This is a genomic window from Pedobacter sp. BAL39 (assembly GCF_000170795.1).
In the GTDB taxonomy this organism is placed as follows: Bacteria; Bacteroidota; Bacteroidia; order Sphingobacteriales; family Sphingobacteriaceae; genus Pedobacter.
This window is the reverse complement of sequence record NZ_ABCM01000003.1, coordinates 1-115343: the sequence shown is the minus strand read 5'-3', so window position 1 is coordinate 115343 and position 115343 is coordinate 1. Positions and strand designations below refer to the sequence as shown.

General features: G+C 44.6%; 95 protein-coding genes, 1 tRNA gene and 1 other RNA gene (1 of these 97 running past the window's edge). 42 read left to right on the top strand and 55 right to left on the bottom strand.

Annotated elements, in window-relative coordinates; all coding sequences use genetic code 11:
• Together PBAL39_RS04855 and PBAL39_RS04850 are read right to left on the bottom strand one after the other, a co-directional pair.
• On the bottom strand, positions 1-2348 hold the 5' portion of the coding sequence (locus tag PBAL39_RS04855) for a glycoside hydrolase family 78 protein (RefSeq protein WP_008238918.1). 343 nt of this gene lie to the left of the window's left edge; only the first 2348 of its 2691 coding nucleotides appear in the window; the start codon lies at positions 2346-2348; the stop codon falls past the left edge of the window.
• 169 nt (positions 2349-2517) lie between these two features.
• Entirely contained in the window at positions 2518-3297 is a 780-nt protein-coding gene (locus PBAL39_RS04850) for a DUF1080 domain-containing protein (protein WP_008238917.1), read from the bottom strand.
• A 277-nt stretch (positions 3298-3574) separates the two neighbouring features.
• Here PBAL39_RS04850 and PBAL39_RS04845 point away from each other — a divergent pair, with 277 nt between their 5' ends.
• Complete coding sequence (locus PBAL39_RS04845; RefSeq protein ID WP_008238916.1) at positions 3575-4888, top strand: MFS transporter; 1314 nt, start codon at positions 3575-3577, stop codon at positions 4886-4888.
• Positions 4889-4945: 57 nt separating this feature from the next.
• Here the strand turns inward: PBAL39_RS04845 and PBAL39_RS25225 are convergent, their stop codons facing one another.
• From PBAL39_RS25225 to PBAL39_RS04820, 5 genes are all read right to left on the bottom strand, one after another.
• Entirely contained in the window at positions 4946-5437 is a 492-nt protein-coding gene (locus tag PBAL39_RS25225; RefSeq protein WP_157273902.1) for a hypothetical protein, read from the bottom strand.
• Positions 5438-5650: 213 nt separating this feature from the next.
• Entirely contained in the window at positions 5651-7798 is a 2148-nt protein-coding gene (locus PBAL39_RS24510; protein WP_008238909.1) for an FUSC family membrane protein, read from the bottom strand.
• A gap of 89 nt (positions 7799-7887) precedes the next feature.
• Complete coding sequence (locus tag PBAL39_RS04830) at positions 7888-8547, bottom strand: NAD(P)H-binding protein (protein WP_008238908.1); 660 nt, start codon at positions 8545-8547, stop codon at positions 7888-7890.
• Between the two features lie 48 nt (positions 8548-8595).
• Entirely contained in the window at positions 8596-9189 is a 594-nt protein-coding gene (locus PBAL39_RS04825; RefSeq protein ID WP_008238907.1) for a cupin domain-containing protein, read from the bottom strand.
• On the bottom strand, positions 9186-9623 hold the full coding sequence (locus PBAL39_RS04820) for an RNA polymerase sigma factor (protein WP_008238906.1): 438 nt from the start codon (positions 9621-9623) through the stop codon (positions 9186-9188). Before PBAL39_RS04820 ends, PBAL39_RS04825 begins: the two co-directional genes overlap by 4 nt.
• Before the next feature lie 236 nt (positions 9624-9859).
• Between PBAL39_RS04820 and PBAL39_RS04815 the strand changes: the two genes are divergently transcribed.
• Entirely contained in the window at positions 9860-12250 is a 2391-nt protein-coding gene (locus tag PBAL39_RS04815; RefSeq protein WP_157273901.1) for a TonB-dependent receptor, read from the top strand.
• 16 nt (positions 12251-12266) lie between these two features.
• Here the strand turns inward: PBAL39_RS04815 and PBAL39_RS04810 are convergent, their stop codons facing one another.
• The 3 genes from PBAL39_RS04810 to PBAL39_RS04800 form a co-directional block, all read right to left on the bottom strand.
• Complete coding sequence (locus PBAL39_RS04810) at positions 12267-14498, bottom strand: peptidase domain-containing ABC transporter (protein WP_008238902.1); 2232 nt, start codon at positions 14496-14498, stop codon at positions 12267-12269.
• Complete coding sequence (locus tag PBAL39_RS04805; RefSeq protein ID WP_008238900.1) at positions 14495-15697, bottom strand: HlyD family secretion protein; 1203 nt, start codon at positions 15695-15697, stop codon at positions 14495-14497. The genes PBAL39_RS04810 and PBAL39_RS04805 overlap by 4 nt, the downstream gene beginning before the upstream one ends.
• 108 nt (positions 15698-15805) lie before the next feature.
• Positions 15806-16039 carry a hypothetical protein gene (locus tag PBAL39_RS04800; RefSeq protein ID WP_008238898.1) on the bottom strand — a complete coding sequence of 78 codons (234 nt, stop codon included), beginning with the start codon at positions 16037-16039 and terminating at the stop codon, positions 15806-15808.
• Between the two features lie 357 nt (positions 16040-16396).
• Between PBAL39_RS04800 and PBAL39_RS04795 the strand changes: the two genes are divergently transcribed.
• Positions 16397-16684, top strand: coding sequence for a helix-turn-helix domain-containing protein (locus tag PBAL39_RS04795; protein WP_050784311.1), 288 nt, complete (start codon positions 16397-16399; stop codon positions 16682-16684).
• A gap of 23 nt (positions 16685-16707) precedes the next feature.
• Here PBAL39_RS04795 and PBAL39_RS04790 read toward each other — a convergent pair whose 3' ends face one another.
• The 10 genes from PBAL39_RS04790 to PBAL39_RS04745 all read right to left on the bottom strand — a co-directional run bounded on the left by PBAL39_RS04790 (position 16708) and on the right by PBAL39_RS04745 (position 33115).
• Positions 16708-18057 (bottom strand): Gfo/Idh/MocA family protein, encoded by a 1350-nt coding sequence (locus PBAL39_RS04790; protein ID WP_039866098.1) that lies wholly within the window; start codon positions 18055-18057, stop codon positions 16708-16710.
• 104 nt (positions 18058-18161) lie between these two features.
• The gene (locus tag PBAL39_RS04785; protein WP_008238890.1) at positions 18162-19286 is read right to left on the bottom strand and encodes a phosphotransferase enzyme family protein; all 1125 of its coding nucleotides are present in this window, start codon (positions 19284-19286) and stop codon (positions 18162-18164) included.
• A 24-nt stretch (positions 19287-19310) separates the two neighbouring features.
• Positions 19311-20858, bottom strand: a complete 1548-nt coding sequence (locus PBAL39_RS04780; protein WP_008238889.1) for a DUF4832 domain-containing protein — start codon at positions 20856-20858, stop codon at positions 19311-19313.
• Between the two features lie 29 nt (positions 20859-20887).
• Positions 20888-22009 carry an acyltransferase family protein gene (locus tag PBAL39_RS04775; RefSeq protein ID WP_157273900.1) on the bottom strand — a complete coding sequence of 374 codons (1122 nt, stop codon included), beginning with the start codon at positions 22007-22009 and terminating at the stop codon, positions 20888-20890.
• A gap of 32 nt (positions 22010-22041) precedes the next feature.
• Complete coding sequence (locus PBAL39_RS04770; RefSeq protein WP_008238883.1) at positions 22042-22902, bottom strand: PKD domain-containing protein; 861 nt, start codon at positions 22900-22902, stop codon at positions 22042-22044.
• A gap of 40 nt (positions 22903-22942) precedes the next feature.
• Entirely contained in the window at positions 22943-24460 is a 1518-nt protein-coding gene (locus PBAL39_RS04765; protein WP_008238881.1) for a RagB/SusD family nutrient uptake outer membrane protein, read from the bottom strand.
• A 4-nt stretch (positions 24461-24464) separates the two neighbouring features.
• Positions 24465-27464: a SusC/RagA family TonB-linked outer membrane protein gene (locus PBAL39_RS04760; RefSeq protein ID WP_083801695.1), complete on the bottom strand. Its 3000-nt coding sequence runs from the start codon at positions 27462-27464 to the stop codon at positions 24465-24467.
• A gap of 286 nt (positions 27465-27750) precedes the next feature.
• On the bottom strand, positions 27751-28776 hold the full coding sequence (locus PBAL39_RS04755) for a LacI family DNA-binding transcriptional regulator (protein WP_008238876.1): 1026 nt from the start codon (positions 28774-28776) through the stop codon (positions 27751-27753).
• Positions 28777-28971: 195 nt separating this feature from the next.
• Entirely contained in the window at positions 28972-29802 is an 831-nt protein-coding gene (locus PBAL39_RS04750) for an alpha/beta hydrolase (RefSeq protein WP_008238874.1), read from the bottom strand.
• 67 nt (positions 29803-29869) lie between these two features.
• The gene (locus PBAL39_RS04745; RefSeq protein WP_008238873.1) at positions 29870-33115 is read right to left on the bottom strand and encodes a glycosyl hydrolase; all 3246 of its coding nucleotides are present in this window, start codon (positions 33113-33115) and stop codon (positions 29870-29872) included.
• A gap of 267 nt (positions 33116-33382) precedes the next feature.
• Here PBAL39_RS04745 and PBAL39_RS04740 point away from each other — a divergent pair, with 267 nt between their 5' ends.
• The 6 genes from PBAL39_RS04740 (at position 33383) to PBAL39_RS04710 (ending at position 43068) form a co-directional block, all read left to right on the top strand.
• Positions 33383-33706, top strand: coding sequence for an RNA-binding protein (locus PBAL39_RS04740; RefSeq protein WP_008238872.1), 324 nt, complete (start codon positions 33383-33385; stop codon positions 33704-33706).
• Between the two features lie 618 nt (positions 33707-34324).
• On the top strand, positions 34325-35491 hold the full coding sequence (locus PBAL39_RS04735) for an NAD(P)/FAD-dependent oxidoreductase (RefSeq protein ID WP_008238871.1): 1167 nt from the start codon (positions 34325-34327) through the stop codon (positions 35489-35491).
• Positions 35492-35889: 398 nt separating this feature from the next.
• Positions 35890-36696 (top strand): alpha/beta fold hydrolase, encoded by an 807-nt coding sequence (locus tag PBAL39_RS04725; protein ID WP_008238867.1) that lies wholly within the window; start codon positions 35890-35892, stop codon positions 36694-36696.
• A gap of 2 nt (positions 36697-36698) precedes the next feature.
• Positions 36699-39185 carry a response regulator gene (locus PBAL39_RS24505; RefSeq protein ID WP_008238865.1) on the top strand — a complete coding sequence of 829 codons (2487 nt, stop codon included), beginning with the start codon at positions 36699-36701 and terminating at the stop codon, positions 39183-39185.
• Between the two features lie 80 nt (positions 39186-39265).
• Positions 39266-40501: a cation:dicarboxylate symporter family transporter gene (locus PBAL39_RS04715; protein WP_008238862.1), complete on the top strand. Its 1236-nt coding sequence runs from the start codon at positions 39266-39268 to the stop codon at positions 40499-40501.
• A 71-nt stretch (positions 40502-40572) separates the two neighbouring features.
• Positions 40573-43068 carry an outer membrane beta-barrel protein gene (locus PBAL39_RS04710; protein WP_050784307.1) on the top strand — a complete coding sequence of 832 codons (2496 nt, stop codon included), beginning with the start codon at positions 40573-40575 and terminating at the stop codon, positions 43066-43068.
• Between the two features lie 127 nt (positions 43069-43195).
• Here the strand turns inward: PBAL39_RS04710 and PBAL39_RS04705 are convergent, their stop codons facing one another.
• The 7 genes from PBAL39_RS04705 to PBAL39_RS04675 form a co-directional block, all read right to left on the bottom strand.
• A complete protein-coding gene (locus PBAL39_RS04705; RefSeq protein WP_157273899.1) occupies positions 43196-44068 on the bottom strand; it encodes an NmrA family NAD(P)-binding protein in 873 nt (290 codons plus the stop codon).
• Between the two features lie 124 nt (positions 44069-44192).
• A complete protein-coding gene (locus PBAL39_RS04700; RefSeq protein ID WP_008238858.1) occupies positions 44193-44789 on the bottom strand; it encodes a hypothetical protein in 597 nt (198 codons plus the stop codon).
• Positions 44790-44959: 170 nt separating this feature from the next.
• Positions 44960-46669, bottom strand: coding sequence for a trypsin-like peptidase domain-containing protein (locus PBAL39_RS04695; RefSeq protein WP_008238856.1), 1710 nt, complete (start codon positions 46667-46669; stop codon positions 44960-44962).
• 134 nt (positions 46670-46803) lie between these two features.
• Positions 46804-47577 (bottom strand): hypothetical protein, encoded by a 774-nt coding sequence (locus tag PBAL39_RS04690; protein WP_008238853.1) that lies wholly within the window; start codon positions 47575-47577, stop codon positions 46804-46806.
• A 143-nt stretch (positions 47578-47720) separates the two neighbouring features.
• Positions 47721-48851 (bottom strand): DEAD/DEAH box helicase, encoded by a 1131-nt coding sequence (locus PBAL39_RS04685; protein ID WP_008238850.1) that lies wholly within the window; start codon positions 48849-48851, stop codon positions 47721-47723.
• A gap of 128 nt (positions 48852-48979) precedes the next feature.
• Positions 48980-50257, bottom strand: a complete 1278-nt coding sequence (locus PBAL39_RS04680) for an MFS transporter (protein WP_008238849.1) — start codon at positions 50255-50257, stop codon at positions 48980-48982.
• A gap of 19 nt (positions 50258-50276) precedes the next feature.
• Positions 50277-50867 carry a TetR/AcrR family transcriptional regulator gene (locus PBAL39_RS04675; protein WP_008238847.1) on the bottom strand — a complete coding sequence of 197 codons (591 nt, stop codon included), beginning with the start codon at positions 50865-50867 and terminating at the stop codon, positions 50277-50279.
• Between the two features lie 186 nt (positions 50868-51053).
• On the opposite strand from PBAL39_RS04675, the gene PBAL39_RS04670 reads away from it, so the two are divergent.
• The 6 genes from PBAL39_RS04670 (at position 51054) to PBAL39_RS04640 (ending at position 58696) form a co-directional block, all read left to right on the top strand.
• Positions 51054-52307, top strand: coding sequence for a 6-bladed beta-propeller (locus PBAL39_RS04670; RefSeq protein WP_083801694.1), 1254 nt, complete (start codon positions 51054-51056; stop codon positions 52305-52307).
• 6 nt (positions 52308-52313) lie between these two features.
• A complete protein-coding gene (locus tag PBAL39_RS04665; RefSeq protein ID WP_157273898.1) occupies positions 52314-55151 on the top strand; it encodes a TonB-dependent receptor in 2838 nt (945 codons plus the stop codon).
• A 136-nt stretch (positions 55152-55287) separates the two neighbouring features.
• Positions 55288-55845 carry a biliverdin-producing heme oxygenase gene (locus PBAL39_RS04660; protein WP_008238842.1) on the top strand — a complete coding sequence of 186 codons (558 nt, stop codon included), beginning with the start codon at positions 55288-55290 and terminating at the stop codon, positions 55843-55845.
• A gap of 442 nt (positions 55846-56287) precedes the next feature.
• Positions 56288-56818 (top strand): NAD(P)H-dependent oxidoreductase, encoded by a 531-nt coding sequence (locus PBAL39_RS04650; protein ID WP_008238839.1) that lies wholly within the window; start codon positions 56288-56290, stop codon positions 56816-56818.
• A gap of 94 nt (positions 56819-56912) precedes the next feature.
• Positions 56913-57872, top strand: a complete 960-nt coding sequence (locus tag PBAL39_RS04645; protein ID WP_008238837.1) for an aldehyde reductase — start codon at positions 56913-56915, stop codon at positions 57870-57872.
• A complete protein-coding gene (locus PBAL39_RS04640) occupies positions 57869-58696 on the top strand; it encodes an AraC family transcriptional regulator (RefSeq protein ID WP_008238835.1) in 828 nt (275 codons plus the stop codon). Before PBAL39_RS04645 ends, PBAL39_RS04640 begins: the two co-directional genes overlap by 4 nt.
• Before the next feature lie 77 nt (positions 58697-58773).
• On the opposite strand, the gene PBAL39_RS04635 is transcribed toward PBAL39_RS04640, so the two are convergent.
• On the bottom strand, positions 58774-59856 hold the full coding sequence (locus tag PBAL39_RS04635; RefSeq protein ID WP_008238834.1) for a sodium:proton antiporter: 1083 nt from the start codon (positions 59854-59856) through the stop codon (positions 58774-58776).
• Between the two features lie 103 nt (positions 59857-59959).
• On the opposite strand from PBAL39_RS04635, the gene PBAL39_RS04630 reads away from it, so the two are divergent.
• Complete coding sequence (locus PBAL39_RS04630) at positions 59960-61024, top strand: endonuclease/exonuclease/phosphatase family protein (protein ID WP_008238832.1); 1065 nt, start codon at positions 59960-59962, stop codon at positions 61022-61024.
• A gap of 25 nt (positions 61025-61049) precedes the next feature.
• On the opposite strand, the gene infC is transcribed toward PBAL39_RS04630, so the two are convergent.
• The 4 genes from infC to rpiA all read right to left on the bottom strand — a co-directional run bounded on the left by infC (position 61050) and on the right by rpiA (position 64910).
• Positions 61050-61619, bottom strand: a complete 570-nt coding sequence (infC, locus tag PBAL39_RS04625; protein ID WP_008238830.1) for a translation initiation factor IF-3 — start codon at positions 61617-61619, stop codon at positions 61050-61052.
• Positions 61620-61835: 216 nt separating this feature from the next.
• Complete coding sequence (locus PBAL39_RS04620) at positions 61836-63206, bottom strand: PAS domain S-box protein (RefSeq protein WP_008238828.1); 1371 nt, start codon at positions 63204-63206, stop codon at positions 61836-61838.
• 158 nt (positions 63207-63364) lie between these two features.
• Entirely contained in the window at positions 63365-64168 is an 804-nt protein-coding gene (locus PBAL39_RS04615; RefSeq protein WP_008238827.1) for an AraC family transcriptional regulator, read from the bottom strand.
• A 58-nt stretch (positions 64169-64226) separates the two neighbouring features.
• Positions 64227-64910, bottom strand: coding sequence for a ribose 5-phosphate isomerase A (gene rpiA, locus PBAL39_RS04610; protein ID WP_008238826.1), 684 nt, complete (start codon positions 64908-64910; stop codon positions 64227-64229).
• 175 nt (positions 64911-65085) lie between these two features.
• Between rpiA and PBAL39_RS04605 the strand changes: the two genes are divergently transcribed.
• A complete protein-coding gene (locus tag PBAL39_RS04605; RefSeq protein WP_008238825.1) occupies positions 65086-66504 on the top strand; it encodes a hypothetical protein in 1419 nt (472 codons plus the stop codon).
• Between the two features lie 46 nt (positions 66505-66550).
• On the opposite strand, the gene PBAL39_RS04600 is transcribed toward PBAL39_RS04605, so the two are convergent.
• Positions 66551-68236: a PNGase F N-terminal domain-containing protein gene (locus PBAL39_RS04600; protein WP_008238824.1), complete on the bottom strand. Its 1686-nt coding sequence runs from the start codon at positions 68234-68236 to the stop codon at positions 66551-66553.
• A gap of 208 nt (positions 68237-68444) precedes the next feature.
• Between PBAL39_RS04600 and PBAL39_RS25000 the strand changes: the two genes are divergently transcribed.
• Positions 68445-68819, top strand: coding sequence for an RNA-binding protein (locus PBAL39_RS25000; RefSeq protein ID WP_008238822.1), 375 nt, complete (start codon positions 68445-68447; stop codon positions 68817-68819).
• 19 nt (positions 68820-68838) lie between these two features.
• On the opposite strand, the gene PBAL39_RS04590 is transcribed toward PBAL39_RS25000, so the two are convergent.
• The 3 genes from PBAL39_RS04590 to PBAL39_RS04580 all read right to left on the bottom strand — a co-directional run bounded on the left by PBAL39_RS04590 (position 68839) and on the right by PBAL39_RS04580 (position 71767).
• Positions 68839-69705, bottom strand: a complete 867-nt coding sequence (locus PBAL39_RS04590) for a DUF808 domain-containing protein (RefSeq protein ID WP_008238819.1) — start codon at positions 69703-69705, stop codon at positions 68839-68841.
• A gap of 111 nt (positions 69706-69816) precedes the next feature.
• Positions 69817-70758, bottom strand: coding sequence for an alpha/beta fold hydrolase (locus PBAL39_RS04585; RefSeq protein WP_008238817.1), 942 nt, complete (start codon positions 70756-70758; stop codon positions 69817-69819).
• A gap of 124 nt (positions 70759-70882) precedes the next feature.
• A complete protein-coding gene (locus tag PBAL39_RS04580) occupies positions 70883-71767 on the bottom strand; it encodes an AraC family transcriptional regulator (protein WP_008238815.1) in 885 nt (294 codons plus the stop codon).
• Positions 71768-72112: 345 nt separating this feature from the next.
• Here PBAL39_RS04580 and PBAL39_RS04575 point away from each other — a divergent pair, with 345 nt between their 5' ends.
• Together PBAL39_RS04575 and PBAL39_RS04570 are read left to right on the top strand one after the other, a co-directional pair.
• Positions 72113-72580 carry a MaoC family dehydratase gene (locus tag PBAL39_RS04575; RefSeq protein WP_008238813.1) on the top strand — a complete coding sequence of 156 codons (468 nt, stop codon included), beginning with the start codon at positions 72113-72115 and terminating at the stop codon, positions 72578-72580.
• Positions 72581-72825: 245 nt separating this feature from the next.
• Positions 72826-73905: an ATP-binding protein gene (locus PBAL39_RS04570; RefSeq protein ID WP_008238812.1), complete on the top strand. Its 1080-nt coding sequence runs from the start codon at positions 72826-72828 to the stop codon at positions 73903-73905.
• 15 nt (positions 73906-73920) lie between these two features.
• Here the strand turns inward: PBAL39_RS04570 and PBAL39_RS04565 are convergent, their stop codons facing one another.
• From PBAL39_RS04565 to PBAL39_RS04550, 4 genes are all read right to left on the bottom strand, one after another.
• On the bottom strand, positions 73921-75015 hold the full coding sequence (locus PBAL39_RS04565; RefSeq protein ID WP_039866094.1) for a DUF6688 family protein: 1095 nt from the start codon (positions 75013-75015) through the stop codon (positions 73921-73923).
• Between the two features lie 35 nt (positions 75016-75050).
• Positions 75051-75818, bottom strand: coding sequence for a hypothetical protein (locus PBAL39_RS04560; RefSeq protein WP_008238810.1), 768 nt, complete (start codon positions 75816-75818; stop codon positions 75051-75053).
• A gap of 162 nt (positions 75819-75980) precedes the next feature.
• Positions 75981-76532 carry a hypothetical protein gene (locus PBAL39_RS04555; protein WP_008238809.1) on the bottom strand — a complete coding sequence of 184 codons (552 nt, stop codon included), beginning with the start codon at positions 76530-76532 and terminating at the stop codon, positions 75981-75983.
• 13 nt (positions 76533-76545) lie between these two features.
• On the bottom strand, positions 76546-76896 hold the full coding sequence (locus tag PBAL39_RS04550; protein WP_008238807.1) for a helix-turn-helix domain-containing protein: 351 nt from the start codon (positions 76894-76896) through the stop codon (positions 76546-76548).
• A 104-nt stretch (positions 76897-77000) separates the two neighbouring features.
• On the opposite strand from PBAL39_RS04550, the gene PBAL39_RS04545 reads away from it, so the two are divergent.
• Positions 77001-77744, top strand: a complete 744-nt coding sequence (locus PBAL39_RS04545) for an SDR family oxidoreductase (protein WP_008238805.1) — start codon at positions 77001-77003, stop codon at positions 77742-77744.
• Between the two features lie 108 nt (positions 77745-77852).
• On the opposite strand, the gene PBAL39_RS04540 is transcribed toward PBAL39_RS04545, so the two are convergent.
• Both PBAL39_RS04540 and PBAL39_RS04535 read right to left on the bottom strand, forming a co-directional pair.
• Positions 77853-78434 carry a TIGR00730 family Rossman fold protein gene (locus PBAL39_RS04540; protein ID WP_008238802.1) on the bottom strand — a complete coding sequence of 194 codons (582 nt, stop codon included), beginning with the start codon at positions 78432-78434 and terminating at the stop codon, positions 77853-77855.
• Between the two features lie 150 nt (positions 78435-78584).
• Positions 78585-79664, bottom strand: a complete 1080-nt coding sequence (locus tag PBAL39_RS04535; protein WP_008238800.1) for a two-component regulator propeller domain-containing protein — start codon at positions 79662-79664, stop codon at positions 78585-78587.
• 199 nt (positions 79665-79863) lie between these two features.
• Between PBAL39_RS04535 and PBAL39_RS04530 the strand changes: the two genes are divergently transcribed.
• Complete coding sequence (locus tag PBAL39_RS04530) at positions 79864-80667, top strand: winged helix-turn-helix domain-containing protein (RefSeq protein WP_232282894.1); 804 nt, start codon at positions 79864-79866, stop codon at positions 80665-80667.
• 159 nt (positions 80668-80826) lie between these two features.
• Positions 80827-81663 (top strand): hypothetical protein, encoded by an 837-nt coding sequence (locus tag PBAL39_RS04525; RefSeq protein ID WP_008238795.1) that lies wholly within the window; start codon positions 80827-80829, stop codon positions 81661-81663.
• A 91-nt stretch (positions 81664-81754) separates the two neighbouring features.
• Here the strand turns inward: PBAL39_RS04525 and PBAL39_RS04520 are convergent, their stop codons facing one another.
• Positions 81755-83152 carry an MFS transporter gene (locus tag PBAL39_RS04520; RefSeq protein ID WP_008238793.1) on the bottom strand — a complete coding sequence of 466 codons (1398 nt, stop codon included), beginning with the start codon at positions 83150-83152 and terminating at the stop codon, positions 81755-81757.
• Positions 83153-83342: 190 nt separating this feature from the next.
• Between PBAL39_RS04520 and PBAL39_RS04515 the strand changes: the two genes are divergently transcribed.
• Positions 83343-84203, top strand: a complete 861-nt coding sequence (locus PBAL39_RS04515; protein WP_008238792.1) for an AraC family transcriptional regulator — start codon at positions 83343-83345, stop codon at positions 84201-84203.
• Positions 84204-84276: 73 nt separating this feature from the next.
• Positions 84277-84993 carry a siderophore-interacting protein gene (locus PBAL39_RS04510; protein ID WP_008238790.1) on the top strand — a complete coding sequence of 239 codons (717 nt, stop codon included), beginning with the start codon at positions 84277-84279 and terminating at the stop codon, positions 84991-84993.
• A 7-nt stretch (positions 84994-85000) separates the two neighbouring features.
• Here PBAL39_RS04510 and PBAL39_RS04505 read toward each other — a convergent pair whose 3' ends face one another.
• A complete protein-coding gene (locus PBAL39_RS04505) occupies positions 85001-85318 on the bottom strand; it encodes a DUF962 domain-containing protein (RefSeq protein WP_008238789.1) in 318 nt (105 codons plus the stop codon).
• A 53-nt stretch (positions 85319-85371) separates the two neighbouring features.
• On the bottom strand, positions 85372-86007 hold the full coding sequence (locus PBAL39_RS04500) for an HAD family phosphatase (protein ID WP_008238787.1): 636 nt from the start codon (positions 86005-86007) through the stop codon (positions 85372-85374).
• 65 nt (positions 86008-86072) lie between these two features.
• Here PBAL39_RS04500 and PBAL39_RS04495 point away from each other — a divergent pair.
• From PBAL39_RS04495 to PBAL39_RS04485, 3 genes are all read left to right on the top strand, one after another.
• Positions 86073-86146: transfer RNA gene (locus tag PBAL39_RS04495), tRNA-Ile, on the top strand.
• Between the two features lie 315 nt (positions 86147-86461).
• Entirely contained in the window at positions 86462-87007 is a 546-nt protein-coding gene (locus tag PBAL39_RS04490; protein WP_157273897.1) for a hypothetical protein, read from the top strand.
• Positions 87008-87158: 151 nt separating this feature from the next.
• Entirely contained in the window at positions 87159-88670 is a 1512-nt protein-coding gene (locus PBAL39_RS04485; RefSeq protein ID WP_008238783.1) for a catalase, read from the top strand.
• Positions 88671-88847: 177 nt separating this feature from the next.
• Here PBAL39_RS04485 and PBAL39_RS04480 read toward each other — a convergent pair whose 3' ends face one another.
• Positions 88848-90032 (bottom strand): proline dehydrogenase family protein, encoded by a 1185-nt coding sequence (locus tag PBAL39_RS04480; RefSeq protein ID WP_008238777.1) that lies wholly within the window; start codon positions 90030-90032, stop codon positions 88848-88850.
• 96 nt (positions 90033-90128) lie between these two features.
• Between PBAL39_RS04480 and PBAL39_RS04475 the strand changes: the two genes are divergently transcribed.
• The 6 genes from PBAL39_RS04475 to aroC all read left to right on the top strand — a co-directional run bounded on the left by PBAL39_RS04475 (position 90129) and on the right by aroC (position 96379).
• Entirely contained in the window at positions 90129-90335 is a 207-nt protein-coding gene (locus PBAL39_RS04475) for an RNA-binding S4 domain-containing protein (RefSeq protein WP_008238774.1), read from the top strand.
• Positions 90336-91412, top strand: coding sequence for a 3-dehydroquinate synthase (aroB, locus tag PBAL39_RS04470; RefSeq protein WP_008238772.1), 1077 nt, complete (start codon positions 90336-90338; stop codon positions 91410-91412).
• A 455-nt stretch (positions 91413-91867) separates the two neighbouring features.
• Positions 91868-92704, top strand: a complete 837-nt coding sequence (locus tag PBAL39_RS04465) for a prephenate dehydratase (RefSeq protein ID WP_008238771.1) — start codon at positions 91868-91870, stop codon at positions 92702-92704.
• Between the two features lie 67 nt (positions 92705-92771).
• Positions 92772-93911: a chorismate mutase gene (locus tag PBAL39_RS04460; RefSeq protein WP_008238770.1), complete on the top strand. Its 1140-nt coding sequence runs from the start codon at positions 92772-92774 to the stop codon at positions 93909-93911.
• A gap of 3 nt (positions 93912-93914) precedes the next feature.
• Complete coding sequence (aroA, locus tag PBAL39_RS04455) at positions 93915-95168, top strand: 3-phosphoshikimate 1-carboxyvinyltransferase (RefSeq protein WP_008238768.1); 1254 nt, start codon at positions 93915-93917, stop codon at positions 95166-95168.
• A 119-nt stretch (positions 95169-95287) separates the two neighbouring features.
• A complete protein-coding gene (gene aroC / locus PBAL39_RS04450; protein ID WP_008238766.1) occupies positions 95288-96379 on the top strand; it encodes a chorismate synthase in 1092 nt (363 codons plus the stop codon).
• A 126-nt stretch (positions 96380-96505) separates the two neighbouring features.
• Here aroC and PBAL39_RS04445 read toward each other — a convergent pair whose 3' ends face one another.
• Positions 96506-98935 (bottom strand): thiamine pyrophosphate-dependent enzyme, encoded by a 2430-nt coding sequence (locus tag PBAL39_RS04445; protein ID WP_008238764.1) that lies wholly within the window; start codon positions 98933-98935, stop codon positions 96506-96508.
• Between the two features lie 128 nt (positions 98936-99063).
• On the opposite strand from PBAL39_RS04445, the gene PBAL39_RS04440 reads away from it, so the two are divergent.
• The 6 genes from PBAL39_RS04440 (at position 99064) to PBAL39_RS24500 (ending at position 102675) form a co-directional block, all read left to right on the top strand.
• Positions 99064-99456, top strand: a complete 393-nt coding sequence (locus PBAL39_RS04440) for a DUF1573 domain-containing protein (protein WP_008238761.1) — start codon at positions 99064-99066, stop codon at positions 99454-99456.
• 63 nt (positions 99457-99519) lie between these two features.
• Positions 99520-100722: a pyridoxal phosphate-dependent aminotransferase gene (locus PBAL39_RS04435; RefSeq protein WP_008238759.1), complete on the top strand. Its 1203-nt coding sequence runs from the start codon at positions 99520-99522 to the stop codon at positions 100720-100722.
• 67 nt (positions 100723-100789) lie between these two features.
• Positions 100790-101156, top strand: a transfer-messenger RNA (tmRNA) gene (gene ssrA, locus PBAL39_RS24995).
• Positions 101157-101336: 180 nt separating this feature from the next.
• On the top strand, positions 101337-101618 hold the full coding sequence (locus PBAL39_RS25900; RefSeq protein ID WP_008238756.1) for a type II toxin-antitoxin system RelE/ParE family toxin: 282 nt from the start codon (positions 101337-101339) through the stop codon (positions 101616-101618).
• A gap of 10 nt (positions 101619-101628) precedes the next feature.
• Entirely contained in the window at positions 101629-101925 is a 297-nt protein-coding gene (locus tag PBAL39_RS04425; RefSeq protein WP_008238754.1) for a HigA family addiction module antitoxin, read from the top strand.
• 27 nt (positions 101926-101952) lie between these two features.
• Positions 101953-102675, top strand: coding sequence for an FRG domain-containing protein (locus PBAL39_RS24500; protein WP_008238753.1), 723 nt, complete (start codon positions 101953-101955; stop codon positions 102673-102675).
• Positions 102676-102770: 95 nt separating this feature from the next.
• Here the strand turns inward: PBAL39_RS24500 and PBAL39_RS04415 are convergent, their stop codons facing one another.
• Complete coding sequence (locus PBAL39_RS04415; RefSeq protein WP_008238751.1) at positions 102771-102950, bottom strand: hypothetical protein; 180 nt, start codon at positions 102948-102950, stop codon at positions 102771-102773.
• Positions 102951-103241: 291 nt separating this feature from the next.
• Here PBAL39_RS04415 and istA point away from each other — a divergent pair, with 291 nt between their 5' ends.
• Positions 103242-104795, top strand: coding sequence for an IS21 family transposase (gene istA / locus PBAL39_RS04410; protein ID WP_008238749.1), 1554 nt, complete (start codon positions 103242-103244; stop codon positions 104793-104795).
• A 21-nt stretch (positions 104796-104816) separates the two neighbouring features.
• Positions 104817-105554, top strand: a complete 738-nt coding sequence (istB, locus tag PBAL39_RS04405) for an IS21-like element helper ATPase IstB (protein WP_008238748.1) — start codon at positions 104817-104819, stop codon at positions 105552-105554.
• A gap of 11 nt (positions 105555-105565) precedes the next feature.
• Here istB and PBAL39_RS25220 read toward each other — a convergent pair whose 3' ends face one another.
• The 7 genes from PBAL39_RS25220 to PBAL39_RS04375 form a co-directional block, all read right to left on the bottom strand.
• The gene (locus PBAL39_RS25220; protein WP_008238746.1) at positions 105566-105736 is read right to left on the bottom strand and encodes a hypothetical protein; all 171 of its coding nucleotides are present in this window, start codon (positions 105734-105736) and stop codon (positions 105566-105568) included.
• Between the two features lie 26 nt (positions 105737-105762).
• Positions 105763-106935 carry a glycoside hydrolase family 130 protein gene (locus PBAL39_RS04400; RefSeq protein ID WP_008238743.1) on the bottom strand — a complete coding sequence of 391 codons (1173 nt, stop codon included), beginning with the start codon at positions 106933-106935 and terminating at the stop codon, positions 105763-105765.
• A gap of 56 nt (positions 106936-106991) precedes the next feature.
• On the bottom strand, positions 106992-108128 hold the full coding sequence (locus PBAL39_RS04395; protein ID WP_008238741.1) for a PQQ-dependent sugar dehydrogenase: 1137 nt from the start codon (positions 108126-108128) through the stop codon (positions 106992-106994).
• 84 nt (positions 108129-108212) lie between these two features.
• A complete protein-coding gene (locus tag PBAL39_RS04390; protein ID WP_008238739.1) occupies positions 108213-109079 on the bottom strand; it encodes a sugar phosphate isomerase/epimerase in 867 nt (288 codons plus the stop codon).
• 32 nt (positions 109080-109111) lie between these two features.
• On the bottom strand, positions 109112-110458 hold the full coding sequence (locus PBAL39_RS04385) for a Gfo/Idh/MocA family protein (protein WP_039866128.1): 1347 nt from the start codon (positions 110456-110458) through the stop codon (positions 109112-109114).
• 136 nt (positions 110459-110594) lie between these two features.
• Positions 110595-112244 carry a RagB/SusD family nutrient uptake outer membrane protein gene (locus PBAL39_RS04380; protein ID WP_008238735.1) on the bottom strand — a complete coding sequence of 550 codons (1650 nt, stop codon included), beginning with the start codon at positions 112242-112244 and terminating at the stop codon, positions 110595-110597.
• A 13-nt stretch (positions 112245-112257) separates the two neighbouring features.
• On the bottom strand, positions 112258-115343 hold a 3086-nt coding region (locus tag PBAL39_RS04375; RefSeq protein ID WP_008238733.1), incomplete at its 5' end, for a TonB-dependent receptor.

Here is a 115343-nt window from a genome sequence, read left to right as displayed (position 1 = left end):
TGGTTATAAGAGTTCATGTCCGGGGTCTGGAAAGTGCCATTGGGTTTAATCCCATCCCATCGTTCCCAAATGGTGGTTGCCCCCATTTTCACGGGGTACAGCCAGGAAGGGTAACTTTCCTGCATCAACAAGTCGTAGGCCACATCATTGTGACCAAAACGGGTCAGCACGTGACACAGGTAAGGTGTGCCCAGGAATCCTGTGGTCAGGTGATTGCCATAGTCGCGGATGTTGCTCACCAGTCTTTCCGCAGCTGATGAACGCAGTTCTTCAGGTAGCATATCGAAGTGGAGTGCCAGCACATAAGCCGTTTGAGTGCTTGAAACCAGTCGCCCGTTTGCGGTCATATATTCCTTCACGAAAGCAGCTTTGATCTCTTTCAGTAGTGACGTATACCGCGCAACATCTTCAGTCTTGCCCAGAATTGTTGCCGTATTGATCATGAGTTGAGTAGAGTGGGCATAAAAAGTCTGTGCAATCAGGTATTTGTCAGTCACCGCAGCCCTTCCATCATTGTCATCATCAGGGCGATAGAAAAGCCAGTCACCAAAATGAAAACCCGTATTCCAAAGGTGGTTTTTAGCCGCATTGGTCATGTAGCCGACCCAGTTTTTCATTGACTCATATTGCACTTCCAGCAGCCGTTGATCGCCATAAGCCACATACATATCCCATGGAACGATAGTCGATACATCCGCCCAGCCTGTAGCTGCACCCTCCCTATCGTTAAGGACATTGGGAACTACATGCGGGATCAAACCACTGGAGGTCTGGTCTGCCTTTACATCTTTTAACCATTTGGTAAAGAAACCCGCAACATCCATATTGTAAGCAGCTGTATTGGCAAATGCCTGTGCATCTCCCGTCCAGCCCAGACGTTCATCCCGTTGCGGACAATCAGTAGGCACGTCTACGAAGTTTCCTTTTTGTCCCCACTGAATGTTGTGTTGCAACTGGTTCAACAGCGGATTGGAGGTAGTAAATTTTCCCGTTTCTTCCATGGCAGAATAAAGCGCCACAGCCGTTAGGTTTTCAGGTTTAAGTTCTCCGGGAAAACCGTCCACTTTGACATACCTGAATCCCTGGAAAGTAAAATGAGGTTCAAATACCTGCTCAGTATCCCCTTTGAGGATGTAGGTATCCTGAGCTTTCGCCGACCGCAGATTGACGGTATAGAAGTTACCTTCTTTATCCAGCACCTCGGCATGGCTCAGCGTGATGCGGGTTCCCGCGGCTCCTTTAGCTTTCAGCATTACCCATCCCACCAGGTTCTGGCCGAAGTCAACAACGGTTTCTCCTTTTGGGGTTTTAAATATTTTCAGCGCTTTGAATTGCTCGTGCTTTCTAACTGTCGGACCGCTCATGCCCACCAGCTGTTCAGTACCCTTTTCCACAGTGCGCACCGCAGTCCAGGAGTTGTCTTCGGTATAACCTTCCGTTGACCAGCCGGACTTTTCCATTCGCGCATCATAGGTCTCTCCATCATAAATATCGGAAGCCATGATGGGGCCATAAGCAGTTTTCCAGCTGTCATCAGAGTTGACAACAGCCTTTGTTCCATCGGTGTAGGTGATTTCCACCTGCATCAGCAGCGCCCGCGTATCTCCGTAGAAATTGCGCTGTCCGCCAAATCCAATCCTTCCCTTATACCAGCCATTGCCAAGCGTGACACCGACAGCATTTGTGCCGCTTTTCAGTGAAGCAGTAACATCATACACCTGATACTGAAGATGTTTTCTATAACTTGTCCAGCCCGGAGCAAGATAGTCATCGCTTATGCGTTGTCCGTTGATATGGGCTTCATATAAACCTTTTGCGGTGACGTACATGATGGCAGAACTCACTTTCTTAGCAACTGTAAATTCCTTTCTGAACAAAGGACTTTGGGCAGCCGTATCCTTACCTGCAACAGCAATCCACTGCGCGGTCCAGTCGGAAGGCTTCAGGCCTGTCTGCCAAAACTGGACACTACTCCATGGGGAGGTTTTACCATGATTATCTGTTACCCTCACCTGCCAGAAATAACGCTTCTTGGACTGCAATGCCGATCCGGCATATGGAACAAGTACCGACTGTGCCGATTTCACCTGTGCTTTCCAGACCAATGTTTTGCCAGACTTGAGGTCATTTTCTGCCGTTGCCACCCTGATTTCGTAGCCGGTCTGCAAGGTATTTTTCGTACCTGAACTAATTTTCCAGCTGAGCCTAGGTGCAGGTGTTTCTACGGATAGGGGATTGCGCTGGTGTTCCACTTTAAGATCGCTGACACTGATTTTCTGAGCGAAAGCGGAGAGTGCTGGCACCAGCAACATTGCTAAAGCCAATGGTTTGTAATAACGGCTGTTCATATGCGGTATATTCGGATGAGGACTAATATCTGCATTAACTTTTAAAACGGCATCATGTACTGTCCTGCTCTTTCCCAAGGACGACAAGTAAAAAAATGCCCGTAAGTATCGTGAAATACTTACGGGCATTTATGAATTTTGAAGCTACCGGCAGTTCCGGTTTTAAGGATTAAATTTCTCTGATCCAGATGTTGCGGAAGCTGATCGGCTCGCTCTTGTCGCCGTGCGACTGCAGTTTAATTGGTGATGGTCCATGTGCCTTCTGGTAAGACGGCTGCCCCACATATTGGGTTGGGCCTTTCAGCTCAAAATTATTCTGCACAATAACACCGTTGTAAAGGACGGTTACCTTTGCAGGCGACTTTACTGTTCCATCAGTATTGAATACTGGCGCAGTCCAGATGATGTCATAAGTCTGCCATTCGCCTGGTTTTTTCGACGCGTTGACCATTGGTGTGGTTTGCTTGTATACACTGCCCACCATTCCATTTGTATAGGTTTTGTTGTTATAGCCGTCCAGCAACTGTAGCTCATAGCCTAGGTCACCTTTACCTATTGAAGCGAGAAAGAGTCCACTGTTACCTCTCGCCTGCCCTTCGCCGGTGATGTTTGCAGGAATTTTCCATTCCAGGTGCAACTGGTAGTTATTAAAAGACTGCTTGGTTTCAATGTTACCAGTACTCTTGTCAACAGTAAATACACCTTTGCCCACCTTCCATTTTGCTGGTGTGTTGCGGTCATCTGTCATTACCCATTGGTCAAGGTTTTTGCCGTCAAATAAAATGATTGCATCCGAAGGTGCAGCTCCTGCAATTTTAGCTGGGGTCACTACATTTGGTACCGGAGTATAAAACTCGGTATCTTCATGTTTTGCATTTTCCTGTGCCTGAGTCAAAGTAAATCCTCCCAGTATTAATGTCGTTGTGATAATTGTCTTAGATAGTTTCATCAGATTGTCTTGTGGTTGAAATTCAAACTTAATCAATACCTGCTTTTTTTGAAAGTATTATTTTCATATCAATTTATTTTGGGCATCAACATGCCTGTCCTCAGGAGATTAACAATGTCTCCATTATCATAACGTAGCATATGCAGATCTGTTTTATTTCCTCCTCAAGATCAACCAGTGTTTGGTAATCTGACAGATAAATGTCAATTTCGGTAAGGAACACAGATCACAAATGTACCCAGATTAAGATAGACATATCCAAATTAATGTAACGGCAATGGAAAATAAACCAGTGAATGCAAATTCACATACAGAAGTAAAAAATGTTGAATATCGTCTAAAGTCTATCTTTGGAGGCTCTATCGGCAACCTGGTAGAATGGTACGACTGGTATAGCTATTCGGCTTTTGCACTTTATTTTTCACCCGTGTTTTTTCCCGACAGCAACCCCACGGCGCAACTGCTGGATACTGCAGGGATCTTCGCCGTAGGCTTCCTGATGCGGCCCATCGGGGGCTGGCTGTTTGGCAGCATTGCCGATAAATACGGGCGTAAACGGTCAATGGCATTATCCGTACTCATCATGGCCATAGGCTCGCTCATTATTGGCTGCACGCCCGGGTACAGGCAAATCGGCATTGCCGCTCCATTACTTCTGCTATTTGCGCGTCTGGTTCAGGGGCTCAGCACTGGAGGGGAATATGGGACTTCCGCCACCTATCTCAGTGAAATGGCTACCAGAAAACACCGTGGTTTTTACTCCAGTTTTCAATATGTAACTTTAATTGGGGGCCAGTTACTCGCATTGGGCATCCAACTGATTCTACAGAACTGGCTGTTGACCTCCGAACAGCTGCACAACTGGGGATGGCGTATCCCCTTTTTTGTCGGTGCCGTCCTCTCCTTCATTGCGCTTTACCTACGCAGACATATTGACGAAACCGCAGCCTTCAAAACCAATCAATCCAAAGAAGAAAAGAAAACAGGTATACGTGCACTCATGGCCTATCCGAAAGAAGTTTTTACAGTAGTGGGGTTGACATTAGGAGGAACAATCGCCTTTTACACTTTCAGTACCTACATGCAGAAGTTCCTGGTCAATACCGTACACCTGAGCAAGGAAACATCAACTATGTTATCCTTTTCTTCTTTGCTGGTATTCGCCATCATGCAGCCACTGTTTGGCTTGTTGTCTGATCACATTGGCAGAAAGCCCCTGCTCATTGGATTCGGTGTCCTGGGTACGTTATGTACCTATCCCATCTTAACGGCATTGCCAATGGCAGGGAGCAAAATATTTATTTTCCTGCTGATGATTGCAGCATTGATCATCGTGAGCGGTTATACCAGCATCAACGCAGTAGTGAAAGCTGAGCTGTTCCCTGCGCACATCCGGGCGCTGGGCGTTGGCCTTCCTTATGCACTTACCGTTGCCATATTCGGCGGCACGGCAGAATACCTGGCCTTATGGTTTAAGGGAATTGGCCATGAAAATTACTTTTACTGGTACGTCAGTCTTTGTATCCTGATCTCATTGATACTTTACACCACAATGAAGGATACCAAACATCATTCTAAAATTGAAGACTAGCACAACAAATTGGCATCGCAACCGATAGTCTCAATGTTGTAAACATCAGTTGGTCGGTTAGGGGAGCGTGGCAATAAAATTGAACGATCGACGTAGGGAAAAGCAAACTGAAACAAAAAGCAGCAGCCCGCAACTGACAACAGGGAGCAAAGACCTAAGTCCCACATGCATCCAGGTTTCCGACACAGAGAAAGTGCTCCAACTAGTGACATAAACACTAAAATTCAAGTAGTTGACCAACAACCAGTAGATGCACACCGTTGTGCTGAGGATGGTGGCCTGTGTGAGATAACCACTTTTGCGCTTCTTGAAAATCAACAACAGCATGTTCGTTACGATTAAAGGATACAGACATAACATTTCCGTATGGAGCCACGGAGAAAGCCCCATATCCGAACCAGAAAGGCCTTCATGTACCGCCCAGTTAATCTGAAGAGCACTCAACAACAGCACGAGAAAATTAATCAGCATCCATCTTTTTAACATCCCGCAAATATAGCTGGCCCCATCGACATCTCCTGTGACATTCTCATAAATGGCTCCTGCCAATTGCCATCTGATCCTGTATATCGATTATTCGCGGGATTGTAAAGAACCGGAAGCCGCCTTCAAACTGTTTTTATGGAAAATGAACTGCCGGAACATCATGATGAAAAGCAACAACTATGGAAGACAACATCAAAGGTGCCCGTTTAAATTTTACCTTGATGAGGGCTACCCATATTCTTTGTTCCTAAACTTTGAAAAAGGTAAAATCAAACCTTATACCAGCTGATCATTTCGAAGGTAGTACGTTTGTTCTTTTACTGCAGCTGTGATGCGTAAAATCTGCTGAACTTTGTGCTGCTCCAAGTGCCCGGGTTGATCCATATCAGGCAGCTCCTGCATTGCCTCATCATCTGTAACCATAGGCATCAAAGCAGCATTCTCCAGGATCTCAATGCTAAATTCGAGCGTTTGCATGGCGGTTGCAATTTTGTCTTTGATGCGCTCCAGATGCCCCTCGGAATTTTGGAAGGGAAAAAACGAGGCAATAGTAGAGGACAACTGGTGACTGAGGATCTGGAATTCATAAAGATGCTGTACTTCGCCACGTGCCTTTTTGGGTTCCAGCAACATGTTCTGCACTCCAGACGACAGTGCAGCAAGTTTGGTATACACCTCTTTACGCGCAAGTTTAAATGAGGTCATGTCTGAGGGAATCCCCAGCGCCTGCTCGTGGAGCTTTTTCAGGTAACTGAGATTCGCATAAATCACATCTTTGATATAAGTAGTATGTTTTTTAATTTCCCAGGAAGGAAACAGATAGGATGCACCGAAAGCAATAGCACAGCCTACAAGGGTATCAAAAGTACGTTGTATGACAATCGAATCATTGTGGTCATAAAGATTGAGGCAGATGATGACCATCGGTGTCAGGTAGAGGATACTCAGCGCATAGTTTAACCGCAAAAAGGCAAAATAGCCAAAAAGAAATAGTGCAGAGAGAATGAGCAGCACCAGAGTATTGCTGATCAATGCCAGAACAATAACGCCCAAAAGCACACCACCCAATGTTCCTTTTAAACGCTGCAAGTTGCGTTTTTTGGTGAGGCCAAAGCTCGGCTTAATGACCACTATAACGGTTAACAGAATCCAGTAACTGTAAAAACCTACCGGAAGCAGGGTCAGACTAAAGGCTACCAGGCAGGCCAGCGACAATCGCAGGGCGAACCTGAATACCGGTGAGCTAAAGTTCAGGTGTTTGGTAAGTATCCTGAAGCTCAGGGTGTCATCATCAGCAAAAAGCTGATAGGCAGGAATCTCCTTAGAGAAATCTATGGCTTCCGCTTTACTCGTTAGCGTCGCTGTAACTTGTTTCAGTCCAAGATAGATGTCATCGATGTTCGACTGTAACTTTAGCAGAATAGAAACGTAGGCCATTTCTCCATGAGCATTAAGTCCGTTAATTTTCTCTTGGATGATTTTGATTTCCTGCTCCGCAGTATCGGTAAATCTGACCCTTGCCTGCGCACGAAGTGACATCCCCAATGACTGCAGGTCGTTGGCGAGACTTTCAATACAGCGCTCCACCGCCTCCAGCAGTCCGGTATCGCAAAGGACTTTCTGCAGGGCTTCATAATCGTATTGTATCGCACTGATCAGCTCGTATAAGTCGATCACCTGACTAGTGGCCAGCAGGTAACGTTGTCCCTGGGAATGGTCTTCCTTCATCAGTTTTCTGTCCCTCAACAGCAGGTCACGCACCTGTTCCTGCTTTTCACTGACCTTGTTGTGCAGTTTAATGATGCGCATATAATTGTCTTCCATGCTACTATCCTGACGGTAGAAGCTGGCTTTCGCACGTAGAAAAGTTGCTGTTGACAAAATACATTCTCCTAAAGCATGTCTTACTGAGCTGATGCGCCAAAGGCGCGCCTGTACGAGGCTTACCATGTAATACCAAATGCCACCCAGCACAATATACCCACTGAACGACAGTGGATGCTCAGGACGCAGCCCCTGCACGAAAGTCATCAGGATCAGTGCCATGGTGCCCAGCAGCCCATATCTTTTTCCAAGTGCCATAAACAGCGAAAACACCATACACAACAGGAGAATCAGCAATGCAGTATAAAAGATGCTTTTGAGCAGCAAAGCTGTAATAAGTGAAATGAGGAAAAAAACGATAAGACTGCTCACGGACATGACCATTTTATCTTTTAGTGTTCCCGGTGAATCTGTAAGGCTGATCAATAGCGCTCCTACACCGACAGCAATGGCGGTATGGGCATCCACAAAGCTGTAAAATATGCCAAATGGAAGAATAATGCTTAAGGTTGTCCTTAACGCATCAGAAAAATACTCACTTCGAAATAAATTGATGGCATTTCTGAAAAATAAACGTACGGTTTGTGATTTAATCTGCATTCAACTGGCGTGTATCTGTGATTTGAGTTCCCTACAACAATCAAATCAATATCTGAGCCGCAAATTTACATAAAAAAACAGCGATGGTGTTAGCCCTTCGATCCGGCAAGTGTAAATACATCATCTAAGGCATATACGTGCACACCCGGATTGGCCGTAAGCGCAGCATTGATCATGGCCTGAGCAACGGTTTTTCCAGAAATGGCCCGGTATTTCCTGAACAAGCCCAGCGCATTAAATACAGCCAGCACTCGCTCTCCGAACTTTTCTCCCAAACGCGAATGGTCACGCTTACCAACCAGCAGACTTGGCTGCAGAAAATAAATACTGGAGAAAGGCAGCTGTTTTACATCACGCTCTAACTCCCCTTTCATCTTTGAATAGAACATTTTTGAATCCGGACTCGCCGCCGCGGCAGACACCAGTACATATACCGAAACTTTACTTTCAGCCGCAGCTTTGGCAAAATGATACTGATAGGTATAATCGATGTGATATTGCGCAGCTTTACTGCCAGCCTGTTTCAACGTTGTCCCTAAAGCAGAGAAGAGCACATCACCTTTTACCTGATGCTGCCAGCTGTCATACTGGTCAAAATCAATCAGGTGTTCCAGGAGTTTCGGGTGCTGCAGCTTTAAGCTGCGCCTGGTAAAAACAGTTACCGTTTCAAAGCGTTCATCCGATAACAAAAGAGCTACCAATTCGCTACCTACTAAACCTGTCGCCCCGATTACCACTGCATTTTTCATTGTGACTTATTTATGTCAAAGGTATTGTTTGTGATGAACTTCTGGTGATCATGCGGCCACATACTGTACAATGGCCATTACCGGAGCGTTGATCACCTCCACTTTATGGTTTTCGTTCAATGGAATCTCGGTGAAGCCACCAGCGGTCAATCCAAAAACGTCATCACCAACGGTGCAGCGACATTCGCCCTTAAGGATCAGAAAGCTTTCATAAGAGTCGTCATGCAACTCATCAGGGATATCAAAAGCGGAAACCACCAATACCTGTGTAACCCCGTTCTCGCTCCGCAATACACGTTGATAATTATCGGAAATGAGTGCCTCTGGAGCCGTCTCATGGACCAGCCGATGCCATTTTTTGTAATCGGAATGTTTGTTGATCAGGGGAAGATCATCGATATGCATTTTCTGCTCTTTCGCCGAATTGAGCATAATTTTCTGCATCTCTTCGAAAGAAGTACGGCAAGCCTTCTCCTGCTCCATCGCTTTTCGCTCCTGCTGCATTTCAACCTTGTGTACTTCTGCTTTCAGGTCCGGAAACTCCACCAATAACAGGTCTACCATATCCCTGTCTTGCTGTGGCAGCAGTTCCAGGACATATAATTCTAAAATGCCACTATCTATAAAATCCTTTAAATTCACAACAACTCCGGGTTTAAGTTCTTAAGTTCCTTCCTGAACAGCAAAGCACAATCGCTTTTCTGCTTTAACAATAAATCTGATACCGCCTGAACAGAAAATCCCCTGTTGAATACCAGGTCAAAAATACTGGTATGCCCCTGGCTTTTTTCCACCCTGGACTGAGCCATATGTGCCTGAGATAATGATCTGGAGATCTGCAACATCCATATAAATAGTGTACAACGCTCCGGACGATAACCCTCAATTCCCTTTGTTGCCAGGACAAAAGTCTCGGAGAGGATTTTTTCCGTTGCGACGCTGTCATTGACCATGCGAAAAATGATCCCATACAACGATCTGGCATACTTATCATACAACAATCTGAAGCCTTCCGGCTTTTTCTGTTTAATTAATTGTACAATTTCGACGTTTGAGATTGCTAAAGATAAATCCATGTATATCAAATATATAGATTATTCCGTTAAAAAAAACGATAAATAACATAAACAGAATAACTCTATAAATCTAGTGAAAATAAACGCGAAAGGAATAGGATTATTTTCAACAATTATTAAAATTGCTTCCATTGGCCAAATTTTACATTTTTATTCTCGTTATGTTTTGATTTATACGCACATGACGTAGGGGTAAAAGTAAAATTGGGTGTCATAAGATGAAAACGAATCATTCTATGAAATTACGCCCCCTACTTTTTATGGCCCTGCTGTTTTGCGGCCAGCTGATGTTTGCGCAGGAAAAGACTCCTCTACACGACCAGCAGCTCACACAAATCGTTAAAGGAACAGTAACCGATAGGATCAGCGGACTGCCGCTGGGCAGCGTGACGGTACGGATCAGTTCTGCAGCTAATGTAAAATCCGTGAGCAGCAATGATAAAGGTGAGTTTCAGCTTTTCAAAGTTCCGCTGGGGCGACAGACCATCCAGGCGAGCCTGACCGGCTATCAGCAACTCATCATCTCGGAGCTTCTGGTCAGCAGCGGAAAGGAAGCTGTCATCAACATGGAAATGGAACCTCAGAACAACCGCCTCAGTGAGGTAGTGGTGAGTGCCAGCAGTAACAAGAAACCACTAAATCAGATGGCGCTGACCAGTGCACGCTCCTTCTCCCCCGAAGAAACCAATAGATATGCGGGCGGCTTTTTTGATCCCGCAAGGATGGCCCAGAGTTTTGCAGGAGTAGTTGCCGGAGGCGATGACAACCAGATTATTGTCCGTGGAAACTCTCCAAAGAGCCTGCAATGGCGTTTGGAGGGCATAGAAATCATCAATCCCAATCACTTTGGGAACGAAGGGGCATCGGGTGGTGCCATCAGCATGCTCAACACCACCGTGCTCAGCACCTCCGATTTTTATACCGGTGCCCTGCCTGCAGAATACAGCAATGCTTCGGCAGGTGCCTTTGACCTGAAGTTCAGAAAGGGAAATACAGACAAAAGGGAGTATGCGCTGACCATCGGCGTGCTTGGCGCAGGACTGGCTATGGAAGGTCCTTTTAAAAAGGGCAGCGATGCATCTTATCTCGTCAGCTACCGCTATTCCTCCCTCAGTCTGCTGGAAAAAGCAGGCCTTAGTGTGGCTGACCAGGGTGTCCCCAAGTACCAGGACTTGTCCTTTAACATCGTTGTGCCCACAAAAAAAGCAGGTACATTCTCCCTGTTTGGAATCGGCGGACTCGGCGCCCTGAATGATGATGCAGAGCGCGATTATACAAAATGGGAGGAAAGGATCGACGGCCAGGATGTCAACTTTAAGTTCGACGCTGGCAGCGCCGGACTGAAACACCTCTACATTGCCAACGACAACACGTACTTCAGCAACATCCTTTCGTACTCCGTCAACCGCAGTGCCAGTATGATCGACACCCTGTCCAACGAATACCTCCCTGCACTTCGTGAGCATACCCAGTACACGAATACTGCCATCCGTTATGCCGGTATCATAAATTACAAGCTAAACAATACCAATACCATACGTGCCGGTGTAAATGCCAGTCTGCTCAGCTACAACCTCTATGCGTTGGGATATGATACCGAGCGAAAATCTACCCGGCAACTCCTGGATCAGGATGGACAGACCAGCAGCTTTGATACTTTCCTTCAACACAAGGCCAGCCTGAACAACAGCATGACCTTAAATACGGGCATTCATGCCAGCTATTTTGTGCTTAGCAAAACCTGGAGTGTAGAACCCCGCATCGGACTGAACTGGCAGCTGGAACACAGCCAGACACTTTCCTTCGCTACCGGGATTTACAATAGAATAGAACCACTATCCTATTATTTTGCAAAGAATGAAAAGGCACCGGCTGTCGGAGTACCGCCTTCTGAAAAGCTGAAACCAACCAAATCGGCACAGGCGGTATTGGGTTATGAAAAACTGCTCGGCGGAAACCTGAAATTCAAAACAGAAGTTTATTATCAGTACCTCTATGATGTACCTGTCTCTGCCGATCCATCCATCAACTTCTCCCTGCTGGATGTCTCGGACAACTATGCGATTTTGTCCAGTTCGTACAGGTCGCTGGTCAATAAAGGCAGCGGAAAAAACTACGGGCTGGAATTGTCCTTGGAGAAATCGCTGACAAATGGTTATTATTACATGTTGACGACCTCGCTGTTCGATTCCAAATTCAAGGCCTTGAGTGAAAAGGAGTTCAATACCACCTTCAACACACAATACGTGGCGAACCTTGTTGTCGGCAAAGAATGGAAAGCCGGAAAGGACGGACGTAACCTCTTCGGACTGAACTCAAAAATCATCTATGCCGGTGGCAGGAAATATAGCCCTCTGCAGATAGAAGAAACCTTCCGCCTCGACGAAGAAGTGATTGACCAGTCTAAAATCAACACCCTTACCGCCGATCCATACTTCCGCATAGATTTCTCCGGCAGCTACCGCATCAACAGCAAACGTGTCAATCACCTGTTGATCCTGGACATTCAAAACCTACTGAACAAGGAGAACACACTTGGCATGCACTACAACCCAAGTAAGAGGATCATTGAACCGGCGAAATGGATCGGCATGGTCCCTACATTAAACTACCGGCTGGAATTCTAACTGTTCTAACCGTTTACTATGCATGGTATTGGCGGCCCCACATTTCGGCGTACAAACCTTCCTGTTCCAGCAGCTGCGCATGACTGCCCTCCTCCATCAGGCGACCCTGCTTCAGTACCGCAATTTTATCCGCATTGACCACCGTACTCAGACGGTGGGCAATGAGGATGATGGTTTTACCCTTTTTTCGCAGCAAGTCTACAGTATGGTGTACGTAAGCCTCAGATGCAGAGTCGAGAGAAGAAGTGGCCTCATCCAGGATCAGGATTTCCGGCTCCCGGTATAAGGCCCTCGCGATCGCCAGACGCTGCCGCTGTCCGCCGGACAGGCTGGCGCCATTTTCACCAAGGTAGGTGTTGAACCCATGTGGCAGCTTCTCAATAAAATCCATAATGGCAATATCTTTACAGATGCGGATGATCCTTTTCATATCAGGTTCCATATCCCCGATAGCGATGTTATCAATCACATTTCCCGCAAAGAGATGAACATCCTGTGGGACTACTCCGACGACTCTCCTCAAGCTGTAGGAGGTCAGGTACTTGATGTCATACTCCCCAATGAGGATGCTCCCTGATTGCAGGGAATATATATTTTGCAGCAAGGACAACAAAGTCGTTTTACCGGAGCCACTCTCCCCGACGATGGCTGTAATCTTTCCCTTTGGAATCGACAGGCTGAAATTTTCAAAAACGTTGACACGGCTCCCGTACCTAAAGTGGATGTTCTGAATGCTGATGTCGCCGATCATGTCCTCAGACAGATCCGTTTTACTGCCTGTGGCCTCCCGCTCCAGGTCCATAATCTCAAACAACCTGTCGGCCGCAATCCGTGCATCCTGAAGGATTTTATTCATCCCGATCAGGCTGATGACAGGCCCCGTAAAATAACCGATAATCGCATAAAAAGAGAGCAGCTCACCTGGTGTAATGAGGTTATTGAGGACAAAGCTCGCCCCCGTCCATAGCAGGATTACTGAAAACAAACTGGATACCGTTGAACTGAGGTTGCCGATCCATAAAGAGTTGACGCCGGAGGTATAAATGGTTTTCAACAGGCCAATAAACCTGGTTTCCGTCTTCAGGTTGGCAAAATCTTCCAGTCCGAACCTCTTGATGGTGCTTACGGCAGTCACAGACTCCACCAGCTGGTTTTCAAGTTCCGCGGTTTTTTCCATCACTTTCCGCTGAGTCTGTTTATTCACCTTGTTGGAAAAATAGTAGATGAGCGCATATAGGGGCACTACAATCAGCATGATCAGTGCGAGTTTCCAGTAATAGGTAAACATCAGGGCGAAGGAAAAAATGAGAATAAAGACATTCACAAGAAAACCTACCAGCACTTCATTGATAAAGGCCCTGATTTTAACCGCATCATTCATACGGGAGATGATCTCTCCCACCCGCATCGTATCAAAAAATTGCTGAGGCAGCTTCAGCAGGTGTTTGTAGTAACCGAGGATTAGCCTGGCGTCAATCTGCTGCCCGGTTTTTATGGTCAGCATGGTCTTCGCATGGTTGATAAAAACCTGCACAAAGATGATGGCAATCATGACGATCCCCATTAGGTTCAGCAGATTGGTATTGCCCTCCGGAAGAACATTATCGACAATTTTTTGCAGGAAGATGGAGCTGGAAAGCCCCAGGATGGTATAGAATACCGCTCCGGCCAGCACCTGCAACAGTACACTCCGGTGTGGCATCAGCAGATAGATAAAACGCTGTTCAATACTGATGCGCTCATTACCGCCCGAAAAGTCGTCGCCGGGCAAGAGCATGACCAGCACTCCTGTCCATTTTTTCTGAAAAACATCATGACTGATTTCCTGCAGTTCCCCATAGGCGGGGTCCATCACCTGAATGGTCGTTTTACTGATCTTATAAATGACGATGTAATGCGCCAAGTTGTTTTCCACCACATGTGCAATGACCGGCAGTGGTACTTCCGGCAAATGTTCAAAGTTGCCTTTCACGCCTTTGGCAGTGAAGCCGATCTTTACAGCTGCCTCTATCAGACCGAGTACATTGGTGCCCTTTTTATCCGTTGAAGCATACTGGCGAATCCGGGCAATAGGCAGGTCAAGGTCATACCAGCCAGCGATAGAAGCAATGCATGCGGCACCACAATCGGTCACATCGTGTTGCTTGACACTGATGAGTTTATTTTTTCTTTTGCTGACCACCCCAGCCCTGAAGCCTGACGCCATTCCTTTAATGAGGTCAGCAAAGTTCCTGGCTACCTTACTCATATTGCCGCCGTTTGCTTTTCCTCTGCCGGTGTAACATTCGGATTCAGCCAGTCGTCAGCCTTGTCGTACAACAGCTGAAATAAGGTTCTTCGGGTCACAAAAAAGCGCGCCTGCAGCGTCATCCCCTTTTTGATTTTGCCAACATAACCATTTTTCAAAGACAGCTGGTGTTTGTCCAGCAGGCACCTGACCTTAAAGTAAGGCTGATTGCCCTTATCCATAAATATGTCGCTGGAGATGGAGATTACTTTTCCCTTTACCATTCCCCACTGGTTATAGTTGTAGGCATCAATCTGAAACTTCGCCTTCGTTCCTGTTTTCAATAATCCAATATCTTTGGGCAGCACGTAGGTTTCTGCAATCAAACCCGAGTCTGGCGAAATCTCTGCCAGCAGTTCATTGGCACTCACCAGACTGCCAGGCTGCAGACCTTTGAGCTGTTGCACCGACCCCGTAACGGGCGCACGCAGGGTATAAAAATCTCTTTCTTCATCGTATTGTTCATTTTGCGCTCCCAGCTGACGCTGCTGGATCTTCAGCGCATTGAGCTCCGTCTGCCACCTGCTCCCCTGTGTTTCGGCAATCAGACCAAGTTCATTTTTGATGTTGTCGAGCTTCAGCTTTACCTCATCATATTCTACGGCCGAAATGGCCTTACGCTGATACAGGTAATAAAAGCGGTCGTGGTTTTTTCTGGCCAGTCCGAGGCGGGAACGTGCCTCCACAATGCGCTGCATAAAGAGGCTGTATTGCTGACCGTACAGCCCTGATTCCAGCTTTAATTTCTTCGACCAGTCATTGATCTTATAGGCATGTAACAGCTGTTCAAGATCTGACAATTGCGCATCTACATCAGACTGCTGTAGTTCCAGCAGGTCATTCCTTCCTTCCAGGGATTCTCTTTTGATGGTCAGCAGCACTTGTCCTGCCTCGACATGGGTATTTTCTTTGATAAAAACGGAATCCACGCGACCGCTGATCAGGGGCTTGATGTCTGTACGCTCCTGCACAGGTCTGAACAGGCCGGTGCTTTTCACGTTCACATCCACCTTTACAAAAAAGATCGTCAGTAACACCAGGGCCAGAAAGATGAGCAGGCATTGGTAGATGATTTTTGTGGGTGACCGGTGGTGCTGGAAATGGTATTCCGCAGTATTTTCAATAATTTCCTGGGGGAAGATGTAGTGCTGATGTTCCATGGGGGATGATTTCGATGATATACGTAATGGAAAGAACGGAAGTTTAGTTCCAAAAAAGGGAGCACTGTAATGGTGCTCCCTTTTTATGTTACAATTAAAATTTGTTTCTTAGCTCGACAAGCTGTTAAACACTCCGCCCAGGTCAAGGCTGATGCCATTTCCTAGCGAGAAGGAAGATGAAGTAGACTCATCCCCGTCTTGCGAAGTCGTAGAAAAAGATAATAGATTACCGATTCCTATGTTTCCTAACAATCCTCCTGAATTTGATGAATCACTGTTACCAAATAATCCACCACCATTGATTTCTGTCATTTCGTTTTGATTTAACTCTTGGAATTTCATAGTACAAATATTTAATGTCGCCTACTCTGTTAAAGGTTTTCAGCTTACCCTTCCCAAGCTGAGCAGCGGGCCGCATCAGGTTTGTTACATCTATTAACGCAGCAAAGTCCGCATCGGTTCTTCGTTTCGAACAACCCAAATGAATACATTATGCGCTGATGTTGTGCGAAAAAACAAACAAAAAAAAGTTAAGGCTGTTGTTGCGCGCGCCGGTGCCTGCATTTACTTCAACAGCTTCATAAATGAGTACAAAGGCCCTTATTGACGAAATTTCGCTAAATCAGATTAGCTGTAAAATCCAGCAATCTGCTTTTTTCGTTTTTATAGATGACGCTTTCAAGAACAAATTTTGATTTTATGAAGCAGAATCCTGAGAGAAGGCCAAAGATCGTAGCAGATAACATTAGAAAAATTAGGGAGTTCAGAAACTATACCCAGGAGTACATCGCAATGAAATTGAATATTTCCCAAAATGCATACAGTAAACTGGAGCTGGGATATAGTAAAATCTCCATCGACCGGCTTTTCCAGATCGCGGAATTGTTGGAAGTAGATGCGGGAGAGCTGGTGTCGTACGAGTCGGCAGAATTGCTGCAGCTGTTCAAATCCCCGTTAAACCGGACGATGGGACAGCAGCGGCCATAAGATAGCTTTAAAATGACAGTGGATTAAAATCCACTGTCATCAATTGCAAAAGTATTCTTGCGGTCTTTCCAGGCACCATTGGTAAAATCAGGAAACTGCTGAGGCATATTTCCTTCTTCAATAGATTTTTCAGAAAGCGGGGTGATCACACTCATGGTCAGCGAGTCATAAACGTCAATAGGTGTTTGCTTGCGCTGTTTGACCGATTGCACAAAGGCATTGAATACAAACCAGTCCATACCGCCATGTCCAGCCCCGTCGGCCTCATTCTGATACTTTTTCCAGAGCGGGTGGTCATATTTCTCAGTCCATATTTTCGCGCTGTCCCATTCATCATAAGATTTCGACTTGCCTTCTACATAAATGGAATCTGCAACATCCATCCACAGCCCCTCTGTTCCCTGAACACGAAAACCTATAGAATAAGGGCGTGGCAGGTGCGTATCGTGTGTTAAAGTTACCGTTTCTCCATTCGCACAGTTGAGCATGGTGGTGACCACGTCGCCGTTTTTGAAATTGATCTTCCCGTTTTTATTTCCAGGTGATACTTTTTCAATATAGCTGTTCAGGCCCCTCGACTTGGAGGCAAAAGATACCAGGTTGGTAAATTGATTGCCACGGTTGATGTCAATATAGTTCATCACAGGGCCAATACCATGCGTCGGGTAGATATCACCATTTCTGTCGGCATTAAACTGAGTTCTCCATTGTGCCTCACCAACGGTATTTGGACCAAACTCCGCACCTTTGCCATCGAAATTCTTACCATCATTAAATAGTACCCCACGAAGGTCATGCTGATATCCTCCTTCCAGGTGGATCAGCTCGCCAAATACATTTTGCCTCACCATATTTAATACCGCCATGACATCCCTTCTGTAGCATACATTTTCCAGCGTCATGTAAGGAACTTTTGTTTCTTCATATACCTTCAGGATATCCCAATGGTCTTCCACAGTGATCCCTGCAATGACTTCACATCCTACATACTTACCGGCACGCATCGCATAGATCGACTGCTCTTTATGAAACTGCCATGGGGTAGAAATGATAACTCCATCGATATCTTTTCTATCCAGCAGCTTTTTATAGGCATCAAGACCGCCGGTATACTCTTTGGGAAGTTTCTTGCCCGCTTTCACAAACTGTTTCCTGCAATAGGCAAGCGAGCTTTCCTGTATGTCGCATATTGCCACAATTTCCACGTCCGACCGTAACAGGCCTTCACCAATATGGTTCCGTCCGCGTAGCCCTACGCCAATGTAACCCAACCTGATTTTATCTGCGTTCTTTCCGAATAATAGTCCTGAAGGCAATATTGTTAACCCAGCTATCCCCACTGCGGCGTTTCTAACAAAATGTCTGCGATCCATAATTTTATATTTTTTATTTAATGGTTTAATGTATTGATTTTTCCCTTTTGCACCGTCATTTATCCGTCGCTGTTTTCCAGTAACGGAGTATTTAACTATTATACTTAAACATTATGCTGCCTTTGATACGCCATTTCTCTGGCAATAACCGTCTGCAGGAGATCTGAGTTGGCATCCAGCAATTTAAGCAGCTGAAGCTGAGCACGGGTACGCTGCAGGTTATGCCCGCCAAACCTGACCTTAAAATACTGGTCCCCATTGATGTGATCTGTAAGAAACCTGACTGCCTGCATGTAGGGCAGCAACAGGACTCCCTTAATCAGCGACTGTACCTCTGCATCCGTGATAAAAGAAGCTGCTGTTTTGAAATATCCCTGAGTGTAGGCGTTAAACAACGGCAGGTTCAGCTGTATCTTCGACAAATCGGCTTCATCCTCTTCAGCGGTATTGATGATGGTCCGGATCGCATCGCCAAAGTCGAAAGCCACATAACCATCCATCACGGTATCCAGATCTATCACACATTGCGCCTCATCATGCTCATTCAGCAAGACATTATTGAATTTGGTATCGTTATGAATGACCCGCCTTGGCAGGATCTGCTGCTGCGCAGGCTCCTGGAAGTACCGCATTGAAGCAGCATATTTCCTCACGGTTTCAAGCTCGGCCTCTACCGTTGTCAGTCTGCCCAAGCGGTCTTCTCTGATGGCCTCATTCAGCTGTTCCAATCGTTTTTCGATGTTATGAAAATCAGGAATGACCTCATGTATAACTCCCGGAGTCATATCTGACAACATCGCCTGAAACCTGCCAAAAGCTTTGCCGCCCTCAAAAGCCTGCTTTTCTGTCTCCACAAGGTCGTAGCTCCTGGTATTTTTGAGGAAGTAACACATCCGCCAATAGTCGCCCTGACTGTCCTTATAGTAATACTTTCCACTTTCTGCAGGGATGAGGGTCATGACTTCTTTTTCAGGATCGCCATCCCCACTATCCATGAGCTTCTGTTTCAGGTGACAGGTTACCATGATCATATTTTCCGTCAGCTGTGCCACATCCTTAAAAATCTGGTGGTTGATGCGTTGCAGCAGGTAATCGGATCCCCTCTCTGAGATGTTCTTAATAAAGTAAGTATCGTTGATGTGCCCTGAGCCGTATGCTTCCAGAGAATCGATGGCTGCGTCACATCTGAACTGTGAAATCACCTCTGCTATATTCTTTACACTTTGCAAAATAGATAGGTTAGTAGTTAATAATTAGTGCATTTTGAGTGTGTGATTCAGTTTGTTGTAGCCGGTAGTGGCTTCCCACACATCGTTATTAGCAAAGCGGATGCTGTACTCCGGCCGTGCAGCGATGCTCGCATATTCATCCGGAAGATGCAGCAGCACCTCATAGTCGCCGCTCGCAAAATCTGACGGGATCTTTATGCTTTCTTCCACTTTGAAGCTTCCAGAATACCATTTTCTGACATCTGTAGCCAGGTTGAAGGCGGTTACTGCTCCACTGGCTGTATTACGCAGGATGAGCTTCGCTGTCCTTTTATTATATGGAGAAGCATATCCTGCATTTTTAACATTTAAGACTATATTCATCGTTGTTCCCTTCACCACTTGATCCGGAATGACGGCCGACTGCAATACAAAACGATAGCCGAGGTTTTTCTTGATATTGTCCATACAACCGCCCGACTGCCAGTCGTTGTTTACCGCCGTATTGTAATGTGCATTCAGGTAGCTGAAGTGCATGGCGGCAAGTTCTTCCTGTGCCTTTCCTGCGGGCTCACAATCGTTCAGGCTGTAGTCATCAGAGCAGGTTTCTCCCCCTACAACCACATACCTGCTGTCAGCCTTCATGTAATCTCTCAGCGTGTTCAGCACCTGCCCATCGGAAGTCCTTGGTGTAGTACTATTGCCATAATCCTCATAGGTACCGAAGTCGTTGGCACTCGCCAGGAAACAATCATTATGAAATCCGATGCGGGCGTCGTCAGACAGACCAAAGGCAGCAGTTTCTGCCAAGGGTGAAGAGGAAAGCGGCGAATTAACGCCATACAAAAACCTCTGCTTGAACTGCGGATAACGCACCTGCACCATCCTGTCGGCAGGCATAGCTGCCAGCAATGCCTTCAACACTTCCACCCTGTCGCGCCAGTTCTGATCCGTCAGCGTGCTGTTTTGTCCGCCGTTTAAGGAGGCATCGCCAAAAAAGTCGCTGTAATAATTTTCCCCCCAGGTGCCAATGAAGCCGAGCTGCACGCAGGCAATCACATCCGCGTTTTCTGTAAGCACCGGTTTGAGTTGCGCGATGTGGCTCAATACAATAGCTTTCGAAGCATCACCATAGGTTGGGCAAATGAACCCCTCCGGACAGTTGCCTGGCGTTGCCGTAGCCGTATACACAAAACGGGGAATGAGTTTTACGCCAGCTGTTCTTGCGGCGAGCATATCCTTTTTGATATTTTCCAAAAAAGTATTGGAAATGGCTGTAGTTTTCACATTGTCCAGGATATAATACCTGAACACCAGCGTGCTGTATACCTTATAGGTTGCAGAAGAAATGTCCTGCAAGGTCCTGTAACTTTGTAAAGTGGGCGCATCCAGCACGGAATAATCGCTTGCAGTGGTTTCGGAGTAGCGATAAAAGCCACGCTCGGGATTAGGAAAGTCTTCTGTGCTTTCAGTGTAAGTAACATTGACCTTCTCCACCTGGACCAGGTCGTCATGATCATCTTTACAAGAGCTGAAAAGTGCCGTAGCGACTACGGAGAGAAAGAAACAACCGGAAATCAAATTGATGTTCATGATGTAATGCTTTTGAGTTTAATATTTGATTAAAGCTTAAAGAAAATCTGTTTTTTGTACAGCCAGTAGCAGAGTCCCCATTCCACCAGCAGGGTGCTCAGGGCGCTGATTACCGCAGCAATATTTAAGGGCAGACCGAACCAGGTATGGAGCAGCCCTCCACTGAAAATACCAACGGCATTGTTCAGCCACTGCATGCCAAGGGTTTCAAAAAGTAGGTAAATGAATATGGCATTCATGCCCATGACCGAAAATATCCAGATGTATTTTACGTACTTCTTTACATCTACAAGCCAATAGATCAGGGCCAGCATCAGCAATACCCATCCTCCTGATGCGAGCGCAAAGCTACTGGTGCTGATGCGTTTGATGATGGGTGTAATTCCCATGATGTCCAAACCGAATCCAACCAGCAAAGCGAGCAGGCCGCATAGCAGCAAGGTTTTGATCTTGTAGGCAACCGTGTTGCCGGAAACTAAAAGCTTGCCGGCCAACACGCCCCATATCGTATGTGCTGCAGTGGGAATGGCGTTGATGGCAACCCAGCCATCGCTGTTGATTTTCCCCATCAGCAACATATCTGCATAGCTACCAAAATTATGTCCCCGCACAAACGGCTGGTCAAAGCCAGGCATCAGGATCAGGCGGTACATCAGCTCCGTCAGCAGCAGCAGTGCAATGGAAAAGCTGAGCTGCCATACCTGTGACTTTTGAATGATGAGGTAAGCCAGAATAGAGGTAAACGCAAGTTGTGTCAGCACATTCCAAAGCTCCCAAACTGGTTTGCCAGCATATACACAGTGGAGGCCCACGCCACAAAGGAACAACTTGAGGCTCCTGATCAGGATGTGGTTCCAGTTCTGCGACCAGCTGCTGCCCTTTTCTAACTTACGGCTATAGGAAATGTACATCGCCGCACCTGCCATAAACATAAATGCGGGTTGGACGAGGTCCCAGAAACGCAGTCCATGCCATGGATGGTGGAAAAATTGTTCTACCAGTCCCGATGCCGGCCATGCCGGATTCAGATGCTGCAGGGATACATACAACAGGCAGCTTTCGGCGCAGAGCAGGATCATGATCAATCCACGCATCACATCCAGGGACATGACCCTTCCGGCGGCAGCTTGACTAACAGTACTTTGAGACATATGGATTTCTTTATCGATCAATAGAAGTTCATTTATTCACTCATGTCCAGCAGAAAGGCAGAAGCCCCGGCATCTGGGATACTACCTAAGGTAACCGACCAGTCGCTCTTAGTGGCCATGATGCCAATGCGCATCCCTGTTCCTGTGAGTCCCTTTAGCTTACCGCGTGCAATACGCATCTCGAACTTAAGGATGCCGCCGGCTTCAGTTACCGTGCCCACCTGGTAAGCCTCTGAGATAGATTGTTGGGCAAAGCTGAAACTATTTTGAGCGCCGTTATGGTAGAAGATGTCTACTCCCGAGGTCAGCAGCTGACCTTCCAGCAGGATGTCAAAACCTCCATCGGCATAAGCACTTAGCAGTCCGGTGCCCGCACTGTTGTCAGAGTCTATATAAAAATCAAAAATATCTGCGTTGGCTCTGGCCGACTGCATCTCTGCGTATACATAGATGTAATTACCATCGTAGTCGAACTTTGCCGAGCGGAAGATACCTCCTGCAGGCCCCGCAGTAAGGACATTCGTCGTTACCCTGTCCCAATCTGCCAAGGTATTGTCGTCTATTTTCACAGGTGATGTTTTTGCAATACGGATGACCGTGGAGGCCTCAGCCTCTCCTCCGTTCATCGTGGCATATAGCGTAGCTACATATTTACCTTTGCCCGCATATTCATGTGTTGGATTTGCTTCTGTAGAGGAGGCGCCGTCGCCAAAGTCCCAGCGGTACGCAGAGATCCCTGTGGTCACCGTTTTAAAAGCCACCTGGTTGCCGTCTACAGTCAGCTCATACAGTAGATCGGTCAGCTTGGGGGTATCGTCCTTTTTACAGGAACCAGCGATGACTGCGGTCATTAGCAGCAGCGTCAGGTAAAATCTGTTTGTTAAAGTCTTCATATCAATTTCATTCTTTAATGATCATTCAGTTGATAATTCTCTATTGATTCTGAGTCGCCTGTGGATTACTCAGTGTTTCGTCAATCGGCAAGAAATAGATGATCCTCGGACTGGTATAACTCACAGAAAGGTTGGCATAACCGGTAGGAGTTTTGCTCAGGTCGATATCCGTTTCCTTCAATCCTGCCAGGTGATAACCCCAATAGGCCTTATTCAGGGAACGCTTGTTGCGGTAAACATCATAAGTACGGTGCCCCTCGAAAGCCATCTCTATGCGTTTTTCTTCCAGCACGACATCCAGTGCCGTGTATCCGGATGGCAGCGTCCTGTTGTAGAGTGAACCGGTCAGACCGCGATTTTTACGGATCATATCCACGTCGTCAAGTGCGGCGCTGTTATTGCTCATCTTGGCTTCTGCCTCAGCTTTGTTCAGGTACATTTCCGATAAACGGAACATAATTGGTGAACTCAGGTTCGGCAATCCACCCTGAAATGAAAATTTACTGATATAGTAGACCTCTATCCCATTTTTCTTCTGCACAGTGCCACTACCATCTTTTAGCGGTACAATGTAAGACCAGCGCACGTCTTCAGGGTGTTTGGACATGACATTACGCAATGAGGATGAAGCATACTCTTCGCCCCACCCGGAGTTACCGTCGGAATAAATCATGGAGGCAATGGAACCAAACTTACCGTAATCGTCTACAGCAGTAAAAGCAATACAGAAGATCGTCTCCGGACTGGTTTGCGCATTGGCAAATAGCGCGGGATAGGTCGCTGAGGTCGTCAGACTGAACCTTCCTGAGTTGATCACCATATTGGCATAATCAATCGCCTTCTGGTTGTCTTCCTTATACAGGTTGACCCGCGACAACAATGCCCAGGCTGCTTCTTTAGAAGCATACTGTACTCCTCTCGGCTGCGTCATCAACCCGGCAGCTTTTTCAGCATCAGCAATCACGGAAGCATAAACTTCTGCAACAGTGGATCTTTTTTTCTGTGAAGGATCGGTCAGGTTGGTACGCAGGATGATGCCCGGCGATGCAGGATCAATGCTATAAGGTTTACCAAATAAACGCACGAGGTTGAAATGGCAGAATGCACGCAGAAAATAACACTCTCCGAGCAGCTGCTGCTTCACAGGATCCTGAGTACCCGATTTCTCCACGGCATCAATCACCGTATTTACGCCGGTAATGATTTTATAGGACAGGTACCAGAAATACCTCGTGTTGCCCTGTGATGGAGAATGGTCCAGGCTAAAACTGTAGAACAGCGGATCGGTAGTCACCTGCCCGCAAACGATGTCATCACTCGCAAAGTCCGACAGGTGATAAAACTGACGCAGGTACATGTTGTTATTGTCCACAACTCCATTAAAGGAAATGTGGTCTTTAAATAAGGCATATGCCCCATTTAGTGCGTTGGTAAGACCATCGCTGGTGGTAATCAGTGTTTCAGTACTGATGGCATCACTAGGCATCACATCCAGGTTTTTACAACTGTTGCCGCCGATGAGCAAACAGACCAAAATGGCGGAAAAATACTTTTTCATATGCTTAGAAGCTAAAATTAACGGTAAACAAATATTGCCTGTTATTGGGATATTTAAAGTCCGACACCCCAGGTGTGGCAAAACTACCACCAGTAATGGTGGTTTGCGGATCCTGCCCAAGGAAGTTAGAGAAGGTAGCGACATTGTCAGCAGTGATCCCCACAGTAATCGCCTTGAAATTCAGTTTCTGTACGATGGATTGTGGAAGACCGTAGCTGAACGCAATGTTCCTGATGGTAAAGTAACTGCCGTCTTTCAGGTAACGTGTAGAAGTCTCTGTCGAGTTTGCTGAATTTTGCGGACTTGGTTCTGTAGCTCCGGTATCACCAGGACCCGACCATACTTTCGCGTCATCAGGCAATTTGATCTGGTTGTAATAAGGCTCATGTCCGTCGTTCATCATGAAACGCAGGTTGTTGCTGAACACCTTATTGCCATAGTTGAAATAGGTGCTTACCCTCAGGTTGAAGCTTTTATAGGTAAAGCTATTGTTGAAACCACCCTGATATTTAGGTAATGCGGAGCCGGACTCCTGTATGGTTGCCTCTGAATAGTTGAAAGTCTTCTCTTTCGCTACCGCTACACCCGCTTCGTTATAAATCAGCTTTTCCCACATCGGAGCACCGGTCTGCGCGTCTACGCCAAGCCATTTCGGCATGTAAAACTCGTATAGATCTCCACCATTGCGGTAAATCTGGGAGATGCTCCAGGATCCTGTTTTCACGATATCTGCAGTCAAACCATATAGTTTGTTGCTGTTAAAGTTGATGGTAAAGTCAGTATTCCACTCAAAGTCTTTCGTCTTGATGTTGGTGGAGTTGATGCCCAGCTCAATCCCTTTGTTGATTACATTACCTGCATTTTCCCATTTCGTTTCGAAACCTACAGATAATGGCTGCGACACCTGAAGCAACAGATCTTTAGTATTGTTACGATAGGCGTCAATTGTCAGGCTTACCCTTTTGAACAAGCCAATATCGATACCCGCATTGATCTGGTGTTTGCTTTCCCAGGTCAGATTAGGACTTGCCAGCTGATAAGGCACCGCCCCTGTCACCGAGTTATATTGAGTGGTTAAAGAATAAAGCCCCAGGTAACGTGAGGAACCAATGTCCTGCGTGCCGGTGATCCCATAACTTAACCTGAGCTTCAGGTTATCCACAATATTGTTGTCTTTCATAAAATCCTCATTGCTGGCGAGCCATGCGCCGGAAACGGAAGGAAACACAGCATTCCTGTTCTCTTTAGGAAAGGCTGATGATCCATCTACACGGAAAGATCCGGAGAGGAAGTAGCGGCTTTTGTAATTATAGTTGACCTGTGATAGCGCAGACTGTAGATAGCGTTTATCGGTCAGTCCATTTACCAGTTGATTGTTGGAAACCACATTCAGCACCCTCAGTCCTTCAGGCAAACCTTTACCTGATGCCCCGGAATATTCGGTCTGACCGCCTTCAAAAGCAACACCCGCCAATCCACTGATGGAATGGTCGCCCAGCTGGAAGTTAAACTTCAGCAGGTTGTTGGAAATACCGCCGTAGTTCAGCGTATTCAGCTCATCAATGTAACCCGTAGCATGATAATTTCCCGCCACCAATGGAGAGAAGTAATTGGTACCTTTATTGAATCCTGCCGACAACCTGTTGGTACTGGTGAAGGTCAGCCAGTTGGTTATGTTGTAATTCAGGGCAAAGTCGTAGTTCAGGTCAAATCCTTTATAAGGGTGATCGGAATTCTGCACGGTGTGGATGGGATTGATCTTATCCCTTGACCACCACTTGAAGGTGGAATTTCCATCTACATATACCGCCGCCCCACTGGCATCGTAGGGATTGTCCCATGGCATGTTAAGGAAGGAATAGTACACATCCATGTAATCGTAGCTCTTCCCAGTAGACGCACTGAGGTTGATGTTGTTGGTCACGCTCAGTTTTTTCGAAAAGGTATAGGTGGAATTGGCCCGGAGGTTCACACGCTGAAATCCGGTATTCATAAATGTTCCTTTCTCATTGTAATAAGAAACACCTGCGTAATAGCTATTCTTTTCTGTTTTTCCACTTGCCGATAGGTAGAAGTTGTTTACTGGTGCAGCTTTGAATGACTCCTTTGACCAGTCGTAGTCCTGATCGAGCAGCGACAAAGGTCGCTCGCCATAAAACTTGATCAGGTCAATCTTGTAGGAATTGTCTGTTGCCCCCACGATATAATCGCGATAAAATTCTTTCTGATAGTCGTATAGTTCGGCACTGTTCATCACATCCAGCTTACCGAAATCTGCTGTCCTGAATCCTGAGGTTGCTTTAAATTCAAAACGGGTATCTCCGGAGCGAGCGCTTTTAGTGGTCACAATCAGCACGCCTGCATTCGCCTGTGAGCCGTATAAGGCGGTAGCACCTGCATCTTTTAATACAGTGATGCTCTCCACATCGTTGGGATCATAATTACCACCGATCACGCCATCAACCACTACGAGAGGACTCTGACTGGCATTAACAGAGGATACGCCACGCAGCCTGATCTCCGGCGCAGAGCCCGGCGCACCGGAGCTATTGACCACCTGCAAACCGGCCACCTTACCCTGAAGCATGGTGCCTATATTATTGGCGGTAACATCTTTAAGTTTTTCTGAGGATACCACAGCAACAGCGCTGGTCAGTTCGCTTTGTTTTTTGCTGCTGTAACCGACAACGATTACGTCATTCAGCTGACTAACGTCGTCTGACAGTACAATATTTAGCTTCTGATTTGCCACAACAGCAATCTCTTTGGTCACAAAACCAATTGAACGAATCACCAAAGTGGCTTTCTGAGCAGGAATGGTTATTGTAAACTGCCCGTTATTGTTGGTAACGGCTGTAACGGTGCTTCCTTTTACAGCGATGATCGCACCAATCAGGGGGCTTTTGTCGGCATCGGAAATGACTGTACCAGTTACAGTTGCCGTTTGTGCGATCCCTGCCAAGCTAAATAAAAGGCAACAACAGAGGAGTACAACTTTTTTCATAAAGGTTGTTTAGGAAAGGTTAGAAATTCGGTTAGTTGATTGTTATTCTAAAGTTGTAGTAAAAAAACTATAAAAAGAACAGTATACAAGGCATATTACCAAATTAAAGCTATGCAAACGTTTGTGTTGCTTACGCAAACGTTTGCTCAAATTGCATAAAAAAAAGAATATGAAACGCAGGTCCCTGCCACCGTCATGGAAAACACCCTAAAATTATCTGTATATAAGACACTTAGTCCCACAAAAGAAGAGGTAAGTAAGTAAGTAACAAACAAAGCGAGAAGGTTTAAGAATAGCTGACCATTTCAGAATCAATGATGCACTGCAGGAATTTAACCTCGGCTGGCTGAGGCTGGTTACCGCCTTCTATCAGCTGAAACAAAAACTCTGTAGCCTTCGAAGCCTGCTGGTATGCAAACTGTTCAATAGATCCGAGTGGCATCGTATCCATGTATTCCCATATGGGCAAATTAGCGAAGCTGATAAAGCTGATGTCCTTATTGACGACAAGGTTAGCCGCCTTTACCGTTGCGATACAATCCAGCAACACGTAATCATTGAATACGATGACCGCTGTAGGAGGTTGCTCCAGAGCCATTAACTTCTGCATGGCAGTAACATTATCGGTCTTGCTCAGCGTTGTCGATACGATCAGGTCATAGTTCACTTCCAGGTCGTTCGACCGGAGGCACTTCAGGTAAAGCTCCAACCGCTGCAGCGTGGCAGCTAGCTTTGCAGGACCATTGATGAGGCCGATTTTCTTATGCCCCATGTTGACCAGCTTGGTGATGGCCTGCAGCATTCCCGAATGGAGATTTCCGGCGACAAAGTGGATGTCCTTTTTGTCAGGCACACGGTCAAAAAATACCACCGGAATGTTATACTTTTTAAGACTCTCAAAATGATCGTAAGTGTTGGTATCCTTGCTAAGGGAAACGAGGATGCCATCCACACGGTGGTCTTTCATATTTTCAAGGATGCGCTTCTCGCGGTCCAGGGTGTCCAGCGACTGCCCGATGATCACGGTGTAGTTGAAAGGCTCCGCAAAATCCTCTACGCCACAAAGTGCCGATGAGAAAAAAGGCTCCGCCAGGTTGGGGATGATGACACCAATAGTATAGGTCTTTTGCTGTTTAAAGAACAATGCTGACTTATTCACCTCATAACCAAGCTCCTTTGCTGCCTGATGCACCCTCATGGTGGTTACTGCCCCAATACTTTTATGGTCATGCAAAGCCCTCGATACTGTTGAGGTCGAGATGTTCAGTTTCTTTGCTATTTCCTTGATCGTGGGTAGTTTGTTCTTGTGCATTCTGGTTAGATGATTTCAGACAATAAAGGTTCGATCAGCAAGATACAAATTTTACGAGTCTAAAAACAGCCTTAAGCTTATTTGCGCCGACGATTAAAGTCGAATGTTAGTCTATAAAATAAAATCCCGGAATACAACCTGTATCTCCGGGATTTTCAATATCATGATATGGCCTTCGATGCCATTCATTAAAGTTTATTTTCCAATGATTTCTTTCGTTAAGGTTTTAACTTCCTTGATGAGTAAAGGGAAAGCGGGTTCTGTCATGTTATGACCATAACCATCCAGCTCATACAGCACCGTTTTTTTATGTCCGTTCAGTTTCATCATCCTGGCGAGGTATGCATTCTCCTCATAACGTCCGAGCATTTCGAGCTCCCTGTCGCCAGTGATCAGCAGCAATGGTGGCGCATCGGCCCTCACAAAATACAAAGGCGCATATTCATCCACCAGAGGGTGTGTATCTTTCAGCTTTAATTCCTGTCTGCGTGTAAAGTGGGTAATGGTCTGTGCACTCAGAGAAATGACGCCTGCAACCTGATTGGGGTCAAGATCGTACTTTGCCAGTCTTTTTTTGTCCAGCGTCACCATCAGGTCCAGGTAAGCCCCTGCAGAATGTCCGGATAAAAACACCAGGTTTTTACTGCCTCCATATTCCTGAACATGCTGAAAGGTCCATGCCACGGCTGCTGCCGCATCTTCAATGATGTCGTTCACCACCGCCTTTGGAGCCAACCGGTAGCCCACACCAATGACAATGAACCCCTGTTCGGTCAGTGCCTTAGGGATTTCCTTATTCCCTCCCGTCAGTCCGCCGCCATGAAACCACACAATTGCGGGACTGTTCGTCTTATTCTTCGGATAGTATACATCCAGTTTACATCTTTCAGCGATATAGCTATTCGCTTTATAAACTGCTTCAGGGTAATACAATACATCTTCTTTCGTGGTATAAACCGGCTGCTGCGCATAACTAAAATTGAGCAGCAGCGAAAACAGGGCAACAAACAAGGTTCTTTGGATCATCTGATAAGTATTATAGGGTACTCGTTAATATTTTGTCTGGTAAAAATGGTCATTTTATCCATGACCATCAATAGACTTCTACATAAACAGGGCCTAACAAACCTGATGACGACAGCCTGCTCTGCGGATTGTAATTGGCATGTGCAGCAGAAATTTTACGCTCCGCTGCCGGCAGACGGCTCTCTCCGATCAGGCGGTTCACCCAGGTATTGACCACTTTAATCTCGATCTTATTTTTACCCTTTTTAACGGCCTTGCTGATGTCAACTTTGTATGGCGCCGTCCATAGGCCTCCCAGTTCAATCCCATTTACGGTCACTTTTGCAATTGCCCGCGCCATGCCCAGGTCAAGGAATACCGCTTGTCCTTTTTTAAGTTTTTTTAATTCAATCACATTGTGGTATACCGCTGTACCCGAATAATAGCGGATGCGCTCGTCTGCATGTGCCGACCAGTCGGTCAGTTGATCGAAGATCACTGGTGCCGCAGGACCGCCCATCTTCGAATCAAAGACAACAGACCAGGGCTGGCCAATGGTCAGTTTTTGCAAAGGTTCCAAATAATTTACCAGCTCCGGTCGACGCGCAGCTGTCTGCCTTACTGTCCCCACCTCAGCATCCTTCCTGAACACAATGAAACAGCTCTCCAGAGGCGCAAGCCTCAAAGGTACAGACGTACTGGAGTCCGTCTGACTGAATGCAGGTAGCTCACGGGTGCTGCCAGTAGCAGGATCCCATAATTCAGGCTGTTTACCCCTGATGCGGAATGTTGCGGATATGCTGACCTCCTGAGCTTTTTGGTTGGAAATAAAATATACTGAGGCTTCCGGCAACTTTCTGTGGATAAACAAAACAGAGTCGCTTTGTGTGATTTTCAGATCAGGAGCCACCTTAATCAGGTCCAGCGCTTCCTGCATGCCCATTCCATCCATCACCAACCCCTTACCGAAACGGTTTACTTTAATATTTTTACCATCAATATTCCCCCATAATTCATTCGCCAGTTTGGCTACCTCCTGATCTGCAGAAGGGAATCCCTCCAGGCTTGGGGACCGTTTTGGTGCAGGGCCAAGAACCACCGCTCCCTGCGCAACAAAGTCTTTGATCTTTCGCAATAATTCCGGCCTCATCGTTTCTATCTTCGGCAATACCAGGATGCTGTAATTCAAACCATTGGGCAATGTCAGCTTTCCATTTTCTACCTTAATCCTGTTTTTGAGCACTTCCGCATTGATGTAATCATAAGAATATCCCTGCGGTAGCGCCGGATCTGTAACACCAGTCATTTTAGGGGCATCTTCGCCAATAAAATAAGCAACATCTGCCTCGTAACGTCCTTGCTGAAGCATCATGTTACACCTTTTGATGTATTTAAGGAAGACATCCATGTCGTAAAACCAGGTGTTGTGCCGGTTGAATTCCACACCGAACCAGGCGTCCAGGCCGGGTACCTGATCTGCAGGCTGACTGATGTATACATGCATCAGCGTATTGTTGATGCCCTCCGTAAAAAAGCGGTCGCCGCGTTTTTTGAACAATGCCGGATAGCGGTAGAAAGGATTGCCTGCAGCGGTAAAAGATTCTGCGGAAACCTTATTTTTCCCATAGATATGTGCAGCCGATGAAGCTGCTTTGTTTTCGATGTCTCCCAGGTCGCCCTCACTCCAGAACTCCCCGCCGACCTCGTCCGATTGTCCGCCATACTGCAGAAACTCACCCGGAAAACCCCAATGGCCATAATTTTCAAGCCAGGTGGTCAGTCCGTTTTTATGACTGATGTCGCGGAAGGCCCCCACGTATTTGTAGGATACATTATCCGCAATGAGGCGTCTCAGGTCCCATAAAAAGCGGTCAGACATCTCCCTGCTTCCCACAACCTTACCCTGCAGCACCGGCATGTATGGCATGGGATCATAGTGGTAGGCCTGCAGGAAATCGCGCTCCATCTCATCCGTCCAGTTCTGTCCCCCGGTTTCGTAACTATCCTGGACATTTACCTTCCAGGTCTTGCGGTCTTCTGGGGGGATGCGTTTTAAGATCTCTCCAAGGAAGGCTTCGAAGTGTGCCTCGACATGTTTGCTGCTCATTTTATCGACTTCCAGCCCTGTTCCTATAGGTTCCGCAGGTGCATTTTTCACCTGTGTTGGCGCCATACCAGTACGCTCAATGATCCAGTTTCCCGCCGGGACTTCCCAGTTCAGGATGCCGTCCGGCGACAGGTATTTGGAGATATCAATTACTTTTGAGGGGTCAATTACCTGTCCTCTGGCATCATCAGGCTGAGTCTGCCATTGGTAAGCCTGCCAGAATGGATGTGGCGTAGGCCACATTTTAGCGAGTGTTTTCTCTGCAAAGGCCTCCACTTTTGGAGTTGCAGAAAGGCTCAGCTCTGCCAGCTCACAATCGGCAGAAACATTTGAAAAGACGATCCGGAAATCTTTCGCGGTAGTTGCCGGCAAGGCCACCACTGCGGGACTGAATGGACTGAAGCCTACGTTCAGCTCCCTGTTGCTGCGGTCAATGGAAAAACGTTTGATGGTCTGGTAACTGCCATTCAGGATGGCCTGCACCTCCCCCTCCAGATGCACCGTTTGGCGAACCGGCATCAGTGTAAGACTACGTACGGTGTATGCCGATGGAGCATTAACTTCAATGCTAAGGTTATTGCTTCTGGGTAACCTCACCACTGTTTCTATATTACCGTCCATCAGGAGCTCCAAACCGGCAACTGCTGGCCGGGCGTTGAGCTTTGGCTTTAAAGCGGCTATGTCTTGATTAAAATCAGCAGCAACGGGGTAAGCCAGGACTTTTACATCCTGAAAATCGGGATGTGGCTGATCCAGGCGCCCCTTGAACAGTGATGGGCCTTTCACCATCCGCTCCACAGAACTGAGGTAACGCATGGATTGCTGTGGTTTTACCCAGGGACCTCCCGACTGGCTCCAACCGGGTCCATTAAAGATCCCGATTTCAATGTTCAGCCGTGTAGCAGCTTTCAACGCGGTGTGAAGAATGTCCCACCAGGCATCGGAGAAGAGTTTTACGGGCCCGTAAGCGACATCATCAAGACCTATATTCCCGATAAAAGCTCGGTTGATGCCCACCTTTTTCATGGATTCTAAATCTTTTACAACCCCTTCTTTGGAGATGTTGCCGGAGATCCAATACCAATAAACAGAAGTCTGTACAGTATCCGGAATGTCCGTAAAGTTATGCTCCAGGGCATTTAGCTGCCCGGTGTTCACAGTCTGGCCCTTGCCACTGAATCCGGCAAAACAGGCTGAGATCATCAATAGATAAAACTGGATTTTCATAGCAGCAATCTAATGTTATTCCCGCATAGATCTGTCCTGAACTATCCTGTTCTTTTTGGAATACTAAAAAACAACCTGCTGACATACCTTCCAGCACACTGTAATTTTGACATCCTCAGACCTCCGTCATTTCATCAACAATTTTATGCCTTTTGGAGTGTAATTTGGCAGTTTCAGCAACTTTTTCTTCGGTAGTCGAATAAAAACCGCGACAATGGCCTGAAAAATGCTTGGATAATTTATATTTTTGGAAACATCTTCGTCTAAATGGTAAAAATTTTTGTAGGGGGCTTATCTTCTGAGACATCAGAAATGGATCTTGTTATGTTCATCAGTCTGCATGGTCAGGTGGTGACAATTAAAATTGTGAGGGATAAAGTTACGCGTAAATCCAAGGGCTATGCCTTTTTGGAAATGGCCAATCAGGAAGAAGCCGATAAAGCGGTTGCTGCATTGAATGGCGCTACATTTAAGGGTAATGAACTTACGGTACGTGTGGCTGCAGAGACCCCACCGAAAGCACCGGTGTATAAAAAAGTTGGGCCACCAAGCGCAGCTCCCGGCTTAAGACCAAGAAGACCAAGAAAGTAAAATTCACTTGTTCAATCCTGTCGATGTACATCCGGCAAATTATTTGTCTGATGTCCAATACGGAATCCCGTAGGGAAAGATACACCTTTAATTAACTCATTGATTAGGAAAACAGGTACACTTGCATCATAATGACTTACGCATCATCGCCTGATGCGTACAGAATTTTTTCAAGGCACCCGATTGTGACAAGACCCAACCCTATTAATACATAGGGTCCTTGTTCGGTGCTCGTTCGCACCTTGTTCGCTGTTGGAAAAGGGTTGCGTAACCATTGCGTAGCCATTGGTTCGCGATTTGATAGGCTAAAGCTAATAAAATCACCTCGAAATGGGTCATCAACGCGTATTTAGTGCCGATTAGACCCCAAACAAAATTAGTACGAGCCCAGTAAGGTCCTGGAGTATCTCACGCTTTTTAGCGGACAAAGCCGTCCCATAGCTACCGAACAAAATTATTAGATAAGTACCCAAACCGAGGTGACATCTGTGGAAATAACTGAAGTGCTAAAGTACCGCAGAAATTGCAGATTTTGTTTTGCGACTATTTTAATACTGATTACAGCTATTTTACCTTTAAAAGTAGCATTAGTTTTGACAGGTAATCAGAATTGAAACTATGTTGATAAAAGATAAGGAAATAGCGATTGTTGGTGGCGGTCCAGGAGGATTGACATTGGCACGTTTGCTTCAACACCAAGGGGCTACAGTAAAAGTATATGAGCGGGATGTCAACAGAGATGTGAGGGTGCAGGGTGCTACACTTGACCTCCACTACGAATCTGGACTTTTGGCTCTCGAACAAGCAGGTCTTATGGATGCCTTTAAGGCTAGCTACAGGCCTGATGCCGACCGCCTTCGTATAGTTGACAAGAATGGAAAAATATTTCTCGACGACCATGCACAACAAGAAAAAAGTAGTTTTGGCGATGAGCATTTTCGCCCGGAGATTGATCGCGGGCCATTGAGGGATCTACTATTGGATTCTTTAACACCAGGCACTGTGATCTGGGACAGCCATATCGTCAGCCTTGAGGCCGATGGAGAGCGCTGGAAGATCGTCTTCCAAAACGGAAATACAGCTTTTGCGGATCTCGTCATCGGAGCTGATGGGGCAAAGTCAAAGATCAGACCGCTCATCACCCCCATCAAACCTTTTTATTCCGGTGTTACTATATTAGAAGCCAACATCAAAGATTCAGAAATACATACGCCGAAAATACATGATTTATTAAAAGGTGGAAAGGTCATGGCACTTGGCGATGCCCAAACACTGTCCGTGAGCGCCAAAGGAGATGGCAGCCTGGATTTTTACGCAGGATGGAGAGATGAAGAAGATTGGGTAGTAAACAGTGGTATCGATTTCAGCGACAATAGCCAGGTTTTAAATTGGTTTAAAAAAGCATATCCTACCTGGGGTAACATCTGGCTTGAACTATTTGAGATTGAGGATACCACATTCAATCCGAGACCACAATATTGTATGCCCCTGGATCAAACATGGGAGGCAAGTGCCAACATTACTTTGATTGGTGATGCGGCACACCTCATGCCCCCTTATGCGGGAGAGGGTGTAAACATGGCGATGCTTGATGCTTTACAACTGAGCGACAGCCTGACCAATGAAAATTTCTCCGATTTGAAATCTGCAATATCACATTATGAGCAACAGATGTTTGACAGATTTGCAGAAATTGGGAAGGAAACCCTCGACAATACCGAATTCATGCATTCAACTGATGGGTTGAAAAAACTGCTTCAAATGTTTGGGCAAGAGCATCATTAATTTATGGATTTATAAATTCAAAAAACGGACAATTAGTTTCATTCAGAGCACTCAAAACTCATAAAAAACAAATTAATATTCTGTGTCGATTTTTCTCATTTTCTTCCTGCAAAATCGTCTTTAAATCAACATTAAATTATGCTAACCCATCAAATTTGTCATCCGATATTGATATCTTTTTACTAGCCCAAACGCAGCTAATTTCGAGCATCCATCACTACCATCAAGAGGACTTACTCTGGTTTCAGTATTACGATTTCCCTGCCCAGAAATTAATCATTATTTTACAAATTCCCGAAAATATCAAATTTATTCCCAAGGGTTTTAAATTATTTTCATTTAAAACGATAACTGCTATATTTACCATCAGTAATGTATGACCACAAACCAAGGTACTGATGACGACAGCAACTCTTAGAAAAAACAATGTAAGTATCGAAGGAAATCTTGAAAGCAATGAAACACTGATATTTGCGCATGGTTTTGGTACAGATCAAACCGCTTGGGACGAAGTAAAACAAGCTTTCCAAGATGATTACCGATTGGTACTTTATGATAATGTTGGTGGCGGTAAGTGTGATCCTAATGCCTACAGCCCTAAAAAATACAATACCATACATAGTTATGCAGATGACCTGCTCGCGATTATAGCAGCACTGGAGCTAGAAGACGTCACTGTAATTGCACACTCGGTTAGTTCTATGATTACCCTGCTGGCTGCCCTTCGGGAACCGCAGCATTTTAAAAAACTCGTTTTCGTCGGGGCCTCCCCGCGTTACCTGAATGACGAACAGGCGGGCTATACCGGCGGGTTTACGCAACCGGCGCTAGACAACATGTATGAAGCCATGACCAACAATTACTATGCATGGGTGAGTGGCTTCTCCTCTGCAGCTATGGGTAACCCGGAACACCCGGAACTTGGTGAATCTTTTGCCCGAACACTCCGCGAAATCCGTCCGGATATTGCATTGGCTGTTGCAAAGGTCATCTTTGAGTCGGACTTACGTGAAGAATTGCATAAGTTACAAAAGCCAACGCTACTTGTCCAGGCGAATGACGACATTGCTGTGCCTCAGGAAGTCGCACTTTACCTCCAGCAGCACATCGAAGGCAGCAAGCTGATCCAGGTAAATGCAACAGGGCACTTTCCACACATCAGTGCACCCCAGGAAGTTATTTCGTCCATTAAATCTTTTATTTAACTGTGGAACAAGCGGCAAACATCAATTGGGCAGAACGGGCGCTGGACTTCATCTCCAGGTTAAGCCTTGGCAATAGCTATCAGGATTGGTTCAGGATCGTACAAAATGCGATGTCTGGCCTGAAGGAACTTAGCGGAGCAACTCGTGTGGTGTTCTTAAAATATGAAGACGAACTTACTGCCAGCATCTTTGCCGTAGATGACCTGGAGGAAAATCAGCAATATATTGACCCTCAGCTCCTCCTGCCTTTCTCAGGAAGTACCATCCCCCAATATTATGCGTCAGCACCTGAAACGCTAACCGATAAAAGGCTGTTGAAGCTGATCCCCGGAACAACATCCCTCCTGGTGCTGCCCATCCAGGAACTGGACATTCAAGGTTACATATTGATCGGATGGCACATGTCATTTACCTTCTCCGAATCCTTTCAGAAATTTGTGCTGCACGGCCTGGATAAGATCAGGGAAACCATTCACCTCGGCCAGCACTATTATGCGCTGGAAGAGCTGAAGGTGCGCTTCAATGCCATACTACAAACGGTCGAACAGGGTATCGTCTTCATTGACGACAGCGGTAAGAATAGTTGGATCAACGAACCCGCAGCGGCAATATTGGGCATCTCCGGTGGCAATGTCCCGCCCGCAGAACTGTCGGCCGCCATGCAGCAACTCCGCTCCCGTGCCGATAATAAAGAGGAGATCTTCAGAAGAGGAATGGAAATTTTCACGTCTGCCGACAAACGCGTCAAAAACTGGCAATGGATCTTTTCTACCCCGGAAACCTACGTGCTCAACGTATGCTGTACCCCCACCATCTCTGAACACATCAGCGGGATGTTGTGGACCTTCGACGACATCACCCAACAGTATCTATATGATGAACACCTTAAGGAGCTGAACGTACAACTCGAAGAAAAAAGCAGGATTGCTGATGAACAAAACAAAGCCAAGTCGGAATTCCTCGCTAATATGAGCCACGAGATCAGAACACCTATGAATGGTGTGATCGGAATGACCAGCCTACTGAGAAATACAAGACTGGATGAAGACCAGTTTGATTTCGTGGAATCCATCCGGATCAGTGCTGATGCACTGCTGGAGATCATCAATGAAATCCTGGATTTCTCGAAAATTGAATCGGGCAAGCTGGAGCTGGAAGAACATCCTTTTGTGCTGAGTAAGATCGTAGAAGAAACCTACGACCTACTGTCTTTTAAAGCCCAGGAAAAAGACCTTGATCTCCTTTACATCATCGATCCTGATGTACCCTATGAAGTAATTGGTGACATGACCCGGCTGCGTCAGATCATCGTCAACCTTGTTGGAAATGCCATTAAATTTACAGATGAAGGTGAGATCCTCACCAGCATCAAACTGCTTGAGAAAAAAGGATCCACCTATGAACTGGAGTTTTCGGTACAGGACAGTGGTATTGGCATCCCGCAAGACAAAATGCATAAATTGTTCAATTCATTCTCACAGGTAGATTCTTCCACTACACGTAAATATGGTGGTACCGGCCTTGGCCTGGTCATCAGTGCCAGGTTAATCCAGAAGATGAATGGACGCATCTGGGTGGAAAGTGAGGTGAATGTAGGGACGACGTTCAAATTTACCATAGAAATTGCTGCTCATCACCAGGTCAAGGCTTATAAATCCGTTGCACTGCAAAAAGACCTTGTAGGGAAAAGTGTCCTCATTATCGATGACAACCATACCAACCTTCGCATCCTGAAAGGCCATTGCGAAATCTGGGGCATGTATGCTGATGCATTCGACAGCGGCAGAAAAGGCATCGAAGCACTCGAAAAACGAGATTATGATATCGCCGTAATTGACATGCTGATGCCGGAGATGAACGGGATAGACGTCGCCCAGGAGATTCGTGACAAATACGGCGACAAACTTCCTATGGTGTTATTCAGCTCTGCCGGTAATTTTCCGGAGGACCGTAAAGAAGATAAAAAGCTGTTCGTATCGATCCTTGATAAACCTATTAAACAGGCTTACTTCCATAATATGCTACTGGAGAAGCTTAACAAGGTGAAGGCCCGGGAGAAAAAACAGGTTGAGGAACGTCCTGCAGCCACCGCCGTTGTCGACAATCTCCCCGTTAGTATTCTGGTCGCTGAGGACAACTTTATCAATCAAAAGATCGTTGCCAATGCCTTCAAAAATATTGGTTACAGCTGCGATATTGTATCTAATGGAATCGAGGTCATCTCTTCCCTCCAACGCCAGCATTATGATATGGTATTCATGGATGTACACATGCCGGAAATGGATGGACTACAGGCAACCAGGGAAATCATCAGCCGATATGGAGCAGAAAGGCCTGTCATCATTGCCATGACAGCTGGTGCTTACGAACAGGACAAAGTGGATTGTCTCAACGCAGGGATGGATGATTACCTCACCAAACCCTTTGACTTTGACAATTTCTACGCTAAGTTCAACTACTGGAAATCAAAAACCAGGCAGGAACAGTAGATACATAGCATTTGGGCTTACCATTGGAAAATGCTATCTATGTATCTGCATATCCATCAATACGACCTTAATCTAACCAAATGTCGACCAACACTGATCTCAATCGGCAGGACCGGGTATTGAAAGCCAGCCTGACCTCAACAGTATTGAAGAACCTCACCTTCTGGGTGTTCATTGCCATCATCTCAGGTGTGCTGCTTGGTGTTTATGCCCCGTCCAACGCCGTAAAGATGGAAATCATCGGCAAAACATTCATCGACATCATCAAACTTTTCATTGCTCCCATCATTTTCCTGACCATCGTTTTGGGCATCAGCGGAATGGGCAACTTGAAAAAGGTGGGCCGCATTGGCATAAAAGCCCTGCTCTACTTTGAAGTTGTGTCTACCTTATCACTCGCTATTGGCATAATTACGGCAGTCGTCTTCACGCCAGGACACATCGATAAATCGAAGCTCCAAATTGAAAATGCGAGCAAATATACTTCCGCGCCTCCCAGTGGATTCAACTGGGGAGAGTTTTTTATGAGTAACCTTACGCTCCAGGTGCTTGTTGCTGCCATCATCATCGGGATCATCCTCAATTATTCCAGACATAGGGTAACCGTAGTAACCGGACTAGGCAGAGTTTCTGTATGGGTATTTACCGGGCTGAAATATGTGATGTACCTCGCCCCGCTTGGGGCCTTTGGCGGAATGGCTTACACGATTGGAAAGTTTGGGCTGCATACGCTGGTGCCGCTGATCAAACTGATGGGCACCGTATACCTGACCATGGGCATTTTTATATTCCTTGTGCTTGGCGCCATCATGAAATATTACCAGATGAGCATCTGGAAATTCATCAAATACATAAAAGAAGAATTGTTATTGGTACTGGGCACCTCCTCCTCAGAATCAGCCCTCCCTTCCATCATGAACAAACTGGAGAAGATGGGCTGCAGCAAACCGGTAGTAGGCCTGGTGGTACCCACAGGATATTCATTTAACCTTGATGGCACCTCTATTTACCTATCCATGGCGGTGATCTTTCTGGCACAGCTGTACAACGTACATTTGAGCATATTCGAAATGCTGACCATCATCGGCATCCTGATGGTCACCTCCAAAGGCGCCGCAGGCGTTACCGGCAGTGGATTTATCGTATTGGCTTCCACGTTGACTGCCATTCACAAAATCCCTGTGGAGGGACTGGCCTTCCTTCTTGGTGTAGATAAGTTTATGAGTGAGGCACGTGCACTTACCAATATCATTGGTAACGGAGTAGCAACCATCGTCATTGCCAAAAGTGAAAAGGAATTCCATCCTCCGGAGTAAAAGCATTTCGTCGAAGATTAAGCCGGTTTGGTCGTCGTCTTTTTACAATTGGTATAGTAATCAACTTCCTCATGAAACGTCAATCCAGTCACCGACGTCATATGGACATGATCGATAACCTAAAAAGAGTCGTATGGTGTATCCTGCTGCCTGGATTAATGTCGTTAAAAGCACAGGGACAAACCGCCGCACCTGGCTCCGGAGAGATTTCAGGCGTTGTGCTTGATGAAACAAACTCACCCTTTCCATATACAACTGTCAGCCTGCTCAATGCAAAAGACTCGACGGTGGTTAAAGGTACATTAACTGCCGACAATGGCAGTTACGTGTTCAACAACATTCCGGAAGGACATTACCTGATTGCCTTCTACGCTATTGGTTATAAAAAAGCAATCAAAGGACCCTACCTCATCGATAAAAACAAAACACACCACCAGCTGGAATCATCGCAATTGCTGCAGGATGCCAAACAACTAAAAGGCGTGGAAATTGTCAACAAAAAGCCGCTGATTGAAAGACAGATTGATAAAACGGTAATCAATGTCGAGAACAGTGCCATCGCCACAGGAAACAGCGCTCTTGAAATCCTGCAAAAATCGCCAGGTGTATCGGTAGACAAAGATGGTAACATCAGCCTTCGCGGTAAACAAGGGGTAAATGTGATGATCGATGGTAAACCTACTTACCTTTCCGCAGACCAGCTGGCTAACCTTCTGCGTTCTACTGAAGGAAATGCACTACAATCGATTGAACTGATCACTAACCCATCGGCAAAATATGACGCTGCCGGAAATTCGGGCATCATCAACATCAGGTTGAAGAAAAACCGCAGCTATGGCACCAATGGGTCCATTTCTGCTGGTGCCGGCTATGGTCGTTTTTATAAAGCGAACAGCGGGTTAACGCTCAATCACAGAGAGAAGAAATTTAACCTCTTTGGTGATCTCAATTATGGCCGTGACAAGCGGTTTGGTACTACCGATATCGTCAGGGTAAACAATACGATCAACAACAAAACCTATTTTGATCAACGGAACTATACCACCAGGGAAAGAAAAAATATCAATTACAAAGGGGGGATGGACTACTTCTTCAATGATCAGCATACACTGGGCCTGATTGTAAATGGCTATACCAATAATGGCCGAAACGAGGGTGACGCACTTACCCTCATTGGCAGTCAGCCTTTGAAAACAGACTCTTCCATTGTTGCCACAAACCCATACCGAAGTAAATACAGTAGCATTGCAATTAACCTAAATTACAAGGGCTTACTGGATACACTAGGTCAGGAAATAAGTTTTGACCTCGACCACTCCCAATATAGGGACAACGAAAATAGCGGCTTTAATAACCATTACATCGATGCCAATGGGCAAACTCTGAAACCGGACTATCTTTTTCGCAGCACCACACCTAAAGAAACCAGGATCTGGGCGGCTAAAACGGACTACAGCTACCCACTGCGGAGAGACATGAAACTGGAGCTCGGTTTAAAATCCAGTTTCGTTAAGACTGACAACAACTTCGTCTTCGAAAATTTCACTGGCGACCAGTGGATCAATGATCCCGGCCGTAGTAATCATTTTCTCTATGATGAGAACATCAATTCTGCATATGTGAACCTGAACAGGAAACTGAAATCCACCACCGTACAGCTGGGCTTGAGGATGGAACAGACCAACTCCAGGGGCAATTCGATCACAGAAAACAGAATTGTCAACAGACATTTTCTCAACCTCTTCCCCAGCATTTTCATCAACCAGGAGATCAGCAATAACCACGACATGGGCCTATCCTACAGTCGCCGGATAGACCGCCCTGACTACGAATCGCTCAACCCCTTCATGTCATTCGTAGACCTCTATAGCTACAGGTACGGGAACCCTTTTCTGAAACCTCAATATACCAATGCATTTGAACTCTCCTATTCCTACAAGAAGTCGCTCAACATTAGCGCAGGCTACAGTCATACCACGGATGTCATGTCCGATATCCTGCTTACTGACACGGCAAAGAAAACCATTTTCATCTCCAAACAGAACCTATCCACGCAGGACTACTATAACCTGAATGTAAGTTACCCGGTCCAGCTGACCAAATGGTGGATCAGTAGCAACAACCTTACTGCCTATTATAACAGATTCAGCAGTGAAGACATACTGGGTGTACCATATCGAAGCGGGCGACTGGCCTTTAACTTAAACACTAATCAGAGCATCACTTTAAATGAAACGGCAAGCGTAGAGCTCTCCGGGTATTACCAGTCGAAACAAATCTATGGTACACTGATCATCGACCATCAGTATGGCATTGACCTGGGTCTCAAAAAGAGCTTCCTTGATAAAAAGCTGGACCTAAAGCTGGCCGCTAATGATGTATTCAAACTCCAGAAAAGCAGGATTACCAGTGCCATTCCTTCTCAGCAATACCTGGTCAATGAAACCTGGGAAACCAGGGTGTTCCGCTTAAACTGCACTTACCGCTTTGGGAGCACCGCGATCAAAGCTGCGCGGGCAAGGTCTGGTGGCGCTGAATCTGAAGGAAGGCGTGTTAAATCGCAGTGATGTAGAACTTAGTCAGGCAACATTCAACCCGTTCCACTTATTGACGAATTGAGAAAATGGGCTGACCGGCGGATTGCCGAAAATCCCATTGTTGCTGAAAAGATGAAATGCTAAACGATAAAAGTGCCTACGGCCTTGCAGCAATTGCCTCGGCGATGTATTCGTTTAACCTTGATTTTCCGGGAAACACGATAACTTCCCCGGTTTCCGATAGCTTCCGTCCGTCTATCACTGCATCTGTCATTTCTATAAAATTGCGGATTGCGTCCGTGGTAAAGCCGGCTTCCTTCAGGGTATTCTCCCATTCGTCACGCGGAATCTCCTGAACAGTAACCTCCCGGTTGAGTGCCTTTGCATAGGCCCTTGCAATATCCTCCGGACTATAGGTCATTCTTCCGTGAATCTCATACCTGTCCGAAGCCAGATTTGGAGAGGTCATAATTTCAACGACCTTCTTGGCCACATCCATCGGCGACACCATTGGAATTTTCATATCCGGAGGCAGGAAGCTGGGTAAGATCCCTTTTTCCCTGACTGTATCCAGATGAAATAGCCAGTTGCTGAAGTAATAGGCAGGACGGATACAGGTCATCTTGACATCAAGGTTAGAGAAAGCTGCTTCCAGCATGTGTGACATCAGCAGGTTGCCCGTCCCCTGATCATACTGCGCTCCTATGGACGACAAAGCCATTATTTTTTTAATCCCTGCTGCCTTCACTGCCTCACGGTAGTTGTCCAGCATCTTCCTGGTATCACCCAGCACATCGTCACTCTGTCCGGTCTCAGGGGTAATGGCAAAGAGGGTATCCCCTTTTGCAAATGCCTTGATTAAGGCTTCTTTATCAAAGGCATCAGCTACCGCAACTTCAGCACCCTGACCTTTCAACTCACTGACCTTTCGCTCATCACGCACAACAGCTTTAACTGGCTTACCTTTTTTCAGCAGCCCTGCGGCCACTGCGCCGCCCACCTGCCCTGATGCTCCGATTATTATATTCATAAACATTGGTTTTTATTGCGCTATTTTCCGAAAACAAGGTTTTCAGCCCTTGTTCTGTAGATAGTTTCTTAAATACCAACAGTCAGTTGTCAGTTTTGGTTTTCAGATGCTGTCATATCTTCTTTTAATACCAATCTGTACTGAAAGGCTTGAAATACTCCAGTCCTGGTAAAGGTCTGATGAGTTTCTTCCCTTTTTTATGACTGATCACTTCACCGGTATCATAACGCTCCTCTCTACTTACATAATCACCTGTTGAAAGGTTGAAGTCTATATCCGACATTGTACCCACCCCATCCGACGCACCATGTGTAAAACCAATCAGTTCAAAGCGCCCATTCTGATACCTGAACTTGTGGACAAACATTCCCCTGGTCAGCTGAACTTTGATGCTGAGGACATTGTTCCGGATTTCCAGCTGATCAAAATTTGCATCAATGTAGCCATTACCTTTCCCATCCGGGTATTGCGGTTCAACGGCCGTCATAGACGTGAGCATCAGATCCCTCTTGCCGTCTGCCCTGCCAAAGAAAATCTGTAAGCGATAAGGCCATTTCAGATCAGTGGTATCTTGTGTCACAATAGCCACATCTTTCAAACCATCCTTATTCAGGTCACCTTCAGCAAGGTTAACAAGATGAGTAAAGGTGGTTTCCTGAGAAAATGCAGGCTGCACAAAAAGCGCAGCACAAATTAGGATGAGTAAAACGGATATTTTCATAGGTTCTAATTAAAAATGATGACCTGAAGATACCTCCTTTATCAAGGGGTCGTCCAGGTCATCATTATGTGTCATCAGTCATTTCTTAAGTGTGCGACTGCCGTTATTATTCGCAGCAGGCATCGCTAAATCTTTACAGCTTTTTGTCACAGATCACCATCAACGCTAAATTAAGCACCTTCTGGCTTCTGAAGGCTATTTTTCACAAAATCGACAATAACCTCTGTCGGCATGACAATCGTTGAGGTTCTGCTGTGCCTGGCGATATTAATACCCATAAAACGGCCAGTGCGGTCGAATACAGGCCCACCACATTCTTCAGATTTTATCGTAGCATCCTGCACAAACACTTTTCTGAAACCATCGGACCGCGTACTTCGGCCGCCAGCAAACTGTGTTGCCGCATGGTGCATCGGCGGACGTTCCGGGAGGAACATATTGACGTGTAGCGGCGACGCATCCCTGATCACATCCAGACTGATCGAATCACCGGCCATGTACTTCATGAGTTCACGTCCATAATCTGCGGGCTGACTTACCGGAATTCCATTGATGGCCATTACCTGGTCTTTCAACTTCAGCGACTGCTGAGCGGCACTCCCCTTCGCGATATCAGTAATGGTGATCCGCTGGTTAATAAAGGTGGCGTTAGCACCAAAGAAACCACTGCTAAAGCGCAGTGGCATATCAGTGTACGCATGACTCAACACGCCATATCGAAGGGTGGTATCCAAAGGCGACACCAGTATATTTCCAAGATTTTTGTAGTCCAGTTCAATCGGTCTGATTTCATCAGTCAACAGCAATGCATGTGCTAACTTCACATCCGTCCCGAGTAAAACGAGATCATTAGCAATGTCTCTTTTCAAGATTTTTAAAGCAATCTTTCGTCCATCTACGATCATCGCCGGAGCCGCTGAAATCTCAGAATTTTTGCTGATGATACCGGTAAAATTCCTTGCATCAGATACATATTTGATGACCGTACCACGGATAAAGGGCGCTTTCTCGATACTTACAGCTGTATCTGCTTCCTCCCTCGTGGATTCCCGTCCGGTAAGAAGTACTGCTGGTCCGCCTATCTTTGCAAGACCTGTGATATCTTTCCAGTCAGGCACAATAATGGCCTTTGCACGAGTTGGTTTAGGTCGCGCCATATCTGCTTCCGGGAGTTCCTGATAGTTGGTGGAGTCGTTCAAAGCAGACCAGTACCTGACATACAACTCAACAGGGACTTCAAAGTTCCTCGCTTCAGCAGGCTCGATCCAACTATGGATACCGATCAGCTTACCCTCAGCGTCAAACAATGGACCGCCAGAGTCCCCGGGCTCCATTTTACACGTGGAAATAAAAAAACCGCCATCAAAATTGATGTCCGACAGTTTACCAAAACGGATATTCGGAGTTTTCTTATTAAAGGTACCTGGATAAGAGATGCTGATACAGGCTTGTCCAGGCTTCATATTTGCATTTGAGCCGATCTCTGCAAAATGCCATTTTCCAGGTTTCTGAATTTTCAACATGGCCATATCCAGATTACCCTCCGCAGACTTGATTGCCATGCGCCCCAGTCCGACAGCCAGATGCTGCGCACCATCAGGAAAGGTAACCTGATAAATCTCATTGGGTTTCGCGGTATGGGCAACGGTGAGAATATGCCCTTCTGCGGAAACGACTACTCCACTGAATACGGAGTTGGTAACGCCTTTCCTGACGGTATCATAGGGTGAGATGTGGACACTCGATAGGTAGGCGCGGTCAATGGCCTTGGAGATCACTTTTTCAAGTTTCCCGGCGTCCCCCAGCTGTTGCGCAAAGGACGTAAATTGATGTGCAACCAGAAAAATGGCGATTGCACAAATGTGTTTGAGTTTAGACATTAGGTGTAAATATTTGTTTTCGACGGTTTATTGATGAAAGAGGAAGCCAATCTCCCTTTTTCATCGACCAAATATAACGACCTGCCTTGTCATTGGCACAAAAAACTACCGGACATCAACTATTTCCCAATTACTTACTGATTTAAATTGACAGACTCCCATCTCGTAAATAGGTAAGATCTGACATATCCTATAAACGAGAAGAACAATATCACACTGAAAAAGCCGCAAACGACAACTGCCCACATGGGCATGTCTGGCTTTTGGCCGCTAAAGTAAAGAAATAGCGCATACCCCATTCCACCTAACAACAACAACATGCCTAGAGGCATAATGAATCCCATGACCAGATTTTTGCCAAACAAAAAATATCCGCTCATATTTTTTCCTACGGCATAGTATATTCCTCCAAACAGAAAATACCCAATGAGCAGCAACATGACACCCGCCCCTCCAATCAGCATGTACTTTGATAAAGAAATTTCTTCGGCTACTTCCATTCCCGGGGTATAGCCAACTTTAATTATTTCTCCTATATCGGGTCTCGCTCCGGATGCCATATCAGTCTTTAACCTGACCTCAGCACCATTAGCATTTCTAAAAGAAACAATTGGCGTATAGATCATGGCCCGTCTACCCTTACTGTCGCGGTCCCATCGTCCGTTCACATCAACGACCCTGGCTTCATACTTGGGCAAAGTCGTCACATTATAGATGAAACCAGCAAGCATGTTACCAAGGGTGGTAGCGCAAATCAATAGGACGAAAACGATAATGGAAACATAACTAATGCCAACCGCAGCGGCCCTTCCACTAGTCCTCTTCAAGATTTTTACAGCCATCAAAACTGCCAACACCACCATCGCCAGAACTGCCCAGCCATGAGTGGTCACATTAAGTAATACCATAATTTAGATTCGAGCATCATTTGATCTGAAAGCTGCTGTAAACCGCCCGCAATTTAAGTACCAACAATAATCAACGTTGAAAACAGCGGTATCACTCTGGTCATGTAAGATATAAATTGCCAGAACCAAAAGTTCGAAATGTACTAAGTCAGTGATTCAGAATCGATCAAGGGTACCTGCTTACCCATTTTTTTCTGGATCACTTCAAAATGATGCAACTCATTATGACTCACCAGTGAAATGGCTTCTCCGGTATTTCCGGCACGGCCTGTACGTCCAATGCGGTGTACATAGTCTTTGGGTGACCGTGGCAATTCGTAATTGATCACATAAGGAAGTCCATCAATATCAATTCCCCTGGCCATCAGATCCGTCGCAACGAGCACTTTAATTCTGCCAAATTTAAAATGTGCCAGGCTATCTGTCCTGTTCCCCTGACTTTTTTTGCTGTGGAAAGCTTTGGCATCAATCTTATTTTTCTGGAGTTTATTGACAATGGCTTCCACCTGATGAATGGATGACGCAAATACCAACACCTGTTTCATGCGGTGTTTCTTAATCAACGAACGTAAAAAAGGACCTTTTTTGTCCTCAGACACGATATAGGCAGTTTGGGTAATGAGCTCCAGCGAATCCTCCCCTTCTTCAATTTTAACCACTACCGGATCATGCAAAAGGAGCTGATGGATGTGCTCAATATCCTTGCTCAGCGTAGCGGAAAATAAAACATTCTGGCGTTTGGCAGGCAACAAGGCAATGATCTTGTTCACCTCCTCTTTAAATCCCAGGTTCAGCATTTTATCTGCTTCATCCAATATCAGCGTCTCCACGCTGGATAAGTTTACGGAATTTGCGGCCACAAGCTCCAGTAACCTACCAGGAGTACCAACCAGTACATTTACACCCTGCAGGGCCATCATTTGTGTATTGATAGAAACGCCGCCATATACTGCGAGGGTCTTCACCGCTTCAGGCAACGATGTGCTAAAAGTCTTAAACACCTCTTTTACCTGTTCTGCAAGTTCACGCGTAGGCACCAGTACCAATACATTCGCATGCCGGTTTTTTGGTCCTAAAGATTGCTGCAGGTTCGTTAAGACCGGCAGGACATAACCAGCAGTTTTTCCAGAACCGGTTTTAGCAATGCCTAGCACATCTTTTTTAGCTAAAATGGCTGGTATTACCGTTTGCTGAATAGCAGTAGGCTCATTGAACTGCTGATCTGCCAATGCGATTAACAAGGCAGGTGTTAGACCCAGGGAACTAAAAGGCATATTTTTTTTCCGTAAAAGTAAGCAAAAATCACCGGCAGGGGAATTTACTTTGCCCGTTTCAGTTTGAAGTAAACGCGCAATGCGCTTAAATGAGGCTTAAACAGGCTCTGGTGCTAACGATTTACTGATCAAATGGCTTCCAGAACTACTGGTTCATCAGGCAGTGTCTTGTTGCTTGCTGCGATCTTCTTTTTAGTCATATTGCTTACCCGTAACATCAACAGGATACTGATGATCGAAATGACAACAATAACATATCCTACCACATTATAATGCTGCAGCGGAGCTCCCTTTGACGGCTGCGTAACAATCAATCCAGACACCGCGGCGGCGATACCCCCTGCAATTTGTTGTAGTGAGGAGTTGATGCTCATAAAAGCACCCCTGTCGGACAGGTCCGGTATCGCGCTTGTCAGAGCCGAAGCGGGTATGGTACGGCTCAATATCCCCATCATCATCAGGATGTTGCAAAAGATCACTACCGGCAAGGCTGTGGGGCCCAAATTTGTGTATACGACACACATGACCATCATCCAAATCGATGCAACTGCAAAGATCTTAAACTTGTCAATTTTATCACTGAGCCTGCCTACGAGTGGCATAATGACCAGGGAACAGATTCCGGAGGCCATAAACAAAATTGGGAGTTGTTCGCTACTGATGCCGAGGTTGGCTACCGCAAAGGCACTGCCGAAGGGCATCATCATAAAACCCCCGATGGAAAGTAAGGCCGTGAGCGCAAAACCAACTCTATAATTGCCCTTAGCAATGATGTGCAGCAGGTGTTTTCCAGCCGATCGATCCGTCTGTGCAGATAAATGTGCGACCACGGGTTTCATTTGAAAGGCAATCAATATCGCAATGGCAATGCTAACTACCGCCACCAGCCAGAAGGGCGCTTCCCATCCCCAGGCATTTGCCAGATAGAGGCTGATCGGTACGCCAAGTACCTGGCTTGCTCCAAAGCCAATCTGTATAAAACCCATTACCCTACCCCGTTGCTGTAATGCGAAAAGATCAGCCATAATGGCCAGAGAAATAGAACCTATGACCCCGCCGAACAAACCGGTGATGATCCGCGCGGCGACGAGCGCGACATAAGATTGCGCCAGTCCGCAAAATATGGTACCGATGATGAAGCCAATGTAAAAGAACAATAGCAGCTTCTTGCGGTCAAATTTATCAGCAAAGCCCGCAGTAAGCAAACCTGATAGCCCTGCACTGAACGCATAGGCTGAAACCGCAATCCCAAAGTTGGCAGGTTTTAAGTCCAAAGACTTCATCAGCATGTCGCCAAGTGGTGACATCACCATAAAATCAAGTATCACCGTGAACTGTGTCAGGGCGAGCATAAAAATGATAAACTTTTGGTAGCTTGTAAAAGCTGCCGGTTGTTGTTGTTCCATCGTCAGATCTGAATAATAATTATCTTTTAAGGGCTTTGATCACCAGGTCGAATGTTTTCCACAATACCTCATCGGTGATTTTAAATGAGGTACCATCCAGTTTCTTGCCTTCACGGTCCATTCTCAGCAGGTTGTAGAGGGGTGCAAAGGCAAGAGACCAGTATATCTCAAAAGACAGGGGTTCAATCTCTCCCCTGGCAACTGCATTCTGCATAAACCGGCTCATGCTGGCTTTAAACTCCGTCATTCTTTCTGAGAGAACCTCCTGTTGGTAGCTGGAGCTACGCAGCTGATCAAAAAAAAGATTCATATGGGGCTTTTCCATGACGTAACGAAAGCGGTTTTTCCATTGTGTACGCAACCCAGCTTCAAAGGACATTTCCGGATCGAAGTCTTTCACAATCACCTCCTCCATCGCCCGCATCTCCTCAATCGTCACGTTTACGATCAGGTCGTCCCGGTCCTTATAATAAATGTACAATGTGCCTACAGAAATCTGACATGCCTTAGCCAGCTTGTTCATACTAAAGCCTTCCAGTCCATCTCTAACGATCAGCTCAATCGCTTTTTCTTTCACCAATTGTACCTTATCTATATCTCGTACCCGCATAAGACTACAAATATAAATAAATATTCATTCATTTATATAATGCTTTTATCTGTAACGGATTGAAATGAAAATTAATGAAACGCAGGAATTGGAAAGCACATATTAAGGTCGCTTGTGAGACAGAAAAATTGTTTTAGCCTGTTATTCAATTAATTGATATATTAGCGAACCAAACCAAACATCTGTATGCTAAAAATCGCTCTTAGCAGTTTCATCATCTGCTTACTTTTCTGTGCTCAAACGATGGCCCAGGCCAGCAAAGTTGATAGCTCTGAAATGAGAACCCTGCGTATTGACCCCTCCTCCGCCAGGGGTGCTGCGGCCTCACAACTATTTGAAGAGATCAAATTTATCCCCCTGGAAACCACAAAAGAAAGTTTGTTTGGTTCCATCAGCCAGCTGCGTATGACCGATGACAGCTATGTGATCTTCGACTATGACACTAAAGCAATCCTGATCTTTACCCGGGAGGGAAAATATAAAGCCAAGATTGGCGCCAGCAAGATTGAGAAAGATCCTGACAATAAAGACAATCAGGATTTTTATGGATTTGAAATCAAAACTGAAGATAACCAATCCATCATCAGGCTTCAGTCCGGCAAGTACTATTTTAATTTTGACCTGGATGGCAAACGGATTAGTAAGGTAATGATAGACAAGAAAAAAGTGTATGACAGTCCCTACAAGTTCAGCGACGGTACCGTAGCAGACCGTGGTTATCTTGACAAAAAAGAAAAGGACAGCACCTATTATGAAATCAGCCTTGTTAAAGAAAAGAAAAAAATAGAAAGCTATTTCCCCTATTCCGTAGACCGGTACAAGAATGACCAGTTTTTTACCGGCGGAGAGAGCCTGATCAACTACGGCGTGCCCGACGAATTTTTCTTCCTCACCGCCTATGAATACAACATTTATAGACTAACCTCCAAAAAGCTGTCTCTTGCCTACCGAATGATCTTTCCGGCAAACAATTCCCTTCCTGCAGATTTCCGGAGCAATCCGGTTTATAGGGGCAAACGACAGGCATATTTTCAAGCCAACCCGAAGGCTATTTTTGCCATCGGAAATCCCTATCAGCTAGGCGACAACCTCTACTTCAAGACCAACAGCTGGACCTGGGGCCAGGATGAAAGAAAAGCGTTCATCTACAACCTTAAAAACAACATGTTGACCTCTATTTCCGACATAGAGCCGGATTCCCTATCGCAATTTCTGCCCATCACGGATGCAGGCGTACACTATGATTTTGCCAACAATGGGTTTCTCCATTTTGACGGCACCTTTTTTTACACCAGCTACTCTTCCCTGCTCATGTTTAAGTTCAAGGAACAGAACGAAGGCAAAAACAGGGTTTACGATCCCCTGCTCAGCGCCTATTTTAAAACCCAGGACAAGAAAAGCAACCCTGTTATCATTCAACTGAAACCAAAGAAAAACTAACGCTCCATGCCCAGATTAACCTCGCTGACGATCACATTTTTGTTAAGTGTGTTCTCTCTTATGCTCTGCGCCCAGCAAAACAACCCTGCAAATTCCGGAACAGCTAAAGGTATTGTAAGAGATACGGCGCAGAATTACGTGCTAAAATCGGCTACCGTATCCGTCTACAAAGCGGCAGACAGCACCTTGATCAGTTACCAGGTCACCAATAATTATGGTGAATTCATCTTCAAAAACCTCCCCATAAATCTTCCACTCCGACTGGATGTCAATCATGTTGGCTATGCTACCGCCCGCAAACAATTCAGCATCAGCAAGGCACAGGATGTTGTCGATCTTAAAACCATCGTGATCAACCGAAAGGATATTCAACTGGATGATGTCGTCATCTCCGTACCCCCGGTAAGTGTGAATGGTGATACGCTGGAATTCAATGCCGCAGCCTTTAAGCTGGACAGCAATGCGACTGTAGAGGATATGCTCCGGGCAATCCCCAACATCACCTTATGGGGCGACGGACAGATCACCGTCAATGGCAGCGAGGTGAAAAGCCTGAAAGTCAATGGTAAATCTTTCTTTGGAGATGATGCTAAAATCGCACTGCAAAATATATCAAAAAATGCGCTGCAGAAGGTGCAGGTGTATAATACCGCCAGGGATAAAAGCAACCCACAGGACTCCACCCTGGAAATGAACCTGAAGCTCAAAAAAGGCAAAGACGTTGGCTACTTTGGTAAGTTGGGTGCCGGGTACGGTACAAGGGAACGATTTGAAACAGACGCCAGCATCAACATGTTTAGTCCGAAGATGCAACTCGCCCTGGTAGCTGCAATGAATAACGTCAATAAAACACCAAATAACCTGAACGACATGATGAGAAACAGCACCTTTCGGGGTGTAAGCAGTAATGTTGAATACCAGCCTGACTTCCGGCAGACGGGAATTAACAGACCAAGTGCCGGAGGGGCCAGCATGACCTACAACTTCTTTGAAAATCCCACTTACGAGGAGAAAAGCGAACTCAAGGCCAATTACGTGTTGCGTGGTAAAAAAAGCGATTACGAATCAGAAACTCAGACGACCACCACCATAGGTGGCACAGAAAAGGTCTTTGAGCGCGCCAAAACAATCAACTCATCTTCCAGTACTACCCATGGATTTGATTCATATTACAAACTTGCCAAAAAGGGTAACTACCTCGACCTTTCCCAATCTGTAAACATCAATGATGGTGAAAGTACAGACCAGACCTTCCGCAATGCAGGAAATCTGCAAAACGAACTGACAAGTACCAACAATACGATGAACACCAGCAACTTCAATAACAGGAGTTTTAAACTGAGGGCAGATTACCGATATTCCCCCAATGTCATCACCAGCAGCATGCGCTTCAGAAGTTTTAATGCGAGTTATGATCTTTCCTCCTACGACAATGAGCGGCAAAATTTAAATATGACGGAGTTTCTATCCTTCACCGACCCTACAGCCAACAGGAAATTTAACCGTAGCTATCATGCAACCGACGAAGGCCTCAGACAACAGATCAATATGAGTCTTCCTGACCTGAGATCCATCATCTTCGGCAACAAGAGGTTGGCAGGATTCAATGCTACGATGACCAACAACCTGGTCATCAAGTCAGATAAAAACGACAATCGTGTAGAGGATCTGGATACCTTATCCAATAACTACCGCCGCAACACTTATCTGAGTAACCAGTTGCAGACCAATACGATCGAAGAGACACCAGGACTCAGTATCGAAAAACCATTTTATAAAAGCCTATCCAACCGTTATCATAAATCGTTCACGCTGTCCTTTCATCCCAAAGCGCTTTTCGTTATTCAGGACAACAAATCTGACCGGGCTTTTCAAAATCTCAAACGAAATTATCAGAACTTTGCACCTGATGGCAGCATCAGGTATAGTAACTATCAATATGGTGAATACTCGAAAAGCTTTGACTTAAGTTATCAGACCACACTAAGAATTCCGACCATACAACAGCTGGCACCACTCACAGATAGCACTAACCTGTACAATCTACAGCGAGGCAATCTGAATCTTAGAGAAGCCCTGCAAAAAGAACTATCCTTCAGTATGAGCCATTATGACCAGGGAGAAAAAAATGCACTCAACTACAGCTTAAGGATCTCCGCAGGGTTGATAAATGACAATATCGTGGACAGCATCAACATTGACGATCAGAACCGACGGACAGTTTATCTTGTGAATGCCAATGGCCACAAATACCTTAACCTCAGCGGGGATATCAATAAGGCCTACAAGTTGAAATCGGGAGAGCTTCAATTGAACCTGAGCACCCAGGTTAATACCAACAGAAATCCGGGTTTTACCAACAACCAATTCACTTACTCCAGTAACCTGAATACCAACACCAACGCAAGTATACATTTTACAAGTAAAGGAAAGCTCGCAGCCCAGGCGATCCAGTCATTTGAGACCTATCAATCCAAGCAGGAGGCTTTCAACACAAAGTACAGCGGCAAAAATCTGGGAACTAGCCTGAATACCAGTTACCTGCTGACGAAAAAACTCAAACTGAACAGCAACATCACCTTCAACAACAGCTCTTCATCGGGCGCTGAAAACATCAACTTCACCATCTGGAACGCCAGCGCCGAGTACCGTTTTCTCAAAGGAAACAACGCAGAGATCAAATTTTCAGCACTGGATTTATTGCGTCAGAACAGTAGCGTGATCAACTATGGCGATTTTAACAGTTTTACCCTCGGCACTCAAAATGTACTGCGACAATATTTCATGACCACCATCTCTTATTATCCGAGACAATTTGGAAAAAAAGCGAAAGGCAACAAATAAGTATGAAGTTGCCCCAGGCTGCCTACAAACTAATTTATTAATCTTTTATGGCGTTCTGGCCTGCCAACTACTTACCTTTGGCAAAAGATAACATAACAACCTGCAAGACGTTATAAATACATCAAGATACCAGAATATGCTAAGTACAAAAATCAAAGAAGCAACCAGGACGCCTCACCAGGAAGTAGAGAAAAAAGTAGTTTTACGTATAAAAAATGTACGCAGTGAAGCTGACTATGCAGACCTGCTGAAACATTTTTATGCCTATTTTAACGCAGTAGAACAAGCGGTTGCGCCTTTCCTCACCACCGACATACTGCCTGATCTTGCTGAGCGCAGAAATGCCTCCTTCATCAAATCGGACATTGAAGACTTGGGTGGTACTGTTGATGATCTGCCTGCTGCCGCTGCTCCGGAAATCCACAACCTCGCACAGGCTTTGGGTGCACTGTACGTATTGGAAGGCTCCATCATGGGTGGCCCCTATATTGTACAAATGCTGCAGAAAGGTGGTCTTACCAAAGGTTTTTCGTTCTTCAGCGGATATGGTGAAGCCTCTGGTCAGAAATGGGCTGCATTTACAGCAGTGCTGAATAGAATAGAAAATGAAAAAGAAGTTGAACAGGCACTGAATAGCGCTCATCAAACCTTCGCCAGATTTGGTGATGTCTTTGAAGGCGTAGAGGCCATCTAGGTCTCTGATGCTTGTTGTTACAGCCCTTCTGACGAACAGAGGGGCTCCGCCAGAATTCCTCATCCTGACTCATTAATATTTTCCAGAAAAAATCTTCCGATCAGGTTTTTATGTCTCTTATCCCATTGCAGTCAGCTCATATTCCACTCCTGGCGGCATTTCTGCATACACAGTCCAAGTGACTACCTTGTTTTCCACCAAATCTAAGTTTTTCATCTAGCAGGCAGTCGCAAATGACCAGCGTGCACTGGCCACCGATGATGTTGGCTGCACGCAGCTCCGAACATTCATCCGTCAGGCATTGTTTGTTAGCGAAGTTGGTTCACGTTTCTTTGACTTTAGACATTACTTACATTTTTGATAGTACATTACAATTGGTTGTCAGCATACAAAAATCAGGCTATGGAGTTATTTTTGCATCAGATCATCTAAAACTGATACAATGAAAACATTAATCATCGTTACCCATCCCGATATCAAAAATTCTGTTGTGAACAAACGATGGATCGAAGAACTGAATAAATTTCCTGACAAGTATGCCGTTCACCAATTACATGAAACTTATCCGGATGAAAAAATTGACGTGCCGGCCGAACAAAAACTGATGGAGCAATATGACAAAATCGTATTTCAATTTCCATATTACTGGTTCAATTGCCCTTTCTTATTGAAGAAATGGCTGGATGATGTTTTGGTGCATGGCTGGGCCTATGGTAGTAAAAGTGGCTATAAGGTTGCGGAAAAAAAGATCGCACTGGCCATGTCAGTAGGTGTTGATGAAGATGAATATCAGCCTTCAGGGATTTACAAATACACACTGGAAGAACTCACCCGCCCCTTCGAGCTGAGCTTCGAATATGTCAAAGCTGACTACAGGCCATTTTTCGCCTTTTACGGACTTGAATACAACTCCTCATCTGATTGGATTGAAAAAAGCGTACCGCAATACCTGAATTTTTTAGATGCACTGTAACACATAATGACCCGCACAACACAATAAAACTGGACTTCACAGCAAAGTATGAAATGATAATAGCAGCTAACTTTGGGGTACCAAATTTAACAAAATGAAAAATACAGTTTTAGTGACAGGCGGTACCGGATTCGTAGGCATCCATACCATACTCAAATTATTAACAGCCGGATATCAGGTCCATACGACACTCCGGTCACTGGACAAGAGGAATGTGATAATCGATGCCCTGAAAGAAGCAGGGATCGACCGGGAGCTTGAAAAACTCGCTTTCTTCGAGGCAGATCTAACCAGTAATGTGAACTGGGACGCAGCCATGAAAGGCGTAACTCATGTACTGCACATCGCTTCCCCATTCCCTGCTCAGGATCCGGCGGATGAAAATGAACTGATCATCCCTGCCCGGGATGGTGCCTTACGTGTTTTGGCAGCAGCAGGAACAGCAGGGGTGAAACGTGTAGTACTCACCTCATCATTCGCCGCCGTTGGTTATGGCATAGATGTTAGAGACCGGAAGTTTACTGAGGCTGACTGGACGGATGTCAACGCTGACCTTCCGGCTTATATCAAATCAAAAACGGTGGCGGAAAAAGCAGCCTGGGATTTTATATCCAACCAGACTGGCCCAATGGAACTGACTGTTATCAATCCGGTAGGAATCTTTGGACCTGTTATCGGGGGCATCAGCTCTGCATCACTCGACATCGCTGTTTCAGGAATTTTGAACGGCACGACAAAAGAAAGCCCGGACTTTACCATGGGGGTAGTCGATGTTAGAGATGTCGCCGCACTTCATATCATTGCAATGGATCATCCCGATGCTGCAGGAGAGCGGTTCATTGCCAGCTCAGACGGCGTAATGAGCTTTTATGATGTGGCCAGCTTGTTCAGGAATGAAAGACCGCATTGGGCAGCACATATCGCAGAGATGCAGCCCACTCCGGCAGCATTTTACAAACAAATGTCCAACGATAAGGCAAAAAACATATTGGGTTGGCTACCCAAAAGCAAAGAAGAAGCACTGCTCGCAAGTGCAGACAGTCTGATGAAATGATTAACTTTATCAAAGTAAAAAACAGCGAGGTGAAATTCAACAATATACAATCCTGTCATTTAGGCCCTGAAATATCTCCGGAACAATTTATTCCGGAGCATTTCTTTCTTTATCTGCTAAATGGGTCGATGAAAGCCTTCGATGGAAACAGGAGTTATGCCATGAATCCCGGCGACTACTGCATTGCACGCAAAAACCACTTGGTTCGTTACACAAAATATAGAGATCAGCATGATGCATTTGAAAAAATAATTATTACACTCGACGAGATCTTCCTGAAGAACTTTCTGTACAAACATCCTACTTCAGTAGAAAAATCTGAAAATGACCATTCCTTTTTATTTATAGAGGAAGATTTGCTGATCAAAAATTTCATCCAGTCATTAGCTCCTTATTATCAGGGTGGTCAGCAGATCGATCAGACATTTGCAGACCTGAAGCGTGAGGAACTATTGCTGATTCTGTTGAAGAACAATCCTCAGCTGGCCGATATTTTCTTCAATTTCGGCATTCCCGAAAAAATAAACCTGGAAGCGTTCATGAACCGTAACTTCAGATTTAACATCAGCCTGGAGCGCTTTGCTTTTCTTAGTGGAAGAAGTTTATCGTCATTTAAAAGAGACTTTCAGAAAACTTTCGGAACCAATCCCGGCAGCTGGCTCAAAAGAAAAAGACTGGCAGAGGCGTATTTTCAAATCAGCAAAAACAATGAAAAACCAAGTCATATTTATCTGGAGGTCGGGTTTGAAGACCTTTCTCATTTTTCCTATGCTTTCAAGAAGGAGTTCGGACTAACCCCTACAGAAGTAGCTGCGAAACATTAACCCAACAAAAAAAACAGTATGCGTTCAGCCCTCTCCTGTTGTATGGAAGAAAATAACAGCTTCAAAGTTCAGCAACTTTAATGTCCGGAGCTGGACTTCCTTACGATCCAGGGCAGTGAAAGGCCCTGACCTAAAAGGGTGAACAACACCACTGCAACGGTGATAAAGATGATGGTTTCCCGCATTGGAAATGGCTGCCCATTTTCAAGTGTTTCCGGCAATCCGATGGCAATTGCCAGAGAAACAATGCCGCGCATCCCTGACCAGCTGATGATAAAGCTATTTCTCACGTCAAGGAGAGCTTCCTGTTTCACTCCACGCACACCAGCCGAATAGCCTTTTTGCAAGCGTCTTCGCTGTAAAAACACCTGTATCATCCGCAACGCCAGTACAACTATCGTAATCAGCAGTGCATATCCGATGTTTGGTAAAATCTGACCTTCCGGCAATTCGCGGAGCACATATGGAAACTGTAATCCAATGAGGGCTACAAATGGCATCAGCAGCAGCAGGCTCATGACCACCAGACGGTCAGTCCTTACCCACTTCAGCATCATCCTCAAGATCATGCTCAGCACCAGTCCTACCAGAAAACCACCGGCGAGCACCACCACGAACATCAGGCTCACCTTCCAGAACACAAAGGATACTCCGGTCACAGCAGCTACCGCCACACGGTAAGCAACCAATGCCGACGCGTCGTTCACCAGACTTTCTCCTTCCAGGATCGTCACCGTACTTTTTGATAAGCCAAGCCCTTTAGTGACACCTAGCGCGGCTACAGCGTCGGTGGCCGACAAAATAGCGCCTAGCACAAAGGCCAACGACCAGCTGATCCCGGGGATAAAGTAATAACCGATCACCGCAATGCCACAGGTCGTAAGAAACACCAGTCCTAATGAAAGTGTACTTATGGTGCTGATGTGTGTTTTAAACTGATCAAAAGAGATGTTGAACGCCGCATCATAAAGCAAGGGCGGCAGGAAGATCAACATCACGACCTCTGGATTTAAACTGACGTGTGGCAAGGCCGGGATAAAGCCAATCGCAATTCCTGCAACAATCAACAACATGGGATAGGATACCTTTAGCTTACCGGCAAAAGCCAGCATTCCAATTGTGATTGCCAATATAATAAGTACCACACTGTAATTTTCCATCCTAAGTAATTGTTGTCCGGGAATAAAAGCACAATTTATTTATTTTTCACCATATTTACGGCACTGTCATTATCCAGCAGCCACATCTTTAACTTTACAAATTTTGTCACTACCCTTACCACTCGTCTACCTCAGCTCTTTCCTGATTGTTTCCACCCTGATCCCGTTGATCAGACATGACTTCTGGATTTTCAGGGTTTTTGAATACCCAAGGCTGCAGAAGCTGACGCTGAACATTGGGCTGCTGATGCTCATTCTTTGTTTCTTTTTTCCTACAGAACTCAACGGACAGGTGCTCACAGCCCTGCTGTTCATCAATAGCTGCTACCTTATTTACCAGATTTATCCCTTTACCATACTGGGAAAAAAACAGATCGTTCAAAGCAGAAAACCTGCAGGCGACAACAACCTTAGGATGCTGATTGCCAATGTATACCAGGAAAACAGGCAGTCGGGCGACTACCATAAGCTGATTCAAAAATGCGATCCTGATGTCATACTTATGGTAGAGACCAATAAGTGGTGGCAGGATCAAATGGATTGCATCAGCAAGGATTATCCCCATCAGCTGAAGGCACCATTGGAAAACACTTACGGCATGTTGCTGTATTCCAGGCTTCCACTTGATGAGGGGGCTATACATTACCTCGTAGAAGAAGACATCCCCTCTATAGAGACGGCAGTAAAACTTAAATCAGGACAACTGGTAAAATTGTATTGCCTGCATCCTCAACCTCCGGTGCCTCAGGAAAACCCGAGATCCACAGAACGGGATAAGGAGATACTGATGGTGGCTGAGAAAGCCAGGTCCTGCAAACTTCCGGTAATTGTAGCCGGCGACCTGAACGATGTAGCCTGGAGTTATACTACGGAGTTGTTTACCAAGATCAGCGGTTTGCTCGATCCAAGGCGTGGAAGAGGTTTCTTCAACAGCTTCAATGCTAAATATTTCTTTCTGAGATTTCCTTTAGATCACATTTTCTGCTCCACGGAGTTTACCCTCAGCAGCATCAAAAGAATGGATGCCTGTGGATCTGACCATTTTCCAATGTGTGTGGATCTTCAGTATGATCCTGCTTCAGAACATAAAAATGATGCACCCGAAGCGGATCAGGATGATAAGGAGCTTGCCAAAGAAAAGATCAATGTAGACACTGACCTATCCTGACAAGCTTTTATGTGACGATAAATAATTATTTCTTCGCGGCTTTCGGCCCGAGGGTCAGAAACATACGTTTGCCTTCCAGTTTTGGGAATAGCTCGACCTTACCAAACTCCTCCAGTGCCTGAGCAAACTTCAGCAGCAGGATTTCACCACGCTCCTTGTAAACTATTGCGCGTCCTTTGAAGTGCACATAAGCCCTCACCTTCTCTCCAGCCTGAAGAAAGGCTGTCGCATGTTTCAGCTTAAACTGAAAATCATGGTCGTCGGTGTTAGGCCCGAAGCGGATGTCTTTGATGATGGTTTGTTTAGCTTTTGCCTTGATCTCTTTTTGTTTCTTCTTCTGTTCATAGAGAAACTTACTGTAGTCGATGATGCGACAAACGGGAGGGACCGCATTGGGTGAGATCTCTACCAGATCGAGTGCTTGTTCTTCCGCCAGCTCCAGGGCCTTTGCCAATGGATAAATCCCGGTTTCGACGTTCTCGCCAGTCAGACGTACTTCTGATGCGGTAATCCTTTCATTGATCTTGTGTTCGGGTTCCTTTTTTTTGAAGGGCATACGTGGCCCTCTGAAAAATCCTGCTTTTTTTAATGCCAAATTGTAAAAATTTAAATGTTATAAAATTTAGTATCCGATAATATAACAAAATAAAACCACAATTGGTTGAACTTATTTTTTGATGACATTCCCATTATTGAAACTAAGTGGTACCTGATGAATCTACAGGCAAAACCTAGTAATATACAATTAGCCAACCTCATGGCCATGAAGGTATCATCACTTAAGATTTTAAAACAATTGTGATTTAAAGGGCTAGCTACTGCGACGTACAATTCCTTTGATGACTTCATCGAGGTCTTGTGCTGACTCGCGAATCAATTTAAACAGCTGCCTGACTTCCTCCATATCGGTTTCCTTTTCATCCAGCAATGAAACAAGACCAAGTATACTGGCCAGCGGAGCCCTTACGTCATGCGACTGCATACGCGAGATTTCCGTCAGCCGTTTGTTCTGTGCTTCTATCTTATGGATGTAGTTCACCCTTTCCGTAATATCCTGCATAGAACCTATGGTACGTATGGCTACACCATCGGCATCGAAGATGATCGAAGAGCGGTCTAGTACATTTTTATAGGTACCATCAGCACAGCGAAAACGGTACTCCACAACCTGCCTTGTACTTTTTTCTTCGCGGAGTTTTCGGAACTGGTTGCGTACCTGGTCAATGTCATCTGGGTGCACATGTTCTTCCCACCAGGAATAATCATGCCCCACTTGTTTGTGTCCAAATATCCCCGAAATCCCTCTATTCCAGATGGTGTACCCTGTTTTAAGATCCTGATCCCATATCGCATCACTTGTGGCCTTTGATACGACATTGTAGCGACTGATGCTAGCCTCGAGCGCCTGCTGAGTGGTAATTCGCTCAGTCTGATCTATTGCAAGAACCAGTCTCGCATTCATTCCTTCAAAAGAAACGGAATTGCCCTCGACAGATACAAGAATCAGCTCACCATTTTTCTTTTGATGTTTTACGACACTCTGATTGTAAAGACCAATCCTCACATTGGCAATGATGTCATCGAGCATCACTACCTCCGCAGCAGGCCGGATATCCTTGATGGTCATCTGTAGGAATTCTTGTCTTGAATAGCCATAATGGTGAACCGCAGCATCATTCACCTGGAGGAAAGCCAGCGTTTCCAGGTCATAAACCCATTGCGGCAAAGGACTCAGATTAAATAGGTCCAGATATTTTTCTCTTTCGTCTTCCAGCAACTGACTTGCTTTTTTTCTCACAGTGATGTCTTTGAAACAGACAGACAGACCAGTACCGGAAGGAAATGCGACAACATCAAACCACAGCTTATTGTAATCAAAATACTCTTCGAAACGCACAGTAATGCCTTCTTCGAGCGCTCTGTGGTATTCGGAAAAAAATTTCAGCGGAACGGCTTCTTTGTATACTTCCCAAAGATTTTTACCCAGAATTTCCTCCCGGGGCATGGAAAGAAGCTGCTCAGCCTCCCTGTTCCAGTAGGTAACCATCCAGGAACCATCCACTTCAAAAAAAGCATCCGTATAACTTTCGAGGATGCTGGCAATACGCTGGCGGCAGGCTGTTAATTGCGCTGCACAGTCTAACCCTTCATCGGAATCATACAGGTCTAGAAATTTGCTCATTGTCGCCAGGCAGATGGTAATAATAATTCAAATCTCAATATAGGGTTTTTTAGTAAAAATCTTAACTAATAAAACTTTTTAGCGTATCAGTGTACCAATATGGTGCATAATGGCAATCTTATTTGAAGATTGAACCGTATTTTGATAAAGCACGAATCCTATTGAATCATTGAGGGTGCTACACCGTAGGCCTTTTTAAAGGCATAAGAAAAATGCGACAAATCTTCGAAGCCCAGCTGGAGGTAAATCTCTTTAACGGCCATTTTTTTCACGGTGATCATATAGTGAGCTTCTTTTAAACGACGTTGCAACAGCCAGCGACTGGGGCTCATCTTAAAGATTCTCGCGAAGTCGCGCTTGAAGGTCGACAGGCTCCTTCCACTCAGATAAGCAAAGCGTTTCATCTCCACATTGAAGTGATAGTTTTTATTCATGAAGTTCATCAGGTCGATCTTTCCGGGTTCCGAAAAATCAAATAGCACATCTCGTAGCAACGGCTGTTCTTTTAACAACATTAAAAGGGCCTCCCTGATTTTAACAGTTAGAATGGCCCGGCTATCTTCTTGTTTCAGCATGTTTTCATAAGCAATCAGTGAGCGCATGTAGTCTTTCAGGACGCTTGCGTCCGGCAACCTGATACAAGAAAAGCCTCCAACAGGGTTACACTGGTCATATCCATATTCCAGGCCGAAGTCGCGGAGCGGTTCCTGCTGAAAAAGGATGCTGACCGAGCGAAACTCACCGTGCTCAGGCGGGTCTTTGGTGAACTTAATCAGCGTATTCCTCCTGCAAAAAAACAGCTCACCGGCTTTGAAATATTGCGTTTGCCCATCAGTTTCCATAGTCATGGTGCCCGACAAAATATAGCCCAACGCATGGTCTTTACTAAACTGCTCCCCCTCCCTGGTTGTAGTATAATTGCAGGAATAATGAATGGGTATCACATAGGGTTGCTTGATCATCGGATAGAAATGATGTTTAGTGATGGAAAAGCCAGAACCGCTGATGGCATTAAGATTTTCATTTTTGGGTAATTGTTCTTATTCCTTCAGGCCCTGCAAGGATGGCTTTATCCGCCAGCTTAAAAAACAAGGAGTGATCCACTACGCCGGGGATCATTTTGATTTGATCCAGCAGTTCCAATCCAGGTAAAGTTACAAAGGAGGCATCGATCAGGTAACAGCCTCCGTCGGTCCTTACTGGCCCCACACGTTGATCTCCGGTCCTTATTATCAGCGAGATGCCTTTAAATTGTTTACGAAGTATCGCCGACACTACATTCAGGGCTTGCGGCAGAACTTCGATGACTAGTGGATAGGTGACATCCAGGTGTTCCACCAATTTCCCGTAATCTCCGAGCAGGACAAACTCATCCGCCATTACCGCAAGAATCTTTTCATAGGTATGTATTCCTCCACCGCTTTTCAACGCATTAAGCTGCCAATCCAGCTGGTCACACCCGTCGAAATACAAGTCTACCCCTTGTAGAAAGTCGGAAGGCTTAACATTAAGTCTGTGATCATTCAACATAATAACCGTATCATAAGAAGGTGAGCTGAATGTCAATGTGCTGGCGAGGGCATGATCTGCAGCTATGGTCTTCACAAGATAAGCAATAGTGCTTCCGGCTCCCAGTCCGATGACCTGTCCTTTAGAAATGAGTTTGAATGCTTCCGTTGCAGCTTGCTGTTTATAATTATTCATTTGACAATGTTTGACTTCGACAATTGTTTCCGATGGCACAATTTAGCAAATATACCACCAGTCTGCGGGATATTTCATTAACAATACCGTGCATCTATTACAAAAGCGATAATTTTCACGCTGAAGCACAGGCATCTTTTTTGTTAGCTATCAAAGGTAACCTTAAATCATTTTTATGAAGCAGTGGAACTATTTCATTTTGCAGACGCTTTTATTCGTCAGTGTCGCGCTATCCAGCGCATGTCAGTCGTCCAACACATTTCCCGGTGTTTATGCCGGTGTAAAGCTTAGCCTGAACCCACTTGGGGGAGGCATGAACCGTACCGATGTGGTCATTTTGTTCCGAAAGGACAAAACCTTTACAGATGAGCTGGAAAAAAAAGACTGGAAAACTGCGGTACGTGGCAAGTACGTGATCAGTGGCAAAAAGATCCAGCTCTTGTATAAAAATGGTGATAAAGATGAATTCGACATGACCTCGCATGGCAACCTTGACGCCGGGACCTTTGTGATGTTTAAGATGGAACTGGATAACCGCGTTCCGAAAGGATCCTATAAGTTCAAATTTGTAAGCGGTGCTGGTGGCATTGCTACGGGTACAACCTACATCGGATCCAGCAGTAACAGAGAGCTCAATTTTGATGGTGCAGGAAATTTCACTACAGAACGGCAGTCAGCCACGGTAGTTGCGGGGGATAATATTGGCGGAGGTACAAGTTCCAAAAGTGATGGGCGTGGGAAATATACACTGACAGACGGTGCGTTAACCCTCAAATACGACAATGGCAATACAACGACACATAGCTTTTTTGCAAGTGCTGGTGACAGTAAGAATAAACCCATGGCAGTAGTGGACGGCAGCTTCTATTTTATGGAAGATGACAAAGGAAATAAAACCGAATCGAAAAATAGCACCAGCAGCCGCACGGGGAGTACGCAAAATACAAGCGCACCAAATTCGAATTCACCAGGAGCGCTGAGTGGCAAACTTCCTACTGCTGTCGAACTCCTTAGTTCCTTAAGGAACAAATACGGGGCTGAGGCTATTGACGGCATCAGGACCTACAAAGTCACCGCAGAATTTAACGGTATAAAACTGGTTTCCTACAATGATCTCGCCGGGAACAGATTCAGGAACGAGATGTATCAGAAAGGTAAACTTGTCGTTGTAGAACAGATTTCTGCAACTAGCGGATGGCAATGGGTAAATGGCAAAAAAACTCCTGCTACGGCTGCGCGCATCAGGGAAGCTCAATACAATGATTATGTAGGTGTACTTGGCCTTCAGCAGAAATATAATAAAGCTTTCGCCCAAGGCAAGGTGATGGCCAACAAAAAAGGTTATTCCGTAGGTTTTCAGGTGGATGGAAACACATTTATCTATGTGATTGACAAAGATTACAACATCGTTGGTGATAGCTACGTGATTGGTAAGAATAAGCAGATCAATGCTTATAGCAACAACCGGACAATTGCCGGAATACGCCTGCCATTTACCACCATTTCCAGTAACGGGACAAATAAGATTACCATAAACTATCAGAGTTTTGAGGCGAATGGGACATTGGACACAGATTGGAGTGATCCACGATAATCAGATCAGCCCCACCTATTCTGACAAGCCGGTTCGGCGACAGGTGTTAAGGCTGCTCATCGCCGATCAGGACACCCGAGACATTCCATGCGCTGAAGCTCGTCCCTTCAGTTTTACCTAACGGGATGGCCACTTTTATGGTGTGTTCACCTGCGGTTAAGTCAGGAAGGGGAATTTCTACAGGCAGAGTAATGGTGCCGGGGCACCAGTTCGAACGGCTCAGGTCTGAAGAGGACAAGCCGTTGCCAAAATTACCTGAGGCAGGGTTCAGCATACGGTAAGTTGCGCAGTCTTCCCTCCATGGAATGAAGTGATATACCCGTTTGCCGTCGACGAATATCTCGTTCTGTTTGGGTACGAATTCATCACCTCCACCCCAGCCACCATGGCCCGTGGTCAGGTAACGCAGGCGAAGATTTTTTACACCTGCGGGAATATTAACAGTGACCGTGAGGGAGTCTTTTTCAAACATCGTCCCATATTCCTGGCCCGACATTTCCATCAGGTTGGTAGTATTGAAAACAGGCAGCATCCATGTTTTGTCGGGCTGCTGAGCCTCATCCCCATCACCGGGATAATATTTGAAATACAGACTGGCTTTGTGCCCTCCTTTGTCATAATTACCAATAAATACACCGATCCAGGCTTCCCCCTGCAGGCTCGGCAACAAAGTACTGATATCCTGTTTATACACTACAGAATCTGCCCAGTTATACCCTTTGATTTTTGCCTGTTCATTAAAATGCCCTACCCCGAAAGAAGTGAAAAACCGCATGAGCTCCAGGGGCGGCAGGTATTGATCTGTGGCAATTACGCCCTGATATTTCTTGCCATTTTTCGCTTCGTAGACAGGGAGAACGCTGATATCCTTCTGCAAAGCCTGAAGGAACGATGTCTTTTTATCTAATGGAATCATAAATACTGATCCCGTACGGTCGTACGCGTCTCCATTAGAGTGTTGCACAAGTTCTGCGAAGAGCTTTTGTCCGGATGTCGTTTCAGGAAGCCTGACTTTTTTAAGGATTACCGTGCCCCCGGAGAAGTGATAGGTTACATCGGATTGTTCACCTTCCGGGTTGTCATTCTCTCTTCCGAAAGAAATCTGCTCATCGTTGAAAATCTGTATGGTCTGGTATCTGCTTTCAATGATCTGACGTTGATAGGCAGGTTCATCGAGCACAGTTCCCCACTGTACCGGCCACCTCAGTTCATCAGGTTTGATTTTGCGATAGTCAATATTGGTGGCAATAGTTTCATAATTGCCATTGCGGATAATCTTAAGGATCAGTCCAAGCCCCGGTGCAACCGACATCGTAGGTGTTCCTTTGATCTTCAGGTCGTCGTTGTACCAGATCTCAATAGTATTGGAACGAAGGATGAGTTTTGCCTTTTTACAAGGGATGCCGCAAATGGTATCTATGCCCGGCAGCAAGTCGGCCTTTATGTATGCTGAAAATGGTTTTTTAAAAGTATAGAGACGTCCCTTACTATCGAGTACCTGGTAAGTCGACTGTTCTTTCAATCGCAAAAACTGCGACTCCGCCTGCCCGCCCCTTGAAACGATGCGGACCTGATCTCCCTGGATATATAACTTTTGCTCTCCGCCAACATCTTTGCCATTACTTCGGATTTTATAAGTGATGACGGCCTGTGATTCATCTTTAATTCTTTTTTGTGCAAACAGTGGCAGATTGATTAAAAGCAGGAGACATGCGGTCAGTAAGGTTTTCATATGGGCTAAAGTTAAACATAAGCTTGTTAATCCATAACGTATCCTCATTTTTGACCTCCATTTTTTGACATTTTACGTCGCTATGATCTTTAGAATTATTATCCTAAAAAATCCCAATAAGCTTTACAAAAACATAAAATTGGCCCTCAACATAATTTGCACAGAATGGGACTGAAATAAATCCTAAATTTGCACTTTCAAATAAAATATGATTAAGTTATTCGTAGTCGGATATCCGCTGGATATCCAGGAGTCAGAGCTGATTGAACTGTTCAGCTTTCATGGTATGATCAACAGTCTTGATTTAGTGACCGATAAGTTCACAAAGAAACATAAAGGATTTGGCTTTGTGGAGATGGTAGATCAGGCAGGCGCAGACCGGGCGATCCGCGCATTGAACGGACTGGTGTTAAGAGGCAGAAAGATATCCGTAAAACTCGCAGAGGAAAACAGACCAGAGCGTTCCAGACCAACAAGAATCAATCATTTTGCGGACAACGATCAGCAAAACAACATTAAACAGGACACTTTTAAGAACAAAAGACCGCGCAAGCTGGTAAACAATACTTTCAGGGCAGAGTAGTTCTCTACTACCAATATTCTTAACGTTTTATCAGGCCAGCCAACTTCCCCCCCCCTGCTGCAAAAGCTACGGCCACGAGTCCGGCAGCCAAACCAATAGCAAACTCCTTGACAATTGAAGACAATGCAGGAAGTAAGTGGTGGAAGAATTCAATATTGTGAACGAAGATCCCTCCAGAAACGAGGATCAGGGCAATTGTTCCCACAACGCCCAAAAACCGGATGATCAGGGGCAGCGATTTCACTAATAACTGTCCCAATCCGCCAAAGAATCCTTTATCATTGGAACTTTTAATTAATTTATAACCGATATCATCCATTCTGACTATTAGGGCAACAATGCCATAAACACCAATTGTAGCGAGTAAAGCCACAACAGAAACTGTCAGAATCTGGATCGATAGAGACTCTTCGAGCACAGTTCCCAATGCGATGATGACGATTTCCACGGATAAGATGAAGTCGGTCATCACGGCTGATTTCACTTTTGCTTTTTCAGCCTCGGCACCATCCTGTTTAACCTCGGCGACCACCTCATGCCCTTTCTTTGAGCGATGAAATAAATATTCGATGATTTTCTCCACACCTTCGTATGCCAGGTAAAATCCACCAAGAATAAGGATAATTTTAATAGCTACAGGTAGAAAGGCGTTAAGCAGCAAAGCGATTGGGACGATGATCAGTTTATTTAACAGCGAACCTTTGGTGATGGCCCAGAGCACAGGAAGCTCCCTTGATGCGAGAAAGCCAGTGGCTTTCTCTGCATTCACGGCCAGGTCATCACCGAGAATTCCGGCAGTTTTTCTTGTGGCTATTTTCGCGGTAACCGCGACGTCATCCATTAAAGCAGCTATATCATCTAAAATCGCAAAAAAGCCTGAAGCCATAAGGTATCTCGTTATAAGGTTACAATAATATAAATTGGAACTGGGATTACAACGAAAATAGCAGTTTAGTTTTAAATAAATACTAAACCGCCATCTCCTATTCAAAGGGCTTTATCTCCGCTCAACAGTACCGATATTATTCTGGCTTTCCAGCAGCCAGTTACATGCTTCCGTCCAGGCAGGATCGCCAGGATAGAGCGCCGTACGCAGGTAGGCCCAGGTTAGTCGCTGCACCGCAGCAACACGTTCTGGGTTTTCATCCGTAGTTTCCGTCACCAGATATCCGGAGATGCCACCCAGCAGATGTTCTCCACCAAACAAAGTCACCAATGCATTGGCAGCGGGGCTCAGCCTGTAAGCATCTGTAAACCAATCCCAGCCCCGCAGTGTAAGTGGACTATCATCCTTGTCGCCGGCAACGACCAGACTTGGCGTAATCATCTCCGCATAACTCGGGTTCATAAAAGGAAAGTGTTCCGCGGCAAAGGGGCTAAGGTCATCTCCCCCCTTTCCTCCAGGTGTAAGTAGTATGCCTGCCTTGATTCTTGAGTCCGACAGGTCCTTGCCCGGCTTACCATCGGCGCCGATTACCCTGGCTCCTAATAACATGCCCGTTGTTTGTGAGCCAAACGAATGTCCAACAGCAGCAATGCGACTTTTATCCATACGTCCTTTCAGGCCAGGAAGTGTTGTTTCGAGGAAATCAAGTTGATCCAAAATAAGCCTTATGTCGTCTACACGGATCTTCCAGATGGATGGTGTTCGCGGATCTTCAGGTGGAAGCGCCAGTGTCCTTGAATCTAAAAAGGTGGGCTGGATGACTACAAAACCGCGGGATGCCCAAAAACTAACAAGCGGTGCATACCCATTCAGTGAAGAGCCATATCCATGGGCAAAAAGGATTATTGGCAATGCAGTTCCCGTTGCAGGAGCCGATATGCGGACCTGCAGATCTTCGCCACGTTCGACTGCAGCAAGCACAACCGGACCGACGGAGACGACGGATGTGGTAGCAGCTGTTTTTAATTCATCTAGTTTCTCTCTTTTCATCATGTTGTATTGTATTAATATATTGATTGAGCGGCATCACCGCCTGGATCATCAATTATTGATCAATACAAAGGTCTATAGGAATGGGGCAAGGAGATAAAGAGAATCAAACCAAAAACTATGACATTCATACTTTTTCTTCTTTTTTCCTGAAGGAACTGGGCGTAGTGCCGGTAACTCTTCTGAAATAATTATTAAAGTAGCTGGGATATTCGAATCCGAGTCCGTAGGCAATATCGGCCACACTCCAGTTGGTGTGTTGTAGCAGGGCTTTGGCTTCCGCTGCAATACGTTCAGCAATATGTTGGGATATTGGCTTTCCAGTGACCTCCTTCACTGAACGGTTCAGGTAATTGACATGAACAGCGAGCCTCCCGGCAAAGTCCTGTGCGCTCCTCAGCTGTAATGTATCTGCAGCCTGCTCAATGGGGAACTGGTTTTCCAGCAGCTCCATAAACAGGTAGGTGATTCTTGCAGCCGCATTTTTCTGTTTTATGCCATTTTGTGGCTGAACTCGTAAAGCCTCATGAATAATGAGGTCAATACAACTCCTGAGCATTTCATCTTTTCTATCATAGTCGCCATTATATACCATCAGCATCCGCTGGTATAAACCGCTGATAAAAGCAGCCTGCTCTTCACTTAAAGGAATAACGGGACGACCATCAAAACGGAAGATCGGGGAATTCAACAGGTTATCTGTGCGTTCCCTGCCTGCGATGAAATCCTCAGTAAACAGGCATGCATACCCTTGCTGTTCGGCCCTACGGTGTTCACAGGAATAAGGGATACGAGGGTTACCGAAAAACAAAAAGGTACCGTGAATGTCAAAAGCCTGATCCCCATAACAGATGTGCATGTCGGATGTAGCCAGGACTATTTTATAACAATCCCTCCTACCATATACCAGCGCAGGATACGAGGAGCCGGTCATCTCATGAATTTTGAAACCCTTTAGTTTCAATTCAGCAGCATCAAAAGAGGAGACGCTGCACGCTGCAGTTGTCTTCATACTACAAAACTATAAAATTCAAACTTCACCACCACCCCATATTTTGTCATGTTTAAGCCTGCAGTTGAATGATTTTGAATCTACATCAACTTTTTCATCCAAACAGGGCTTAATTTTGAACCCTTTGATAGCGTTAGCAGATGTTAGGGGCAAGACTTGAGTTTTCTGTATCCCATATAGTGCATATTAACAAACCACTTACAATGTAAATACCTTATGCGCCACCAAAGGACGAGCGCCAATCACCGATAATGGTTCATTTCAGTACAATTCATCCTTGATATGCCACATTCATGCAATCAGGCCTGATCTTTGATAAAGGCATGGCTTCAATAAGTCAGAAATATGGTCATCATCAACAACTTCGAAGAATACAAAACCTACTTAGGCCAGGAAATTGGCTTATCCCAGTGGCATCTCATTGATCAGCATCAGATCAACAAGTTTGCAGATGCAACTTTGGATCACCAATGGATACATACTGATCCTCAAAAAGCAAAAACAGAGGGGCCTTTCCATTCTACCATTGCACACGGCTATCTGACGCTGTCGCTGATCCCGTATTTATGGAAACAAATAGCAGATGTACGAAACATTAAGATGGAAATCAACTATGGAATAGAAAGTTTCAAATTTGGACAGCCAGTATTTGTGGACAGTGAGGTGCAGCTGAAAGCCAAACTTATTTCCATTACAGATTTAAGGGGTGTAACAAAGGTCGTGATTGAAGCCACCTTAATCATTAAAGATCAACCTAAACCTGCATATACAGGTAATGTTGTTTTCCTATACCACTTCATTAAAGAGGAATAGAACAACGTTGCACGCACAGAACCAGGAGACTGAATTCATTTTGATGTGCCATCATCTGATTATGAGGCATAGGTACGTGCGGCCTATTAACGGCGACTTTGGTTGTTTTGTTAAATAAAAAACATCGGTATCTATATTAAAAACAGCACACCTATCAGTTATCTAATTTAATCCCTGAGAAACCGGATATTTTTTCATAGATTGTTGGGGGCATTCCGGCTACATCCAGTCATACTGACCCAATTATGCAAAAGAAAAACGACCAGATCAGTACGTTGCTCAAACTGAATGACGAGCTGGAAAACTATTTCCGGAATACCATTATACCACAGTTATTTGTAGACGCTCACCTCATCCTCAGAAAGTTTACCCCTCCGGCGATGAAACAGTTTAGACTAGTTTCGTCAGATGTAGGAAGGCCTATTGCCGATATTAAAGAAAACTTCCGGTTCCCTTCTATTTTGGAGAACATTCAGAATGTAATGGAATCCGGTGACATTCTGGACAAGGAGATCCAAACTACCGACATGCGCTGGTACCAGATGAACGTAATCCCTTACCTGGTAAAAGAAGAAAATAAAACGAATGGTGTCATCATAACATTTGTCGAGATCACCAGCCGCATCAATGACCTTCGGGAACAGGAAAAACTGATCGCAGAACACGAGGTCTTACTGGACACCATTGCCCATGATATCAAGACACCACTCACCAGCCTGGGACTGACGATTGAAATGCTGAAAGGAATTCCTGAAAAGGGAATGGAAAGGTTTCCCGTTTTGCTGGAAAAAGTTGAAAATAGCCTGATCAATATGCAGCACATTATTAATGACCTGACTGATTCCCGCTGGAAAACTCACAGATACCAGGCGGAAGAGGAGCTGCTGGATTTCGAGAATATTATAGAAGATACCAGGCTGACTCTGGCACCTCAGATCGAAGAATCCAAGGCAATCATAAAAATTGATATCGGCGTTTCAGAGATCGTCTTCGTGAGGCGCAAGTTGCGCAGCGTGATTTATAATCTGGTCAGTAATGCGATTAAATACAGATCTCCGGAACGCAGACCCGAAGTTTCGATTAGTACAGTTGAACAGGAGGGCTTTATGGTCATTACCATTGCTGATAATGGCTCTGGAATCGCAGAGAAAGACTACAGTAGCATATTCACTAAATACAGGCGTCTAACAAAATCTGCCGACGGGACGGGTGTTGGCCTTTACCTGGTCAGAGAGATGGTCAACAGTTCTGATGGAAAGATCACCGTAGAAAGTAAGGTTGGTAAGGGGTCAGTTTTTAAGGTATACTTGAAACTTCAGAAATAACTTTAATCGTTTATGTCAAGAAGTGACCATTGCATACTGCTTGCTGATGCGATGTTCAGGTTTTTCAGTAAAAAGGTACAAACAGATCAGAAAAGCCCACTCCAGGGGTTTCATCAGCAGATAAGTTAGGTTTGACAAACGCTCGTTATTAATCTTTCTGGATAAATTGTAGCCATATCTATCATAATTCTGCCTGATGATCCGGTGCAGTCCAGGTGAAAAATCCTGAATCATTTCTTCAAATGCATTTGCGATCAGCAGTTGCCGGTTTACGACAATCGTCCTCCCGGCACGGACACCCAGCCTGAGCGGTTTGACAATCTGTGGACTTCCCGAAACTGCTACTGTACATAGATAGTGTCCTTTGTGGTCTAGAACCGGCGGATGCATTTGTCGTGAAAACCTCCAGGTTGTGGTATCGGTAAAAACTTTGGCTAGACTGTCTGTGTCCTGTCCCAGTATCAAAAGCAAGATGGTAGTGATCATCAGAACAGGAACCATCAGGAGCAATGCCCAGAGCGGGAGATTTTGCTGTCGGAACAGGAAATGATTGATCCTATTTAAAAATTTATTGGTATAGACACGTTCACCAGCCACAAGTATGCCATTTTTTATCACTTGTACGATGAGCGATACCGCTATAAAAATGCCTAAAGCAGGCGTAAACACCAAGAGGAGCACATGATCCGATCCACCACTACCTTCAATGCTGGTTGTATCATGAGCTGAAATTTGCATAAGGATCAGGAAATTAAGTATAATCCCAGTCATAATAAAACCCAGTGCAAGTACGATAGTTAAGGGAGGCAGATGATTACCCTTACGCCACAACAATATCAAAGCTATGTGAAAAGCAAAAAAATAAAAAACCATACTCAGGACGTGTTTTCCACCGAATGGGGTATAACACATTCCGTCTATCGGATCAATTGCCGTGAAATAATCCGCCTTATGCGTCATTAAGCCAACACAAAATATACCCAGCGAAAGAACATAAACTGTGATCAGCGCCAGCTGCGATGATGGCATATCTTTTCTAATTTTTTTTAAACTTAACACCGTCATACTGACGACAAACAGAAGAAAGAGTATTATTAAAAGAAAAATCATGTTAAATATGCTGTATGTAGGAAAAAAACGGCCAATTACTCATAGGTGTGTTCAGTGATGTCAATGGACAATACTGGCCCCTCTCTCCATTTTATCCAGCCCTCGGCGTTAATCAGGCTGTCAAATTCAGACTCCCTCCCAAAACCCTTGGCCAGCCGTATCCATTCTCCTTTCGATTCTATCACCCGGAATGGCAGAAACACATTTTCTTTATTCTCGAAGACTACTTTTCCATTAGGCTGATCGTAAACGACAACATTTTCCCTGGTGATAAATTCAACTCTTTTTAGATAACGCTCCCACGTCTCGTAGATGTACCATCTCGGATTGTACTTAGACCCTGGGCAATTGCTGCAACTGTTATCAGAGAGTGCTCTTTCAGTGGAGTAATAAGCAGCAGTGGCATCCCGTTTAATCAGAAGGACTTCCCAGGTTTCCTCATTGGTCACGACCTTAAATGAGGTCACCGTAGTGTCGATCACCCGGAATTTAAGTTCAGGAGCAAAACGGATCAGCCCCATATTGATATTCCGCTCTCCCTCAGCAAAACTGTCACCCCCTGTCATCCTGTATGGTTTCAATTTGATATCACAAACAAACTTCATCACGCCCGATTTGTTCGTTTTAAACCTCAGCACATCAAAGGGGACACCATCCATTTCCTGCTTATACAACGGAATTTCGAAATTGGTATTCACGGTCAACAGGCCAATCCCAATCGCTTTGGGCTGAATGGGATGACGTGCACCACACTGGATCATACACAGGACAATGGGAAGCAGTATAACCAGGTATTTGAACATATTCGAGTATTAATTTATTCAGTATTTTCGCTGAAGCCGATTCAACAGCAATCAAGCCAGCAAACTTATGCCAGCGGGAAATTCTTAACAAATATGAATCCAGATTACCGGTTTAGTACATCAATTCGCAAAATAGTATTTTCAATGAATTAGCTGGATTGCCTATTCGGAAATCCGATCATTGATGGAAATGTTTACAGGAATTCTTATTTCTTTTTTTTCTCCATGCGGCATTTCAAATTCCATATTGATATAACCTCTCAGCGTGCTAAACTTACCGTTTAGCTTGAAAGAAATTCCCAAATTCTGGTATAGGATCTTGTCATATTCCCATAAACCGTACTCCTCTAAATAGATTGCACGCCCGTCATCAACAAAATTCAGCTTTTCATTGTGCTCGTTAATGAGTTCATAACTTTTAAGTGTGTAGGTTGCAAAATCCGAAATATCATCATCTGTATTGACTATTGTGCCATGATTTTTATGATATTCCTCCAGTTTATTTTTAGGCAAAGGATACCGGGTTATAATTCCAAACAGGTCCGTTGGTTGCTTTTTGACCTCGGTAATATCCGTAATGCTTGCTTTTGCATGTTTGGTGATTTGATTCAAAAATTCTGTACTCTCAAGATCAGAATAACGATAATTGGAATTTACACAAGAGGTGATCATACTTAAAATAGCAATTTGTAGCAGGTAATTTTTTATCTTCATTTTATGATAAATTTTATTTACCGATAATTACTTTACGGTGCGCCTTACCCCACTCAGCCAGGTTGTTGATAATGGTCTTTAATGTCAGGCCGTATTCTGTTAACTGGTATTGAACGGATATAGGCTGAGTATCCAGGACAGTACGATTGATCAACTTATTGGTCTCCAGCTCCTTTAATTCTTTGCTCAACATTTTATTTGATATTCCATGTACATCATTCAGAATGTCAGAAAATCTTCTTTTATTATAATAACAAATGGAAGAAATGATGGAGACTTTCCATTTTCCATTCAGTACGTCCATCGCATCGTGAACGGCCATGATCTCTTGCTTGTGCCCTACTTGGCATTCATTTTCAGTCATAAGTTACTTTGTTACCCGAAAGTTACTGTTACTTTTCGTTACAAAGTAACTTAAATAAATTTACCTATGCTAACTTTGCAGCATAAACATTTATAAATATCATCATGGACTTTAAAAATAAAAACGTTGTTATTACAGGTGGAACTACCGGAATAGGCCTTGCAACAGCAAAGGCATTTATTAATGCAGGAGCAAACGTTTATATCACAGGCAGAAACGCCAGTAATCTGGAAAAAGCAACTGCAGCCATAAACAACCCGAATTTGTTTACTGTAGTATCCGACACGTCAAAACTCGAAGACATTTCGATCCTGGAGAAAGCGGTTGCAGAAAGCGGAAAAAAGCTCGATGTTCTTTTCCTGAATGCGGGAATAGCGACATTTGAACCCATAGCAGAAGTGACTGAAGCAAATTTTGACGCTCAATTCAACACGAATGTCAAGGGCCATTTCTTTACTTTACAAAAATTACTCCCCTATTTGGCAGACGGAGCAGCAGTAGTAGTCACCTCTTCAACCGTTGCTACGGCGGCAAATTCTGGTGCAAGCGTATATTCCGCCACCAAGGGCGCATTGAATAAAATTGCCCAAATTGCTGCAAATGAACTCGCGGGAAGAAAAATCCGTGTAAACATCGTGAGCCCTGGTCCGGTTTTAACTCCTGGGTTAGAAACTGCAGTACCTGCGGAAGCGAAAGATTTCCTGGCTGGTGCTACAGCGCTGCAACGCCTTGGTGATCCTAATGAAATTGCAAAGACGGTATTATTCTTGGCTTCTGATGATGCAAGTTTTATTACAGGAACAGAGATTGTGGCGGACGGAGGATACCTTAACTACGCATTAAAATAATCTGGGATATTCTTATTCCACATTTTGTAAAAAGCGGCATTTGCCGCTTTTTACATTTTTAAAAGAATTTATCGATAAGTCTTCACTTGATAACGATGGTAAGCACAGCTACACTTCTTCTTTTGATATCCACTTACTAACGGCTGGCGCTTCATAAGATTCCATTTTATTCAGTAAATCTTCAATCTCATTGCTGGTCAACAGCATGTTCTGGTTCACGTCTTTCAGAAAGCCCTTTCTTACCATAGTCTCTACTAGCGCCAGCAACTCATCATAAAACCCGTTGATGTTTAAAATTCCGATTGGCTTTTTGTGCAGACCAAGTTGTGCCCAGGTAAGCATTTCGAAAAACTCCTCGAGCGTTCCAAAACCACCGGGCAAGGTAATCACACCATCAGTCAGATCGTTCATTTTAGTTTTACGCTCATGCATCGTTTCAACCAGGATCAATTCTGTTAATCCTTCATGTGCGATTTCTTTGTTTTGCAAAAAATGAGGCAACACCCCAATTACGGCTCCATTATTTTCAATTGCTCCATTTGCAATAGCCCCCATTAATCCCACATTCGCACCACCATATACTACGCCGATGCTCCTTTCAGCTAAAGTTTTGCCCAACAAATATGCTTGTTGTTCATATTCCTTTTCAGTTCCAAAACTAGAACCACAAAACACAGTTATCCTTTTCATTTCATCAAAATTTACTCTTCGAATTATCTCGGCATTCACACAACAGGTTTCGCTGCTGAATTGTCACACCAAAAAATATCATTTGGATCAAAATTACGATATATATTTTTATAGCTATTGAAGGTGAATCATTTCCATGCCTCTTCACCATTAAAATTGAATGGCACTTCCGTCATAGCGATACACCCCATCAAAAGTTCCAAACAAAACATCTCCCTTGTCATCTTCTAAAATTCCGAAGATCATTGGTTTATTTGTTACTTCAGTCACAGTTGGTTTTATGCTGAATAAAGACTTTTCATCATAACGGGAAAGTACCCAACCTGCGCCATCGGCAGTAACCGACAGCGCCTTGCGCGATTCATTAGCGTTTTCGGAGCTGGTCCAGATATTGCCCTTTTTATCCTCGTAGACATAACCAACAAACTGCCGGGTAAAATTGGTAAAAGTACTGCCGTCATAGCGCCAAAGGCCATTATGGCCTCCCAGCCAGATATTACCTTTTTTATCTTTGATTATCGAACGAACATTCGTAAAAGGCTTTCCGTCGTTATTGATGATGGTTGTAAATGTCTTTCCATCGTAAACATAGGCATACCCCCTTGTGCCAAACCAAAGCTTTCCGGTTTTGTCTTCAATGATAGCATTGACATCATTATGCATCCAATGTTGTTCGGAAAGCGGTTTCTGGTAAGCTGAAATATGGACAGAATCCGCCTGGGTACCGGAGGAGCGCTCTTTAATTTTAAAATTTCGAAAGAACTTCCCATCGTACAGGCTTGCTCCGCCTTCAGTGCCAAACCAGATATTACCGGTTTTATCTTCATAAATATTAGTAACCCGATCATTGGCAAGCCCATCCTTCGTTGTAAAATTTCGAAATGACCTTCCATTGTAATAGTAAACGCCTGAGCCAACAGAGGCAAACCAAAAGTTTCCTTTTCTATCTTCTAACACAGAAAAAAAGCGGGCAGAACTCACCTTACTGGTAATGTTGGTAAAAGATTTTCCATCATATTTAAAAATGCCCTGCCAGGAAGCAATCCAAATGTTACCCTTTCTATCTTGCTTAATTGTACGAACAATGCTATGGGGTCCCTGAACAGCTGTTATGCCTTTGACTTCATAAACATCCTGTGGCCTGTTTTTCCGCTGAGCCTGTACGGGAAAATAAATTACTACCGCCATTATGATCAGCAGGCCGGAAAAAAATTCGGTTTTATTTTTCATATCCTATCGAAATTGATTCAGCGAAACTACTTTTATATGTTTCCGTCAGCACCATGAGGATTGTAAATAAAAATGTAAACTTTGTAAATAAAAACTTGACAACATGCATTTTAGCCAGAATAGCATCTACGGGAACCAAAAATACCTGTTCGGATCAATGATACTTTTGTTTATCTCTGTGATCTGTTTAACTTTTAGTATGGAGGATAATGAAAATTTTGACATCTCTAGGAAGGAGATGTTACTCCGCAGGATTGGACATGAACTACTCTTACAGTCTGGCGACAGTACATCAAGGGTGCTTCCGATAAAAAAGATTGCGGAAAATGAATACCAGATCAGGTTTGAGCATGAACTCACTTTTCTGCCGGACGCTCTGGTGAACACTACCCGGCGTTTGCTGGCCAAAGACCCGCTGGCAGGTGATTATGTTGTTAACATTCTGAATTGCGGTAACTCCAGTGTCGCCTATGGATATGCTATATCGAAAAATAAAAAAGACGACATTGTAGCATGCATAGGAAGAACACAGCCCAGAGCCTGTTATAGGGTTAACATTAAATTCAAACCGATAGGTAAAAATGTAATAACGAAAGGTTATCTTCTCGGTGGCCTCCCTTTTCTAGCATTTATTGGTTTTATATTTTTGAGATCGGGTAAGTCACGAATCACCTTGCCTGATGTTCCATATACTGACATGTTAACTTTGGGCCGGGTGCGGTTTGATGCACAGAACCGTAAGCTTATCATAAACGGAAAAACAATAGACTTAACAGGAACGGAAACCCGTATACTAGGGATTTTGGCATTGTTTCCTGGCGAGACGATAGAGAGAGGCCGGCTGCAGAAAGAAATATGGGAAGATCAAGGTGTTATTGTGGGACGCAGTCTGGATATGTTTATATCAAAACTTAGAAAAAAACTGGAACCTGATCCGAATATCAGAATTGTCGTGATACGTGGCAAAGGATATAAACTTGAAATCACTACCAATATGGTATAATTAAGAGTGAGATCAGTCTATAACAAATTCGGTAACCGCCTCATTACGAAAATGGTTTACACTAATTATTGTCTATTTAAAGGAAACATTTTAGGAAAATTAGCTGTTGCATTAAGTGTAATCTGAACAATACGATGTTTAAAATAAAACTAAAAACGTATGATTGACCTAAATCAGCATAACTCACAGCTCAATAGTAAATATAGAATAGAAATGCCTCCCATCAAGTATATCTTGACTCTCCTCATAACAACTCTATTTTTCTCGTGCAACTCAACAGCAGAAAAAAGCAACGAAGGGGACAAACAACCCCAAAATATAACGCCAACGCAACCGGCTCAGGCTCAGGCTCCAGGCAAAAACATAAGGTCACAAATAACAGAAACCAAAAACGAGACAAGTTCCAACATCCTGCCTGCACAACAGGCCATCATGGAATTCGTCGATTATAACGACGACGGGGACTATTTTATTCTGAATGCAAATAAAAACAGCAAAATATATTCCTTTATTAATGAAAATGATGATCGTACGTTAGTGCGCGGTGATCTTATCGATGTCACCTGGAAGGAAACTACCATACAAATCCCAGGTGACGGCAGTGATCAAAAAGCTGATAAAATCATCGACATAACAAAAGTCAAAGACGGAAAAACCTCAAACTTCAGGAAAGAATACCAGAAAGAATTGAAGTACACTTGGGCACAAGAAGAAAACTACTCTGAAGACTACCTCAACAAGTTATACAAAGTCGTAGAATACTACATCGCAAACAGTGACAACGAACTTCTTCAACAACATGTAAAAAACAAGGATCAACTTAGTTATTCCATTGAAAAACAGACTAAAGACGACAAAGAGTACACCATGATCGGGATCTCCACAACAAACTTAGAAAATCACCAGAATATAGTTCAATGGTTATACCTTGACGATAACCAAAATATACTTTACGATTACGACTTGCCGAATGACAAACCTATTGAAGTTCATTAGGACGATCAATGAATTGATGCACGGGTAACAGGGATGCAATTGGTCTAAGGTCAAGAAAATATAAATTGTATTGTCTCATTTTGAAAAAACGTTAGTCCTGATTTCCAGGAGTTTTTTCAATGTATTTCCGACTGAGCAAAATAATAAGTATTGTACACAAAATCGCGGCAATGACGCTTATTTTTATAGTTTGCAAAACCGCCTCGCCACCATTTGCAGCAAGCGTACCGAAAATAGCCACTCCAACAGCGCCGGCAACCTGTCTTACTGTATTCAAAGTAGCTGAACCAGTACCTGAAAGCATTTTGTCGACGCTGGAAAGAATTCCGGTGGTCATAGCCGGAACCGCTAGTCCCATCCCCAAAGAAATCAGCAGAAACGGCGCCGACAGCTGCAAGAATGAAGTGTGCATCCCAGCAACCAACAGACCTGAAAAACCAAGGGCAAACAGCGTCAAACCAATCAAGATCGGTGTGCGGATGCCATACCGGTTGATGATGTTTCCGCTTGCCAAATTGGAAATCACAAACCCGGCTGTTAATGGGATAAAAGCAAGACCAGCTGTGAGCGGCGGATATTTTAAAATGTCCTGCAAATAAAGACTTAAAATAAAAACTGTACCATAATAAAACCCATTGAGTACAGCTCCTAACAATAGCAACACATTGAAAGAAATGGAATTGAAAAGACTCAACGGCAACATTGGAGTTTTGACCTTGCTTTCGACCATCATAAAAACGGCAAAGAAAACCCCACCGAGCAGTATGCTCCCATAAATCAACGGATGGGCAAAGCCCAACTGTGCTCCTTCGATTACTGCTGCAACAAGTAATGTCACCGACAGCATCCAGGTGATTTGGCCAGCCAGGTCAAACTTTTTGACAACTGTTGGCTTTGGCTGTTCTTTAAGACGAAAAGTCAGCAAGATACCCGCAAGACAGATAGGGGCGTTGATAAAAAAAATGAATCTCCAGTCGCTTAGCTTAATAAGTACCCCTCCAACAATAGGTCCCGCTGCAATAGCGGCACTACCAGCTGCAGTCCATAAACCAATTGCTTTAGCTCTTTTAATAGGTCTATCAGCAAATGTGTGGTTAAGAATCGCCAGGGAACTGGGAATCATTGTCGCGGCTCCAACGCCCTGGCATGCCCTTGCAGCAATCAAGAAGGATGAACTCATCGCCAGACCACAAGCTACAGATGAAATACCGAAAATCAGCATCCCAATCTGAAAGAGACGTTTGGCTCCAAACAGATCACTTAGACTTCCCGCAGATAACATCAACACAGCAAAAGCAAGCGTGTAGGCATCAATAATCCACTGTAGAATGCTGATGTTCGCATGGTATGAATCAGCAATTTGAGGCAGAGCGATATTAACGATAGAGACATCAAGCTGAGCCACAACAAAGGCAAGACTGGTCACTAAAATTGTCCAGCCATAAGCCGGTGCAGAGGAACTCGTTGTACTTGTCGTATTCGGAATCATTAGGGAAGCTTTTTTAAGGCAGCAAATCTCGGCACAAAATTCCGGCTATCCATTTTTCAATTGACAAGTTTTCGTAAACAATTACGAACCTATTCATTGTGCTTAGCAAACGACTGGACACGCAGGTCTCAGGATTCCACGATAGACCTGAATAAATGCTAACTTTACAAACTGGCAAAAACTCCTAATCATGAAGAAGGCAAACTCAATTCCAGTCAAGCAAATCGCTGATGCGTTTGAAAATGGCATTGTCGTTGGACAGATTCCACCCGATATCGCACAATATCTTGAAGCCGAAACAGAACATGCGCATCGGCATGATGCTCATTTTTTTGCATTACATGAGCGAGGTAAAATTGAAATGGAAATTGATTTTGAAGCCTATCAAGGAGATCCCTGCTCGCTATTGTATATTCATCCAAGTCAGGTGCACCGGCTATTTAAAGTTGGAGAAGATGTAGTCGGGTACATTCTGGCAATAGGAACTGAGGCTATAAACCCCGTATACCTAGCCATCCTGGAACAAATTAATCCTGCAAAAGCGATCCAGTTAGATGAACCTAACTTTGCCCGTCTGCGAGAGGCAATGCTATTATGCATCAGCCTGTTTGAAAGAAAAAAAGACAGACTCTATGATTCCGTATTGAAAGACGGCTGCAATACATTAATTGGATTGATCGTTTCCGAATACCTGGACATCTCAGCACCTGCAGATAAATTTTCCCGGTTCGAACTCATTACAAGGGCCTTTAAAGTAGCGCTGGGAGTTCATTTCCTGACTAAAAAACGTCCCGCAGATTACGCAGACGAATTAAATATTTCCATTGCCTATTTAAATGAATGCGTAAAAAACGCAACTGGATTGTCAGTATCTCAACATATCCAGCTGCGCGTTATCCTGGAAGCCAAACGTTTGCTCTACCACTCCAACAAATCGATCAAAGAGATTGCTTTTGAATTGGGTTATGATGATTATGCTTACTTTTCAAGGTTATTTAAAAAAGCAAACGGAGTGACGGCTCTGACCTTCAGAGAAAAAAACCGCGGTTAGTCCAATATCCACATCTTTACGTCCTTTCCTTTGAAATTAGCTATTACGTCCTTTGGCATCAAATTTAAAGATTATGCCAAGCGCCCCTAAATGGTTATTCGATGCAGTAGACCTGTTCATATCCAAATTACCCTATGTGGTAATTACCAATGTGGAATTTATATCGCAAACAGTGAAGAAGATCCATTTAAATGGTGACTTCAAAGACCTTAGTTTTCCAGTAGGTTGTTACATTGACTTTCGGGTAAGCGATACCGAAGCCAGGCGCTACACTGTGGCTAAAGCGGACAGAGAAAATGGCTTCCTGGAATTTATTGTCCATGTACACGGCGCAGGATCAGGCAGTCAGTTCATGCAGGAATTGAAACCTGGTGACAAAATTAAAATGAATAAACCCAGAACAGAGCGCAATTATTATGATCGTTCTGCAAATCGATTTATCGTATTTGGAGATGAAACTTCATTAGCACTGGCCTGTTCATTTCTTCCTGTGTTGAAGCAAAACAACCAGGACTTTCATTTTTATTTTGAATTGGACGATCAAAATAAAAATGCACCAGAATTACTGGGCCTGGAAAATTATACGACATTTTCAAAGAATGGATCATTTAGAAATGAAGAATGGATAGCTGAACTTCCTCTGTTTCAAACCGCAGATTTCCAAAAGGCCAACTTCGTTTTAACTGGTAACGCAAAGTCTGCTCAGTCATTCCGGAAAGTGGCTAAAGGCAAAGGAGCGCAAAAGACATATTTACATGGCTATTGGCTTGAAGGTAAAAAAGGTTTATAGCTGAAAGCTATGTGTCCCGGAATGGGCGGTTGCCTGACAAGAGATCCCAGAACAGCATGAAATCACTGACAATGTTGAAGATAGGGAATTTAAAAACAGAAGACTTGTTTTGCTCAAAGAAATGGTGGCCAATCCAGGCAAAGCCATAAGCGAGAACGGGGGTCGCAATGATGAAACGCCATTCATGGAACAGGATTCCGGTGAATACAGACAACACCACGAGTCCTGTTCCTATAAAATGTAATAGCCTGTTGGTGGTATTTTGATGTTCGCTGAGATAGAAAGGATAGAACTCTTTTACTGATTTAAATCTTGGATCGGCCATGACATTGCTTTTTGAAAATGCAAATCTAAGGTATTTTGTAAAACATTGTGACCTTATAAAATATCATGATTTATCAGGAATTGTTGCAGGTCTCTCGGATGAGCAGTCATCAGCAGAGTATGCATACCTGCTTGTTTCGCGCCAACAAGGTGCTGTGGACTGTCGTCAATGAATAAAGTCTCCTGGGGATCCAGCTGATTTTCTCTTAATACCTGTTCAAAAATTTCTACATGAGGTTTACGAAGAAACATCTGTTGAGAATAGTAGGTCTTTTCAAAAAGGCTGGAGTTGTCTGGCATATCGTATTCCCTTTGCAGATAATCAACGATGTAATTGTAATGGATTTCATTGTTGTTGCTCAACAGGAAAGTCCGGTATTTTTCTCTTACGCGCAGCAATACATCGTGGATTTTTGGCGGCACACCGATAAGCAGACTATTCCAGGCTTTATCTATTTCTTCATCGGTGAGGGTATTATTTTTCGCGGCTTCACGGATGCCGGCACGGAATTCGGCAGGACTAATGCTGGCGGTTTCAAAATTATTAAAAAGATCATGGTGGCTTTTGTGTGCAAAAAACTCTTCGATATTGGCTATACCAAGTTGTAAAAGAGCATTTTGAGCTATACTAAAGTTGATTTCGAAGATCACGTTGCCGTAGTCGAAGATGATGTTTTTAATTTTTTGCATGAAACTGTTTTTAAAATTCGTTGTAAATATGTAACATTGCACTCGCAAAATCAACAAGATTTTCAGGGCCTATAGCTCAGTTGGTTAGAGTAGAAGACTCATAATCTTTTGGTCGCTGGTTCGAGCCCAGCTGGGCCCACAAACAACGGAAGCCGTTTTTCGCTAAGAAGAACGGCTTTTTTGTTTGGAAATTTTAATTAGCCGCTACAATTTTGGGATCGATTTTTCGGCTTTAAAATTGTAGCACACTAGTTAAAGAGTCTTTTAATAAGGATATTCTTATTTGTAATACATCAATGCGGGGCAGAAACAATAAAGATACAAAGTTCAGGTATCTGCAAATGCCTCCGCGAGGTTACAGAAGGACATTGAATCTCCAGGTAAATGATTTCAAAAATTATTAAGCGTTTGTACTAAAATGAATTTAACGAAGTTAACAATATTGATTTGCCTGATGCTATCTTTTAAAATGGCCTTTAGCCATGATATTTTAGTTAAAGACCTCGATGGCGATGCTCTGAACGATACGGTCTCACTCGACCGCAAACATGCTAAGTTGCTGGTCAGGTTGTCCCGACAGGATTATAAGAAGTTACATAGTTTGGAAATCAAAAACTTGAGTTCATCATCATCGATTGATGCGACTAAAAATGGTTTTGAGTTCCACAATGATCAAATGCGCGATGGCTATAGTTGTCATTTCCGGTTTAATCCCATTGAGGCAAAGATGCAATTGATCGGAATGACCAGATACAATGATGGGAATGCACAACTGGATGGTAGTGGGGAATCCAGTGTCAATTTGTTGACTGGTCGTTATATCGGTAACTGGAACTATTTCGATCTGAAAAAACAGAAACTGATTAAAATGGCTACCATATCGCAGCCTTTCAAGATGGCTCCGGTATATCTGGATAGATTTGGTGACCAGATACCCGAACAATATAGGACGACATGCGAAAGTCATTACACAAAAAATAAGCCTGTTTCGATTAATTAACGCTAGACTGCTTACCTGTCGGTTAATTCAGCACCGTCCTCACACGCCACATCGAAAAACACCATAGAGTTTCCCTATATCAATATAGATATTTGATGTTTCTAACCTGCTCTTATTGTTCCTAAGTTTGCTGCACAATAAATCAAATGACATGGAAAATAACGGGATAAACAAGCGCAAATTAACCACGGCTTCAGGAAGGCCATATGCAGAACATGAGAATACACAATCAGTAGGCTCTAGGGGACCATTGCTGTTACAGGACTTTGTGCTGCATGAGAAAATGGCCCATTTTAACCGTGAGCGCATTCCAGAACGTGTGGTTCATGCTAAAGGTACTGGCGCTTATGGCACTTTCAAAGTGACCCACGACATCACAAAATACACGAAAGCAAAAATATTCAGCGAGATCGGTAAAGAATGCCGGATTTTTCTGCGATTCTCTACCGTTGGCGGGGAAAAAGGAAGTGCAGATTCAGAGAGAGACCCTCGCGGATTTGCGCTTAGGCTATACACGGAAGATGGCAACTGGGACATCGTTGGCAACAACACGCCAGTGTTCTTTATTAAAGATCCGAAAAAGTTCAGCGACTTCATCCATACTCAAAAGCGCGATCCAAGAACCAACTTAAAAAGCCCAACCATGATGTGGGATTTCTGGTCACTGAATCCGGAGAGCCTCCATCAGGTGATGATTCTGATGAGTGACCGTGGAACACCCTACTCCTACCGTCATATGGACGGATTTGGCAGCCACACTTTCTCCATGATCAACGCCAACAACGAAAGAGTATGGGTAAAGTTCCATTTCAAAACGCAGCAGGGCATCCAGAACTTTACCGGACCTGAGGCTGATGCTATGCGCACACAGGACATGGATCATGCTCAAAGAGATCTGGTAGAAGCCATAGACAATAGGGAGTTCCCGAAATGGTCAGTTAAAATTCAGGTGATGACAGAGGAGGAAGCAAATACATTCCGCTGGAATCCATTTGATCTAACCAAGGTATGGCCACATACAGAATTCCCATTAATCGATGCTGGCGAGATTGAATTGAACGAAATCCCAAGAAACTACTTTGCCCACGTGGAGCAGTCTGCATTTGCGCCAACCAACCAAGTAGATGGCATCGGCTTTTCGCCCGATAGGATGTTGCAGGGCAGGATTTTATCTTATCCCGATGCTGCACGTCACCGCCTGGGCGTCAACTATCAGCAATTGCCCGTCAATGCCTGCCCTTTCATGACCAATAACTACCACCGCGATGGCGCCATGAGGTTCGACGATAACGGCAATGATGGTCCGAATTATTTTCCAAACAGCTTTGGGGATGTCTTTCCCGACGAAAGTTATAAAGAACCGGCACAGGAACTTGGCTTAAGTAGTACTGCGGATTGGTACGACAGGAATCATGGGGAAGGCGACAATGATCACTATACGCAACCTGGAGAACTCTACCGCAAGGTGATGAGCGATGCAGACCGGAACAATCTGGTAAATAACATCGTTGGTGCGATGAGTGGCATAAGCGGCCCTAAAAAAGATCAGATCATCAACCTCCAGTTGTGCCACTGGTTCAGAACTGATATCGGACTGGGAATGGCAATAGCCAGCGGACTGGGTATTGATGCTGCACAGGCAATGCAAGCACAAACGCATTAATACACCAATCATAATGGAGATCGTTTTCAAATAACCTAAGAATCCTCCCTCGATCAGTCACATCGCTACTGGATAATTCTAAAAAAACCGGTGTTCGGTAAGGACATGTAAAATCTTTTTTAAAAGATCATGAGTCCGAAGCGCCTACCGGTTTTTTTGCAGATATATTCCGAGCTACTACGCGTTTCTTCTTTTCTTTTCCTTGATAATCAATCCAAGCTCTCTGCTGGTTTGTCCTGCGATGGAAGTATTTTCTTGCGCCCTCCGGAACAGGTAAGGCATAACTGCCTTTATAGGGCCGTAAGGGACATATTTTGTCACATTATAACCGGCATCAGAAAGGTTGAAGCTAAGGTTATCACTCATACCCAGCAGCTGGGCAAAGTAAACATGCGGATGGTTATACTCAACATTATACTGATCAATCAACTCGGTAAGTAGCCTGCAACTGGTCTCATTATGTGTACCGCAAACAATAGCAATCTCATTGATATTGACCATGCTATATCTCAATGATTCATCATAGTCTTTATCAGAAGCTGCTTTATCTGGTTGTATCGGTGAGGGGTATCCCATCGCTGCAGCCCTTTCTCTTTCCTTCTCCATATAAGCGCCCCTAACCATTTTTACCCCCAGGATAAAACCTTCAGCCTTTGCAATCTCGTGGTCTGCCTTAATAGAAGCGAGTTTATCATGTCGGTACATCTGGTACGTATTGTACACAATAATGCCATTCTTATTGAACTTACGCATCATATCCATTGCCAGCTGATCGATCGTATCCTGAATCCAGGAATCTTCCGCATCAATCATTATGGGTACCTTTCGTTCGAATGCATTACGACAGATCTTCTCACAGCGTACTTTAACACGATCAAACTCCGCCTGTTCTGCATCGTTCAGGGTTTGTTGCGCATCCAGCTTCTCCAATAAAGCAAAACGGGCAATACCGGTGACCTTAAATACCGTGATCGGGATACGCGGATCTCCATCAGCCCTTTCAATGGTCCTGATGATCTCTTCGCAGGTGAAGTCAAATACAGTTTCTTTTTCTTCTCCTTCCACAGAATAGTCCAGTATAGTACCTACCCTTCCTGCAGCCAGCTGTTGAATTCTCTTTTCACACTCTGCAATCGTTTCCCCCCCGCAAAAGTGTTTAAAGATAGTCGCCTTGATGATGCCTTTGATGGGCAGTCCGATGTTTAGAAAAAAGTTGGTAATTGGTGGGCCCACACGCGTTAAAAAATTGCTACTGATAACCTTAAAAAGCCAGTATCCGGCGTTAAGGTCTGCATCTGACTGGTTTCTAAAAGCGATTTCCGTGTTGTCAAAATTGAGCGGTTTTTTGGGGGATGTTTCCATTTATGTTAAGGTATTAAACAAATTGTGTGCAAAAGTATAAATTCCACAGCATCCGGTGGTAAAACACTTTGTAAATAATTGTAAATTTGCCACATAATGATAGAATTCAAACTAGAAGGCGAATTTATTCCCCTGATCCAGTTGCTAAAAGCGACTGCCCTCGTACAAAGTGGTGGTGAAGCACAGACGGTTGTTGAAGACGGTCTTGTAAAATACAATGGAAAGGTAGATTACCGCAAACGCCTGAAGGTACGTGTGGGTGATGTAATTGATTTTATGGGCCAGAAAATAACTGTTATATAAATGAATGTATTAGAAAGCGACGGACATCAGATCCACTTTGAAACACAGTTAGCCGCACTTGCGCAACTGATTGAAGCAGGAAAATACAGCAAAGTATTCGTCTTTACCGATAGGAATACTTCTGAACTCTGCCTTCCAGTGTTCCAGTCGATGATGGACGACTACAGTAACTTTGATCTGATTGAAACAGAACCCGGAGAAGAAAATAAAAACATAGACTTTTGCATCGGCATCTGGAAAACCTTACTGGATTTTGAAGCAGACCGCAAATGTCTTATGATAAACCTGGGCGGCGGTGTCATTACCGACATGGGCGGCTTTATTGCCTCGACATACAAACGTGGCATTGACTTCATTAACATTCCAACCACATTGCTATCACAGGTAGATGCTTCTGTGGGCGGCAAAACAGGCATTGACATCGACAGTGTAAAGAATATGGTGGGGACCTTTACCTTGCCCCAGGCGGTATTTATTGAATCGGCGTTTCTGCAGACGCTTCCTTCCAGGGAGCTGCTTTCAGGATTTGCCGAAATGATCAAACACGGTTTGATTGTGGACGCCGACTACTACCAACGCCTGAAACAGTCGAACTATGAGCAAACTGCTCCTGAAGAAGTATATCGTTCAGTAGTCATTAAGAATGATGTTGTCACGGAAGATCCTCAGGAGAAAGGTTTGAGAAAAATCCTGAACTACGGACATACCATAGGTCATGCCGTGGAAAGTTATTCACTGATGAATGACCAGCAGCCACTTACCCATGGTGAAGCTATTGGCATTGGCATGGTCTGCGAAGCCTATCTATCTGTCACCAACAACTCCCTGAGTAAGGAAGAGTTGCAGGACATTGCTACCTATATTTCCGGACTGTATCCTGCATACCATATTAAGGAAGATAGCTTCGAAGAGCTTCTTGCTTTTATGCAAAGCGACAAAAAGAATGAACACGGGCAAATCCTTTTCTCTTTGCTGAGTAAAATTGGCAGCTGCGACTACAACTGCATCGTGACAGAGAAGGATATCCTGGAAAGTTTAAGATACTATAATACACAGGTATCTGCCGTTGCTGGTTAGCGCGACTAACAGGCGTTTCTGCTGCAGACCAAAGTATATGGTAGGATCGATACTAAGTCAGGCATTTTAACAGCAGTGAGAACAAGGTATGTGATATTGAAAGATATGCAGTTAAATGCTGAAGAAGGCTAATGTTTTGAGTTTCAGCCGATCCAATTTTAACAGCAAAAAATAATTTTTTATAATTAGCTATTGACAAATTAAATTTTGTTGCTACATTTGGAAAAACAAAAAAGAAATAACAGATCGAATGAGAAATATCACTACATATTGGTTTAGCTACTTTTACTACTTTAGTAAGAGCCGGGACTGATATGCAACAAAAATCATAAGATATAAATGTATATGAAAAGTCCCGGCACACAGCCGGGACTTTTTTTGTTTTAACCAAGCCGAAACCAAACAAGGAGCCCCATTATACCCTCCTCAATTTTAAAAGAAAAAGAAAAAATTAAATGAAAACGAATCAGACAAGAGTAGCAATTCAAGGCATCAAAGCATCGTTCCATGAAGAAGCTGCATTCAAGTTCTTTGGAAGAGACATCGAAACCATCGAATGCAAATCCTTCAAGCAGACCTGCGACAGCCTGGAGAACAACGAGTCTGACTTTGTGATCATGGCCATTGAGAATTCTATCGCCGGGAGCCTGCTCCCTAACTACACATTGATCCGTGATTATAACTTCGCCGTGGTAGGTGAAGTTTACCTGGCCATCCAGCTGCACCTGATGGCATTACCGGGAGTGAAATTTGAAGACGTGAAGTATGCCACTTCCCACCCTATCGCCCTACGCCAATGTGTAGATTTCCTGGATGAATTTCCGCACATACAGGTAGTGGAAAGCAGTGATACCGCAGCCTGCGCCAAACGTATTAAAGATGAGCAGCTGACTGATACCGTTGCTATTGCAAACACCCTCGCAGCAGAACTTTATGGATTGAATATCATCGAAAGGAGAATAGAGTCCAACAAGAAAAACTTTACCCGCTTCCTTGTGCTTAAAAAAGACAAAACTGAAGAACTAAAAGAGATCAACAAAGCTTCGATCTGCTTCCAGGTGAGTAACCATGTGGGTGCTTTATCCAAAGTACTCAACATCTTTGCCGACCAGCATGTGAACCTTACTAAAATCCAAAGTATGCCAGTACTGGGCAAACGCAATGAGTATTATTTCTACGTGGATCTGGAATGGACAAACACAGAAGCGTACGATAAAGCAGTCCGCCAGGCGCTTAAATACACCGTTAACTTTAACATTATGGGTGAATATCTGAAAAATGACAAGGTTTAATCCTCAGGCTCATTTCAAAAACTAACCCTTTAAATAAAAAACACTTAAAAATAAACCCCAAAAAAAGATGAAACTACAATTGAACATCCAACCATTAAACACCTGGTTGAACATCAACAACGATCCTTTGATCATATCTGGCCCTTGCAGTGCTGAAACTGAAGAGCAGCTGTTAACTACAGCACATTTATTGGCTGCAACTGGAAAAGTATCTGTCTTAAGAGCAGGTATATGGAAACCACGTACCCGTCCTGGAGAATTTGAAGGAATCGGCAGCATCGGTCTGGAATGGTTAAAAAAAGCAAAAGCAGAAACCGGCTTACCTACTGCGGTGGAAGTTGCCAATGCAAAACACGTTGAAGAAGCGCTTGCTGCCGGTGTAGATATCCTTTGGATCGGTGCCCGTTCTACAGTGAACCCTTTCACTGTTCAGGAAATAGCTGATGCACTTAAGGGTGTAGATATTCCCGTTCTTGTAAAAAACCCGGTAAACCCTGACCTTCAGTTGTGGATCGGTGCATTAGAGCGCATCAATGGTGCTGGTATTACAAAACTAGGTGCAATCCACCGTGGATTCTCTTCTTTTGAGAAAAGCTCTTTCCGTAATGAACCAATGTGGGAACTTGCCATTCAATTGAAAACATTATGCCCTGAGTTACCGATCATCAACGATCCAAGTCACATCTGCGGTAACCGCGAGCTCATCCCTTACATCTCTCAGAAAGCATTAGACTTAGACATGCAAGGTTTGATGATCGAGTCTCATGTGGACCCATCAGTAGCCTGGACCGATGCAAAACAACAAGTCACACCATCTGCATTGAGCGATCTTGTTGACCGTCTGACTGTTCGCGAGCCGGAATCTAAAAACGAAGCATTTGTAGATCAGCTGGCTGACCTGCGCAAACAAATCGATAAAATTGACGACCAGTTACTTCAGAAACTTGGGGAGCGCATGGCTATAGTTGGTAAAATCGGTGAGTTCAAACGCGACAATCAGGTGACCATTCTTCAGGTAAATCGTTGGGATGCCATTCTGAACAAAGGTATTTCTTTCGCCAAAGCACTAAAACTGGATCTAAACTTCACAGAAAAATTCCTGGAGCTAGTACACGGAGAATCTATCCGCAAGCAGACAGAAATCATGAATGAAGGTAAAGCAGAAAAAGGAATTGCTGCTGAAACACACACTGAAGTTAAGTCGTAGTAAATGAGTAAAAACGCAATTGTTTCTTTTGCGGGGAACAAACACATCCATACAGAAATCACCCTCACAGGTTCAAAAAGCGAGTGCAACAGGGCGCTGATCATCAGTGCCCTGAGCAAGGGCGCAGTGGCAGTGGCCAATATGTCTATTGCCGCCGATACGGTTACGCTCGCCCGCATTTTGAAACAGGTTTCTACCCACAACCCACATCAGCAAACGGTTGATGTGGGCCCTGCGGGGACAGCCATGCGCTTCCTGACGGCCTTCCTCTCTGCCCTGCCGGGTGATTTTAGACTGACAGGTACGGAAAGAATGAAGCAAAGACCAATCGGCATCCTTTCTGAAGCTTTGAAAACCATTGGAGCCAACATCAGCTACCTTGGCGAAGAGGGGTATCCGCCGCTACACATCAACGGGCCGCTAAATCAAAGTGCAGACACGGTAAAAATTAAAGGAGACATCAGCAGCCAGTATATTTCTGCACTATTGATGGTTGCACCCAGATTGCCTGAGGGATTAACCCTGGAAATTGAAGGGGAACTGACATCCGTCCCTTATGTCAAAATGACCTTAGATATGCTTACCGAAGCCGGCATCAGCCATGAGTGGTCGGCACAACAGATCAGCATCAAACCACAATCTTTTAAGGCCACAACACTGACAGTAGAGCCCGACTGGAGCGCCGCTTCTTACTGGTACAGCATCGCCGCGCTTGCATCTGAATCAGCCATTGAACTGCCTTATCTAAAAGAAAAAAGCCTGCAAGGAGACAGTCGCATCCGGGAGATTATGACCGCTTTTGGTCTACACACTAGCAATACGGCTAATGGTATCGCCCTGAGCAAAATCCCTGCTGCTTTCACTGATGAGGTACTGGATCTTAAAGACTGTCCTGATTTGGCGCAGACCGTTATCGTATGTGCGGCAGCCATGAAAAAGAATCTGGCGTTTACCGGACTGGAAACATTGAAAATCAAAGAGACTGACCGCATTAAAGCATTGCAGAATGAACTGGCCAAGATCGGTGTGACACTGACGGAAGATCATCTGGTGTACACGCTGAACTGCGACGGATTACATTTCCCGGAACGAGTAACCTTTGCAACCTATGAAGACCACAGGATGGCAATGGCCTTTGCACCACTTAGCCTCCTGATCAATGAAGTGGTTCTTGAAGAAATGGATGTGGTAGAAAAGTCGTACCCGGACTTCTGGAAAGATTTGCAAACTGCCGGGTTTACGGTAATAACGGCTTAATCCTACATCAGACATCCAGTATGGTATCTCATATAAAAGTAGGTACAAATAATACTAGTGTTGTCAATAGAGAATTATCATAGATAGTAATTATCAATTAGAAAATTAACGAACCAAAAATGGCAGGTAATACATTCGGACAATTATTTCGCATCAGCACTTTCGGCGAGTCACATGGTACGGCTATTGGCGTAATCCTGGATGGCTGCCCGGCGCAGCTACCCATAGATCTGGAATTCATCCAGTCGGAGTTAGACAAACGCAGACCGGGCCAGTCAAAGATCACCACCCAACGAAAGGAAAGTGATACAGTACAGATCCTTTCTGGGACTTTCGATGGAAAAAGTACAGGTACTCCTATTGCGATGCTGATTCCCAATGAAGATCAGCGCAGCAAGGATTACAGTCACAATACCGACGTTTATCGCCCATCGCATGCAGATTATACCTACGATGCTAAGTATGGTATTCGCGACCATCGGGGTGGTGGACGTTCGTCGGCCAGGGAGACAGCAGCGAGGGTTGCCGCTGGTGCTATTGCAAAGCTTTTGCTGAAACATTATGGCATCGAGATCTTTGCTCATGTATCCGCAGTAGGGAAAATCAATGCACCCAATCTTGAGCAGCTGCCTGTTGAAGAACTATTGACAACAAGAGAAGAGAACATTGTTCGCTGTGCAGATCCGGCAACAGCCAAACAGATGGTTGACTGTATCGATGCCATCCGCAAGGACGGCGATACCATCGGTGGCAAAGTCAGCTGCATCATCAGAAATTGCCCCGTGGGACTTGGTGAGCCTGTATTCGACAAACTCCATGCGGATCTTGGGAAAGCCATGCTCAGCATCAACGCGGTACACGGATTTGAATATGGATCTGGTTTTTCCGGCAGTGAAATGAGAGGTTCTGAGCATAACGACGTTTTCATCGCCGGAAGTAACACACCTAAAACACTCACTAACTTCTCCGGAGGCATTCAGGGAGGTATCAGCAACGGTATGGAGATCAACTTTACAGTAGCCTTCAAACCTGTGGCGACGATTATGCACAATCAGCAGACCATCAACGCGGCTGGCGAGGCTGCGGAAATCAAGGGTAAAGGACGTCACGATCCCTGTGTCGTTCCACGCGCCGTTGTAATCGTTGAAGCTATGGCGGCCTTGGTACTTGCTGATCATTTGCTAAGAAACAAAACTAGCAAACTGGATTAGATATGCTGCTTACACGGCAAAAAAGCCTGTATGTATATCGGACTCATAATCTTTCGAAGGAGAGATTTTACATGTCTTCATCACATACAGGCTTTTTTTTTGCAGGGATCAGAAATTTCAGTGTAGTTAGAAAATCGCCGGATATTTAGCAGCATTATGCTCGTGCATCATTTCATAAACTATTTCAATCACATCATCGACCGAAGGCTTGCTGAAGTAATCACCATCAGAACCGTAAGGCGGACGGTGTGCCTTAGCTGTTAACGTACGGGGCTGTCCGTCAAGACTATAATAGCCATTTTGCTCTTCCAGCACTTTCTGCAGGATATAGGCAGCACCGCCGCCCGGAACATCTTCATCTACAACCAGTAACTTATTCGTTTTTGAAAGCGATTGAGCACACAGGTGACCAGTATCAAAAGGCAATAGGGTCTGCGGATCAACAATCTCTACGGAGATTCCCATTTTCGCAAGTTCTTCCGCGGCTTCCTCAACAATTCTCAGCGTAGATCCGTAAGAAACGACAGTGATGTCAGCACCTTCACGTACAATTTCTGCTTTACCAAGAGGAACCGTAAACTCACCTACGTTTTCGGGAAGCTTTTCTTTCAGGCGATATCCATTCAGGCATTCAATCACCAACGCTGGTTCATCCGATCGGAACAGCGTATTGTACATCCCGGCAGCCTGGGTCATATTCCGGGGCACACAAACATGTAATCCTCTCAATGATCCGAGGATCATCGACATAGGTGATCCCGAGTGCCAGACCCCTTCCAAACGGTGTCCGCGGGTCCTCATGATTACCGGAGCTTTCTGTCCTGCTTTTGTGCGGTAAGAGAGGCTAGCAAGATCATCACTTAAGACATTAAGGCCGTACAACAGGTAATCCAGGTATTGGATCTCGGCAATCGGCCTCAGGCCACGCAGGGCAAGACCTATTCCCTGTCCGACGATGGTCATCTCACGGATGCCGGTATCACTGATTCTCAGTTCACCATATTTCGCCTGCAAGCCTGCAAAACCCTGGTTTACGTCGCCAATAGCGCCTAGATCTTCACCGAAGGCTACCAGTCTGGGGTCCCTTGCAAAGTTGGCATCAAAACAGGCATTTAGCAACTCACGGCCATCCACCATTTTGCTGCCTGCGTGGAATTCAGGATGAAGGACACCAACAAGCGACGGGCTTTCATTTCCATCAGTATGTAATTTGGAGTTGTATCGTTCCTGATTAAGTTCAGCCTGTGCCTGATACCAGTTGATCAGCGCATTTCGTTCTTCTGAAGGCTGATGTAAACTTAGACGCAGGGCTTTTCTGGCCGTCGACATCACCTCTTTACGCATGGCATCAGGCGTGTTCATCAACTGAGCAGCAAGTTTTGCCAGGTCAGGGTTTCTTTTAGCAATGGCATTGACCAATGCGGCCACCTGATCTTTCTCTTCCTTGATAGAAGCAAGAAACTCGTTCCATGCTTCTCTTTGTACCCCGCGTACATAAGCTTTGGCTTCATCTTCCAGTGCGCTGAGTTCTTCCTCAGCGATAATGGCCGACTCCAGCATCCATTTGCGCATTTGTACGATACAGTCATATTCTTTCTCCCAGTCCAGTCTTGACTTATCTTTATAACGCTCATGGGAACCTGAAGTGGAATGCCCCTGAGGTTGAGTAACCTCTGTTACGTGGATCATGACCGGTATGTGATGTTCCCTGCAGGTATCTACGGCGCTCTGGTAGGTTTCACATAAGCCAGGGTAATCCCAGCCTCTTACTTTATAAATTTCAAGTCCTTCTCCCTTTTCGTCTCTCTGGAAACCTTTCAGTACCTCAGAGATATCTTCTTTAGTCGTTTGATATTTTGCAGGTACAGAGATGCCATAAGCATCATCCCAGATGGAAATGGCCATAGGGATCTGCAGTACCCCCGCTGCATTGATGGCTTCAAAGAAAACACCTTCGGAGGTAGAGGCATTGCCTATCGTACCAAATGCCACTTCGCTCCCATTTACAGAGAAGTTTTTCAGGTAGTTCAGCTCCGGGTTTTGCTTATAAAGTTTGGAAGCATAGGCAAGTCCGACCAGGCGGGCCATCTGTCCGCCAGTAGTAGAAATATCAGAAGAACAATTTTTAATCTGCGTCAGGTCTTTCCAACTGCCGTCGTCATTAATGGTACGTGTGGCAAAGTGACAGTTCATCTGTCTGCCTCCGGAAGAAGGATCAGCTTCAATACTCGGATTGGCATAAAGCTGTGCAAAAAACTCCTTCATCGTGCAGATGCCCGTAGCAAACGCAAACGTCTGATCCCGGTAGTACCCCGCACGCCAGTCGCCATTTTTAAATGCTTTAGCCATGGCAATCTGCGGCACTTCTTTGCCGTCGCCAAAAATACCAAACTTGGCCTTGCCCGTCAAAACCTCTTTACGCCCCAATAAACTGGCCTGTCTACTTTCATAAGCAATCTTATAATCGTTAATGACAATGGTCTTGAAATCCTCAAAACTTAATTCTGAAGCATCAATGGGATTCGTAGTAGGTTTTGCATCCGGCATCATAAGCATAAAATTAGTTAGGCGTCAAAGATACATAAAAGTTAAAGTATGACTTATGGCTGAAAGGTAATTTATATGTTGGAATAGTTTTTGAATTAACAGTCAAGAACATTAAATTTGCTTAAAACACCATAATCATGAAAAAGCTACTGTTGTTATTTACATTGTTTTTAGGAGTAACTGTTGCTGCTAACGCTCAGTCAAAACCCGCTGAATTTAAATTTGCGAAAGAAAGCCACGACTTTGGTAAGATTCCTACAGGAAAACCGGCCACAGTGGAATTTTCGTTTACTAACATAGGCGATCAGCCTTTAATCATCACTAAGGTAGAGACTACCTGCGGATGTACTGTTCCTACTTATACACAAACACCCGTTAAAAAAGGTGATTCTGGTGTGATCAAGGTAACCTACAATCCTACAGGTGCTGCATTGCCATTCAGCAAAAGCATTACCATCACTTCAAATGCAAAAACCACTACAAAGGTATTGTATATTAAAGGTGAAACTGTAGCTGCAGCTTCGAAGTAAAAATTTAAACAGATATTTTTAATAAAGACCTCGTTAATTGACGAGGTTTTTTATTTTTGCGCCATGCCAAAAATCTCAGAAAAAGGGGTTCAAATGCCCGCTTCACCTATAAGAAAACTAACGCCCTTTGCTGATCAGGCAAAGAAGGACGGCAAAAAGGTATATCACCTCAACATCGGTCAACCTGATATTGCTACTCCTGAAGTGATGCTCGACGCGATAAAAAACATTGATTTCGATGTATGGGCATACACGCCATCTGAAGGAACATTAGCATACAGGACCAAACTGGCCTCCTATTATAATAAACTGGGATATGGCATCACTCCGGAAGACATTCTCGTAACTGTGGGTGGTTCTGAAGCCATTACCATCGCCATGCAGACCTGCGTTAATGAAGGTGATGAGATCATTATCCCGGAGCCTTTTTATGCCAATTATAACGGTTTTGCCTGCATGAGTAATGTAGTTGTAAAACCTATCTTATCTTATATAGAGACTGGCTTTGCGCTTCCACCAATTGCAGAGTTTGAAAAGCTGATTACTGAAAAGACTAAAGCAATCATCATTTGCAACCCGAATAATCCTACTGGTTATCTGTATTCAAGGGAAGAACTGGAAGCATTGAAAGCACTTTGCCTGAAATACGATTTGTTCCTGTTTTCGGATGAGGCATATCGCGAGTTCTGCTATGATGGCAAGGAGTTCATCTCTCCTATGCACCTGGATGGTATCGATGACCATGTGGTAGTGATGGATACCGTTTCCAAGAGATACAGTGCTTGTGGCGCACGTCTGGGCTGCCTGATCACCAAAAACAAGGAAGTGATCAAATCCGGATTGAAGTTTGCCCAGGCCAGGTTAAGTCCGGGTATGGTTGAACAAATTGCAGGTGCTGCAGCTGTAGATACTCCCGACAGCTATTTTGAAGCGGTAAATAAAGAATATACCCTCCGTAGGGACACGATCGTTAAAAGACTGAATGCAATTGAAGGTGTTTTTTGTCCTAATCCGGGTGGTGCTTTCTATGTGGTGGCAAAGTTCCCGATTGATAATGCAGATGCTTTCTGTCAATGGATCCTTGAAAGTTTTGAGCATGAGGGACAGACCGTGATGATGGCTCCTGCGACAGGATTCTACTCTTCGGCAGGCTCTGGCAGCAACGAGGTAAGGATGGCTTATGTGTTGAATACTGACGACATTAATAATGCCATGGACTGCCTGGAATTTGCGCTTCAGCAATATCCCGGCAGGACTTTAGCATAAAATTCGTATATTTGTAACCTGATGGTAGTCATGGATTAGTTAACCTGCACGCCATCAGCTATGTACTGGGGCCGTTTTGGATTTGACAGGGTGGAGGTACGTATGTTAGCATGCAGTGCGTTGTATGGAGAGCACTTAAAAGAGAACATTCAAACTATAATTGGCGAAAATAACTACGCCTTAGCTGCCTAATTTAGAATTAGCATAGCTTTTGTCCCTCTGACTGCTGCGATGTTAGGTTAGAACCAGGGGCATCGAAATAACAACGCTGGCAATTGTAAGGTACGGTACAGTTGTGAGATAAAGTACCTAAGGAAAAAGACAAGGTAGGTTTCCGGCCCGTCTGCTCCCGACAATAAAATGGAAAACAAGCATGTAGAAGGCATAATTTGCCACACAACTGGACAAGGGTTCGAACCCCTTCGGCTCCACTAAGACCTCTGAGATCATCTCAGAGGTCTTTTTATTGATATGTAATTTTATACATATACATTAGAATCAGTGTCATGTGTAGAAAACGGCAAGTCCTAAAAAGAATTGTAAAAATAGAATGGGGGTATTGACAATGTACATACTAATGCTTACCTTTAACGTTAGTAACGCATGAAGTTAATATGATACTTTCTTTCGGATCTAAAGACACAGAGAAAATATGGAATGGTATTAGGGTATCAAAGCTACCTATAGAAATACAAACTATAGGCAGGAGAAAGCTACGTATGATTAGTAACTCACAGAATATTCAAGATTTAACCATTCCACCATCTAATAAATTGGAGAAGAAAAAAGGTGATTTAAAGGATTACTATAGTATCCGCATAAACGACCAGTGGCGTATAATTTTCAAATGGTCGGACGGAAATGCGAGCGAAGTAGAAATTATTGATTATCATTAATAAATGTATTATGGAAAAGCTACCTAACATTCATCCGGGTGAAATTCTAAATGAAGAATTTTTGATCCCTTTAAATATTACTGCTTATCGTCTAGCGAAGGAAACCAATATCCCTCAAACTCGTATTTCAGAAATTATTAAAGGAAATAGAAGAGTAACGGCGGATACTGCTCTACGTTTAAGTATCTTCTTTGGCAATTCCGCAAGGTTCTGGCTAGGCTTGCAAGACGATTATGACATAGAAAATGAGCTAATTGATAAATCGGAGGAATTTGGAAATATAAAAGCATTTGCGATAGCCTCGTAAATCTTGTTTTAGCACGATTGATCGAAAATGAAAGAAGTTGGGTGGAATGGGTGGGAGAGTTTTATTAGTAAAATAATTTCACTTGGAAAGCCTGATCCAGGTACTATAAACCTCTTCCGTGGTCAATCATGTTTTAAACCTCTTTTGCCTGCAATAGCGAGATTAGATCCAACAGTTGACACGACTGATCTAGAAAGAAATATGTTAGGAGAATTAAGGATTCGTGGTGGCCGTTTCTTAGAACAAGATGCAATAAAAGACATCGACTTGTTAGCCATTGCACAACACCATGGAATGGCTACAAGATTATTAGACTGGTCAACTAATGCATTGGTAGCAACATGGTTCGCCTGTATAGGAAATGACAACAATGCGAATGGGCATTTTTATTTTTATAGGACTTATCAGGATTCCATTTTTAATCCGCAATTAGATTTGGATCCTCTCAGTTTAACCTCTACAAAAATTTTTCGTCCTAATTCTAATAATCCTAGGGTAATTGCTCAGCACGGGTGGTTTTCTGTTCATCACTATCGACCATCTATAAATCCGAATGGTACAATCTCAGGTAATTTTGTTGGTTTGGAAAGTGATATGCTTCATTTTTTAAGTATATATCATTTTGAAATCCCAAGTGATGAAAAACCCAAAATCTTAGAGAATTTGAATTACTTAGGTGTCAACTTTGAATATCTATTCCCTGATATAGATGGATTATGCAAGAATATTAATAAAAATAATGGATACTAAATTTATGGCTATTATTTTATTTAATGAAAAATTTAACGCCTGTTAATTTGCCAAAGTACGTGTTCAGCAAGAGCCCCCTTTCCTCTCAAAATTGATCAAATTTCAATTTCATCTTCAACCGCTTTCACCAAAACATTTTCCTCATTAACCGCCTTTACCAACATCAAAAGCCGTAAAAAGGGTTCGTTTAAGCCCTCCTCGGCTCCACAACAAAAAACCCTATACCGCTGATTAACAATTAAGTTAAATCTTTGAGATAGGGGTTCTTTTATCATTCGCCTTTTTTTTAAAACACTGATAATCAAGCAAATAATAGTTCGAATTCCCTCTCACATATGATCATCATTTCCACCAAAACCACGACCAGTTGATTATCAAATCAATATTCTGGATATTACGGTTCGAATGGTGCCAGCTATTTCGGTCTGTTAGTGCCAGCGATTACGGTTTAAATGATGCCACTTTGGTGGTTTAAATTTTCATCCATTTATCGGTTTTTACGGTTCAAACTGTGCCACTTTAAAAGATCAAGAAAGAATTACCTTATCGCTATTAAATACAGCGATATGGCCAACAAACTTGATCCGATGGACTTAAAACAAATACTCACATTACATCTGGAGGGTTACAGTAACCGTAAAATAGGTTCTGTTCTCGGTATTTCCCGTAACACTGTCAACACCTATATGCAACTATTTGCTGGTAGCGACTATTCATGTCAGGAGCTTCTGGGGTTTGATACGGTTGCCTTATCCGAACTGTTCTCATCACATACCACCCTGGACACCATTCGCCACAATGAGCTCATGCTTTATTTTGAGGGGGTCAACAAGGCCCGGAACCATCCCGGTTTTACCTTCCTGTATCATTATCAGCAATATGTTGAGCTGGCGGCAGAACCTTACAGTTATACGCAGTTCCTTGAGCATTTTCGCCGCAAGTATCCTAAAGAAAAAGGGTCAATGAAACTTCAGCACTTGGCTGGCGAAGAAATGTTCATAGACTTTGCCGGTAAAAAGCTGCAGATCATCGATAAGCAGACCGGGGAGATTGTTCCCGTGGAAGTATTTGTAGCCATACTTCCCTGCAGCCAGTACACTTATGTTCAGGCATGTATGAGCCAAAAACGCGAAGACATGCTATCATGTTGTGCTGATGCCTTACGTTTCTATGGCGGATCGCCTAAAGCGATTGTATCGGATAACCTTAAGTCCGCAGTTAACAGATCGAGTAAATACGAGGCCGATATCAACCGTAGCTTTAAAGACTTTGCCCGCCATTATAATTGTGTTATCAACCCCACCCGTAGTTACGCTCCCCAGGACAAGGCGCTGGTTGAGAATGCGGTGCATTTGGTCTACCAGCGTATTTATTATGCTCTACGGGAAATGACCTTCTTTTCTCTGGAAGATCTTAACAGGGAAATTGCTGTCTTATTGGAGTGTTACAACACGCTTTTGTTCAAACGAAAAGAATCCAGCCGTATTGAACTCTTCCAAAGTATTGAACGTCAGTATCTAAAAGAGCTACCACCCAGTACCTATGAAATGAAAGACTATAAAAGGGCCAAGGTGCAGAAGATGGGTTACGCATACTTTTCTCCTGACAAATGTTATTACAGTGTTCCCTACCGATATATTGGAAAGGAGACCATGATCCACTACACCAAGAGTCGTATTGAGATCTATTATAATCATGAGAGGATTGCCCTGCATCAGCGTAACCTGAATAAAGGTAGCTACATCACTAACACAGATCACTTGAGCAGCACACATAAGTTCTACTCGGATTGGAGCCCTGAGTTCTTCAGGAAAAAAGCGTTGCCACATGGTGAATATGTTTTGGCATGCATAGAAAAAGTACTGGCCTCGCAGGATTACCCGGAAATAAGCTATAAGCGCTCTTTGGGCATTATTCATTTGAACCGTTCCTATGGCTCTGAGCGGCTCAATAATGCCTGCAAAAGGGCTCTGGCAACAGATAGCTGCTCTTACCTGCGCATAAAGAACATCCTGAAAAATAATATGGACAGACTGCCCGCTATTGATGAGCAACCCGATACCATAAAACCACATATACCTTTTCATAACAACATACGCGGTGCTTCCGCTTACCAATAAAGACAATCAAAAATCACAACAATGAATAATCAGACAGTTGAAAAACTACGTAACATGCGCCTTGGGGCGATGGCTCAATTACACCAACAGTATGTAAAGGAAAACAGGTTTGAAGGCATCACATGCGATGAATACCTGGCACTACTGACCGACCATCAGTGGGAAGACCGCGAGAACAACAAAATTGATCGGTTGCTGAAACTGGCAAACTTTAGGCAGAACGCCAGTCTTGCCGATATAAACTATGCCAGTGAAAGAAATCTGGACAAGAACATGTTTGCACGACTTGGCACACTGGACTTTACAATGAGAAAGGAGAACATCATTATATGTGGCGCCTCCGGCACAGGCAAAAGCTATCTCTCACAGGCCCTTGGACATCAGGCATGTCTTACTGGAGTAAAAACACTCTATACAGTAACCGCCAGGCTGATCAAAAAGCTGAAATTGAGCAAAGTTGATGGAACCTACCTCAAGGAACTGGAAAAACTAACTAAAATGGATCTGCTCATACTGGATGACTTTGGACTGCAGGCTTTCGATAACCAGGACCGGGAAACACTGATGGATATTATAGACGACCGGCATGGTAAAAAATCAACTATCATATCCTCACAAATACCAGTCTCGGCATGGTACGAAATTATCGGTGGTGAAGGAACTATTGCAGATGCAATATTGGATCGGATTGTAAACTCCTCACACAGGATTGATCTGAAAGGTGAATCCCTCAGAAAAGGAATATTGAAAAAGGAATAATCCCAGCTTTTTTATATCATTGTATGATCTTTTAAGTGGCACGGTTTGACCGAAATCACTGGCACCATCACGCCGAAATACCCATATTCCTCATTTAACGGATCCTTGCCTTCATCAAGCTCCCTCAGAATCATATCTGTGATCATTTTTGCAATTAAATTCAATACAGCTTCGGTTTTCATTTTTTCGGCATCGCTGACAAGCTTGTCTATTTGATGCCTTGCTCAGTTGACACGATCGGGTCGGGATCTGCGGGCCTTGCTGGATCAAATATCGCTACGGCAACTTTTGAATCTGCACAACCATAATACAGAAACCATTTGTGTTCGAACCAAACCATCCCCTCAATGAATACCGTGCCGTTTGTGTACTGTCCGCTTTTCTCGAACGCTTCCATTGGCTTAAGAAAAGGTACCTCGAGCCGGTCCAATAGTTTAGTGGGATCTGTCTTATCAAATAACATTTGACCGGCGCAATAGGCACCACCATTGAAACGCCTGTCACCTCGCTCATCTGCATGGTTCCTTCCATTATAAAACAGAATAATGCCTTTATCCGTCAAAATGCTGGGTGGGCCGCACTCCGTCATATCGCTATCAAAAAAGCCTTTTCGGGGAGATGCAAGTATCAACAAGTCTCCTTTTGAATCAACCATAGGTGTCCAGTCAATCAGGTTAGTTGATGTTGCTGCGTATACATGCCGCTCACCCCAATACATATAGTATTTTCCATTTATTTTAGTGATGACTTGCTGGTCGTTTTTTACGGCGGTCAATATAGAAGCAGACTTTGTGGGCATATTCAGAAATTTACCGGCGTAGGCATCTTGAAAAATCGGACCATGTTTAGTCCAACGCATCAGATCTTTAGAAGTAGCAGCCCCCAATCTGGGTAACTTACGGTTCCATTGTGTATATAACATGACGTAGGTTCCATCCTCTGTTACAGCCACACGAGGATCTTCGCAGCCACCAGGCCACTCGTATTCTTTTTGATCATCGTTACCAGGATACAATATAGGCTTGGCTTTCCGGGTAAAATGAAAACCATCTTTACTGCTTGCGTAACCCAGACGGGAGGTACGCGTACTAATTTTCACTCCACTTTTATCTTCAGAGCGGTAAAGGACCACAATTTGATTGTGCCTGACAGCCGCGGCAGGATTAAAAGTATCATTGGCTGCCCAACGTGTTTTCAAACCGGTCATCGGGTCTACAAATATTGCGGATGAATCAGGCGAAATGACAGGATTCATTCCCTTTGGCCTGGCAAATCCGCCAAAAGCCCAACCAGGTAATACATTTCGATTCTGAGCAAAGGCATCAGCATTAATAACAATAAAAAAAAATAGCAAGAGCCGGTAAAAAGATTTATTTTTCATGTCTGTAGATTGGTAATTTGCACTTAATGTGATCCGTCTATTGTAGGTTCTCTACATTACTTTTTGCTAATTTTATACAGCTTGCCGCTATCGGTACCTGCGTAAAGATTACCGTCTTTACCAATAGCCATACATCGCCAGCGTTCCTGCCTGCTCTCCAGCAAGCGCTCCTCACCAACAACTCTATTGTTCCTGATGACCAAACGCGCAATATGAACACCACCCAGGCCACCAAGTAAAATATTGTTTTTCCACTCAGGGATGTTGCCCGTGTAAAAAATCATACAACCCGGCGAAATGCTGGGATCCCAATAATAAACAGGTTGTAAAGTACCCTCTTTCTGCTGAATGCCTTCGTAAACTTTCTCCCCACTATACTCAATGCCATAAGTGACCACAGGCCAACCATAGTTTCCACCGGCTTTGATCAGATTGAGCTCATCGCCGCCACGCGGACCAAACTCAGCCTCCCACAAATCTCCTGTAGCAGGATTGATCGCCAAACCGTCCGGGTTACGAAAGCCTAAGGCATATATCTCGGGCTTAGCATTTGCCTTTCCTATAAATGGATTACCGGCCGCTGGCCTGCCCGTTTTAGTAATCCGGATGATTTTGCCGGTTGTAGCGCTCAGATCCTGTGCCTTTTGACGAATGTTATCCGCACTGCGATCGCCCGAACTCACCAGTATATTACCTTTTTGATCAAATACAAGCCTTGAGCCGTACTGCCCGCCACCTTTATGGCGGGGAACGGCTTCAAATATTACGCTTACATGCTCTAGCCTGGTCTCATCGGCAGACAACTTACCTTTGGCAACAGCCAATGCAGCACCGTTTTCACCCGGCTGGGCGTAGGTCCAATAAACCATACGGTTAGTTTTAAAATTGGGGTCGATGTTCACATCCAGCAAACCACCCTGGCCCTGGAAATGTACTTTTGGAAAACCTGTGATCGTTTTCACAATAGTGCCTTGCGTTGTCAATATTTGCATACTGCCAGGCTTACTGCTGATCAGCAGACGTCCATCAGGTAATACGCAAATACCCCAGGGGCCCTTCAGCTTGTCATTGATCACCTCATCTTTATATGCAGTCCTGCTTTTTACACTGCTTATACGGGTCTGCCCTTTAAAAGCAGGTCCATAGTCTGTATTAGCCTTTCTGGTTTCCACAGAAGTGACGGCCTGAGCCATAACAAGATTCGTTAATGATGTTAGCGCAATGGCTAACATCAATGGTTTATAAAGTTTTATTAGCATGAAGTTCTATTGTTATTTTTACTTTTTTAAGCTATTGAGATATTTGATACTTTCAGGCACTTGCGTGAGGCACGAACTGCTTTCATCTTCGATGTAATAATGTTTCACGCCAGCTTTGCGCGCGGCTTTGATCACCGCGGGAATATCAATTTGGCCGGTGCCTAAAATCACATCGTTATCCTTTGGAGTGCTACCCGAAAGGCTGCCACGTGCCACACCTTTCTTTAAATCTTTCATGTGCAATGCTTTATAGCGATTACCATATCTGGCCAATAATTGAGCTGGATCCTGTCCAGGCAAAAATGCCCAGAGGATATCCAGTTCCATACTGACATATTTAGGATCGGTGTTTTTCAGTATGTAATCGTACAAAGTGCCATCCTGGTAAGGCTGGTACTCGAAACCGTGATTGTGATAAATGAAAGTCAGGCCATATTTGTCTTTCAGCAGCTTACCATACTTATTAAAATCGGCAACCGCCTGTTTGGCATGTTCTAAGGTAAAAGGACCTTTGTGGGGAATATTAGCCACCCTAACGTAGGCTGCTCCCAACGCTAAGGCCGCTTTTCCTAATTCATCTGTCTTATTTATCAGGTCTTCGTAACTTCCCCCGTATGATGAACATTTGAGCCCCCTTGCATCGCACATTTTGCGCAAGTCTTCAGCTGTTTGTTTAAACAAGCTCGAAAATTCGATATCGGTTATTCCGTTATCTTTTATCCTATCCAGGGTGCCGGGCACATCTTCGGCAAACTGGTTTCGATAGGTATAAGATACAATACCGGGAGCTTCCGGAAATAGTTTTTTTTGGGCTACAGCGGTACTGCTAACCACAGTAGTGAGTAAAACCAAGCTTAGCAAGGCCTTTTTTAAATGATGGATCATGTTTTGAAATACTTATTTTAACAGAATGTTAACTAAACTTTAGGTTCCCATCCCGGCTCATAGCTACGTTGCCATAGCTTTTGTGCCTGGGGATCATTGAGAATATGGCCGTTCTTCGGGTCGAGATGGAGTTCCCGTCCTACACGCCAGGCTATATTGCTCAGCTGCATACCGATAATGCTTTTATGCCCGGTCTCCACATCGCAATTTGGTTTGCGGTTATTGCGTATCGCATCCAGGAAGTCCGCTACGTGCATGCTATCCAAACTCAGGCTCACGCTAGCCGTATTACGCCCCTGTACGGCTTCTTCTTTGGTTTTCGGGCCCACGTCTTTTATGAGTTTGCCTTTCAGGTCAAAGACTTTATAGGCATCAGTGCCGGTGCTTAGGCTTCCATTCTCGCCATAGAAAATAATCCCGCGCTCATCACCCTCGATTTTTCGCCCATTGGCACTGCTGCTTTCCCACATAATCATTTTCTTATCCGGATATTCCAGCGTCACCACCTGCGTATCAGGCGTTTCCCAATCGTCCTTATACGCATAGCGCCCGCCTGAGGAAGTTACTTTTACGGGATAATCAACACCTAATCCCCAACGGGCGATGTCCACCTCGTGCGTACCATTGTTCAGCGCCTCACCTGTTCCCCAATGCCAAAACCAGTGCCAGTTGTAATGGATCAAACCATCCTGGTAAGCAAGTCTTGGCGCGGGGCCCTGCCATAGAGCGTAATTTAAAGCGGTGGGCGCAATACCAGGTTTCAGGAAAGTAGGCTTACGATCGTTGGTGTACCAGGTTTTTGCATAATACACCCGGCCAATAATTCCTGCGTGTAATTGTTGTATGCCCTCGGTCAGTATCGGGGCCGAACGGCGCTGCGCACCCATTTGCACCACCCGGTTATGTTTTCTTGCCGCAGCAATTGCCAATTCTCCCTCGTGCGGGTTATGACTTAATGGCTTCTCTACGTAGACATGCTTTCCTGACTGGCAGCCCATAATGGTAAGCGGTGTGTGCCAATGGTCGGGGGTAGCGATGTAGATGGCGTCAATATTTTTATCCTGCATCACCTTGCGACAGTCACCCTCGGTTTTGGGGACATTAATTTGATGATTATCGGCTACAGCTTTTAGCGCTTTGGCAAAAACCCTCGTATCCACATCGCAAAGTGTAAGTATCTCTGCATTCTTTTGCCGCGCAAAAGTAGCTGCCATGCTAGTGCCGCGGCCATTTAAACCTATAATGGCTACCTGGATGCGTTCGTTAGCGCCAATAATATTGCGATAGCTTTTCGCACTCATGCCAAAAAGGCTGTTAGTGGCCAAAACTCCAGCCGATGCGACAGCTATTTTTTTAATAAAATCTCTTCGTTTCTCCATAACATATATGATTGGGGTAATGATTATGGTAACAGTCATAACGGCTGATAAAACCGGATAGCTGATACCGATGATAAATATTTGTTGAATGGCATTAACTTAGCCATGCACTGTTCCATGCATGGCTAGTCAAAAATTAAAATCCTGTATTTTGCGGATATTTATCGCCTGTAATGATTCTGTCTATCTGACTTTGCGGTATAGGTCTCAAAACATGCTTGTCCTGAATGTTTGGTGCGGCATCTGGGTTATAAAGCTTGACGCGCTCGACAAGCTTATTCGCGCTTACCAGATCCAACCAGCGAGTTTGCTCTCCGCACAACTCACGAGCCCGCTCATCCAGGATGTAGTCCAGCGTAATCTGTGCAGGTGTAACATTCATTGCTACAGTATTACCTGTTGGGTAAGCCGCGCGCGCCCTTACCACATTGATATATTTTGCGGCATTCGTATTGTCCCCCAGATTGATTGCCGCTTCAGCAGCCAGCAGATAGGTTTCTGCCAAACGATACACGATAATCGGTCTAACCGAAGGATCGTTAATTCCAGCCCGTTTTGTATCCTGATATTTGGTCATTGTTGGATATAATTGTAAGGTGTAATTACGCGGAGGAACCAGTAAGTAACGACTTGCACTAACCTTGGCGTTGGTCACATCAAACCCAGGCATATAAATAGCCGTATCACCCAAGGCGTATTTAGGAACTCCATTAACCTTCGGGATTTTATCAGCCGAGTTAGACAGCCATACCGACTGAAAGGTTTTATAGTATCTCGTGTCATTTGTTTTATCCGCAAAGCAAACATTTGAAAGCCAGCTGGTCAATTGAACGCGGCCATATGGACGACCGTAAGCCATAGAGCGAACCAGGCCCGGAAAATTTTCATAACCCATAACGTAATGAAAATTTAATTCATTGCTGATACCATTATAAGTCAGGTTCGAGGTATGCTGAACGCTCCAGAGGACCTCCCGGCTGGCCTCGTTGCCTTCTGCAAAAACAGAACCGAAATCTGGCAACAAACCAAGGTTTAAAGTCGCTAAGTTATCGATTAACCCTCTTGCCGTGTTGTAAGCGTTCTGAAAATCGTCTGGTTGTTTAGCAGATGAATAGGCTCTAGTCAAATAAACTTTTGCCAACAGATGCGATGCCGCAGCAGCGGTTGCCTTACCTGGCAATACCCCGTTCAGGGTCGGGCTTGACGGAAGGGAAGCAATTGCCTCCTTCAGATCTTGCACAATAAAACTATAGATGTCCGCAATTGGCGCTCTGTCTGCACTGGTGCTGGGTTCGCTGATGAAATTTTTGTTCAGGGTTACAGGACCGAAAAACCGAACCAGCAAAAAGTAGTAGTTAGCACGGAGAAATTTGGCTTCAGCTACTTTCTGTTTAACGGTGTTGGCATCAAGTCCAGTTACCGTTGCACCATTGTCAATGATGCCATTGCAGGTATTGATGAAAGTATAGCATGGATTCCAGACACCAGATAAAAATCCACTGCTGGCATCATAACTGCTGGAATAAACGTTAAAGTTGGAGTTCCCGCCCCCTCCGGATTTAAATTCATCTGTTCCGGGCACGGTCATGGTCATCAGGTTTTCCGATCCCCATAAATTACGGTTTCCAGCATACGCAGCATCAAGCCCAGACTGGAAGCCTTGTGCGGTTTTAAAATATTCTGGCGTAAGTGAAGATTTTGGATCTTCAATCAGTTGCTTATTGCAACCTGAAGTGATGAAAGCTACGGACGTGATCGCTAAAATGCGATATAAAAATGTGCTCATGTGTACGAATCAATTAAAATGAAACATTCAAACCAAACAATAGAGATTTAACCGGGGGCGTATCAACTCCAAGCGTACCGGCCGATTCAGGATCAGCTCCACTAAACTGCTTGTGCAGTGGAGAAAACAAGATGATCGCATCGTTCAATGAGGCATGCACCCGTAAATTTTTCAGCTTGATCTTCGATGCAATTAGAGCGGGGAACGTATATCCCAGGCTGATCGTCCTGATTTTAAGATAGGACGCATTATAATAACCCAGTAAATCCCCATAAGCAGGTGATCCGACATTAAAATTAGGTTTCGGATATTTATTTGCGCGGTTCGTTGGCGTCCAGTAATCGACATTTAAGTTGTTGGCCTTCCCGTTAAGCGCGTTGACATTGCTTCCGGGCTGTAGCCAGGTGGCGATTTGCGTTCCTCCAACGCGGTAAGATCCGACAACAGCCAGATCAACACCCCGGTAACTGAACCGATTGGTGAAACCGCCAAAAAAATCAGGTTGCCGGGTCCCCAAAATGGTGCGGTCCTTGGAATTGATGACACCGTCTCCGTTTAAGTCCGCTACCCTGATGGTACCAATTACAGAGGCAGCTCCGGTAAGGGTCAGATTAAGACGCTTAGCTTCGGCGGAATCTATTGGTGTATTCTGCCAGATGCCTACCCGCTGGTAATTATAGAGCGAACTTATCGGGGATCCGACAAATCTGTTATTGCCGACATCTTCGGTCACACCATTTTGCAATGCCGTAATCTTGTTGCGGTTAAAAGTCATATTGAAATTGGTCGTCCAGGCAAAATCTTTCCTCGACCCGGCTTTGATATTGACCGAATTGATGGTTATTTCTAAACCTCTATTTTCCGTCTTGCCTACGTTGGCCAGGAATTGCGAGGTATAGCCGGTGGTGATCGGAAGATTTTGAGGAAGTATTAAATCGCTGGTTTTTTGCTGATAAACATCCACTGTACCAGTTATCCGCTCCTTGAACAAACCGAAATCCATACCGATATTCAATGATGCCGTGTACTCCCAACCGAGCTTAGGATTGGGTACATTATTGGGATAGGTGCCTGTTACATTAGTTGTTCCGTAGTTGTAATTAATGATACCAAGGCCGCCCAGCGTCTGATAAGGACTAACCGCTGCATTACCTACTGTACCATAACCAACACGCAGTTTCAAGCTGGACACCGCATTGATACTTTTCATAAAACCTTCTTCGGTGATATTCCAGCCAACTGCTGCCGAAGGGAATAAATGATATTTATTTCCTGGAGCCAGCGTGGATGAGCCGTCAGATCGCATCGTCAGCGTGAGCAGGTACTTACTCTTAAAGTCATAGTTGATGCGGCCCATAAAAGAAACAATGGAGAATTTGGAATATCCGCCTGTTCCCTTAAAATTAGAACCCAGTTCCGGGTTGTAATATTGTACATCATCAGCCAGGATATTATTATAGGTCAATGTCGTACTGTACTTATTATCCTGCTGATAACTGAAAAGCCCCGTTCCTGTAAAATGATGGTTCCGGGCAAATGTATTTTCGTAAACAAGAAGGTTTTCCAGGGTAAAATTCCGATAATCATAATTGCTGTTTCTGGCTGTGGAGGGGCCGCTTAAATTTTGAAAGGTGGTACTGCCAAAGAAGTCCCCGTAAGTCTCAGGAGTCAGTTCCACCCCACCATTGAATCTATATTTAAGATGAGGGCTGAATTGTGCCTCACCATAAACGGTTGTGAAAGTGTTGTAACGGGTTCTGTTCTGAACTACGGCGCCAGGAACAAGATTGGCAAGCGGATTATAAATCAGGGAGCCACCACCTGGAAATGGGATCAAATTACCTGCCGCATCATAGGGAACGGTCAGGGGGCTGGATTGCAAAGCTTGAGCTACCGGGTTTATCCCCTCCCCATTGGTCCTGCTCACTGAATTGATTGAGCTGATCCCCACTTTAAAAATTTTTCCCAATTGCTGATCGACACTCACCTTGAAACTGAAGCGCTGAAAAGAAAGTCCTGGAAAAACGCCGGTTTCACCAAAATAACCTGCCGAAATCGCATACTTTGTTTGCTCGCTACCGCCCGACAAACCCAACTGATGATTAGTCCGGAAGCCATTTTTAAAGATCTGTTTTTGCCAGTTGGTATTAGTTCCGTTCTGTAAGCCGGCAAGCTCCGCTGGCAAAAAAGTGATGCCATCGGTGTAGAACCTTGGATCATCTATGCCATTATAAGGATTGGGCGCGTTAATTACATTCGGGTTGTTCGCATGATAGCTCCCCCATTTTTTATAAACCTGATAGGCATCAGGTTCCATCACATCGTAATACCCCAGGGGCTTCATCACGCCGGCGTAGTTGCTATAAGTTATAACAGGCGCACCGGTTTTGCCGCGTCTGGTAGAAATGAGTATCACACCATTCGCCCCCCTTGAGCCATAAATTGCAGTCGCTGATGCATCCTTCAATATCTGAACAGACACTACATCATCCTGGTTCAGGTCGTTGATATAAGTTCCGTTAAAAGGAATCCCGTCCACAACGTACAGGACATCATTGGTTGCCCCTAATGAACGTTGCCCGCGAACTGAGATAGATGGTGTCGATCCTGGATGGCTATTGCCGCCGCTTTTTTGAATATCCAGGCCTGGTGCCTGACTTTGAAGTGCACTAACCAGGTTGGCAACAGGCACGCTCTTCAAAGCCTCCTCATTTACCGAGGCAATTGAGCCCGTCACATCGGCCTTTTTCTGGGAGCCATACCCCACGACGACCACGTCATTCATTGTAGATACCTTTTCTTTCAAAGTGACATCTATCTGAGTTCGGTTATTAACTGCAACCTCCAAAGTCTCATAGCCTATGGCCGAGAAAACGAGGGTTTGGCTGCCATCCGGTAACTTTATCGTAAACTTACCGTTGGAATCGCTATTGGTACCTAATGCAGTCCCCTTGATCCTGATGGTAATTTGGGGGAGCGTTCCGCCTTGATCATCCCTAATGACTCCTGTTACTACAACATCGGCGAAGTCCTTATTGATTAAGGGAGGTTTCCTTTTGATCACAACGGTCTTCTCATATAGGGTATAACTGAGCGGTT

Excerpts from the sequence above, each read along its gene's own strand:
- PBAL39_RS04850 (WP_008238917.1), bottom strand. The coding sequence starts at position 3,297 with ATGAAACTATCTAAGACAATTATCACAACGACATTAATACTGGGAGGA.
- PBAL39_RS04845 (WP_008238916.1), top strand. The coding sequence starts at position 3,575 with ATGGAAAATAAACCAGTGAATGCAAATTCACATACAGAAGTAAAAAAT.
- PBAL39_RS24510 (WP_008238909.1), bottom strand. The coding sequence starts at position 7,798 with ATGCAGATTAAATCACAAACCGTACGTTTATTTTTCAGAAATGCCATC.
- PBAL39_RS04830 (WP_008238908.1), bottom strand. The coding sequence starts at position 8,547 with ATGAAAAATGCAGTGGTAATCGGGGCGACAGGTTTAGTAGGTAGCGAA.
- PBAL39_RS04820 (WP_008238906.1), bottom strand. The coding sequence starts at position 9,623 with ATGGATTTATCTTTAGCAATCTCAAACGTCGAAATTGTACAATTAATT.
- PBAL39_RS04815 (WP_157273901.1), top strand. The coding sequence starts at position 9,860 with ATGAAATTACGCCCCCTACTTTTTATGGCCCTGCTGTTTTGCGGCCAG.
- PBAL39_RS04810 (WP_008238902.1), bottom strand. The coding sequence starts at position 14,498 with ATGAGTAAGGTAGCCAGGAACTTTGCTGACCTCATTAAAGGAATGGCG.
- PBAL39_RS04805 (WP_008238900.1), bottom strand. The coding sequence starts at position 15,697 with ATGGAACATCAGCACTACATCTTCCCCCAGGAAATTATTGAAAATACT.
- PBAL39_RS04800 (WP_008238898.1), bottom strand. The coding sequence starts at position 16,039 with ATGAAATTCCAAGAGTTAAATCAAAACGAAATGACAGAAATCAATGGT.
- PBAL39_RS04795 (WP_050784311.1), top strand. The coding sequence starts at position 16,397 with ATGAAGCAGAATCCTGAGAGAAGGCCAAAGATCGTAGCAGATAACATT.
- PBAL39_RS04790 (WP_039866098.1), bottom strand. The coding sequence starts at position 18,057 with ATGGATCGCAGACATTTTGTTAGAAACGCCGCAGTGGGGATAGCTGGG.
- PBAL39_RS04780 (WP_008238889.1), bottom strand. The coding sequence starts at position 20,858 with ATGAACATCAATTTGATTTCCGGTTGTTTCTTTCTCTCCGTAGTCGCT.
- PBAL39_RS04775 (WP_157273900.1), bottom strand. The coding sequence starts at position 22,009 with ATGTCTCAAAGTACTGTTAGTCAAGCTGCCGCCGGAAGGGTCATGTCC.
- PBAL39_RS04770 (WP_008238883.1), bottom strand. The coding sequence starts at position 22,902 with ATGAAGACTTTAACAAACAGATTTTACCTGACGCTGCTGCTAATGACC.
- PBAL39_RS04765 (WP_008238881.1), bottom strand. The coding sequence starts at position 24,460 with ATGAAAAAGTATTTTTCCGCCATTTTGGTCTGTTTGCTCATCGGCGGC.
- PBAL39_RS04760 (WP_083801695.1), bottom strand. The coding sequence starts at position 27,464 with ATGAAAAAAGTTGTACTCCTCTGTTGTTGCCTTTTATTTAGCTTGGCA.
- PBAL39_RS04755 (WP_008238876.1), bottom strand. The coding sequence starts at position 28,776 with ATGCACAAGAACAAACTACCCACGATCAAGGAAATAGCAAAGAAACTG.
- PBAL39_RS04750 (WP_008238874.1), bottom strand. The coding sequence starts at position 29,802 with ATGATCCAAAGAACCTTGTTTGTTGCCCTGTTTTCGCTGCTGCTCAAT.
- PBAL39_RS04745 (WP_008238873.1), bottom strand. The coding sequence starts at position 33,115 with ATGAAAATCCAGTTTTATCTATTGATGATCTCAGCCTGTTTTGCCGGA.
- PBAL39_RS04740 (WP_008238872.1), top strand. The coding sequence starts at position 33,383 with ATGGTAAAAATTTTTGTAGGGGGCTTATCTTCTGAGACATCAGAAATG.
- PBAL39_RS04735 (WP_008238871.1), top strand. The coding sequence starts at position 34,325 with ATGTTGATAAAAGATAAGGAAATAGCGATTGTTGGTGGCGGTCCAGGA.
- PBAL39_RS04725 (WP_008238867.1), top strand. The coding sequence starts at position 35,890 with ATGACGACAGCAACTCTTAGAAAAAACAATGTAAGTATCGAAGGAAAT.
- PBAL39_RS04715 (WP_008238862.1), top strand. The coding sequence starts at position 39,266 with ATGTCGACCAACACTGATCTCAATCGGCAGGACCGGGTATTGAAAGCC.
- PBAL39_RS04710 (WP_050784307.1), top strand. The coding sequence starts at position 40,573 with ATGAAACGTCAATCCAGTCACCGACGTCATATGGACATGATCGATAAC.
- PBAL39_RS04705 (WP_157273899.1), bottom strand. The coding sequence starts at position 44,068 with ATGAATATAATAATCGGAGCATCAGGGCAGGTGGGCGGCGCAGTGGCC.
- PBAL39_RS04700 (WP_008238858.1), bottom strand. The coding sequence starts at position 44,789 with ATGAAAATATCCGTTTTACTCATCCTAATTTGTGCTGCGCTTTTTGTG.
- PBAL39_RS04695 (WP_008238856.1), bottom strand. The coding sequence starts at position 46,669 with ATGTCTAAACTCAAACACATTTGTGCAATCGCCATTTTTCTGGTTGCA.
- PBAL39_RS04690 (WP_008238853.1), bottom strand. The coding sequence starts at position 47,577 with ATGGTATTACTTAATGTGACCACTCATGGCTGGGCAGTTCTGGCGATG.
- PBAL39_RS04685 (WP_008238850.1), bottom strand. The coding sequence starts at position 48,851 with ATGCCTTTTAGTTCCCTGGGTCTAACACCTGCCTTGTTAATCGCATTG.
- PBAL39_RS04680 (WP_008238849.1), bottom strand. The coding sequence starts at position 50,257 with ATGGAACAACAACAACCGGCAGCTTTTACAAGCTACCAAAAGTTTATC.
- PBAL39_RS04675 (WP_008238847.1), bottom strand. The coding sequence starts at position 50,867 with ATGCGGGTACGAGATATAGATAAGGTACAATTGGTGAAAGAAAAAGCG.
- PBAL39_RS04670 (WP_083801694.1), top strand. The coding sequence starts at position 51,054 with ATGCTAAAAATCGCTCTTAGCAGTTTCATCATCTGCTTACTTTTCTGT.
- PBAL39_RS04665 (WP_157273898.1), top strand. The coding sequence starts at position 52,314 with ATGCCCAGATTAACCTCGCTGACGATCACATTTTTGTTAAGTGTGTTC.
- PBAL39_RS04660 (WP_008238842.1), top strand. The coding sequence starts at position 55,288 with ATGCTAAGTACAAAAATCAAAGAAGCAACCAGGACGCCTCACCAGGAA.
- PBAL39_RS04650 (WP_008238839.1), top strand. The coding sequence starts at position 56,288 with ATGAAAACATTAATCATCGTTACCCATCCCGATATCAAAAATTCTGTT.
- PBAL39_RS04645 (WP_008238837.1), top strand. The coding sequence starts at position 56,913 with ATGAAAAATACAGTTTTAGTGACAGGCGGTACCGGATTCGTAGGCATC.
- PBAL39_RS04640 (WP_008238835.1), top strand. The coding sequence starts at position 57,869 with ATGATTAACTTTATCAAAGTAAAAAACAGCGAGGTGAAATTCAACAAT.
- PBAL39_RS04635 (WP_008238834.1), bottom strand. The coding sequence starts at position 59,856 with ATGGAAAATTACAGTGTGGTACTTATTATATTGGCAATCACAATTGGA.
- PBAL39_RS04620 (WP_008238828.1), bottom strand. The coding sequence starts at position 63,206 with ATGAGCAAATTTCTAGACCTGTATGATTCCGATGAAGGGTTAGACTGT.
- PBAL39_RS04615 (WP_008238827.1), bottom strand. The coding sequence starts at position 64,168 with ATGATCAAGCAACCCTATGTGATACCCATTCATTATTCCTGCAATTAT.
- rpiA (WP_008238826.1), bottom strand. The coding sequence starts at position 64,910 with ATGAATAATTATAAACAGCAAGCTGCAACGGAAGCATTCAAACTCATT.
- PBAL39_RS04605 (WP_008238825.1), top strand. The coding sequence starts at position 65,086 with ATGAAGCAGTGGAACTATTTCATTTTGCAGACGCTTTTATTCGTCAGT.
- PBAL39_RS04600 (WP_008238824.1), bottom strand. The coding sequence starts at position 68,236 with ATGAAAACCTTACTGACCGCATGTCTCCTGCTTTTAATCAATCTGCCA.
- PBAL39_RS25000 (WP_008238822.1), top strand. The coding sequence starts at position 68,445 with ATGATTAAGTTATTCGTAGTCGGATATCCGCTGGATATCCAGGAGTCA.
- PBAL39_RS04590 (WP_008238819.1), bottom strand. The coding sequence starts at position 69,705 with ATGGCTTCAGGCTTTTTTGCGATTTTAGATGATATAGCTGCTTTAATG.
- PBAL39_RS04585 (WP_008238817.1), bottom strand. The coding sequence starts at position 70,758 with ATGATGAAAAGAGAGAAACTAGATGAATTAAAAACAGCTGCTACCACA.
- PBAL39_RS04580 (WP_008238815.1), bottom strand. The coding sequence starts at position 71,767 with ATGAAGACAACTGCAGCGTGCAGCGTCTCCTCTTTTGATGCTGCTGAA.
- PBAL39_RS04575 (WP_008238813.1), top strand. The coding sequence starts at position 72,113 with ATGGTCATCATCAACAACTTCGAAGAATACAAAACCTACTTAGGCCAG.
- PBAL39_RS04570 (WP_008238812.1), top strand. The coding sequence starts at position 72,826 with ATGCAAAAGAAAAACGACCAGATCAGTACGTTGCTCAAACTGAATGAC.
- PBAL39_RS04565 (WP_039866094.1), bottom strand. The coding sequence starts at position 75,015 with ATGATTTTTCTTTTAATAATACTCTTTCTTCTGTTTGTCGTCAGTATG.
- PBAL39_RS04560 (WP_008238810.1), bottom strand. The coding sequence starts at position 75,818 with ATGTTCAAATACCTGGTTATACTGCTTCCCATTGTCCTGTGTATGATC.
- PBAL39_RS04555 (WP_008238809.1), bottom strand. The coding sequence starts at position 76,532 with ATGAAGATAAAAAATTACCTGCTACAAATTGCTATTTTAAGTATGATC.
- PBAL39_RS04550 (WP_008238807.1), bottom strand. The coding sequence starts at position 76,896 with ATGACTGAAAATGAATGCCAAGTAGGGCACAAGCAAGAGATCATGGCC.
- PBAL39_RS04545 (WP_008238805.1), top strand. The coding sequence starts at position 77,001 with ATGGACTTTAAAAATAAAAACGTTGTTATTACAGGTGGAACTACCGGA.
- PBAL39_RS04540 (WP_008238802.1), bottom strand. The coding sequence starts at position 78,434 with ATGAAAAGGATAACTGTGTTTTGTGGTTCTAGTTTTGGAACTGAAAAG.
- PBAL39_RS04535 (WP_008238800.1), bottom strand. The coding sequence starts at position 79,664 with ATGAAAAATAAAACCGAATTTTTTTCCGGCCTGCTGATCATAATGGCG.
- PBAL39_RS04530 (WP_232282894.1), top strand. The coding sequence starts at position 79,864 with ATGGAGGATAATGAAAATTTTGACATCTCTAGGAAGGAGATGTTACTC.
- PBAL39_RS04525 (WP_008238795.1), top strand. The coding sequence starts at position 80,827 with ATGATTGACCTAAATCAGCATAACTCACAGCTCAATAGTAAATATAGA.
- PBAL39_RS04520 (WP_008238793.1), bottom strand. The coding sequence starts at position 83,152 with ATGATTCCGAATACGACAAGTACAACGAGTTCCTCTGCACCGGCTTAT.
- PBAL39_RS04515 (WP_008238792.1), top strand. The coding sequence starts at position 83,343 with ATGAAGAAGGCAAACTCAATTCCAGTCAAGCAAATCGCTGATGCGTTT.
- PBAL39_RS04510 (WP_008238790.1), top strand. The coding sequence starts at position 84,277 with ATGCCAAGCGCCCCTAAATGGTTATTCGATGCAGTAGACCTGTTCATA.
- PBAL39_RS04505 (WP_008238789.1), bottom strand. The coding sequence starts at position 85,318 with ATGGCCGATCCAAGATTTAAATCAGTAAAAGAGTTCTATCCTTTCTAT.
- PBAL39_RS04500 (WP_008238787.1), bottom strand. The coding sequence starts at position 86,007 with ATGCAAAAAATTAAAAACATCATCTTCGACTACGGCAACGTGATCTTC.
- PBAL39_RS04490 (WP_157273897.1), top strand. The coding sequence starts at position 86,462 with ATGCTATCTTTTAAAATGGCCTTTAGCCATGATATTTTAGTTAAAGAC.
- PBAL39_RS04485 (WP_008238783.1), top strand. The coding sequence starts at position 87,159 with ATGGAAAATAACGGGATAAACAAGCGCAAATTAACCACGGCTTCAGGA.
- PBAL39_RS04480 (WP_008238777.1), bottom strand. The coding sequence starts at position 90,032 with ATGGAAACATCCCCCAAAAAACCGCTCAATTTTGACAACACGGAAATC.
- PBAL39_RS04475 (WP_008238774.1), top strand. The coding sequence starts at position 90,129 with ATGATAGAATTCAAACTAGAAGGCGAATTTATTCCCCTGATCCAGTTG.
- aroB (WP_008238772.1), top strand. The coding sequence starts at position 90,336 with ATGAATGTATTAGAAAGCGACGGACATCAGATCCACTTTGAAACACAG.
- PBAL39_RS04465 (WP_008238771.1), top strand. The coding sequence starts at position 91,868 with ATGAAAACGAATCAGACAAGAGTAGCAATTCAAGGCATCAAAGCATCG.
- PBAL39_RS04460 (WP_008238770.1), top strand. The coding sequence starts at position 92,772 with ATGAAACTACAATTGAACATCCAACCATTAAACACCTGGTTGAACATC.
- aroA (WP_008238768.1), top strand. The coding sequence starts at position 93,915 with ATGAGTAAAAACGCAATTGTTTCTTTTGCGGGGAACAAACACATCCAT.
- aroC (WP_008238766.1), top strand. The coding sequence starts at position 95,288 with ATGGCAGGTAATACATTCGGACAATTATTTCGCATCAGCACTTTCGGC.
- PBAL39_RS04445 (WP_008238764.1), bottom strand. The coding sequence starts at position 98,935 with ATGCTTATGATGCCGGATGCAAAACCTACTACGAATCCCATTGATGCT.
- PBAL39_RS04440 (WP_008238761.1), top strand. The coding sequence starts at position 99,064 with ATGAAAAAGCTACTGTTGTTATTTACATTGTTTTTAGGAGTAACTGTT.
- PBAL39_RS04435 (WP_008238759.1), top strand. The coding sequence starts at position 99,520 with ATGCCAAAAATCTCAGAAAAAGGGGTTCAAATGCCCGCTTCACCTATA.
- PBAL39_RS25900 (WP_008238756.1), top strand. The coding sequence starts at position 101,337 with ATGATACTTTCTTTCGGATCTAAAGACACAGAGAAAATATGGAATGGT.
- PBAL39_RS04425 (WP_008238754.1), top strand. The coding sequence starts at position 101,629 with ATGGAAAAGCTACCTAACATTCATCCGGGTGAAATTCTAAATGAAGAA.
- PBAL39_RS24500 (WP_008238753.1), top strand. The coding sequence starts at position 101,953 with ATGAAAGAAGTTGGGTGGAATGGGTGGGAGAGTTTTATTAGTAAAATA.
- PBAL39_RS04415 (WP_008238751.1), bottom strand. The coding sequence starts at position 102,950 with ATGATAAAAGAACCCCTATCTCAAAGATTTAACTTAATTGTTAATCAG.
- istA (WP_008238749.1), top strand. The coding sequence starts at position 103,242 with ATGGCCAACAAACTTGATCCGATGGACTTAAAACAAATACTCACATTA.
- istB (WP_008238748.1), top strand. The coding sequence starts at position 104,817 with ATGAATAATCAGACAGTTGAAAAACTACGTAACATGCGCCTTGGGGCG.
- PBAL39_RS25220 (WP_008238746.1), bottom strand. The coding sequence starts at position 105,736 with ATGAAAACCGAAGCTGTATTGAATTTAATTGCAAAAATGATCACAGAT.
- PBAL39_RS04400 (WP_008238743.1), bottom strand. The coding sequence starts at position 106,935 with ATGAAAAATAAATCTTTTTACCGGCTCTTGCTATTTTTTTTTATTGTT.
- PBAL39_RS04395 (WP_008238741.1), bottom strand. The coding sequence starts at position 108,128 with ATGGCTCAGGCCGTCACTTCTGTGGAAACCAGAAAGGCTAATACAGAC.
- PBAL39_RS04390 (WP_008238739.1), bottom strand. The coding sequence starts at position 109,079 with ATGATCCATCATTTAAAAAAGGCCTTGCTAAGCTTGGTTTTACTCACT.
- PBAL39_RS04385 (WP_039866128.1), bottom strand. The coding sequence starts at position 110,458 with ATGGAGAAACGAAGAGATTTTATTAAAAAAATAGCTGTCGCATCGGCT.
- PBAL39_RS04380 (WP_008238735.1), bottom strand. The coding sequence starts at position 112,244 with ATGAGCACATTTTTATATCGCATTTTAGCGATCACGTCCGTAGCTTTC.